Source organism: Pseudomonas fragi (assembly GCF_002269505.1).
Taxonomy (GTDB): Bacteria; Pseudomonadota; Gammaproteobacteria; order Pseudomonadales; family Pseudomonadaceae; genus Aquipseudomonas; species Aquipseudomonas fragi_D.
In genome coordinates this window covers 1-115,343 of the sequence record NZ_NQKQ01000014.1, presented here as the reverse complement: position 1 = coordinate 115,343, position 115,343 = coordinate 1, and the positions used below count along the sequence as shown (strand labels likewise).

93 protein-coding genes, 1 tRNA gene and 1 riboswitch (1 of these 95 running past the window's edge) are annotated in these 115,343 nt (G+C 58.8%); of the genes, 53 read left to right on the top strand and 41 right to left on the bottom strand.

What is annotated here, in order from left to right; translation table 11 throughout:
* Positions 1-346 carry the end of a FecR family protein gene (locus CJU81_RS14235; protein WP_095037164.1) on the top strand. 632 nt of this gene lie to the left of the window's left edge, so the window shows 346 of its 978 coding nt (coding positions 633-978); the start codon falls outside the window, past its left edge; its stop codon occupies positions 344-346.
* Positions 347-574: 228 nt separating this feature from the next.
* Positions 575-2,923 carry a TonB-dependent siderophore receptor gene (locus CJU81_RS14230; RefSeq protein ID WP_254924879.1) on the top strand — a complete coding sequence of 783 codons (2,349 nt, stop codon included), beginning with the start codon at positions 575-577 and terminating at the stop codon, positions 2,921-2,923.
* 125 nt (positions 2,924-3,048) lie between these two features.
* Here CJU81_RS14230 and CJU81_RS14225 read toward each other — a convergent pair whose 3' ends face one another.
* Positions 3,049-4,200 (bottom strand): MFS transporter, encoded by a 1,152-nt coding sequence (locus CJU81_RS14225; protein WP_095037162.1) that lies wholly within the window; start codon positions 4,198-4,200, stop codon positions 3,049-3,051.
* Between the two features lie 147 nt (positions 4,201-4,347).
* Here CJU81_RS14225 and CJU81_RS14220 point away from each other — a divergent pair, with 147 nt between their 5' ends.
* Entirely contained in the window at positions 4,348-4,770 is a 423-nt protein-coding gene (locus CJU81_RS14220; RefSeq protein ID WP_095037161.1) for a RidA family protein, read from the top strand.
* Between the two features lie 113 nt (positions 4,771-4,883).
* Here the strand turns inward: CJU81_RS14220 and uvrB are convergent, their stop codons facing one another.
* A complete protein-coding gene (gene uvrB / locus CJU81_RS14215) occupies positions 4,884-6,899 on the bottom strand; it encodes an excinuclease ABC subunit UvrB (protein WP_095037160.1) in 2,016 nt (671 codons plus the stop codon).
* 323 nt (positions 6,900-7,222) lie between these two features.
* Here uvrB and CJU81_RS14210 point away from each other — a divergent pair, with 323 nt between their 5' ends.
* From CJU81_RS14210 to CJU81_RS14170, 9 genes are all read left to right on the top strand, one after another.
* The gene (locus CJU81_RS14210) at positions 7,223-8,419 is read left to right on the top strand and encodes an amino acid aminotransferase (RefSeq protein ID WP_095037159.1); all 1,197 of its coding nucleotides are present in this window, start codon (positions 7,223-7,225) and stop codon (positions 8,417-8,419) included.
* Between the two features lie 65 nt (positions 8,420-8,484).
* A tRNA-Asn gene (locus CJU81_RS14205) sits at positions 8,485-8,560 on the top strand.
* A 239-nt stretch (positions 8,561-8,799) separates the two neighbouring features.
* Positions 8,800-9,567 (top strand): HpcH/HpaI aldolase family protein, encoded by a 768-nt coding sequence (locus tag CJU81_RS14200; protein WP_254924877.1) that lies wholly within the window; start codon positions 8,800-8,802, stop codon positions 9,565-9,567.
* Between the two features lie 17 nt (positions 9,568-9,584).
* The gene (locus CJU81_RS14195) at positions 9,585-11,669 is read left to right on the top strand and encodes a TonB-dependent receptor family protein (RefSeq protein ID WP_095037157.1); all 2,085 of its coding nucleotides are present in this window, start codon (positions 9,585-9,587) and stop codon (positions 11,667-11,669) included.
* 74 nt (positions 11,670-11,743) lie between these two features.
* Positions 11,744-12,943, top strand: a complete 1,200-nt coding sequence (locus tag CJU81_RS14190) for an ATP-grasp domain-containing protein (RefSeq protein WP_095037156.1) — start codon at positions 11,744-11,746, stop codon at positions 12,941-12,943.
* Entirely contained in the window at positions 12,940-14,718 is a 1,779-nt protein-coding gene (locus CJU81_RS14185; RefSeq protein WP_095037175.1) for an IucA/IucC family protein, read from the top strand. The genes CJU81_RS14190 and CJU81_RS14185 overlap by 4 nt, the downstream gene beginning before the upstream one ends.
* Positions 14,703-15,845 (top strand): MFS transporter, encoded by a 1,143-nt coding sequence (locus CJU81_RS14180; RefSeq protein WP_095037155.1) that lies wholly within the window; start codon positions 14,703-14,705, stop codon positions 15,843-15,845. Before CJU81_RS14185 ends, CJU81_RS14180 begins: the two co-directional genes overlap by 16 nt.
* Positions 15,842-17,602, top strand: a complete 1,761-nt coding sequence (locus CJU81_RS14175) for an IucA/IucC family protein (protein WP_095037154.1) — start codon at positions 15,842-15,844, stop codon at positions 17,600-17,602. The genes CJU81_RS14180 and CJU81_RS14175 overlap by 4 nt, the downstream gene beginning before the upstream one ends.
* A complete protein-coding gene (locus CJU81_RS14170; protein WP_176464848.1) occupies positions 17,599-18,783 on the top strand; it encodes a type III PLP-dependent enzyme in 1,185 nt (394 codons plus the stop codon). Before CJU81_RS14175 ends, CJU81_RS14170 begins: the two co-directional genes overlap by 4 nt.
* A 58-nt stretch (positions 18,784-18,841) precedes the next feature.
* On the opposite strand, the gene CJU81_RS14165 is transcribed toward CJU81_RS14170, so the two are convergent.
* The 3 genes from CJU81_RS14165 to aroE form a co-directional block, all read right to left on the bottom strand.
* A complete protein-coding gene (locus tag CJU81_RS14165) occupies positions 18,842-19,210 on the bottom strand; it encodes a DUF1640 domain-containing protein (RefSeq protein WP_095037152.1) in 369 nt (122 codons plus the stop codon).
* A gap of 183 nt (positions 19,211-19,393) precedes the next feature.
* Positions 19,394-20,836 (bottom strand): MFS transporter, encoded by a 1,443-nt coding sequence (locus CJU81_RS14160; protein ID WP_095037151.1) that lies wholly within the window; start codon positions 20,834-20,836, stop codon positions 19,394-19,396.
* Between the two features lie 60 nt (positions 20,837-20,896).
* Positions 20,897-21,712 (bottom strand): shikimate dehydrogenase, encoded by an 816-nt coding sequence (aroE, locus tag CJU81_RS14155; protein WP_095037150.1) that lies wholly within the window; start codon positions 21,710-21,712, stop codon positions 20,897-20,899.
* A 204-nt stretch (positions 21,713-21,916) separates the two neighbouring features.
* Between aroE and CJU81_RS14150 the strand changes: the two genes are divergently transcribed.
* Positions 21,917-22,606, top strand: a complete 690-nt coding sequence (locus tag CJU81_RS14150) for an HAD-IA family hydrolase (RefSeq protein ID WP_095037149.1) — start codon at positions 21,917-21,919, stop codon at positions 22,604-22,606.
* 28 nt (positions 22,607-22,634) lie between these two features.
* Here CJU81_RS14150 and CJU81_RS14145 read toward each other — a convergent pair whose 3' ends face one another.
* Positions 22,635-23,105, bottom strand: coding sequence for an FAD/FMN-containing dehydrogenase (locus CJU81_RS14145; protein WP_095037148.1), 471 nt, complete (start codon positions 23,103-23,105; stop codon positions 22,635-22,637).
* 151 nt (positions 23,106-23,256) lie between these two features.
* Between CJU81_RS14145 and yghX the strand changes: the two genes are divergently transcribed.
* Positions 23,257-24,141: a YghX family hydrolase gene (gene yghX / locus CJU81_RS14140; protein WP_095037147.1), complete on the top strand. Its 885-nt coding sequence runs from the start codon at positions 23,257-23,259 to the stop codon at positions 24,139-24,141.
* Between the two features lie 5 nt (positions 24,142-24,146).
* On the opposite strand, the gene CJU81_RS14135 is transcribed toward yghX, so the two are convergent.
* Both CJU81_RS14135 and CJU81_RS14130 read right to left on the bottom strand, forming a co-directional pair.
* A complete protein-coding gene (locus CJU81_RS14135) occupies positions 24,147-24,329 on the bottom strand; it encodes a DUF1289 domain-containing protein (protein WP_095037146.1) in 183 nt (60 codons plus the stop codon).
* A gap of 3 nt (positions 24,330-24,332) precedes the next feature.
* Entirely contained in the window at positions 24,333-24,692 is a 360-nt protein-coding gene (locus CJU81_RS14130) for a hypothetical protein (RefSeq protein ID WP_095037145.1), read from the bottom strand.
* 414 nt (positions 24,693-25,106) lie between these two features.
* Between CJU81_RS14130 and mqo the strand changes: the two genes are divergently transcribed.
* Positions 25,107-26,753, top strand: coding sequence for a malate dehydrogenase (quinone) (gene mqo / locus CJU81_RS14125; protein ID WP_095037144.1), 1,647 nt, complete (start codon positions 25,107-25,109; stop codon positions 26,751-26,753).
* Between the two features lie 80 nt (positions 26,754-26,833).
* Here the strand turns inward: mqo and CJU81_RS14120 are convergent, their stop codons facing one another.
* From CJU81_RS14120 to CJU81_RS14090, 7 genes are all read right to left on the bottom strand, one after another.
* On the bottom strand, positions 26,834-27,685 hold the full coding sequence (locus CJU81_RS14120) for a CAP domain-containing protein (RefSeq protein WP_095037143.1): 852 nt from the start codon (positions 27,683-27,685) through the stop codon (positions 26,834-26,836).
* A gap of 49 nt (positions 27,686-27,734) precedes the next feature.
* Positions 27,735-28,415, bottom strand: a complete 681-nt coding sequence (locus CJU81_RS14115; RefSeq protein ID WP_095037142.1) for a GNAT family N-acetyltransferase — start codon at positions 28,413-28,415, stop codon at positions 27,735-27,737.
* 106 nt (positions 28,416-28,521) lie between these two features.
* Complete coding sequence (locus CJU81_RS14110; protein WP_095037141.1) at positions 28,522-29,076, bottom strand: UPF0149 family protein; 555 nt, start codon at positions 29,074-29,076, stop codon at positions 28,522-28,524.
* Between the two features lie 33 nt (positions 29,077-29,109).
* Positions 29,110-29,454: a hypothetical protein gene (locus CJU81_RS14105; protein ID WP_095037140.1), complete on the bottom strand. Its 345-nt coding sequence runs from the start codon at positions 29,452-29,454 to the stop codon at positions 29,110-29,112.
* A gap of 126 nt (positions 29,455-29,580) precedes the next feature.
* On the bottom strand, positions 29,581-29,982 hold the full coding sequence (locus CJU81_RS14100; protein WP_095037139.1) for a hypothetical protein: 402 nt from the start codon (positions 29,980-29,982) through the stop codon (positions 29,581-29,583).
* Between the two features lie 25 nt (positions 29,983-30,007).
* The gene (locus CJU81_RS14095) at positions 30,008-30,463 is read right to left on the bottom strand and encodes a GNAT family N-acetyltransferase (protein ID WP_095037138.1); all 456 of its coding nucleotides are present in this window, start codon (positions 30,461-30,463) and stop codon (positions 30,008-30,010) included.
* Between the two features lie 15 nt (positions 30,464-30,478).
* Entirely contained in the window at positions 30,479-31,444 is a 966-nt protein-coding gene (locus CJU81_RS14090) for a threonine dehydratase (protein ID WP_095037137.1), read from the bottom strand.
* Positions 31,445-31,529: 85 nt separating this feature from the next.
* On the opposite strand from CJU81_RS14090, the gene CJU81_RS14085 reads away from it, so the two are divergent.
* From CJU81_RS14085 to CJU81_RS14065, 4 genes are all read left to right on the top strand, one after another.
* The gene (locus CJU81_RS14085; protein WP_095037136.1) at positions 31,530-32,903 is read left to right on the top strand and encodes an aminotransferase-like domain-containing protein; all 1,374 of its coding nucleotides are present in this window, start codon (positions 31,530-31,532) and stop codon (positions 32,901-32,903) included.
* A gap of 79 nt (positions 32,904-32,982) precedes the next feature.
* A complete protein-coding gene (locus CJU81_RS14080) occupies positions 32,983-33,207 on the top strand; it encodes a hypothetical protein (protein WP_095037135.1) in 225 nt (74 codons plus the stop codon).
* 262 nt (positions 33,208-33,469) lie between these two features.
* Complete coding sequence (locus CJU81_RS14070; RefSeq protein ID WP_176464847.1) at positions 33,470-34,483, top strand: GlxA family transcriptional regulator; 1,014 nt, start codon at positions 33,470-33,472, stop codon at positions 34,481-34,483.
* 81 nt (positions 34,484-34,564) lie between these two features.
* The gene (locus tag CJU81_RS14065) at positions 34,565-35,239 is read left to right on the top strand and encodes an MgtC/SapB family protein (protein ID WP_095037134.1); all 675 of its coding nucleotides are present in this window, start codon (positions 34,565-34,567) and stop codon (positions 35,237-35,239) included.
* A gap of 1 nt (position 35,240) precedes the next feature.
* Here the strand turns inward: CJU81_RS14065 and CJU81_RS14060 are convergent, their stop codons facing one another.
* From CJU81_RS14060 to CJU81_RS14050, 3 genes are all read right to left on the bottom strand, one after another.
* Positions 35,241-35,537 (bottom strand): addiction module antidote protein, encoded by a 297-nt coding sequence (locus CJU81_RS14060; protein WP_095037133.1) that lies wholly within the window; start codon positions 35,535-35,537, stop codon positions 35,241-35,243.
* Between the two features lies 1 nt (position 35,538).
* Positions 35,539-35,832, bottom strand: a complete 294-nt coding sequence (locus CJU81_RS14055) for a type II toxin-antitoxin system RelE/ParE family toxin (protein ID WP_095037132.1) — start codon at positions 35,830-35,832, stop codon at positions 35,539-35,541.
* Positions 35,833-36,008: 176 nt separating this feature from the next.
* The gene (locus CJU81_RS14050) at positions 36,009-37,217 is read right to left on the bottom strand and encodes an MFS transporter (protein WP_441007420.1); all 1,209 of its coding nucleotides are present in this window, start codon (positions 37,215-37,217) and stop codon (positions 36,009-36,011) included.
* A 140-nt stretch (positions 37,218-37,357) separates the two neighbouring features.
* Here CJU81_RS14050 and CJU81_RS14045 point away from each other — a divergent pair, with 140 nt between their 5' ends.
* Positions 37,358-37,807, top strand: a complete 450-nt coding sequence (locus CJU81_RS14045; RefSeq protein WP_095037130.1) for a winged helix-turn-helix transcriptional regulator — start codon at positions 37,358-37,360, stop codon at positions 37,805-37,807.
* Positions 37,808-37,834: 27 nt separating this feature from the next.
* On the opposite strand, the gene CJU81_RS14040 is transcribed toward CJU81_RS14045, so the two are convergent.
* Together CJU81_RS14040 and CJU81_RS14035 are read right to left on the bottom strand one after the other, a co-directional pair.
* The gene (locus tag CJU81_RS14040; protein ID WP_095037129.1) at positions 37,835-38,494 is read right to left on the bottom strand and encodes a CoA transferase subunit B; all 660 of its coding nucleotides are present in this window, start codon (positions 38,492-38,494) and stop codon (positions 37,835-37,837) included.
* A 42-nt stretch (positions 38,495-38,536) separates the two neighbouring features.
* Entirely contained in the window at positions 38,537-39,235 is a 699-nt protein-coding gene (locus CJU81_RS14035; protein ID WP_095037128.1) for a CoA transferase subunit A, read from the bottom strand.
* Between the two features lie 133 nt (positions 39,236-39,368).
* Here CJU81_RS14035 and CJU81_RS14030 point away from each other — a divergent pair, with 133 nt between their 5' ends.
* Positions 39,369-40,250 carry a LysR family transcriptional regulator gene (locus CJU81_RS14030; RefSeq protein ID WP_095037127.1) on the top strand — a complete coding sequence of 294 codons (882 nt, stop codon included), beginning with the start codon at positions 39,369-39,371 and terminating at the stop codon, positions 40,248-40,250.
* Positions 40,251-40,294: 44 nt separating this feature from the next.
* On the opposite strand, the gene CJU81_RS14025 is transcribed toward CJU81_RS14030, so the two are convergent.
* The 3 genes from CJU81_RS14025 to CJU81_RS14015 all read right to left on the bottom strand — a co-directional run bounded on the left by CJU81_RS14025 (position 40,295) and on the right by CJU81_RS14015 (position 44,678).
* A complete protein-coding gene (locus CJU81_RS14025; RefSeq protein ID WP_095037126.1) occupies positions 40,295-42,424 on the bottom strand; it encodes an oxidoreductase in 2,130 nt (709 codons plus the stop codon).
* A gap of 77 nt (positions 42,425-42,501) precedes the next feature.
* On the bottom strand, positions 42,502-43,329 hold the full coding sequence (locus CJU81_RS14020; RefSeq protein WP_095037125.1) for an alpha/beta fold hydrolase: 828 nt from the start codon (positions 43,327-43,329) through the stop codon (positions 42,502-42,504).
* A 17-nt stretch (positions 43,330-43,346) separates the two neighbouring features.
* On the bottom strand, positions 43,347-44,678 hold the full coding sequence (locus CJU81_RS14015) for a spinster family MFS transporter (RefSeq protein ID WP_095037124.1): 1,332 nt from the start codon (positions 44,676-44,678) through the stop codon (positions 43,347-43,349).
* A gap of 378 nt (positions 44,679-45,056) precedes the next feature.
* On the opposite strand from CJU81_RS14015, the gene CJU81_RS14010 reads away from it, so the two are divergent.
* From CJU81_RS14010 to CJU81_RS13940, 15 genes are all read left to right on the top strand, one after another.
* Positions 45,057-45,791 carry an SDR family NAD(P)-dependent oxidoreductase gene (locus CJU81_RS14010; RefSeq protein WP_095030068.1) on the top strand — a complete coding sequence of 245 codons (735 nt, stop codon included), beginning with the start codon at positions 45,057-45,059 and terminating at the stop codon, positions 45,789-45,791.
* A 30-nt stretch (positions 45,792-45,821) separates the two neighbouring features.
* Positions 45,822-46,595, top strand: coding sequence for an SDR family NAD(P)-dependent oxidoreductase (locus CJU81_RS14005; RefSeq protein WP_095000424.1), 774 nt, complete (start codon positions 45,822-45,824; stop codon positions 46,593-46,595).
* A 10-nt stretch (positions 46,596-46,605) separates the two neighbouring features.
* Positions 46,606-47,235, top strand: a complete 630-nt coding sequence (locus CJU81_RS14000; RefSeq protein WP_095030069.1) for a nuclear transport factor 2 family protein — start codon at positions 46,606-46,608, stop codon at positions 47,233-47,235.
* A 9-nt stretch (positions 47,236-47,244) separates the two neighbouring features.
* Complete coding sequence (locus tag CJU81_RS13995; protein ID WP_095037123.1) at positions 47,245-48,318, top strand: alkene reductase; 1,074 nt, start codon at positions 47,245-47,247, stop codon at positions 48,316-48,318.
* A complete protein-coding gene (locus CJU81_RS13990) occupies positions 48,315-50,177 on the top strand; it encodes a long-chain-acyl-CoA synthetase (RefSeq protein WP_095037122.1) in 1,863 nt (620 codons plus the stop codon). Before CJU81_RS13995 ends, CJU81_RS13990 begins: the two co-directional genes overlap by 4 nt.
* Positions 50,170-51,255 (top strand): MBL fold metallo-hydrolase, encoded by a 1,086-nt coding sequence (locus CJU81_RS13985; protein ID WP_095037121.1) that lies wholly within the window; start codon positions 50,170-50,172, stop codon positions 51,253-51,255. Before CJU81_RS13990 ends, CJU81_RS13985 begins: the two co-directional genes overlap by 8 nt.
* A gap of 64 nt (positions 51,256-51,319) precedes the next feature.
* Complete coding sequence (locus CJU81_RS13980; RefSeq protein ID WP_095037120.1) at positions 51,320-52,987, top strand: DUF1302 domain-containing protein; 1,668 nt, start codon at positions 51,320-51,322, stop codon at positions 52,985-52,987.
* Positions 52,988-53,122: 135 nt separating this feature from the next.
* Positions 53,123-54,334 (top strand): thiolase family protein, encoded by a 1,212-nt coding sequence (locus CJU81_RS13975; protein ID WP_095030074.1) that lies wholly within the window; start codon positions 53,123-53,125, stop codon positions 54,332-54,334.
* Positions 54,335-54,339: 5 nt separating this feature from the next.
* Positions 54,340-55,278: a bifunctional OB-fold nucleic acid binding domain-containing protein/MaoC family dehydratase gene (locus CJU81_RS13970; protein WP_095037119.1), complete on the top strand. Its 939-nt coding sequence runs from the start codon at positions 54,340-54,342 to the stop codon at positions 55,276-55,278.
* A 281-nt stretch (positions 55,279-55,559) separates the two neighbouring features.
* On the top strand, positions 55,560-56,453 hold the full coding sequence (locus tag CJU81_RS13965) for a VOC family protein (protein WP_095037118.1): 894 nt from the start codon (positions 55,560-55,562) through the stop codon (positions 56,451-56,453).
* Between the two features lie 10 nt (positions 56,454-56,463).
* A complete protein-coding gene (locus CJU81_RS13960; RefSeq protein ID WP_095037117.1) occupies positions 56,464-57,339 on the top strand; it encodes a CoA transferase subunit A in 876 nt (291 codons plus the stop codon).
* A gap of 11 nt (positions 57,340-57,350) precedes the next feature.
* Positions 57,351-58,148, top strand: a complete 798-nt coding sequence (locus tag CJU81_RS13955) for a CoA-transferase subunit beta (RefSeq protein ID WP_095037116.1) — start codon at positions 57,351-57,353, stop codon at positions 58,146-58,148.
* 15 nt (positions 58,149-58,163) lie between these two features.
* The gene (locus CJU81_RS13950; RefSeq protein WP_095037115.1) at positions 58,164-59,069 is read left to right on the top strand and encodes an enoyl-CoA hydratase; all 906 of its coding nucleotides are present in this window, start codon (positions 58,164-58,166) and stop codon (positions 59,067-59,069) included.
* On the top strand, positions 59,066-60,172 hold the full coding sequence (locus CJU81_RS13945) for an NAD(P)H-dependent flavin oxidoreductase (RefSeq protein WP_095037114.1): 1,107 nt from the start codon (positions 59,066-59,068) through the stop codon (positions 60,170-60,172). Before CJU81_RS13950 ends, CJU81_RS13945 begins: the two co-directional genes overlap by 4 nt.
* Positions 60,173-60,292: 120 nt before the next feature.
* Positions 60,293-63,253, top strand: a complete 2,961-nt coding sequence (locus CJU81_RS13940; RefSeq protein ID WP_095037113.1) for an RHS repeat-associated core domain-containing protein — start codon at positions 60,293-60,295, stop codon at positions 63,251-63,253.
* Positions 63,254-63,397: 144 nt separating this feature from the next.
* On the opposite strand, the gene CJU81_RS13935 is transcribed toward CJU81_RS13940, so the two are convergent.
* The 4 genes from CJU81_RS13935 to CJU81_RS13920 form a co-directional block, all read right to left on the bottom strand.
* Positions 63,398-64,120, bottom strand: a complete 723-nt coding sequence (locus tag CJU81_RS13935; RefSeq protein ID WP_095037112.1) for an SDR family oxidoreductase — start codon at positions 64,118-64,120, stop codon at positions 63,398-63,400.
* 23 nt (positions 64,121-64,143) lie between these two features.
* Positions 64,144-65,211 (bottom strand): phosphotransferase family protein, encoded by a 1,068-nt coding sequence (locus tag CJU81_RS13930; protein ID WP_095037111.1) that lies wholly within the window; start codon positions 65,209-65,211, stop codon positions 64,144-64,146.
* Positions 65,212-65,411: 200 nt separating this feature from the next.
* Positions 65,412-65,726 (bottom strand): SCP2 sterol-binding domain-containing protein, encoded by a 315-nt coding sequence (locus CJU81_RS13925; protein ID WP_095000408.1) that lies wholly within the window; start codon positions 65,724-65,726, stop codon positions 65,412-65,414.
* Positions 65,727-65,783: 57 nt separating this feature from the next.
* Positions 65,784-66,494, bottom strand: a complete 711-nt coding sequence (locus CJU81_RS13920; RefSeq protein ID WP_095037110.1) for a histidine phosphatase family protein — start codon at positions 66,492-66,494, stop codon at positions 65,784-65,786.
* Between the two features lie 207 nt (positions 66,495-66,701).
* Here CJU81_RS13920 and sohB point away from each other — a divergent pair, with 207 nt between their 5' ends.
* Together sohB and CJU81_RS13910 are read left to right on the top strand one after the other, a co-directional pair.
* Positions 66,702-67,721: a protease SohB gene (gene sohB, locus CJU81_RS13915; protein WP_095037109.1), complete on the top strand. Its 1,020-nt coding sequence runs from the start codon at positions 66,702-66,704 to the stop codon at positions 67,719-67,721.
* A gap of 186 nt (positions 67,722-67,907) precedes the next feature.
* Complete coding sequence (locus tag CJU81_RS13910; protein ID WP_095037108.1) at positions 67,908-73,004, top strand: NEL-type E3 ubiquitin ligase domain-containing protein; 5,097 nt, start codon at positions 67,908-67,910, stop codon at positions 73,002-73,004.
* Between the two features lie 53 nt (positions 73,005-73,057).
* Here CJU81_RS13910 and CJU81_RS13905 read toward each other — a convergent pair whose 3' ends face one another.
* The 3 genes from CJU81_RS13905 to CJU81_RS13895 all read right to left on the bottom strand — a co-directional run bounded on the left by CJU81_RS13905 (position 73,058) and on the right by CJU81_RS13895 (position 75,767).
* Positions 73,058-73,552, bottom strand: coding sequence for a DUF934 domain-containing protein (locus tag CJU81_RS13905; RefSeq protein WP_095000404.1), 495 nt, complete (start codon positions 73,550-73,552; stop codon positions 73,058-73,060).
* Positions 73,536-75,194 carry a nitrite/sulfite reductase gene (locus CJU81_RS13900; protein ID WP_095037107.1) on the bottom strand — a complete coding sequence of 553 codons (1,659 nt, stop codon included), beginning with the start codon at positions 75,192-75,194 and terminating at the stop codon, positions 73,536-73,538. Before CJU81_RS13900 ends, CJU81_RS13905 begins: the two co-directional genes overlap by 17 nt.
* Before the next feature lie 357 nt (positions 75,195-75,551).
* The gene (locus CJU81_RS13895; protein ID WP_095037106.1) at positions 75,552-75,767 is read right to left on the bottom strand and encodes a DUF2970 domain-containing protein; all 216 of its coding nucleotides are present in this window, start codon (positions 75,765-75,767) and stop codon (positions 75,552-75,554) included.
* A 153-nt stretch (positions 75,768-75,920) separates the two neighbouring features.
* Between CJU81_RS13895 and CJU81_RS13890 the strand changes: the two genes are divergently transcribed.
* Complete coding sequence (locus tag CJU81_RS13890; RefSeq protein ID WP_095037105.1) at positions 75,921-82,352, top strand: NEL-type E3 ubiquitin ligase domain-containing protein; 6,432 nt, start codon at positions 75,921-75,923, stop codon at positions 82,350-82,352.
* A gap of 114 nt (positions 82,353-82,466) precedes the next feature.
* On the opposite strand, the gene metH is transcribed toward CJU81_RS13890, so the two are convergent.
* Complete coding sequence (metH, locus tag CJU81_RS13885) at positions 82,467-86,177, bottom strand: methionine synthase (protein WP_095037104.1); 3,711 nt, start codon at positions 86,175-86,177, stop codon at positions 82,467-82,469.
* A gap of 154 nt (positions 86,178-86,331) precedes the next feature.
* Here metH and CJU81_RS13880 point away from each other — a divergent pair, with 154 nt between their 5' ends.
* Positions 86,332-88,629: a fatty acid cis/trans isomerase gene (locus CJU81_RS13880; protein WP_095037103.1), complete on the top strand. Its 2,298-nt coding sequence runs from the start codon at positions 86,332-86,334 to the stop codon at positions 88,627-88,629.
* A 112-nt stretch (positions 88,630-88,741) separates the two neighbouring features.
* A complete protein-coding gene (nfuA, locus tag CJU81_RS13875; RefSeq protein WP_016781101.1) occupies positions 88,742-89,326 on the top strand; it encodes a Fe-S biogenesis protein NfuA in 585 nt (194 codons plus the stop codon).
* A gap of 294 nt (positions 89,327-89,620) precedes the next feature.
* Here nfuA and cobM read toward each other — a convergent pair whose 3' ends face one another.
* From cobM to CJU81_RS13850, 5 genes are all read right to left on the bottom strand, one after another.
* Entirely contained in the window at positions 89,621-90,367 is a 747-nt protein-coding gene (gene cobM, locus CJU81_RS13870) for a precorrin-4 C(11)-methyltransferase (RefSeq protein WP_095037102.1), read from the bottom strand.
* A gap of 76 nt (positions 90,368-90,443) precedes the next feature.
* The gene (locus CJU81_RS13865; protein ID WP_095037101.1) at positions 90,444-90,857 is read right to left on the bottom strand and encodes a cobalamin biosynthesis protein; all 414 of its coding nucleotides are present in this window, start codon (positions 90,855-90,857) and stop codon (positions 90,444-90,446) included.
* Positions 90,854-91,555, bottom strand: coding sequence for a CbtA family protein (locus tag CJU81_RS13860; RefSeq protein ID WP_095037100.1), 702 nt, complete (start codon positions 91,553-91,555; stop codon positions 90,854-90,856). The genes CJU81_RS13865 and CJU81_RS13860 overlap by 4 nt, the downstream gene beginning before the upstream one ends.
* Positions 91,556-91,566: 11 nt before the next feature.
* Positions 91,567-91,755 carry a CbtB domain-containing protein gene (locus CJU81_RS13855; protein WP_095037099.1) on the bottom strand — a complete coding sequence of 63 codons (189 nt, stop codon included), beginning with the start codon at positions 91,753-91,755 and terminating at the stop codon, positions 91,567-91,569.
* A 96-nt stretch (positions 91,756-91,851) separates the two neighbouring features.
* Positions 91,852-92,062, bottom strand: a riboswitch (cobalamin riboswitch).
* A gap of 45 nt (positions 92,063-92,107) precedes the next feature.
* Positions 92,108-92,473 (bottom strand): response regulator, encoded by a 366-nt coding sequence (locus CJU81_RS13850; protein ID WP_095037098.1) that lies wholly within the window; start codon positions 92,471-92,473, stop codon positions 92,108-92,110.
* Between the two features lie 166 nt (positions 92,474-92,639).
* On the opposite strand from CJU81_RS13850, the gene CJU81_RS13845 reads away from it, so the two are divergent.
* The 5 genes from CJU81_RS13845 to CJU81_RS13825 all read left to right on the top strand — a co-directional run bounded on the left by CJU81_RS13845 (position 92,640) and on the right by CJU81_RS13825 (position 99,168).
* Entirely contained in the window at positions 92,640-96,116 is a 3,477-nt protein-coding gene (locus tag CJU81_RS13845; RefSeq protein ID WP_095037173.1) for a response regulator, read from the top strand.
* The gene (locus CJU81_RS13840) at positions 96,117-96,932 is read left to right on the top strand and encodes a CheR family methyltransferase (RefSeq protein ID WP_095037097.1); all 816 of its coding nucleotides are present in this window, start codon (positions 96,117-96,119) and stop codon (positions 96,930-96,932) included. It abuts the gene before it with no gap.
* Positions 96,933-96,949: 17 nt separating this feature from the next.
* Entirely contained in the window at positions 96,950-97,537 is a 588-nt protein-coding gene (locus CJU81_RS13835; protein WP_254924876.1) for a chemotaxis protein CheB, read from the top strand.
* The gene (locus tag CJU81_RS13830) at positions 97,528-98,724 is read left to right on the top strand and encodes a hybrid sensor histidine kinase/response regulator (RefSeq protein ID WP_095037096.1); all 1,197 of its coding nucleotides are present in this window, start codon (positions 97,528-97,530) and stop codon (positions 98,722-98,724) included. The genes CJU81_RS13835 and CJU81_RS13830 overlap by 10 nt, the downstream gene beginning before the upstream one ends.
* A gap of 66 nt (positions 98,725-98,790) precedes the next feature.
* Complete coding sequence (locus CJU81_RS13825; protein ID WP_095000393.1) at positions 98,791-99,168, top strand: response regulator; 378 nt, start codon at positions 98,791-98,793, stop codon at positions 99,166-99,168.
* Between the two features lie 111 nt (positions 99,169-99,279).
* Here the strand turns inward: CJU81_RS13825 and CJU81_RS13820 are convergent, their stop codons facing one another.
* Together CJU81_RS13820 and mrdA are read right to left on the bottom strand one after the other, a co-directional pair.
* Positions 99,280-100,335 carry a tetratricopeptide repeat protein gene (locus CJU81_RS13820; RefSeq protein ID WP_095037095.1) on the bottom strand — a complete coding sequence of 352 codons (1,056 nt, stop codon included), beginning with the start codon at positions 100,333-100,335 and terminating at the stop codon, positions 99,280-99,282.
* A gap of 107 nt (positions 100,336-100,442) precedes the next feature.
* Entirely contained in the window at positions 100,443-102,338 is a 1,896-nt protein-coding gene (gene mrdA / locus CJU81_RS13815) for a penicillin-binding protein 2 (RefSeq protein ID WP_095037094.1), read from the bottom strand.
* Positions 102,339-102,492: 154 nt separating this feature from the next.
* Here mrdA and CJU81_RS13810 point away from each other — a divergent pair, with 154 nt between their 5' ends.
* Together CJU81_RS13810 and CJU81_RS13805 are read left to right on the top strand one after the other, a co-directional pair.
* On the top strand, positions 102,493-103,449 hold the full coding sequence (locus CJU81_RS13810; RefSeq protein ID WP_095037093.1) for a 1-aminocyclopropane-1-carboxylate deaminase/D-cysteine desulfhydrase: 957 nt from the start codon (positions 102,493-102,495) through the stop codon (positions 103,447-103,449).
* Positions 103,450-103,547: 98 nt separating this feature from the next.
* The gene (locus tag CJU81_RS13805) at positions 103,548-104,174 is read left to right on the top strand and encodes a response regulator transcription factor (protein ID WP_176464846.1); all 627 of its coding nucleotides are present in this window, start codon (positions 103,548-103,550) and stop codon (positions 104,172-104,174) included.
* 52 nt (positions 104,175-104,226) lie between these two features.
* On the opposite strand, the gene CJU81_RS13800 is transcribed toward CJU81_RS13805, so the two are convergent.
* Positions 104,227-104,916, bottom strand: coding sequence for a response regulator transcription factor (locus CJU81_RS13800; RefSeq protein ID WP_095037091.1), 690 nt, complete (start codon positions 104,914-104,916; stop codon positions 104,227-104,229).
* A 542-nt stretch (positions 104,917-105,458) separates the two neighbouring features.
* Between CJU81_RS13800 and CJU81_RS13795 the strand changes: the two genes are divergently transcribed.
* From CJU81_RS13795 to CJU81_RS13775, 5 genes are all read left to right on the top strand, one after another.
* Positions 105,459-107,798: a type I secretion system permease/ATPase gene (locus CJU81_RS13795; protein ID WP_095037090.1), complete on the top strand. Its 2,340-nt coding sequence runs from the start codon at positions 105,459-105,461 to the stop codon at positions 107,796-107,798.
* A 38-nt stretch (positions 107,799-107,836) separates the two neighbouring features.
* Complete coding sequence (locus CJU81_RS13790) at positions 107,837-109,039, top strand: HlyD family type I secretion periplasmic adaptor subunit (RefSeq protein ID WP_369679446.1); 1,203 nt, start codon at positions 107,837-107,839, stop codon at positions 109,037-109,039.
* Positions 109,040-109,041: 2 nt separating this feature from the next.
* The gene (locus tag CJU81_RS13785) at positions 109,042-110,736 is read left to right on the top strand and encodes a TolC family protein (RefSeq protein WP_254924875.1); all 1,695 of its coding nucleotides are present in this window, start codon (positions 109,042-109,044) and stop codon (positions 110,734-110,736) included.
* Positions 110,737-110,925: 189 nt separating this feature from the next.
* Positions 110,926-111,291 carry a hypothetical protein gene (locus CJU81_RS13780; RefSeq protein ID WP_095037088.1) on the top strand — a complete coding sequence of 122 codons (366 nt, stop codon included), beginning with the start codon at positions 110,926-110,928 and terminating at the stop codon, positions 111,289-111,291.
* Complete coding sequence (locus tag CJU81_RS13775) at positions 111,288-112,016, top strand: response regulator (RefSeq protein ID WP_141232606.1); 729 nt, start codon at positions 111,288-111,290, stop codon at positions 112,014-112,016. The genes CJU81_RS13780 and CJU81_RS13775 overlap by 4 nt, the downstream gene beginning before the upstream one ends.
* 139 nt (positions 112,017-112,155) lie before the next feature.
* Here CJU81_RS13775 and CJU81_RS13770 read toward each other — a convergent pair whose 3' ends face one another.
* A complete protein-coding gene (locus CJU81_RS13770) occupies positions 112,156-113,088 on the bottom strand; it encodes an OmpA family protein (protein ID WP_095037171.1) in 933 nt (310 codons plus the stop codon).
* A gap of 95 nt (positions 113,089-113,183) precedes the next feature.
* Positions 113,184-115,343 (bottom strand): Ig-like domain-containing protein (locus CJU81_RS13765; RefSeq protein WP_254924874.1); only part of this gene is annotated, 2,160 nt, incomplete at its 5' end.

The window sequence follows — 115,343 nt, the reverse complement described above, 5'->3', positions numbered from 1 at the left end:
GGCCAACCCGGACGCCGTGGTCACCCTGACAGCCGGGTTGGGTACGATTGTTGATGAGCGTGGCCTGGTGGCTGCCGCGCAGCCGGTCAACACCCGTGCGTTGACGGCGTGGCGCAAGGGCCAGTTGGTATTCGAAGACGCCAGTCTTGAAGACGTGGCGGCACAAGTGTCGCGCTACCGTGACAAGCCGCCGTGGGTGAGTACGCCTGCGGTGGCCCGCTTGCGCCTGACCAGCGTGTTCAAAACCAATGACACCGATGCACTGCTCAAGGCACTGCCGCAGATCTTGCCGGTCGCAATCATGACGCGGGCTGACGGCAGCCAGGAAATCATCGCAAAAAAATAAAAGGCCCGTCGATTCAGGTTTTTTTCGAGTTCTTCGTCTTCTTGAACAACTGCAACTGGTTTGCATTAACAGTCGCACTCAAGTGCGATCCATAGGGCAAGACTCGACGTGAAAAACAACAATCCTCGTGGGCGACTTTGCTCGCTTGAAACACCTTTGAGCACTCCATCTTCTGTTGCCCGAGCGCGCTTGCTGCCACTTGCCCTGGCCCTGGCGGTCAGCGCGGCGATGCCTGCTGCGTTTGCTGCGCAATCCGCTTCGAGTGCGATCCATATCCAGGCCCAGCCCCTGGGTGCAGCCCTGAGTCAACTGGCGCAGCAGACTTCGCTGCAGGTGTTTTTCAGCCCGCAACTGGTGGCGGGCAAGCAGGCCCCGGCGGTCGATGGCAATCTGTCGCCTGAACAGGCGCTGGCCCGACTGCTGCAAGGCAGTGGCTTGAGCTACGAACTTGACGGTGATGCTGTAACCCTGCGCGCAGCGCCGACGGTCAGTGCCGCTGCGCCAGCGTCCGGGCCGCTGGAACTGGGCCCGGTGGATGTCAAGGTAGTCGGCAACTGGCTGAGCGATGCCAATGACGCGGTGGTGCAGAACCACCCGGGGGCACGCACGGTGGTGCGCCGCGAAGCGATGGTCGAGCAGGGCACGATGAACGTCAGTGATGCCCTCAAGCGTATCCCCGGTGTTCAGGTGCAGGAGTCCAACGGCACGGGCGGCAGTGATATCTCGCTGAACGTGGGGGTACGCGGTTTGACGTCGCGCCTGTCGCCGCGCTCCACCGTCCTGATTGACGGTATTCCGGCAGCGTTTGCACCCTACGGTCAGCCACAACTGTCGATGGCGCCGATTTCCTCGGGCAACCTGGACAGCATCGACGTGGTACGCGGCGCCGGTTCGGTGCGCTACGGGCCGCAAAACGTGGGCGGGGTAATCAACTTCGTGACCCGGGCCATTCCCGAAACCTTCCAGGGCGAAGTCGGCACAACCCTGGAAACCTCCGAACGCGGCGGCTGGAAGCATATTGAGTCGGCCTTTCTCGGCGGCACGGCGGACAACGGCATCGGTGCCGCACTGCTGTATTCCGGGGTCAAGGGTGAAGGCTATCGTGCGCGCAACAACGACAACGATATCGATGACGTGTTGCTCAAGACCCACTGGGCGCCCACTGACCAGGATGATTTTACTCTCAACTTTCACTACTACGATGCCACGGCAGACATGCCCGGCGGCCTGACCCAGAAGCAATTTGACGCTGACCCGTACCAGTCGCTGCGCGACTACGACAACTTCACCGGGCGGCGCAAGGATGTGTCCTTCAAGTACTTGCGCCAGATCGACGACCAGACCCAGTTTGAAGTCCTGACCTATTACACCGACAGCTTCCGTGGCAGCAACATTGCCGCGCGCAATCTGCAAACCCTGGCTGCGTATCCGCGCAGTTACCACACCTTCGGGATCGAGCCGCGGGTCTCCCATGTGTTCACCCTGGGGCCAGTGACGCAAGAAGTCGGCCTGGGCTATCGCTACCTCAAAGAGGCCATGCACGAAGAGGCCAGCCAGGTGTATCTGGTCAATAACGTGCCTGTGCCAGGCCCCGGGGCTGACGGCCATGTCTATCAAGACCGTACCGGCGGCACCGAGGCCAACTCGTTTTATATCGATGACAAGATCGATGTGGGGAACTGGACGGTCACTCCGGGCATCCGTTTTGAGCGAATCAGCACCCACTGGCACGACCGCCCGGTGTTGGGTAATAACGGCAAGCCGGTGCAGGAGAAAAACCGCAGCATCGACAGCAGCGAAGCACTGCCGGCCCTGAGCGTGATGTATCACCTGTCGGATGCCTGGAAGCTGTTTGCCAACTACGAAACCTCGTTCGGCAGCCTGCAGTACTTCCAGTTGGGCCAGGGTGGCGTAGGTGATGCCACGGCGGCGGGTTTGCGTCCTGAAAAGGCCAAGACATACGAGCTGGGCACGCGCTACGACAATGGCGTGTGGGGCGGTGAAGTGACGCTGTTCTACATCGACTTTGCCGACGAGTTGCAATACGTGAGCAACGACGTGGGCTGGACCAACCTGGGCGCGACCAAGCACCAGGGCATCGAGACCTCGGTTCACTACGACATGTCGGCACTGGACGCGCGCCTTGACGGCCTGTCGGTGAACGCGGGCTTTACTTACACCAAGGCGACCTCCGAGGGTGACATCCCGAACTTCAAAGGGCGTGATCTGCCGCTGTACTCGCGCCAGGTGGTCAACCTCGGTGCGCGTTACGTGGTCAACCGCTGGACCTACAACCTGGACATGTTTGCCCAGTCCCAGCAGCACGCGCCGGGCACTGGCGGGGTGTACATCACTGATCCGACCCCGGATGGCCAGTACGGCGATATTCCTGGATATGCGACCTGGAGCACGCGGGTTGGCTACGACTTCGGCCCGCAAGCGTCAAACCTGAAAGTGGGAGCGGGGATCAAGAACCTGTTCAATCAGGAGTACTACACTCGCTCCAGCGACAATAACGCGGGGATTTACCTGGGCGAGCCGCGTACGTTCTTTGTGCAGGCGAGTGTCGGGTTTTAAGCCAAAAGCGCCCTCACCCTAACCCTCTCCCGGAGGGAGAGGGGACTAAAAGCAGCAGCAAATTTGTGCAACACCTCAAATCGGCTCCCTCTCCCTCGGGAGAGGGCTGGGGTGAGGGGCGCGCTCTAAACCCGCAAAATCCGCCCGCTGATGGCCACGGCCAGGAGCATGGCGGTGATCAGCAAAAAGGCACTGCTCAGGCTGCTGGCATGGGCAATAAAGCCGATGGCCGCAGGCCCTGCCAGAATCCCGGCATAGCCCAGTGTGGTGATGGCTGGCACGGCAATGTGCTCCGGCATCACGGTCTGTTTGCCCACCGCGGTGTACAGCACGGGCACGATATTGGAGCAACCCACGCCCACCAGTGCATAGCCCAGCAGTGCCACTTCCCAGCTCGGTGCCAGGGTTGCCAGGGCCATGCCCGCGGCGGCAAACAACCCACCCAGGACAATCACCAGTCGCGCACCCAGACGCTTGACGATGGTGTCGCCCATCAGTCGCCCAGCGGTCATGGTCAAGGCAAACGCGGCATAACCCAGCCCGGCATAGGCGTCGTCGATACTTTTCTCACTGGTCAGGAAAACGGCGCTCCAGTCGAGCATCGCGCCTTCGGCCAGGAAGACGGTAAAGCACAACAAACCGATAAACAGCACCACGCCGTGGGGCACGGCAAACGCCGGGCCGCTGCTTTCACTGCCATAGGGCAGCAGATGGGGCGCGGCCTTGAGCAGGGCCGCGAGGATCAACACGATCACCACCACAATCGCCCACAGCGGCGACAGACCCAGCGCCAGCAGGGCGCTGACACCGGCCGCACCGGCTATTCCGCCGACACTGAACAGCCCGTGAAACCCCGACATCATATTGCGTCCACTGGCGCGCTCGACGATCACCGCTTGCAGGTTGACAGTTGAGTCCACGGCACCCAGGCCCGCGCCAAACAAAAACAGTGTGGCGATCAACAAGGGTATGGCACTGACCGTTGCCAGCAGTGGCAATGCCAGGCAGATCAGCAGCGTGCCGCCCACCAGCACCCGGCGGCAGCCATAACGGCTGGCGAGGATTCCGGCAATGGGCATCGCCAGGATCGAGCCCGCGCCCAGGCACAGCAACAACAGGCCCAAAGTGGCCTCGTCCAGTCCCGCCCGCGCTTTGGCGTAGGGCACCAGTGGCGCCCAGGCGGCGAGGCCAAAACCTGCGATGAAAAAGGCAATGCGGGTCGACATTTGTTCAAGACGCCCGGGCACGAGGGGCATTTGGGTGGTGATGGCAGTCATGGTCATCCTTGGAAAACGGGCTTTGGTGCGCTGCGGCGTAACATCCTTGCATATTTGCGGCATGAGTCGCGAGGGCGCTGGCGTACGGATTGGCGAGAGTGGTTGAATAGCGCGCTTGCTTATCCCGCTGCCACTGGAAGGTATTTTATGGACAAGAACTCTGACTCCGCAGTGCTGTTGCTCAACCCCGCAGGGCTGTATGACCCTGCGCCCAACGGTTACTCCCATGTTGCCCGTGTGGCAGCGAATGTGCGGCTGGTGTACACCGCCGGCCAGGGCGGCGAGAACGCCCACAGCGAGCTGTCCAGCGACTTTGCCGAGCAGGTCCGCCAGGCCTTTGCCAACCTGCAGATCGCCCTGGCAGCGGCGGATGCGCAGATCAAGGACGTGGCCAAGATCACGGTATTGATCGTTGATCACAACATGGAACGTCTGCAGATTCTGGGCGCTGAGGTAGCGCGGGTCTGGGGCGAGCTGCCGGCACCGGCCTGTACCTTGATCCCGGTGCCGCGCCTGGCGCTGGACGAGATGTTGTTTGAGGTCGAGGCAGTGGCGGCGGTAGCCGTCTGAGAGATTGACCTGTGGGAGCGGGCTTGCTAGCGATAGAAACGGCGCGGTTTACCTGATACACCGCATCGATCCAATCGCGAGCAAGCCCGCTCCCACAGGGACAATGTGGAGCGTTAAACCTGCAATAACCGCTCGCGCAGTTTGCCGATTTCGTCGCGCATTTGCGCCGCGGCCTCGAACTCGAGATCCCGGGCCAGGGCGTACATTTTTTCTTCCAGTTGACGAATGCGTTTGCTGATCTCGCTCGGCGAGCGCAGTTCGTTTTCGTACTTGGCGTTTTCTTCCGCAGCCTTGGCCATGCCTTTGCGCTTCTTGCTGCGCGAACCCGGCACCACCGCACCTTCCATGATGTCGGCAACGTCCTTGAACACGCCTTTGGGCGTGATGCCGTTGGCGAGGTTGAAGGCGATCTGTTTTTCGCGGCGGCGTTCGGTCTCGCCAATAGCGCGCTCCATCGAGCCGGTGATGCGGTCCGCATAGAGAATCGCCCGGCCATTGAGGTTACGTGCCGCCCGGCCAATGGTCTGGATCAACGAGCGCTCGGAGCGCAGGAAGCCCTCCTTGTCGGCGTCCAGAATTGCCACCAATGACACCTCGGGCATGTCCAGACCTTCACGCAGCAGGTTGATCCCCACCAGCACGTCAAAAACGCCCAGGCGCAGGTCACGGATGATTTCGACGCGCTCCACGGTGTCGATGTCCGAGTGCAGGTAGCGCACACGCACGCCGTGGTCGGCCAGGTAGTCGGTCAGGTCTTCGGACATGCGCTTGGTCAGGGTGGTGACCAGTACACGCTCTTCCAGCGCCACGCGCTTGGCAATTTCGGAGAGCAGGTCGTCGACCTGGGTGAGGGCCGGACGCACTTCGATCTGCGGGTCGACCAGACCGGTGGGGCGTACCACCTGCTCGACCACGCGGCCCGAGTGCTCGGCTTCGTAGTTTCCCGGGGTGGCGGAGACAAAAATCGTCTGCGGGCTGATGCGTTCCCATTCGTCAAAACGCATCGGCCGGTTGTCCAGGGCCGAAGGCAGGCGAAAACCATATTCCACCAGGGTCTCTTTGCGCGAGCGGTCGCCTTTGTACATCGCGCCGACCTGGGGCACGCTGACGTGCGACTCGTCGATCACCAGCAAGGCGTCGGCCGGCAGGTAATCGAACAGGGTCGGTGGCGGGGCACCGGACTCGCGGCCCGAGAGGTAGCGCGAGTAGTTTTCGATGCCGTTGCAGTAACCCAGCTCCATGATCATTTCCAGATCGAAACGGGTGCGTTGCTCCAGGCGCTGGGCTTCGACCAGCTTGTTATTGGCACGCAGGTACTCGAGACGCTCCTTGAGTTCCTCCTTGATGCCTTCGACGGCGTCCAGCAGGGTTTCGCGCGGCGTTACATAGTGGCTCTTGGGGTAGAAGGTAAAACGCGGCATCTTGCGGATGACTTCGCCGGTCAGCGGGTCAAAGGCACTGATGCTTTCGACTTCATCATCGAACAGCTCGATGCGTACCGCTTCCAGATCCGACTCGGCAGGGTAGATGTCGATCACGTCACCGCGCACGCGAAATGTCGAACGGGCGAAATCCATATCGTTGCGGGTGTATTGCAGGTCGGCCAGGCGGCGCAGCAACTCGCGCTGGTCGAGTTTGTCGCCGCGGTCGACGTGCAGCACCATCTTCAGATAGGTCTCGGGGCTGCCCAGACCATAAATGCATGACACCGTGGTGACGATAATCGCGTCCTTGCGCTCCAGCAGAGCCTTGGTCGCGGACAGGCGCATTTGCTCGATATGGTCGTTGATCGAGGCGTCTTTCTCGATAAAGGTGTCGGAGGAGGGCACGTAGGCTTCGGGCTGGTAGTAGTCGTAGTACGAAACGAAGTACTCCACCGCGTTATTCGGGAAGAACGACTTGAACTCGCCATACAACTGCGCTGCCAGGGTTTTGTTGGGCGCCAGCACCAGGGTAGGGCGGTTCACATGGGCGATCACGTTGGCGATGCTGAACGTTTTGCCCGAACCTGTTACCCCGAGCAGGGTCTGGTGCGACAGACCGGCTTCGATGCCTTCGATCATCTGGCGAATGGCTTCGGGTTGATCGCCTGCGGGCTTGAAGCGGGTAACAAGCTGAAAATCGGGCATGAAGGACCTCAGGGTTTGCTTCTATAAAAGCAATGGCCTTTATAAGTGCATGCGACTCTGGCCGCAGGAAAAAACAGGATACGGCTAAATATGGAGGTCGTGTCTGACTGTTTCAAGGCACAGCTCTGATACGGGCATATTGGTAAAGATTGCAATTAGACCAGTGGCCTGAAAATAAACTCAAATACTTGCCCAAAACCGGCAATAGCCTGTTGCCCGAATCCTGATCGGGCTTATACTTGCTCCCCGTTTGTGCACCGCTCTAGTGCAATCGGCTGGAGCGTTGTCACCCCCTCCATTCCCCATTCAGAGCCGCCGTAATAATGAGCCTGTTCTCCGCTGTCGAAATGGCACCACGCGATCCTATCCTGGGCCTCAACGAAGCATTTAACGCCGATACTCGTACCAGCAAAGTGAATCTGGGGGTCGGTGTTTACTGCAACGAAGAGGGACGAATCCCGCTCTTGCGTGCCGTTGTCGAAGCCGAAACGATTCGGGTTGCCCAACATGCGTCGCGCGGCTACTTGCCGATCGACGGTATTGCTGCCTACGACCAAGCTGTACAGAAGCTGCTGTTCGGTGCCGAGTCGACACTGCTGGCGGCTGGCCGGGTGATCACCACGCAAGCCGTTGGTGGCACGGGCGCGCTGAAAATCGGTGCTGACTTCCTCAAGCAGCTGCAGCCGGGTGCAGTGGTGGCCATCAGTGATCCAAGCTGGGAAAACCACCGCGCGCTGTTCGAAACCGCCGGTTTCCCGGTGCAGAACTACCGTTACTATGACGCTGCCAGCCATGACGTGAACCGTGCCGGCATGCTCGAAGACCTCAATGCCTTGCCAGCCGGCTCCATTGTTGTGCTGCACGCCTGCTGCCATAACCCGACCGGCGTTGACCTGACCCCGGCCGACTGGCTGAACGTGCTGGATGTGGTCAAGGCCAAGGGCCTGATCCCGTTCCTGGACATGGCCTACCAGGGCTTTGGCGACGGCATCGACGAAGACGCAGCAGCCGTGCGCCTGTTCGCCGAATCGGGTCTGAGCTTCTTCGTTTCCAGCTCGTTCTCCAAGTCGTTCTCGCTGTACGGCGAGCGTGTTGGCGCACTGTCGATCATCACCGAGTCCAAAGAAGAGAGCGCCCGCGTTCTGTCCCAGGTCAAGCGCGTGATCCGCACCAACTACTCCAACCCGCCGACCCATGGTGCAACCATTGCCGCTGCTGTGCTCAACAGCCCGGAGCTGCGTGCGATGTGGGAAGAAGAGCTGGCAGAAATGCGTCTGCGTATTCGTGGCATGCGTCTGCAGATGGTTGAGCTGCTGTCGAAAAAGGCCCCGGGCCATGATTTCAGCTTTGTTGCGCGTCAACGTGGCATGTTCTCGTACTCCGGCCTGACCGTTGAACAAGTGACGCGTCTGCGTACCGAATTCGGTATTTACGCCCTGGATACCGGCCGAATCTGCGTGGCTTCTTTGAATCAACGCAACATTGAAGCGGTAACCGATGCGATTGTTCAGGTCATCTGAATAATCCGCTGAGAAGTCAGCAAAAGTGTTGACTTCTCTTTTTATATCAGTAAGATAGGTGCCATTCCGCGATAGCTCAGTTGGTAGAGCAAATGACTGTTAATCATTGGGTCCCTGGTTCGAGTCCAGGTCGTGGAGCCAGATAGTAAAAAAGCCGCTAGCGATAGCGGCTTTTTTTTGCCTGAAATTTACCAATTCCCCCGTCGCACACCGCAAATTCCCCTCCAAATAATGGCTCTTGGCCATTTTCAAGTGAACTGAAACGTTTTTTTTACGAAGTTCGTCACGAATATCGCTGTTCGATAATAAAAATCATTTACTCATATCTGAGAATGATTATTATTGGCTTCAGTGCTTGCTCGCTCAAAGGACCTGTGTCAGTGATCAGAACTTCTCCGGTGTTTTCCCGGCTTCAAGGCGGGAAGAACGTTTACGGCATGCTCAACTCTCTCCCTTCACCCATGCTTTGCGAGATGCTCGCCTTTGCGGGCTACGACTTTGTAATCCTCGATCTGGAGCACTTGCTGCGCTCTGAAGAAGACCTTATGCATTGCATCCGCGCTTGTGAGGCAGCGGGTATTTCGCCCTGGCTACGCATGCCGCAAGTGGACGAAAAGCTGATCGGCAGGGCGCTCGATGCCGGCATTGAGGCCATTGTGCTGTCCCGTACCGAAAGTGCCGAGCAAGTCCGGTGCGCCATTGAGGCGGCTTTTTTCCCGCCCCTGGGCAAGCGCGGCATTACGGGCGGGCGTATCACCGGCTTCGGTCGCCTGTCCTTGCCCGACTATATCGAGCTGGCGAACCGCCAGACTCCCATCATTCCCATGATCGAAAGCCGCGCCGGAGTTGAAGCTCTGGGGGACATCCTGCAGTTGGCAGGGGTCGGCATGATCATGGAAGGCGCCCTCGACCTGGCCCTTGATCTCGGCCTGGGGCCGGATCCGCTCAATCCACTGGTCTGGCAAGCCCTGCAAGGCATGGCCGACGCCTGCCTTGGCGCCGGCGTGGCTTTTTGCGCCAACCCCCGCACCGCCGAACAGAACGCGCAATGGCGTTCCCGCGGCGTGCGCAGTTTTCTGGCCGGTGAAGACCGTGGCTTGCTGCATAACGCACTCAAAGCCCGCCTGCATTCTCTCCAACAGCAATAATGAGCCGACGTAGTCCAATGAAAACAAAATCTCTACACTTTTCACTGAGCCTCATAACACTGGGCATCTGCCACGCGGCCATGGCCGCGGATCAACCGGCGGGCAACAGCGTGGAGCTGGCGCCCATGACAATTCAGGGCGATGTCCTGGGAGCCGCCAGTGATCAGGAGGTACGCACCTATGCGGGCAGTCGCAGCGTAATCGATTCCAGTGACCTGAAAAAAGCCAGCACCCGCGGTCTGGACGATGCGCTGCAACGGGTTCCGGGCATCAAGATTTTTGACGAAACCGGTACCGGTGCGCTGCCTCAGATTTCGGTACGCGGGCTGTATGAAAGTCGCAGCGGCCGGATTCAGGCCTTGTCAGATGGCATTCCACTCGCGCTGGCGCCGTACGGCCAGACCGGTCTGTCGCTGTTTCCCATGACCATGGCCACGGTCGACCGGGTTGATATCGTGCGCGGGGGCGCAGCGGTGCAATACGGTCCGAACAACGTCGGCGGGGTGATCAACTTCATCAGCAAGCCGATCCCCCGCGAGTGGGAAACCACCCTGCAGGAGAAGACCACGTTCAATGCTGGCGGGCGCCAGTTGTGGGACACCTATCTGGGTACCGGCGGCTACCTGACCGATAACTTCGGCCTGCAACTGGATATCAATACCCTGAGCGGCGAATACGGCCGCGAGCACTCCGATACCGATGTGCAGAACTATCGCCTGCGCGGCCAGTGGAACATCGATGACGACCGTGATCTGAGCTTTGGCGTTCAGCATTACAAGGCCGACATGGACCTGGCCGGCGCGCTCAGCGTCAAGGACTACAAGGACGACCCGCGTCAGTCAACGCGCCCGCTGGACCGCTTCGAAGGTGACACCGACCGTGTGTGGGGCACTTACACCCAGCGCCTGGGTGCCATGGGGCCATTTGACTCGGTTGAGTTCAGCTGGACCAACTTTGCCCACAACAGCTACCGCAATTTCGTCGTCGGCTTGCCGTTCACCCCGGACGGCACGGCCGTGACCAAGCAGGACGGTCCGCGGGACTTCAAGGTCTGGGGCTCGGAGCCGCGCATCAGCGCCACCATCGATGGCGATACCGTCGGCCAGACCTGGTTGCTCGGCGCCCGCTATGTCAGCGAAGACATCAGCTACAAGGTCAACCGCCAAAGCCTCGCCACCGGCGTCACCTCGCCGTTCCGTGACTGGAAGTTCGATGACAGCGCCCGTGCGTTTTACATCAGCAACGCCATCAGCCTGCTCGATCATCGTCTGACTATCACCCCCGGTGCGCGCTATGAAAACGCGCACATGAACTACAGCGATGGCATCACCGGGTTCGAGCGCGAGAACAAGTCTGAAGAATGGCTGCCGGGCCTGACCGTGGGTTACCAGGCGAACGATGCCTGGTATGTCTACGCCAACGCGCAGAAGTCCCTGCGTCCGCCCCAGGTCACGCAGATCGTCAAGGAAGGCGCGGTCGGTGCCGAACTGGCATGGAACTACGAGACCGGCGTGCGTTACACCCCGTGGGACGGCATGCGGGTTGACTTCAACCTGTATCGCATCGATTTCGATGATCAGATCGTCTACAACGCCACCACTGACCGTTTCGACAACCTTGGCAGCACCCGTCACCAGGGTTTCGAGACCGATATTTTCTGGACCCCGCAGGCCATGCGTGATCTGGACCTGCATGCCGGTTATGCCTATCTGGATGCCAAGCAACGCAATGGCACCTACAAGGACAACGAAGTGCCGTACTCCTCGCGCAACCAGTTTATGGTGGATGCCCGTTACCGTTTTGCCGAGCACTGGACCTACAACCTCGACGGTCTGTACATCAGCAAGGCTTACACCGACGCTGCCAATACCCGCGAAGAAAACGCCTCGGCCAGCGTGGGCGAACTGCCTGCCTACTGGGTCTGGAATACGGCCATCGAGCGTGAATTCCCGCTGGCAGACAAGAGCGTCCTGACTGCCTCGGCAGGCATCAGCAACCTGTTCAACCGCGAATACTATTTCCGTGGTATCGACACCAGCCCTTGGGGTCGTCAACCCGCGCCAGAGCGTTCGCTCACCTTAGGCGTCAACTACCGCTTCTAACCGCGCACACGCGCTTTTGTAAATCAGTTGCCCGATCCAGCGGGACGGGCAACTGTTGCCCCCAGGAAACTGCCATGCAACGTCCATTTGTCATCCTTGCCCACGTCGCACACCCAGCCATTCTCGAGGGTTTTATGCCAGCCGCGCAGCAGCGCGGGCTGCCGATTGTGCTGATCACTGATCACGCACAGGAACACCGTCGCCTGCTTGCCGGTTCGTCGCTTTCGCCGGACCGGCTGCAGGTGATCGAGTGCGATGTCTTTAACCCGCTGGCGGTTATCGAAACGCTCAATGGCCAGGGTTTGCGCCCGCTTGCCGTGTTTTCCAACAGCGACCATCTGCAAACCGCGACAGCCGTGGTGGCCGAAGCGTTCGAGTGCCCCGGCAAAGACTGGCGGTTGTGCCATGCGGCCAAAAACAAGGCGGCCATGCGTGAGCGCATGCAGCGTCTGGGGTTGCCCGGGCCGTGGTTCCAGGTGCTCACATCACGTTGCGAGTTGCCTGACGATGCGCCATGGCCGGTGGTTGCCAAGCCCCGTGAAGGGGTGGCCAGCCTGGACGTGCGTTTGTGTCACAACGCCGCCGAACTGAGCGCTTATTGCGCACGGTTCTGGCAGCAGCAACCGGATCGTGCACTGCTGCTGGAGGCGTATCTGGAAGGGCCGCTGTTCACCCTCGAAACCCTCGGTGACGGTCGCAGCCTGCAAGCCATCGGCGGCTTTGACGTAAGCCTTTCTGCACCGCCTCATTTTGTCGAACTGGCTGCCCGCTGGAATGGCCCGCTCAGCAGCGCACAGCGGTCAGCTGCTCTGGCGCAAGTGGCGGCATTCGGGGTCAATTTTGGCGTTTGCCATAGTGAGTTCATTCTTACGGCCCAAGGCCCGGTGCTGGTGGAGATCAACTATCGCAGCATCGGCGACGGTCGCGAGTTTTTGCTCGAGCGGCTGCTGCCACAGGGCTGGTTTGACCGCATTGTTGCCCTGCATCTGGGCCATGGGCTGGTCGATGCTCAACCGGCTCAGGCCCAGGCGACCGTGCATTACCTCGTCGCTGACCGCTCGGGGCGGCTGGATCAGGCCAGTGCCAGCTTCAATGTCGAGTCCGAGGGTCACTGGTGTGATTACCGTGCACTGCAACATGCCGGTGACACCGTGACCATCAGCCATTCGAACAAGGACTACGTCGGTGTATTGCGTCTGATAGCCCCGGATGCCGTAAGCCTGGATGCGCAACTCAATTCGACCCTCAATGACCTGAAATGGGTGGTGGCATGAGCCTGTATCCAGACGCTGCCGATCAGGCGTACATGACCCGCCGCATCATCGATTGCTGCCTGCGTGAAGATATTCGCGGGCTGGTCAGTCAGGGCCGGATCGCTCAGCTGCCCGAGGCGCTGAGCCAGCACCTTGCGCACGAACCCGGTGGCCACTGGCTGCGGATTGCCCATTTGGGGGCTGACGAGTTGTGGCTGCCAGTGGTCAGGGCGTATCCGTTGCAGGAGTGGGTATGTACAGGCGATGCCTGGGTCGTGGTTGCGCCACACATGACCGGGGTCCAGCGTGGTTACCCGCTTTGGCTGGGCCACTTGAGCCAGGGGCTCGATGAAGAGAGCCTTGAACTGTTCGCCGCCTACGTGCAGGAGGCCGATTGCGCCACCACCCACCGCACCCTGTGCCAGCAAGCCTATCAACATCATGCCTCCGGGCTCGATGATGTAACTGCGCTCAAGGACTGGTCGCAACGGCTGCTGAAAATCGACCAGTTGGCAAGCTATCTGGACCACCCGTTTTACCCGACGGCACGGGCCAAAAGTGGTTTTGATGGCGAGGCACTTGCACGCTATGCGCCCGAGTTTGCGCCGCGCTTCGAGCTGAACTGGCTGGCGGTCCCGAAGCAGGCGCTGACCCTGACCAGCCCGCAGCCGCCGCATTGGCCGGGCTTCGAGGACGTCGGCCTGGCAGCGACCCTGCACCACAGTCATGCATTGATACCGGTTCACCCGCTGACCTGGAGCGAGCTGGAGCAGTTCGCCCTGCCTGAAGGTACGATGAAGGCACCGCTAACGGCCATGCTGGTCGAACCGACGCTGTCGGTGCGCACTGTGGTGTGCAGCGCTCAACCTCATTGGCACATCAAGTTGCCGTTGCTGGTAACCACCCTGGGTGCACGCAACCTGCGCCTGATCAAACCGAGCACTCTGTACGACGGTCACTGGTTTGAAACGACCTTGCTGGCATTGGCCGGGCGTGACCCGGCGCTGGCGTCGCGCTTTTTGCACGTTGATGAACAACACGGCGGCCATGCTGCGCAAAGCCGTCACCTGGCCTATATCGTGCGCCGCTATCCGGCGGGTCTGGAGAACGCCACGCTGGTGCCTGTAGCCGCACTGGCCAGCCCGCTTGCCGATGGCCACCTGTTCCTTGAACAACTGGTCGAGCGCTTTTATGCCGGCTCCTTGCAACACTGGCTCGACGATTATCTTGATCTGTTGCTGCAGGTTCATCTGCGGCTGTGGTTGCAGTACGGCATTGCGCTTGAGGCCAATCAGCAGAACGCCGTACTGATTTTCGAACCGGGTCAGCCAATGCGCCTGCTGATGAAGGACAACGACGCCGCGCGCCTGTGGCCGCAACGTTTCGCTGCAGCCTGCCCGGATCTCGCCGAGCTGCCGGCGGCCTTGCTGGATGAGCGTATCCGCGTTGACAGTAGCCAGCCCCTGGCCGAGATGTTCTGCACCATTACCTTGCAGCTCAATATCGTTGCCATTGTGCAGGCCATTGCGGCCGCAGGGCTTGCGACTCAAGCCAGCCTGTATGGCACGCTGCGTGAACGCTTGACTGGCTGTCTGCAGCAACTCGAAGTCGAAGGCATCAATTGTGACGACGCCCGCCGCTGGCTGCTCGACAGCCCAAGGCTGCCGGTCAAGTACCTGCTCAGCGCAGGCAGCCTGTTCAGCAAGGCCCACTCCGGGGCCAGTGACATCAACAAGTTCTATGGCTACAGCGCGGCGAACTTCCTGCTGGAGGAGGTGCCATGCAGCGCCGTTTGATCGCCAGCGTGCTGCTGGGGCATTACCTGTCGGCCTTTACGGCGCTGGGGATTCCCTTGTATTTGCCGCGCATCCTGGCCGATCTGGCGCCTGCCACACCGGGTTGGGCCATCGGCGTGCTGTTTGTCCTGCCGACCCTGTGCACCGCCCTGGCGGCACCCATCTGGGGCCGCTGGGCGGACCGCAACGGCTGTCGCCTGTCGTTGCTGCGTGCCCATGCCGGGTTGTTTGCAGGTTTTCTGCTGGCGGGCTTTAGCCTCAACCTGACCGTATTTGTCCTGGCGTTGATTATCCAGGGCACTTTTGGCGGAGCAATGGCAGCTTCCAACGCCTACCTGTCGACTCAGTTCAAGGGCGGGGATCTGTCCCGGGCCCTGAACTGGACGCAATATTCGGCACGCCTGGCAATGATCAGCGGCCCGATCCTGCTGGGGCTGCTGACCTCCCGGGGTCTGGGCATAAACCTTTACAGCTGGCTGGCGTGGTTGCCGCTGCTGGCTTTTGTACTGGTATTGCCACTGCCCAACGACAACCCCCGGCATGCCCTGGACAGCATGAAAACCGTAGCACCGACAGAGTTGCCGCCCGACATGGCGCGGTTGCTGGCGGTGCAGTTTTTGTTCAGCTTCGCCATGGTGGTCACCTTTCCCTACTTCATGCCTTACGGCGAACAACTGGGAATTGGCAACGACACCTTGATCGGCGTGCTCTACAGCCTGCCGCATGTGGTTTACCTGCTGGCCTTGCCCTGGGTCCACAAGCACCAGGGCAACCTGCTGTTACCGGGGCTGGCGCTACTGGCGCTCAGCAATGCGCTGCAATTCTGGAGCGTACACCCCGAGCCTTTATTCGTGCTGCGACTGCTCAGCGGGGCGGGCATGTTGCTCAGCTTTGTCGGGCTGCACCGTTGCCTGAGCCAGCGCAGCCGACAAGGCAGTGCAGGGCGCCTGTTCGGCTGGTTTGACGCCAGTGGCAAATGGGCCGGCACCGCTGCCGGAGGCACGGCCGCGGTGGTCAGCCAAATGTGCGGGATTGCTTCGCCCTTTCTTGTTGCGTGCCTTGCGGCTCTGGCAGCCATGGCGCTGGCGCGCCCTCTAATGATCACTTCCCGGGAGATTCCGGCATGATGTTCGCTCCAGATACACTGTCCCTCAATGACCATGCCCTCGATGGCGAAGCCCAGCGTCATGCCATCGAATGCCTGCTCAATTGCTATTTGCGTGAATACGCCTTGCCGCGTAATGAAGCCAACCTGAACTATCAGGCCCAGGATCTGCCGATGAGCCTGCGCCAGGCCAATGGCCGCTGCATTGGCATCCGTCTGCCCGGCGGCCGGTTGGTGGTGCGTATCGACAGTGCCAGCCTGCTGGGCCGTTGCCATTACATCGGCGCGCCTTATTTCAAGGGCAACCAGCAGAGCTGGCGACCGCTGGATGCCCAGGAGCTGGCCAGCCTGCTGTGTACCCCCCTGAGTGGTGCGCAGCGCGTCGGTGAGATGCTGCAACAGGTCGCCAACAGCCTGCAGATCACCCGAACCTTTCTGCGCCATTCGCGGCCGGCCAACCAGGCATCCGACAGTCTGCTGGCTTCAGAACAGCATCAGCTTTGGGGGCACGCCCTGCACCCTACGCCGAAAAGCCGTGAAGGTATCTCCCATCACGATTTGCTGGCCTGCTCGCCGGAAGTCGGCGCGACCTTTCAGTTGCACTGGTTCAAGATCGACCCGGCGCTGCTACGTCATCAGGGCGAGGACCCGCGCAGTACCCTGCAGCAACTGGCGGGGCGCGACGATGCCTATCCGTGCCACCCCTGGGAAGTCGGCCGCATACTGGCCGACCCTCTGGTGCAGCGCGCCCAGCAACAGGGCCTGATCGAATACCTCGGGCCTCTGGGCCAGGCCATGTTCCCGACCTCGTCGGTGCGCACGCTTTATCATCCGCAAATGGCCTACTTCATGAAGTTCTCCATGCATGTGCGGCTGACTAACTGCGTGCGCAAGAACGCCTGGTATGAGCTGGACAGTGCAGTGGCCCTGACCCGGCTGCTGGGGCCGGTGATGAGTGAACTGGCGATCCGCCAGCCGGACTTTGTGCTGATGCCCGAACCCAGTGCTACCAGCCTGGACCTCAGTGCTTTGGGAACCCTGGAAGAGGCTCGCGAAGTCACCGAATGCTTCGGTATCGTTTACCGGGAAAACCTGTCCATTGCCGATCGCGAGGCCTATCAGCCACAAGTGGCAATGGCGCTGTTTACCTGGGACTTGCAAGGTCGCAGTGTCTGCCGCCAGCAGCTGCGGCGTTATGCCGACAACAGCGGCCTGGGTATCGAGCAGGCCACACTCAACTGGCTGGATGCCTATGCCGCGAAAATGCTGGGTGGCGTGCTGTATTGCCTGTTCCGTCAGGGTGTGGCGCTGGAGCCGCATTTGCAGAACACGGTTATCGGTTTTACCCGGGACGGCTTGCCGAGCCGGGTGTGGATCCGCGATCTGGAGGGCACCAAGCTGGTACCTGAAATCTGGCCGGCAGAGCGCCTGAGTGCACTCGACGAGCGTACCCGCAGCTCGGTCTACTACAGCGCGCAAAAGGCCTGGCAGCGGGTGGGTTACTGCGCTCTGGTGAACAATCTGGGCGAGGCGATTTTCCATCTGTCCAACGGCAGCGAGGTGCTGGAACAGCAGTTGTGGGCGCGCATCGGCGATTTGCTGCACGCGCAGTCGGCTTGTCTGGGCCATCCGCAGCAACTGCGCGAGTTGTGCGCCGGTGCACCGTTGCCGAGCAAGGAAAACTTTATGACCCGCCTGATGATGCGGGCCGACCGGGAGGCCGGTTACACCCAGCTACCGAGCCCGTTGGCGATGATTGAAAAGAGCGAATGCGCATGACTCTTCCTGCAGCTGTTAATCGGTGTATCGAGCAACTCAAGGCTGAGCATCACGCGCCATTGTGTGCCTATGTTTATGACCTGCCGGCCCTCGAGCGGCATATAAAGGCGATGCGTGAAGTACTGCCTGAAAACTGCGAATTATTCTATGCCGCCAAAGCCAACCCGGAGGCGCGGGTGTTGAAAACCCTTGCTCCCTGGGTGGACGGTTTTGAAGCCGCCTCGGGTGGTGAGCTGACCTGGCTGCATGAGCAATGCCCCGACCAGCCACTGATCTTTGGCGGCCCTGGCAAGCTTGATCGTGAACTGGATATAGCCATGCAGTATTGCATCTCGGCGTTTCATGTCGAGAGTGTGACCGAGCTGCGCAGCCTGGCGCGCATCGCCCGTGAGCGCGGGGTGCGGGCACCGGTCATGCTGCGCCTGAACCTCAAGCTGGCAAGGGCGCCGCAGAGCAGGCTGGTGATGGGCGGTAAGCCCACACCGTTCGGCCTGGATGAGGAGGGGCTGGCCAGTGCGCTGAAAATAGTGCGCGAAGAGTCGTCGTTGGAACTCAAGGGGTTGCACTTTCATTTGCTGTCTCACCAGCTGGATGTCGATGCGCACCTTGAGTTGATTCGCAGCTACTTTCTGACTTTCCGCCAACTGTGTGCAGATCACAACCTGCAACTGCCAGTGCTGAATGTCGGTGGTGGCATGGGCATCCATTACCAGGATGTGACGCAGTCATTCGACTGGGCTCGGTTTTGCCGGGGGCTCAAGGAGTTGATCGACGAGTACGGTATGGGTGCAACCCGTATCCGTTTTGAAATCGGGCGTTTTATCAGCGCAGCCTGTGGTTATTACGTGATGCAGGTGCTGGATATCAAAAGCAGCCACGGTGAGTTTTTTGCCATCGGGCGTGGTGGCACCCATCACTTCCGCACGCCTGCAGCACAGGGTCATGATCATCCGTTCACGGTTGTGCGAGGTACAGAGCCTGCGCAGATCACCGGTCAGAGCGTCACCCTGGTAGGCCAGCTGTGTACGCCCAAGGATGTTCTTGCCAGGCAGCAACCTGTTGCGCAACTGGCGATCGGTGACCTCCTGGTGTTCACCCTGGCGGGCGCCTATGCGTGGAATATCTCGCATCAGAACTTCTTGATGCATGAACCGCCGCGGAAGGTTTTTATCGAGGGTTGATTGCACACAACTGGCAGCTCAATAGCTGCCAGTTACCGGAGGCAAGAGGGCTATTGACTTATAAAGACCCGGTCAGAAACTCATATCCCATTTTGATGGTTGGCACGCTGATACAAATAAAAAGGATGCCGAATTGCCATTTAACAATCTTGTTATGGGCTTCCAGCGTCGATATTGAAGTACGCAGGTCTGCACCTTGTTCCTTTATGGACGCTCGAAGCTCGGCACCTTGCTCCTTGATGAGAGCGCGCAGCTCTGCGCCCAGCTCTGAAATGGAGGTTTTGAGGTGTTTTTCTGTTTGTGCAAGATCAGATTTGGATGCGAGCTTTTCCACATCACACTCCCAGGCATCAACGACTGCCTTGGCTTTGTTTGAGGGCATGCTGATCGATGTCAGCGCGTCATACAGGGTGATCGACTGCTTCATTTCGCCTCCTGCGATTGGCAACTGCGCCAAGATCTCCACCTGATGGCAGAGACGGGTCCGAACCAAATACTCTGCTTAACCCACCAAACAATAAAGTCAGCCGTTTCTGGCAGTTATGTCATCCGTAAGCGACCCATAAAAAAACCGCTGGCAAGAGCGGCTTTTTTGCGGGTTGTTCGAGACTTATCCTGGCAGAGAAGGCGCGACAGGCTGCGGCGTCAGATTTTGCTCAATCTGAGCGTGCAGTATTTCCCAGGCATCACGCGGTTCGTCCAGGTCGCGGTTGAGGGTTTCCGGGGTTTTAAAGGTGGTGTACAGGGTGATCAACGTCAGGAGCGACAGGTAGCAGGCAATCGGCAGCCAGGCACCGATGCCTGCATTGGCATCGCCATCATGGCTGGCCACGACCAGGGCAATCAGGCCGGCACCAATCAGCGGAGCTATGCCGCCTGCAATCACCGCAGAAGCTTCACGGGCAATGGAAACGCCCATATAGCGGTGGCGCGAGCCGAACAGCTCCGGCATCAGCGCAGCCTGGGTGCCAAACATACCCCAGGTGCCGATGCCCAGGGCAATGGAGATGGCAATGATGCTCGCCACCACATTGCCCTGACTCAGTACCCACCACACCGGGAAGGCCAGTGCCAGTTGCAGCAGGGCAAAGGCCCGGTACACCACTACACGGCCAAAACGGTCGCTGAGTTTGCCGGCAATCGGCACAGTCAGTGCGCCCAGGCTGGCGGCGCAGATCAGTGTCAGTACACCCACCGGCCCTTGCAGGCCGACCACGCCGACGATGTAACTGACTGCCAGGGCCTGATAAATCGAAGAGCCGCCGTTTTCCCCAAGGCGCAGGCCGATGCCCAGCAGCAGGGTGGGTTTTGAGTGTTTCATCGCGCTTTTAAGCGGATTGTCGCACACGCGTTTGAGCGCCTTGAGGCGGATAAAGGTCGGCGACTCCTTGAGCGACAGACGCATGTACAGGCCCAGGGCGACGATCACCACGCTGCTGAAAAACGGTATGCGCCACAACCCGCTTTCGAGCACGTTGTCACTGCTGCTGATCACCATGAAATACACCAGCGCGGCCAGGATGGTACCCAGTTGAATGCCAAGGAACGGCAGGGCGGCATAAAAACCGCGTCGGCCCGCAGGCGCATACTCGGTCATCATCACTGCCGCGCCGGCCTGCTCGGCACCTGCACCAAGGCCCTGCAGCAAGCGCAGCACCACCAGCAGCACCGGGGCCAGGTAGCCGACTTGATTAAATGTGGGCAAGGCGCCGATCAGGGTGCTGGAAATACCCATCAGCAACACCGTGGAAGTGAGCACGAACTTGCGCCCCACGCGGTCGCCGATCATGCCGAACAGCACACCGCCCAATGGCCGTATCGCAAAACCCAGGAAATAGGTGCCAAAACTGGCAATCAGGCTCATGGTGCGGGTTTGTTCAGGAAAGAACAGCGGCCCGAAAATCAGCGCTGCTGCCAGGGTATAGAGGGCAAAGTCGTAGTACTCCAGCGCGCTGCCAAGGGAGCAGGCCCAGGCTGCGCGGTGCAGGTCTTTTTTGTGTTCCGGGCTTTCGGGGACCAAATCAATGTCAGATGTAGAGTGATCGTGAGTCATGTTGGTACCTTCTGGTAGGTGCCTTTACGGCATCTTGTTATCGATAGGCAGCAGGATTTCTTACAATTTCAACCTCTGGATTTCGTCGAGCATGGCCTGCTCCATGATGTCGATGGGTGCCTCCATGCCGGTGTACAACTCGATTTGCCGGCAGGCCTGCTGCACCAGCATGCGAGTGCCGGGCACAGTACGGCAGCCCAATGCCGCGGCTTGCAGCAGCAGGGCGGTGTGAACGGGCATAAAGGCCACGTCCATGACGATCAGATGGCTGGCAAGCAACCCGTCCAGCGGGTTGCTGTCGGGCTGCTTGAAGCCCACGCTGGTGGCATTGATCACGATATCGAAATCCTGCGCGGCAAAGGCCTCGATACTGCCGCCCCAGTGCGCACCCAGGTCTGCGCTCAGGGCCTTGCCCCGTTCGCTGCTGCGGTTGAACACCGTGACCCGGGCTGCTGCTTGCAGGCAGCCAAAGACCACGGCCCGCGCTGCGCCACCGGCGCCGATCACGGCAACACGCTGGTGAGTGAGCTCGCAGACTTCTTGCAGGGCGCGCACTGCACCCAGGTAGTCGGTGTTGTAACCGGTGAGTACGCCGTCGATGTTATTGATGGTATTGACCGCGCCAATCACCAGCGCGGATTCATCGATCGCGTCCAGATGCTCCATCACCACGGTTTTGTAGGGCATGGATACGTTCATGCCGCGCACACCCAGTGCGCGGATGGCTGCAACGCCAGCCACCGGATCTTCAATGCCAAAGCAGACAAAGGTGTAGTCCAGACCCAGGGCCGCATAGGCCGCATTGTGGATTTTCGCAGAGAGGGAAAAGGGCGAGCCCATGATCGAACCGCACAGGGTTGGCAGGGACTGGGGCATGCGTGCCTCCTTGTATTGGATTTATGAGTGGGGCAATAAGCCCACTTTCAACCCCTCCTGCGCCGTGTGCCAATCGTATATGGTGATGTTGTGATCACGGATGTTGATCACCATTTGGGCCCGGGCGATTGACGATGTGTGCAGCCCATTAAACCTCTCCCGGTGTTATGGTGCTGAATCCTTCCTGCCAACGGATTTGTTGTGATGACTACACCGCGTGCTGCTGTCGGCCCTATCCAGGCCGTGATTTTCGATATGGACGGTTTGCTGCTGGATACAGAGGGTATCTACACCGAAGTGACACAGATCATCGCCGAACGCTACGGTCGCACTTATGACTGGAGTATCAAGCAGCACATCATCGGCCGCGGCGCCCTGGACCTGGCCGAATTTCTGGTCAATGCGCTGGAGTTGCCGATTACCGCGCAGGAATTTCTGGTTATCCGCGAGCCGCTACTAAAAGAACGCTTCCCCAAGGCCGCGGGTATGCCGGGTGCCGAGGCGCTGGTGCGGCATTTGAAGGCGCACAATATCCCGATAGCCGTGGGCACCAGTTCATCGCAGCATTCCTTTGCCGACAAAACCACCTTGCATGGTGAGTGGTTTGATCTGTTTGACACCATCGTCACTGCTGACGACCCTGAAGTCGGCGCCGCCAAGCCTGCGCCGGATATCTTCCTGACGGCGGCGCGGCGCCTGGGTGTTGCGCCCGGGCACTGCCTGGTATTCGAAGATTCGCCCTTCGGCGTGACGGCTGCCAAAGCGGCCAACATGACTGCCATTGCCGTACCTGATGAAGCCATGGCCGACAGCAAATACCACCACGCCGACCAGATTATCCGCCAGCTGGCTGACTTTGATCTGGCGGCTTATGGCTTGCCGCCGATGCGCTAAGGGCTAGCCAAATCCCTGTTACCCCGGATCATTGCACCGGCAGTTTTTCCAGCGCTTCACGCAATGGGTCAGCGCTGGCAAACTCTTGCTGCGACACCAGTTTGCCGTTGTCCAGTTGCAGCCACAGTACCTTGTCTTCGGCGCCAGGGTACTGGGCGGCCACTGCGCCGTCGCGGTCGAGGACAACCCGGTAGCTGTAGTCACGCATGGCCGGGATGGCAATGAACTTGCCAATCAGCGAAGGCATGCGCTGCACGTCGGCGAGGAACACCACATTGCGCGCTTCCAGGTAGCCTTTGGCCTGGTTTTCCAGCGCAGCCTTGACCAGCTTGGAACCGTCCATATTGCGCGCTACCAGCAGCACCCGGGTTTTTTCGTTCAGGGTGTAGGGTTGGTCGTGCTGGTCGTTCAGGGTCCAGGGTGTCAGGCGTTCGCCAATATTCGCGGCCTGGGCCAGCATGGAACACGCGCTCAACAGCAGCACAAGTGCAATTCTCACCGTTTGATACCCCTTCAGTTAACTAGGTCTGGCCTGACAGGTTGCAGGCATGGCCTGCATGGTATCCCACAGCGCCAGGTAAAAGTTCTGAGACGCATTTAGCTACAAATTGCTCTATGGTTAAGTGCAACCCGCCCAAGGAAATGCACAGATGACGCGTCTTACCGCGAAAGACTTTGCCCCCGAATTGCTTGAGCTTTATGACTATTACGCTCATGGTCAGATCAACCGTCGCGAATTCCTTGATCGTGCCGCGCTGCTCACTGTGGGCGGCACCGCGCTTTCGCTGCTGACGGCGCTCTGCCCCAACTACGCGCTGGCCGAACAAGTGTCTTTTACTGACCCGGCGATCGTTGCCGAGTATGTGATGTATCCCTCGCCCAACGGCAATGGCCAGGTGCGTGGTTATCTGGTGCGGCCGGCCAAGGCTGAGGGCAAGTTGCCGGCAGTCGTGGTGGTGCATGAAAATCGCGGGCTCAATCCGTATATCGAAGATGTCGCCCGGCGTCTGGCCAAGGCCGGATTTATCGCCCTGGCTCCCGATGGCTTGACATCGGTGGGCGGCTATCCCGGCAATGACGAGCAGGGCCTGGCGCTGCAACAAAAAGTCGACCCGACCAAGCTGATGAATGACTTTTTTGCCGCGGTGGAGTGGTTGATGCACCACGATGCAAGCACCGGCAAAGTGGGCATTACCGGGTTCTGCTATGGCGGCGGGGTGGCCAATGCGGCGGCAGTGGCCTACCCGGAGTTGGGGGCTGCAGTGTCGTTTTACGGGCGTCAGCCCGGCGCCGATGAGGTCAGCCGTATCCAGGCACCGTTGATGTTGCACTACGCGGGGCTGGATACACGGATCAATGAGGGCTGGCCAGCTTTTGAACAGGCCTTGAAGGCCAACGGCAAAGTCTATGAAGCGCATGTTTACCCGGGGGTAAACCACGGTTTTCATAACGACTCGACGCCACGCTACGATGAAGCCGCGGCGACGCTGGCCTGGGACAGAACCCTGGCCTGGTTTGGCAAGTACCTGACGTAACCGGCTCAGCTGTTCTTTTTACGCAAGCTTTTGAGCCGGGTGCTGGCGCGCTGCACGGCGGCCATTTTTTCAGGTCGCTTCATGCCTCGCCACTTGCGGATGTCTTCCTTGGTGCGCCCGCAACTTACGCACAAGTCGCCGCTGAGCTGGCAAACCGCAATGCACGGGTTTTCAATGTCTTTTGCCACGGCTCAGTTCTTCTGGGCCAGACGTTTTGGCCAGTTGCCACCACAGCTGCGCTGGCACTCTTCTTGTGAATCGAAAAACACATGGGCCGAGCCGTTACGCACCTTTACGCCGGCATCCGTCAGTGCATGGGCCGTCAGTTCTCCCATATAGCGCGCCTCGCCATCGGCAAGGGCGAAGTCTTTGCTGGCTTGCGTATCGAATACCCAAATTACCTTCAGGCTGGCCGGGAAGGCCTCGTAGTCGACCACATGAGTCAGCCAGACAAACCCCGGGATCTGTGATTTGGCGGTTTCACAGGCCTCGGTCAGGGAGGTGATCAGGCGACGTTCGATCTGTGCCTGGGTGCGCTTGCTTAAAGACATGGGTGAATCCTGTTGATAGGCGGGGCAAAAGCGCGATTATACCTGAGCGCGAAGCTTGGATACTGATGCTTCGCCCAAAGTGCCACCTGAGGTAGAATGTCGCGGTAAGTCGGCTGGCCGCCCTGGAGCGTCATGTCCACGCAGGTTCCCCGGAAGGAACCGCGAGCAGGCCGGACATCAAGGGAGTCGCATTCGCTGTAGCAAAAAATGTTACCCAAGTAGCTGAAACCAAAATCAACAAAAGATCAGCGCCCAAGGTACATAGAGTGAGGTCTGTAACGTGCACAGGCCTTATATATCTGCCCGTTGTGGAGTTGAGGGATGGCTCGATCGCAGGCCACAGGCTTGTGGTGGGTCGAGATACTTCATGTTCTGCATGACGGGTAGATGGCGTTTTATCTTAGGTACTACAACATGTTTAAAAAAGTAAACAAGGGGCTACTGGGCCTGGCGTTGACCATGGGGATTACCTCCGTGCACGCGGCAGAACCTAAACACGTGGATGTACTGCTGATCGGCGGCGGCATCATGAGCGCTACTCTGGGTGTCTGGCTCAATGAGCTGGAACCGGGCATGTCCATGGAGATGATCGAACGTCTTGACGGCGTTGCCCTGGAAAGCTCCAACGGCTGGAACAACGCGGGTACGGGCCACTCGGCCCTGGCCGAATTGAACTACACGCCAGAAGACAAGAACGGCAACGTTGAAATCCCGAAGGCCATTGAAATCAATGAAGCCTTCCAGGTATCGCGCCAGTTCTGGTCGTGGCAAGTCAAGAACGGCGTGCTGAAAGATCCGCGTTCGTTTATCAACTCCACGCCGCACATGAGCTTTGTGTGGGGCGATGACAACATCAAGTTCCTGAAAAAGCGCTACGAAGCCTTGCAAGCCAGCCCTCTGTTCGCGGGCATGCAGTACTCCGAAGACCCGGTGCAGATCAAGAAGTGGGTTCCGTTGATGATGGAAGGGCGTGATCCCAACCAGAAAGTCGCGGCTACCTGGTCTCCGATCGGCACTGACGTGAACTTCGGCGAAATTACGCGCCAGTTCGCGGCTTACCTGCAAACCAAGCCTAACTTCTCGCTGAAACTGTCGAGCGAAGTTGAAGACATCAAGCGCAATGAAGATGGTTCGTGGCGCGTGGTGTACAAAAACCTGAAAGATGGCACTAAAACCGAAACTGACGCCAAGTTCGTCTTTATCGGCGCTGGCGGCGGTGCCCTGCACCTGTTGCAGAAGTCCGGCATTCCTGAAGCCAAGGAATACGCAGGCTTCCCGGTGGGCGGCTCCTTCCTGGTTACCGAAAACCCTACCGTTGCCGAGCAGCATCTGGCCAAGGCCTACGGCAAGGCTTCGGTTGGCGCGCCACCGATGTCGGTTCCGCACCTGGACACCCGCGTGCTGGATGGCAAGCGCGTGATTTTGTTTGGCCCGTTTGCGACTTTCTCGACCAAGTTCCTGAAAGAAGGTTCGTACTTCGACCTGCTGACCAGCACCACGACCCACAACATCTGGCCAATGACCAAAGTCGGCATCGAACAGTACCCACTGGTTGAGTACCTGGCCGGCCAGTTGATGCTGTCGGACGAAGACCGCTTCAATGCTCTGAAAGAGTACTTCCCGAACGCCAAGTCTGAAGACTGGCGCCTGTGGCAGGCCGGTCAGCGTGTGCAGATCATCAAGCGTGACGAAGAGAAGGGCGGCGTGCTGAAACTCGGTACCGAGATTGTCAGCGCCAAAGATGGCAGCATCGCCGGTCTGTTGGGCGCATCCCCGGGTGCCTCCACTGCTGCACCGATCATGCTGACCGTGCTCGAAACCGTGTTCAAGGACAAGGTTGCGACACCAGAATGGCAAGCCAAGCTGCACCAGATCGTGCCGAGTTATGGCACCAAGCTGAACGGCGATCCTGATCGCGTTGCTCAAGAGTGGGCCTACACGGCTGAAGTCCTGAAACTGACTCCACCACCGGCAATCCCGGCGGCGACTCACACTGCACCACCTGCTGAAGCGCCGGCCAAGCCTGCGCCAAGCAATCCAGCGGCTGATATGGCCCTGTAAAAAAACGGCCCCGCCCGACGCTGTTCGGGTGGGGCCGCTTTATCTCGCGTGACTGCCTCGCTTAACCTCCCCGCACTACCTCACTGCGTTCCGAACAGGGCCGTCCAGTAAATTCCAGCATCACTTTTCGGGTCCGTTGCGTAGGCAGCGCCCAGTTCGCGAAACTCGGGGTTCATCACATTGGCGCAATGGCCAGGGCTGGCCAGCCAGCCGTCGACGAGCTTGCGCGTGGTGTCCTGCCCGGCGGCGATGTTTTCACCGATCTGCTGTGCGATATAGCCCGCCAGTTCTGCACGATCCCCGGGCGTACTGCCATCGCGGCCCTTGTGATCAAAATAGTTGTTATTGGCCATATCCCGCGAGTGGTTCTGGGCAGCGCTGGCCAGGGTAGTGTTCCAGGTCAGTGGTGCAGCAGGGGCGAAGGCCTGGGTGCCGCATTGACGGGGCTGGGTGCGGGCGCTGTTGAGCAGCTCAAGGACCTTCTGGCCTTCGGCCTGCCAATCGCCCAGACGTGCCGCCAGCAGCGGGCGGGCCAGCACAATACGCCATTCGCGCTGGTCATGGCTGACACCGATATCGACAAATTGCGGGTCCAGCACGACACGGCAGAAGCTCTCTTGCACGGCCTTCATGGCGGCCTGGGCATCGCGGGGACCGTTCAGGTTGATGGCCTGCACGTTGACCATCGGATAGGCCGCCCGGCCCAGCGCCTCCTGTAAATCTCCGAAGCTGCTGGCAGGCAGCACCAGCCGGGTGTCGGCCGACAGCGGCGGCAACTCTTGCGATGGCTGCCCTGCGCACAGTTGAATCTGGCTGCGGTAGGTATTGATCGAGTCGATCAGTTGCGATTCTTCGCTGGCCACGGCGCCAACGCTGAACGCCAGGCCCAGGGTCAAGGCGCCGAGACGGTTCAGGGTGAAGTGAGCACGCATACGGGTTCCCTCTAAACGGAGTGCGCCCATGATGCGTTATTTCGCCCGGTTAGTCTTTTACCTGTGCCACGAAGGCATTTGCCCTGGCGGTCAGCTGATCGATCTGGCGATCACGTTTCTTCTCGGCGTCGAGCATGGCCTTTTTGCCGTTGCGTTGCAGCAGGTAGGTATGGATCTGGCGCACTTCGGTGGACTGGTAGATCGCTGCAACATCGAGTACCGCCATCAGGCCGTCGCTGCTGTGCTCGCAGGTGTTCATCAGCACTTGCGGGCCGCGCGTGCCGATGACATTCAGGCCCATCGCGGCAAATGCCGGGGCTTTGCTCACGCTGCAGGTCAGTTCGGTATGGGGGTAGCGGCGCACGATGGCCTCGACCATTGCCCGGGTCACGTCCAGGTGCCGGTGGCTGGCCAACTCGGCCATGTAGGCAATGCCGCAGGCCTGCGGATCATCCTTGACGGGCAAGTACAGGGCGAAACCGGTCACTTTTTGCGGGTCCTGGGCATCAGTCGCGACAATCAACTCAACGGCAATGCCTTTGGATCCATCGAGTGCCTGCAGGTACAAGTGCACTTCAAAGCCGATGGCGTATTGATAGATGCTGTACAGCAGATTGCTCGGGGCGATTTCCATCGCACTGATATCACTCAGGTGATCGACCACGAGTTGCAGGATCTGACTGTTGATCGGCTCGCTGACCGGGGTGTCGAAATGGGTGAGGGTGGTCATGTGGCTTAATCTCTGTAGTCGCTGCCGAGGAACGAAGGCTGCGAGTTTTTGATCTTTAAAAGCTCGCAGCCTTCGTTCCTCGGCAGCGACTACAAGGGTTGGCAGGTCAGCGCTGGCTCAACCAGAAGTCATGCAGCGCGCGGGCGGCCGGGGTAATGGCGGCGACGCTCTGCTGATGGGCGGCTACGTCGAGGTCTTCGGGCAGTTCAAAGTTGTCCAGCTCGGCGCAGTCGGCAATGGCTTGCAGCAAGCGGGCTTGCGGCGCCGGTAGTGCTGGCCAGTTACTGATGGCCACCGCGCGGGTGTAACCGAAACACCATTCTTCAGCCAGGGTTACGTCCTGGCCCAGATGTTCGGTCTGCTCGAAACGCGGAGTAAATGCGCTGCTGTCCTCAGCCAGTTGCCGGGCCAGGGTATTGATATGGCGCACACTCAGTTCGATGAACTGTTTGGCTTCTTCAGGGCTTTCCCAGGCCGGGTTTTGACCGCCCCAGATTGCCGGGAACCAGTCGGCTATATCCACTTGCGTCGGGCTGGAAACCAGAGCAGTGAAATATCCGTCGAGCTCCGAAGGGTTAAGTACGGAGTGATCGTCGCCGTATTTGAGCAGCGTGTTCTCGATCACTTCAAAGTCGCTGGCATTCAGTGGTTGCGATTGCATGTTCGGCTCCTTGGGTGGGGCGGCAGTGCGTAGTCAGTCGACCGAAACGATAGAATCGAGCTCAAAGTATTTAAAGCCAGCCTTGGCCAGGGCTTTTTTCGCCTCTTGCTCGGCGTTGAATCGGCTCAAATCCTTGGAGTCGTGGACAAACAGGCTTTCATCGCCGTCAAACACCTTGGTCACCCGCATGGTGACGCGCAGGATCGGGCCGCTGCGCTTTTTCGGCACAGGTGAAGGGGCTTTGGCAGGTGCCGCAGCTTTTTTCGGGACCGGGATGGTTTTGGCAGGGGCGGGTTCAACTTCAGGTTGAACCGGGGCAGCAGGCAGATCAAGGCCGAGCGCTCTGCGCATGTCGTCCTCGGTGAATCCGGCACTCATTGGTATGACTCTGTTAATTTAAAAGACGCGCTTATAGGGCAGCTATTCGGGTTATGGCAAGCGAATTTGTTCATATACCGCTAATTATGACCTTTTCAGGGGGTAAAGCCCTTGTTTGGAGCCGATTCAAGGGTCGCGAAACAAGCCGTGACCATCCAGCAGTTTCCAGGCTATTTCAGGACGTTTCTCCAATGCCCGGCGGATGGCGGCCGGAATTGCCTGCCGGGTTTTTCGGCACAGCCCCGGCTGCTCGGCAAGGTGGATGGCAATGCCGCGCATGGTACGCACTTCGGTGACGCCGGGGTCGATCAGTACCTGGATACCCAATTGCTCGCGCATTCGTCGGCGCATATGTTCCAGATCATCGAAGCTCTGGATATTCTCCAGCCGCTCCAGCAGTACTTTTTCAGCCTGGCGGGTGAGGTTGAAGATGCGCAGGTCCGATGCAGGCGCCGCCAGCAGTTGTTCCCGCTCGCAGATGCAGGCGCCGGGTGGGCAGGGTGAGCGCAGCGTCACGGAAGGCGTCATGGCCTCAGCATATCTGTCCCGGGATTTAGTCGTCCAGACGCAGGGCCATGATCACAGTGCGCTCGGCCCCGTGGAACTCGTCGCGAACTTTCGCATAGCCCAGTTGCGCGTAGAAGGATTCAGCGGTCAGCGAGGCGGGTACCCGCAGTTCTTCAACCTGCGCAACAATGGCCGCTTCTTTGAGGCGCGCCATCAATTGCTGGCCTATGCCTCGGCCCTGATGCTGCGGGCTGACGAAAACACTGCGCACCACCGTCTGATCCAGGCTGGCAGTACCCACCACATGTTGTTCGTGTACGGCCACATACATCTGTCGCTGCTGCATCAGCTTCAGAATCGCCGCCGGGCTGAAGTTCAGTTCGATCCGGGCGATCACCTCGGGGGCATAGTCCCGGGCATTGGACTGGCGCAAGGCGGCGATCACCACCTTGCTGATGGCCTGGGCATCGCCCGGTGTAGCGCGGCGAATCAGGTACTGCATACACACTCCTTTATGTTATGCGTCAGCGCTGTTGGCCAGAATGGTGGCATACAGCAGGCGGTCAATGTTGGCGCCGCTCAGGATCACTGCAACCCGGCGACCTTTCTGCCTTGAGCGCTCGCTGATCAGGCCGGCCAGCGCGGCGGCTCCTGCGCCTTCAGCGGTGTTATGGGTGGTTTCATGGTAGACCCGAATCGCATGGGCGATCTGTTGGTCGGACACCCGAATCACCCGCGCCGCGCCGTTGGCAATAATTTCCAGCGCCTCGGGCAGCGGTTGGCGACAAGCCAGCCCGTCAGCAAACGTGTGGGCAGAATCGGTGCAGACCACACGGCCCTGCTCGACACTTTGCGCATAGGCATCGGCATGCGCGGACACGACACCGACAATCTCGGTGTTCAGACCCAGCAAGTCGCGGGCCTGGATCAGCCCGCAAATGCCCGAGCCCATGCCGATGGGTACATACACGGTGTCCAGTTCTTCAACTGCTTCAAGCAACTCCAGCGCATAAGTGGCCACGCCGCGAATCAGGTCGGGATGGAAGGCGGGGACCAGGTGCAATTTATAAGTGTGCGCAAGCACCGCCGCATGGGTGCGGGCCTCGTCAAAATCCTTGCCGCATTCAATCACGGTAGCGCCGAGGGCTCGCATGGCGGCATTCTTTTCCACCGAGTTGCCTTGTGGCACCACGATACGGATTGGAAGACCTACGCTGCGCGCTGCCAGTGCCAGGCTCTGTCCGTGATTGCCACGTGTGGCTGTGACCAGGCCTTTGGTGCCCGGTTCGCGGGCCAGCAAACCCTGCACATACAACAGGCCGCCGCGCACTTTGAAGGCACCGGTGGGGGTGTGGTTTTCATGCTTGACCCATACCGTGCAACCCATGCGTTCGGTCAGCACAGGCCAGGCCAGTTGAGGTGTGGGCGCCAGGGTCTGGTGCACGGTATGGGCTGCAAGGCGAAGGGCATTCAAATCAAACATGGCACACCGTCATCGAGGGATTTGACTCGATTCTAGACACGACGCATTGTATGGGCCGACCCTTATATTGCATGGCCAACAATAAATGTGGATGCCAACCCTCAATGACACAGACCAGCCGCGCTATCTTGCGCTGGTCGATGCAATCACCCGGGCCATCGCCTGCGGCGAACTGCAACCCGGTGCACGTTTGCCACCACAGCGGCGTCTGGCCTGGGCGCTGGGCTGGAACCCCAGTACCACGATGCAGGCTTATCGCGAGGCGGCCAGGCGGCATCTGGTTTCGGGTGAGGTAGGGCGTGGCACCTATGTACTGGCCAGCAGCCAGGAGGCGACGCTGTTCAGGCTGCAACACGCCGATGAGCAGACCCCCCGTATCGACCTGCGAACCAATGTGCCGGCCATCGACCATCTTGGCGAAGCCGATGGGTTGGCCTTGTCCTGGTTGCTCGACAGTCGCCAGGCGATCCGCTTGCAGGGTTATTTGAGTGCTGCGGATCTGCTGCAGGCACGGGCACAGGGTGCGGCCTGGCTCAAGGGCCGCGCGCTGGACTTGAGTGTGGACAACATCATGCTCTGCACCGGCGCCCAGCAAGGGCTGTTTACGGTGCTTCTGTCGTTATGCCAGGCTGGCGATGCGGTACTGGTTGAAGCCTTTACCGCGCCGGGTATCAAGGCAGCCTGCGCACAGTTGCGCTTGCCCATGCATGGCGTCGCGATGGATAGGGAAGGGATCCTGGCGCAGGACTTCGACCGGATGATCCGCGCCACGGGCGCACGGGTTGCCATACTGACCCCGACCCTGCAAAACCCGACCTCGGCGGTGATGAGCGTTGAGCGCAGGCTGGCGATTGCCGATATCGCCCGGCGCCATGGTGTGCAGGTGATTGAAGACGATGTCTATGGTGCGCTGACCGACAGCCCGCCGTTGTATCGCTTTATGCCCGAGCTCGCCGTGCTGGTCACCAGTTTGTCCAAAACCGTAGCAGCGGGAGTGCGCCTGGGCTGGATTGTTGCGAACCCACAGCTGCTGGCACGTATTGATCCCTATGCGCAGTCGGCGCACTGGGGCGTATCACCGCTGTGCCAGGCCATCGCCTGCCACTGGATCAGTGACGGCACTGCACAAGCGCGGGTGGAGTGGCAAACCCTGGAAGTGAGCCGGCGCTGGCGCCTGGCAAAGAAGTTTTTGGGGGCTGCGATGTATCAGACAGACACGCCATCACCGCATATCTGGGTGACAGTGCAAGACGGCGCCGAGGCGTGTCGCGCCGTTGGCGTTGAGGTGGTGCCGGCGGATGTATTTGCGGTGAAGTCCACTACTGGCCAAGAGGTGCGCATCAGCCTGACGGCGGCTGCCAGTGTCCAGGCGCTGAAAGTGGCGCTGGAGAGGATTGCGGGTTTGCAGCCCTCTCCAGGAGGGAGAGGGAACAGGCCGCAACCCGCAAACAAACGTTAGCGTCCCCCATTCAAGTCCCTCACCCTGGCGCAGAGCGTCAGGGTGAGGGGCTTTTCATCTGGCTAACCAAGGAACCCCTATGCGCAGAGAAATCGGCTACTGGCACCGCGAAGGTCGCGAGTTGTTCTACTACCTGGAATTCAAACCTGAAACCGCCGAGTTCTACCTGACCTGCGAACACACGCCCGCCGAAGGCGAGGGCAGTGTGCGCTCGGTATTGCTCAGTGAGGCTCGCGGCGAGCGCTACTACGAAGATGCGCTGTTGATCATCAAAGAGGAACTGTTCAAGCAATACACTTTCTGAGAAGGTGCGATCAATCTCAGCGAAATCCCTGGCCTGATACGAGCGTATCAAAGCCAGCGTAGAGAAAAAACGCGCTGAATGCTGGCCGGTCTGGCAGGAAAAAAGCGTCGCCGCGCATGCGTGGCCGTTCAGGCGCACATTGCAGTGCCGCAGGCGCCAGGTGCTTTCCTCAGGTAAAGGCACAGGCCATACCAGCTAAAGCTTTTTGGCTAGCCGGCGGTTAGCATTGCGCCAAATAAATACACAAGAAACGGATCCAGCCTTGATCGAGCGACGTCAGTTCAGCAGCGGCATGCAGGGTAAAAACCTTCGCTACCTCAAAGACAGTGCCACGCAGCCAGGTCCAATGGTGCGCACTGGTTTTGTGCTGCTGGAGCATTTTTCGCTACCTGCCTTCACCCAGGCGCTGGACACCATCATTACTGCCAACCTGCTGCGTGCCGGTTTGTTTTCTTCGCGCACCTATGGCTTGAGCGGCGGTGAGGTGGTCAGCGATCTGGGCCTGGTGATCCGCCCCGATGCCTGTATTGATCCGGCGATGATCCATGAACTGGATCTGCTGGTGATCTGCGGGGGTTACCGGACCGAGCTGAAGCTCAACGATGAGTTGATCAGCCTGCTCAGGGCTGCTGCGCGTGCGGGTATCACGCTGGGCGGGCTATGGAATGGCGCCTGGTTTCTCGCCAGTGCCGGGGTGCTGGACGGTTATCGTTGCGCGATCCACCCCGAGCATCGCCCGGCACTGACCGAAGTGGCCAAGGCGGCGCAGGTCACCAGTGAGCCCTATGTCATCGACCGTGACCGGATGACCGCCTCCAGCCCCGCAGGGGCCTTCCAGATGGCTCTGGGCTGGATCAAGGGCCTGCATGACAAGGCGTTGGTGGAGGGCATCGAGGATATTCTGGCGTTTGAAGAGTCACGCTACCGACGGATCAAACCGGCGGAAAATATCTGCGTCAGTGCGCCCTTGCGCGAAGTGGTCAAGCTGATGGACGCCAACCTCGAGGATCCCCTGGAGCTTGAGCAACTTGCAGTGTATGCCGGCCGTTCCCGACGTCAGCTTGAGCGCCTGTTCAAGGAGCAACTGGGCACTACACCGCAACGTTACTACCTGGAATTGCGCATTACCGAAGCGCGCCGGTTGCTGCAGCACACCGAGCTGTCTCAAGTCGATGTACTGGTGGCCTGCGGGTTTGTCTCGCCCAGTCATTTCAGCAAGTGCTACAGCGCCTATTTCGGCTATCGGCCGTCCAAGGAAGTGCGCCTGGTGAAATAACGCGGCCCGGCACACTGCCGATCTTTGACTATGCTGTGGGCACTTACTGCGCAGGCAGATGCTCTGGTTAGAGGGGTTGGCATGATTTCAGAATGGGAAATGATTGGCCGTTTGCTGCTGGCAGCGATACTTGGCAGCTTGATTGGTTTGCAGCGTGAGCATCAATTCTGGACCGCAGGTTTGCGTACGCACATGTTGGTGGCGACCGGGGCATGTTTGTTTATGACCGTGTCGGCCTTTGGCTTTCAGCAAGCGTTGACCCAGCCGGGTACGCAACTGGACCCTTCGCGGATTGCTGCGCAGATTGTCACCGGCATCGGTTTTCTCGGGGCCGGGTCGATCATGATGCGCGGTGAAGTGATCAAGGGGTTGAACACGGCGGCGAGCCTGTGGGCGGTGGCGGCCATCGGCATGTCGATTGGCGGTGGCATGTATGTGCTGGGTGTGGCTGCAACCCTTTTGATTCTGGCCATCTTGATTGCCATCGGGCCGATCGAGCACCGTTATCGCGATTATATAAAGGTGCATGTGATCAAGCTGGTAGCGCCGACTGGCGTGCTCAGTCGTAAGAGTCTTGAGGCGTTTTTGGGCGCGGATGCGGTGCGGCTCAAGCAGGTGCTGGTCGAGCAGGGGCCGGAGGTGGGCACTGAGAGCATCACGATCGAGTTCAAGAAAACCAGCCGGGTTGAGACCGCCGAGTTGCTGAAGCGGATACTGACGATTCCGGATGTAAGGGAGGAGCCGGCGCCGCATTAACTCAATGCCTGTTGCTTTGAGTAGTAGCCTGCAAATCAATACCCAGGGAGTGCATCACTTTGATCACGGTTTCAAAGCGGGGCTTGGCACCTGCAGCGAAAGCCTTGTACAAACTGGCACGGCCAAGCCCGGTGGCATTGGCTATCTGCCCCATGCCGCGGGCTTTTGCAACGTAGCCAACGGCACGGATAAGTTCGTCAGTGTCACCGTCGGCAAGCACCTGAGTCAGGTATTCACTGATGGCTTCATCGCTATTGAGCAGTTGTGCCATGTCGAAGGGCAACAGCGTGGTGGTCATGCTAAATCTCCTTTGCCAATTTGTGCGCCTGGCGGATATCGCCAGGCTGTGTGGACTTGTCACCCCCGGCCAGCAAAATCACGATCGAGACTTCGCGCAGGGTGAAATACACCCGATAGCCGGCGCCGATATCAATGCGCAGCTCAGATACGCCATTGCCCACGGATTTGAAGTCACCAAAGTTGCCGGTTGATACCCGGTCAATTCTTCGGGCGATGGCGATCCGTGCACGCATGTCTCTTAAATTCAGCAGCCAATCAGCAAAAATTATTGTTTGCCGTATCTCGTGGTTCATAAACGATTGTCTCCATTTGGAGACGTTCTGCAAGCTTTGTTATATACCTTCATGTTTTGTTCCGATGAGTGGTTGCGGCTTGGGTGGTGGTCTCGAAAAAGACTAGCCACCGGCCTTCATCGCAGCAGCTCAAATAGGTGTGCGGCCATGACAAATCATGCCCTTGTTGCAGGCGACTACGCTGGCAGGGCCATGGCTGGTGTATGACGCAATGTCACAGCCCAGAACCCAAGGGCGACGACGCTGACGCCAGCGCCGAGTACGCATACGCCGGTCCAGCCGTATGCGGCATGCACGGCCGTGGATGCCAGTGCTCCCAGCCCGCTGCCAATGGCATAAAAGAGCATGTAGCAGCCTACAGCCCGGCTGTGCGAGTCGGATCGGGCGCTGAAAATCATGCTCTGGTTGGTGACATGCACGGCCTGTGCGCCAAGGTCCAGGATGACAATGCCGAGCACCAGCCACAGCAATGACCAAGGCGTCAGCCACAGGGCAACCCAGGCCACTATCAGTAACCCCAGTGCCAGACCGGTAGTGAGCTGCCCCAACCCCTTATCTGCCTGGATGCCTGCACGTGAAGCTGCCAGCGCACCCGCGACACCGACCAGGCCAAAAAAGCCGATTGTTGTGTGTGAGAACTCATGGGGCGTCTGACTCAGAAGAAATACCAATGCGCTCCAGAAAATACCCAGTACGGCAAACACAAACAGGGCGAGCATGCCGCGGATTTGCAGCACAGGATCCTCCTTGAGCAGTCTGAACATGGACCAGACCAATTGCGGGTAGGCCATGGGCGCTGTTGAAGGGCGCTGTGCCGGCAAGACTTTGCACAGGATCAGGGCGAGCAGCGCCATCACCAGCGCCGAGCCCAGATACACCCAACGCCACCCGGCCAGGTCGCAAATCACCCCGGCTGCCAGCCGTGACAGCAGCAGGCCAATCACAACCCCGCCCTGCACCGTACCGACCACACGGCCACGCTCTCGCGGGCGGGCCGCTGCGGCGGCGAAGGCGATCAAGCCCTGGGTCATGGCCGTGCCCAGCAGTCCGACTGCCAGCATGGCCAGCAGCATAATCGCCGCAGAGTGAGTCATGCCGAGGCAAAACAGCGCTGCAATCAATGCGCCTATCTGCACCAGCATCAAGTGTCGGCGGTTGAGCTGATCACCCAAAGGCACGATCAGCAGCAATGCCAGCACGCTGCCGACCTGGGTAGCGGTGATGACCCCGCCGACCGCAGCCGTGCTGATAGCAAAGTCGCCCGCCATCTGGTCCAGCAGGGGTTGGGCGTAGTAAACATTCGCCACACTCAAGCCGCTGGCGCAGGCAAGCAGCCCGACCAGGCCTTGAGGTGTACGCGTTGGGGGCGCCGCAGGGGCTGTCAAAGGAAGGTCATTGGGCACGGGCAAACCTCTCGGTAATCTAGTCTCAAATTAAGACTGGTTTCATTCTAAGGTAACGAGTCTTAAAATGAAACTTGTTGCATGAGCTGGCCCTGACTTGCAGGGCAAACGGAGGAGTCTGAATGCAAAAGCAGCCTGTTGATCCTGCACCGACTTGCCCGGTGGCGCGGTCTGTGGATTTGATTGGCGATCGTTGGTCATTGCTGATCGTGCGCGATGCCTTTGATGGCGTGCGGCGTTTCGGCGACTTCCAGAGTGGCCTGGGTGTAGCGCGCAGTGTGCTGACCAACCGCCTGAAGCATCTGGTCGAGGCGGGAATTTTTGAAGTGCGGCCCGCGTCAGACGGAACCGCGTATCAGGAGTACGTGCTGACGGCGAAGGGGGAGAGCTTGTTCCCGGTGGTTGTGGCGTTTCGCCAATGGGCCGAGCAGCACCTGTTTGCGCCGCACGAGGTGCATTCACAGTTAGTGGACATCGACACGCAAAAGCCGCTGGCTGTCATGCAGCCTGTTGCTGCGGACGGCAGGGTGGTTGGCCCCGGGCAAACCCGGGTGAATAAACACCCGGTGTGAGCAAACCTGTTAACTGCGCAGGGTTGATCAGGCAAATTGCATCTCGGGCACATGCTCGGGGACGATCAGTTTGCCGGCAGTTTTGCTGACGATTTCTTCAACACTGACACCCGGGGCACGTTCCTTGAGGATGAAGGCGCCGTTGTCGATTTCCAGATAGGCCAGGTCGGTCAGTACGCGCTTGATGCATCCGGCGCCGGTCAGCGGCAGGCTGCAGCGCGACAGCAGTTTGGACTCGCCGTCCTTGGAGGCGTGAGTCATGGTGACGATGATGTTCTCGGCACCGGCCACCAGATCCATCGCGCCGCCCATGCCCTTGACCAGTTTGCCGGGGATCATCCAGGAGGCGATATTGCCCTGGACGTCGACTTCAAATGCGCCGAGTACGGTCAGGTCAATATGGCCGCCGCGAATCATTGCGAAGGATTCGGCCGAGGAAAAAATCGACGCTCCGATGCGCGCCGTAACGGTTTGCTTGCCGGCGTTGATCATGTCTGCATCGGCTTCACCGACGCGGGGGAAGGCGCCCATGCCGAGCAGGCCGTTTTCCGATTGCAGCATGACTTCCATGCCTTCGGGGATGTAGTTGGCAACCAGGGTCGGGATGCCGATGCCCAGGTTTACGTAGAAGCCGTCCTGCATTTCGCGGGCGACGCGCTGTGCCATTTGTTCGCGGGTAAGAGCCATTGTGGTTCTCCGTGCTCGGGTTCGGGAGCTGGGGGTTGGGGATCAGTTACGTTCGGTAAGTTGTTCGATACGTTTTTCGAACGTGCCGCAAATGATCCGGTCGACGTAGATGCCCGGGGTGTGGATCTGCGTCGGGTCCAGCTCGCCGGGTTCGACGATTTCTTCGACTTCAACCACGGTAATCCTGCCCGCCGTAGCGGCCAGCGGGTTGAAATTCTGCGCGGTGTGACGGTAGATCACGTTGCCGAAGTGATCGGCTTTCCAGCCTTTGACAATGGCAAAATCGCCGGTGATGGACTCTTCCATCAGGTAGGTACGGCCCTTGAATTCACGGGTTTCCTTGCCGTCAGCCACGGGCGTACCGACACCGGTTGCGGTGAAAAATGCCGGGATACCGGCGCCGCCGGCGCGCATTTTTTCCGCGAGAGTGCCCTGGGGGGTCAGTTCCACTTCAATCTCGCCGCTGAGCAACTGTTTTTCGAACAGGGCGTTTTCACCGACATACGAGGCGATGACCTTGCTGATCTGGCGGTCTTGCAACAGTACGCCAAGGCCGAAACCGTCGACCCCGCAGTTATTGGACACTACGGTCAGGTCACGGATGCCCTGGCGCTTGATCTCGTTGATCAGGTTCTCCGGGATGCCGCACAGGCCAAAGCCGCCAGAGATCACGGTCATGCCGTCCTTGAGCCCGGCCAGGGCTTCTTCATAGGACGCCACACGTTTATCGAAACCTGCCATATGTACCTCTTTTATTATTCGCCGGCTGTGCTCAGCCATTGGTCATGAGTGTTACCGCGCAACATTGATTTGATAAGTTGATTTTTAAGGACGATTAATAGATAAAACAAATCAATAAGCATGAGGCCGAGCCATGACCGTAAAACAGATCCGTGCCTTTCTTGCCGTGGCCCAGAGCCTGAGTTTTGCTGTGGCCTGCGAGCGCCTGCATCTGTCGCAGTCGGCCTTGAGCCTGACCATCAAGGCGCTGGAGCAGGGCCTGGGCGGGCGATTGTTCAGTCGCACCACGCGCAATGTGGCCCTGACTCCGGAGGGCGAATCGCTGTTGCCGCTGGCCCGGCGTTTGATTGCTGACTGGGACAATGTCGAAGACCAAATGCGCCAGCGCTTCACCCTGCAGCGCGGGCGTGTGACCCTGGCCGCCATCCCGTCGTTTTCGGGCAACGTGCTGCCGGCCATTGTAAAAAGCTTTCGCGTGCGTCATCCCAAGGTCAACGTTACGGTCAACGATGTGATCAACGAACAGGTGCTGGAGATGGTGCGTGACCGGGAGGTGGAGTTGGGTGTGGCTTTCGAGCCGGCGGGCGCTTCGTCGCTGACGTTCACCCCGCTGTATCTGGACCGTTTTGTCGCCGTTGTGCCCCGTGACTCGGCACTGGCCGGGCACCAGTTGATTGACTGGCACACCCTGCTGGAACAGCCCTTTATCACCTTGCAGCGGCCTTCCGCGGTACGGGTAATGCTTGAAGAACACTTGCAGGCACGGCAGATGAAGTTGCCGGTGGAATTTGAAAGTCACCAGTTGGCCACAGTGGGGCGCATGGTCGCCAGCGGGTTGGGTGTGAGCGTGGTGCCAGCCCTGTGTGCCGAACAGATGCGTGAGTTGGGGGCCTGTTGCATCACCTTGCATGAGCCCGTGGTAGAGCGGGCGATAGGGGTACTCACCAAACCGGGGCATGAACTGTCAGCAGCGGCCCAGGCGATGTTTGACAGCTTGTTGGAAAGAACCTGGTAATCGCGGTTGTGGGAGCGGGCAAGCCCGCTCCCACAGGTGTATCGCTAGGCTTCACGTCCAGCTTTGTGCCCGGCACTGATGGCGCCTTCGATATAGCCGATACTGTGGCAGTCGCCAATGCTGCTGGCGCTCAACCCCGCTCGGGTCAGTTCGTCGAGCAGTCCGGTATCGGGCTGGGCGCCGATGGCCAGTACCACGGAGTCGGCGTCACTCTGTGCAGAAGTACCATCAGCCAGTTGATAGCGTACGCTGTGACCGTCGATGGCGGTAACGCTTGCCCCGGTGATCAACTCGCCGCCATGCACGCGAATTTCATGCAGTACCCGCCAGCGCCGCACAATGGCCAGTTCCCGGCCCAGGTGCGTGCCGCTTTCCAGTACGGTGACCTGGCGCCCGCGGGCGATGAGGAATTCCGCCAGTTCCAGGCCCACTAGTCCGCCACCGATAATGGTGACGCGCTTGCCCAGTGGCATCCATACCCGCGACAGTTTTTCCATGGCTTCACGGCTGTCGGTAACCCCAGTCAGGCTGCCGGCCTTCATCAGCGCACGCTGGGTAAAGGACAGTTTGCGTTTGGCTATTTCCTCGGCACGGTCACCCGTCATCAAACGGCGCAATTCGTCGCCGCTCCAGACATGGTCCTGATCGGCGCCGGGGATCGCGGGCGCCGCGCGCTCGGCGCCAACGGCCACCAGCACCTGGTCGGCGCCCAAATCACGGAGCAGGGCGGGGCTGGCCTCGGTGTTCAGGCGGATATCGATGGATGACTGCTGCACCTGAACCTTGAGGTTCTCCAGCAGGCGGGCGTTTTCGGCGTAGGCCAGGCCTGCAAAAAACAGCGTGCCGCCCAGACGGTCGCTGCGTTCGAGCAGGGTCACGCGATGGCCGCGCAAGGCTGCGATACGTGCAGCTTCCATCCCGGCAGGCCCGGCACCCACTATCACCAGATGCTTGGGCGTAGCGGTAGGGCCGATGACGTATTCGAACTCATGGCCGGTCATGGGGTTGACCGCGCATTTGACCCGCTCGTTGATAAAAATCTGGCTCACACACACGTAGCAGTAAATGCACGGGCGGATGCTCGCTTCCTGATCATTGAGCAACTTGTTGGGCAAGTCCGGGTCGGCGAGGAACTTGCGGGCCATGGCAATGAAGTCGCAGTCACCGCGCTTGAGGGCCGCTTCACCGACATCAGGCTCGATCCGGCCCACGGCAATCACCGGGACTTGCACGTTACGCTTGAGCGCTGCGGTCCATTCCAGATAACCGCCGGGCTTGTGCACCAGTGGCGCCTCGGTAAACACCACGCCGCTGGTGATACGCGCAGTGGCCGATACGCTGACGGCATCAACACCCGCAGTCTCGGCCATACGTGCCACGGCGATGGCGTCTTGAAGATTGATGCCGCCGGGGGTGTGCAGTTCTTCAGCGTCCAGGCGCAGCCACACGGCAAACTCATGGCCAACCTTGGCCCGTATGGCCGCGATGATTTGCAGCAACAGCCGGGCGCGGTTTTCCAGCGAGCCGCCGTATTCGTCTTCACGCTGGTTGTAATAGCCGGACAAAAAGCCCGCGATGATGTAGCCATGGGCCGCGTGGATTTCCACACCGTCGAAACCAGCGCGTCTGGCGCGATCGGCGGCACAGGCAAACCAGTCAATCATCTGCGCAATATCGTCGCTGTCCATCACCCGGATCGGCGAGCCTTCGGCGCGACGCCTCATGGAGCTGACAAAGTTGGCCAGTTCTTCGGGCGTCAACGCGGCCATCATGTCGCTTTGGAGCACCGGCGGCACTGAAGGCACCCACAGTTGCCGACCTTCGGCCATGTCGCGCACTGCAGTCTTGCCCGCGTGCTGCAACTGCATGGCAATTTTTGCGCCGTGCTGGTGGACGCGTTCGGCGAGGCGGCTTAGCCCGGGGATAAAGTCATCGCTGGAAACGCCGACCTGGAATGGCTCGGCGGTCCCGGCCGGAAACGCCACCGAGCACACACCCATGATCAGCAGCCCGGCGCCGCCACGGGCACGGGCTTCGTAATAGGCCTGGATACGCTCGCCACACTGACCATCGGCCTCGGCGAAGTTGGAGCCCATGGGCGCCATGATGATGCGGTTGCGCAGTTCAAGGGAACCAATGCGACCGGGTGCCAGTAACTGAGGATATTTTGTCATTGTTATTTCAGCCCGAGCGGGTGTCTGGAAGGGGATACGGCCGCCCGTAGGCAGCCGCAGGTCATGCCGTTGCAAGGTCAGCCGCGCAGGAACTCCAGGCACGCCTTGTTGAACAGGTCACGGTATTCGACCTGCACCCAGTGCCCGCACTGATTAAGCATGATAAAGCGCGCATTGGGCGCGTGGTTAAGCACTTTCAGCGCGCCGGTGGCGGGGTTGAAGTTGTCGTTGGTGCCCCAGAAACCGAGGATCGGTGCCTGCAGTTCTTCGAGGCGCTCGGTCATGTTGGGCACCATCATGGTGCTGAACAGATTGCGCGGCTGATGCACGGCCACGGCCACGCGCTCGGCCAGCAGGTTGTCGTCCAGTTGCGAGGTGTCGAACAGTTGCAGGCTCATGATCCGGCGCATCTCTTCGATGCCCAGCGGGCCGGCGTTGTACAGCTCGACCATGCGCTGGATGCCGATCATCTTGAAGTAGGTTTCGCGCTCTTCAACACCGCCTGGTGCCATGAGAATCAGTTTTTCCACGCGTTCCGGCTCAGCCAGCGCCAGGCCCAGGGCAATCGCCCCGCCCAGGGAATTGCCGAGCAAGGTGGCACGCTTGACCCCCACTGCCTTGAGAAAGCCCGACATGGCGTTGACGAAGAACGCCAGGTCATAGTTCACATCTTCCGGCTTGTCGGAGCGGCCGAAGCCCGGCAAATCCACCACCAGGTTACGAAACCCGGCAGCCACAAACTGCGGGTAGTTGCCTTTGAAATTACTGTAGCCACTGGCGCCCGGGCCGCTGCCGTGCAGCCACAATACGACCGGGCCGCTGCCCTCGTCGAGAAAGTGCAGGCGCAGGCCGCTTTCCAGTGTCACAAAGTGGCCGATGGGCAGGGGAAGGTCTTGTTCAGTCATCACTCAATCTCCAGTTGTCAGGCAGTGGCCGCGTCAGCCAGCGATGCTGGGGTCGGGGTCTTGTTCATCAGGTGGTTGCGATAGCGCGGCAAGGCCATGGCCAGAAACACCGAGGCCAGAACCAGCAGCGAGATACAGGAAGCCAGGGCGTAGCGCAGGCCTTCGTTACCCAGGGTATGGGCGAAGCCGTCACTGAGCATGCCGATCAGCAGCGGGCCGACGCCGACCCCGAGCAGGGTCATGGCCATCACAAAAATTGCAGTGGCCTGGGCCAGGCGGGTGGCCGGAAACAGATGGGAGATGGCGCCCAGGCAGGGCGTTGCCCACCAGGTCCCAAAAAAGCTGAATACGCAATAAAACAAAAACGCGGTCGGCATGGGTGTGCTGCCCACATAAAATGCAGTGCCCACCGGCCAGAGGAAATACGCCAGGCCGAACGGGATGCTGATCAGCGTGCCCAGCAGCGGCACCCCGATTTGCCAGCCCTTGTCGCGACGGGCCAGGCGGTCACACAAAATGCCGCAGGTCAGGGTGCCGATGGTTGCCCCGGCACCGCCTGCGACCCCGGCCAGCAGGCCCGCGTCCTGCAGGCTCAGGCCGTGGGAGCGGATCAGGAAACTCGGGCTCCAGGTGCCGATGGCATAACCGGCAATGGCCGCCGAGCCGCCGGTGCATACCAGCCAGAGAAAGGACGGTGTCTGGAACAACTCGCGAACAGTGATCAGCCAGTGATCTTGCGCGACCAGATTGGGGCTGACCAGCATCGCCGGCTTGGGTGCCCGCACGGTAAACAGCAGGATCAGCCCGAGCAAAATCCCCGGTGCGCCAATCACCACAAAAGCGAAACGCCAGCCGTAATGCTGGGCAATCCAGCCGCCCAGGCCGAGGCCGAAAATCGCCCCCAGGCTTGAGCCCAGCATCAACACCGACAGGGCGGTCGAGCGGCGTTCGGGCGGGTACAGGTCCGAGACCATGGCCATTGACGGCGCAGTGCCCCCGGCTTCGCCGATAGCGACCCCGATACGGGCAATCACCAGCATGGTAAAGCTGGCGGCAAAGCCGCAGAAAATGGTCATGACGCTCCAGGCAATACAGCTGAAGGCGATGACTTTTTTGCGCCCGATCCGATCGGAAAGGCGCCCCAGTGGAAAGCCGAAAAGGGTGTAGAACACGGCAAAAGTCACACCTGAAAGCAGGCCGATACCGGTGTCGGAAATGCCGAACTCGGCCTTCACCGGCTCGATCAGGATGGCCATCAGCAGCCGGTCTATGTAGTTGAAGATATAAATGGCTGCCAAAACGCCCAATGCGTAATGGGTTCGCCAGGTGGGGCGCAAGGGTATGGACACGACGGGTCTCCCGGTTTTTGTTCTAGTGAATGAGTTATTCCACGAACCGGATGGGGGAACATCGTCCATTTAGACCAGCCGGTCATGCACAGGATCTCTTTGGGATGAAAGCTGTAGATACTCTGCTGCAGGTCAAGCCCTGTTGTGGGAGAGAGCCTGCTCGTGAACGACCTTCGCGAGCAGGCTCGCTCCCACAGTTGCAGTGTTTTTGCAGCAGCCGCAGGAACGAGGCTGCTCGTCAGCAGCGACGGTCGTCATCCTCTCCGGAGCTGCTTAGTCCCATCGGACGATGTTCAGCTTTTAGCCGCAGTCAATCATTGCTCCCATACACCGTCCGGGCTTACCGGCGGGCCGACTTCGGGCAAGTGGGAGAACAGGATGAAATTGCTGAACAAAGTGGCGTTTGTAACCGGTGCTGGCCAGGGCATGGGACGGGCAATTGTTCGTCACTTTGCCGAGCAGGGGGCCAGGGTTGTTGCCGCCGATATCAACCTCGATGCCGCGCGCCAAAGCATTGAAGGGCTGGGCGAAAAGGCCCTGGCAGTGTCCTGCAATGTCGCCGACAGCGACTCGGTCGCCACCGCGATGGCCGCCGTGCATGCACATTTCGGCAGCCTCGATGTGCTGGTCAACAACGCCGGCATCGGCTCCATCGACGCCTTTGCACAAACCCCCGACGAGCACTGGCAACGCGTGATCGGGGTCAACCTCACCGGGCCGTTTTTCTGTAGTCGTGAAGCGGTGAAGCTGATGCTTGCCGCTGCCACCCCCGGGGTCATTATCAATATCTCCAGCACCGCGGCACTGACCGGCGAAGGCCCGAGCCATTACTGCGCGGCCAAGGCCGGGGTGATGGGCCTGACCCGCAGCATGGCGCGCGAACTTGCAGGCAACGGCATACGCGTCAACACCATCGTTCCCGGCCCGACCAACACGCCGATGATGGCTGACATCCCGGACGATTGGATGCAAAGCATGCTCAAGGCCATCCCCCTGGGCCGCATGGGTGAAACCGATGAAATCGCTCGCGTCGCGGCCTTTCTGGCCAGCGATGACGCAGCGTTCATCACCGGCCAGAACCTAGCGGTCAACGGCGGCATGGCGTTTATCTGAGTGCCGCGCACAGCAATGGGAGAGCAGATCATGGGGACTCGTTTACAAGACAAAATTGCCTTTATCAGCGGTGCCGGTTCAGGCATCGGCGCGGCCACAGCGTTGCGCTTTGCCGAAGAAGGCGCGCTGGTGGTGTTGTGCGGGCGACGCATCGAGCCGCTGCAAGCCGTCGCGGCACAGATCCGTGACAGCGGCGGCCGTGCCGAATGCGCGGTGGCCGATGTCAGCAATGAAGCCGCCTATGTCGGCGCCATCAGCGAGACGGCACAGCGCCACGGCCGCCTGGACATTCTGGTCAACAACGCCATGGCCTACAGCTGGGGCGCGATTGACAGCACCTCGACCGCTGACTGGCATTCCAACTTTGCCACCACCGTGGACGGCACCTTTTGGGGCACGCGCACAGCCATGGGCCTGATGCGCGCCCAGGGCAGCGGCTCGATCATCAACCTGGCGTCGATCTGCGGGCAGTTCGGTACGCCGTGGATGGCCGGTTACTCGGCCGCCAAAGCGGCGGTGATCAACTTCAGCCGTGCTGCGGCCAGTGAAGGTGCCAGCCACAACATCCGTTGCAACGTGGTCAGCCCGGGTGTGGTCGAGACCCCGGCCACGGCGGGCATGCTCACCGATGACAAGACTCGCACCAATACCGAAAAACTGATCCCGCTCAAACGCGTCGGCCAGCCGGTGGAAGTGGCCAACGCCATTCTGTTCCTGGCCAGCGATGAAGCTTCATACATCACCGGTGCTTGCCTGCCGGTCGATGGCGGGCGCAGCAGCGAGCTGTATACGGTACTGGAATAAGGACCCTTTTATGGAACAGAACGCCTTGCTAGCCCGTCTCGATCGACTGGAGTCGATTGAAGAGATCCGCCAGTTGGCTGGTAAATATTCGTTGTCGCTGGACATGCGTGACCTCGATGCCCACGTCAATCTGTTTGCCGAAGACATTCGCGTAGGCCGCGAAAAAACCGGGCGAGCGCACCTCAAGGCCTGGGTCGACGACACGTTGCGCGACCAGTTTCACGGCACCTCCCATCACCTGGGCCAGCACCTGATCGAGTTCACCGACCCGGACCATGCCGTGGGCGTGGTGTATTCCAAGAACGAGCACGAGACCGGCCCCGAGTGGGTGACCATGCAAATGCTCTATTGGGATGACTACGAGCGCATGCAGGGGCGCTGGTATTTCCGCCGTCGCCTGCCGTGCTACTGGTACGCCAGTGACCTCAACAAACCGCCGATCGGCACGCAAAAAATGCGCTGGCCGGGGCGCGAACCCTACGCCGGTACGTTCCACGATCTGTTCCCGTCGTGGACCGAGTTCTGGGCCAGCCGCCCGGACAAGGAGCAACTGCCGCAAGTGGCGACAGCGGCACCGCTCGAGCACTTTCTTGCCACCCTGCGCCGTGGGGCTGGCGCACCGAAAATCCGCGTGCGCTGAGGAAATACTATGAGCATTCTGTTTGAACCCGTGCGCCTGGGTGAGCTTGAACTGGCCAACCGTATCGTCATGGCACCCATGACCCGCAGCCGCGCTGATCAGCACGGGGTGCCGACGGCCGAGATGGTCGAGTATTACCGTCAGCGCGCTTCGGCCGGACTGATTGTCGCCGAAGGCACGGCGCCCTCGGCCAGTGGCCTGGGCTACTGCCGTACCCCGGCGATTTACAGCGCTGAGCAAATTACCGCCTGGAAAGCCGTGACCGATGCAGTACATGCCGAGGGCGGCCTGATTGTGCTGCAACTGATGCATGTGGGCCGTGCAGCCAGTGCTCACAACAAACCGGCAGGCGCCGCCACGGTAGCACCGTCGGCCTTGCGTGCGCGCACCCAACTGTTTACCGACACTGCCGGGATGGTTGACACCGACGAGCCACAGGCCTTGTCGCAGCGCGATATCGAACAGGTCATCGAAGATTACCGCCAGGCCGCACTGAATGCCCGCGAGGCCGGTTTTGACGGGGTAGAACTGCACTGCACCAGCGGTTATCTGCCGATGCAATTTATGGCATCGGGCAGCAACCGGCGTGAAGACCAGTACGGTGGCAGCGTCGAAAACCGCGTGCGTTTCCCGCAGCAGGTGCTGGCGGCGATGGCTTCGGCCATTGGTGCCGGGCGCGTCGCCTTGCGCCTGTGCCCGGGCAACCCGTTCAACGATATCGATGACGAAGACCCGCTGGCCACTGCAGTTGCCTTGTGCAAGGCCGCCGAGCCGATGGGCCTGGCTTACGTTCACATCATGCGTTCGCCCCTGGCTGAGCTGGATGCCTTTGCCCTGGCCCAGCGCCATTGCAGCAACGGCCTGATCCTCAATGACGGTTTTGACGGTGAAACGGCACAAGCGGCGCTGCAGGCAGGACAGGGCGATGCGGTGTCGTTTGCCCGGCACTTCATAGCCAACCCGGATCTGGTCGAGCGCTTGCGCAAGGGTTTGCCGCTGGCCCGCTTCGATCGCAAGACCCTGTACTCCCCCGGCCCCGAAGGCTACAGCGATTACCCGTTGGCCGAGGCGGTGGCGCAATGAACGACATGTCCCGCATCAGCCCCCTGACGGCGGCCAAACAACAGCCCGTGCCCCGTGAACAGACTCAGGCGCTGCTGGACTTGCGCTCGGCGGCCAGTGGTCAGATCAAACCTGCGGACCTCTATACCTTGGCTGACCGCCTTGAAGCGCAGGCCCGGACATTCCCGGATCGGCCTTTTCTGATCGACGGCGAGGAGCATTTCACCTACGCCGCCGTGGAGGCTCAAGCCAATCGCATGGCCCATGTGTTTTACGCCAAGGGGCTGCGCCCCGGTGATGTGTGCGCGATTGCCATGGAGAACCGTCCGCAGTTTTTCTACAGCTGGTTCGGGCTGGTCAAACTCGGGGTGGTGGTAGCGTTTATCAACACCCAGGTCAGTGGCAAGCCACTGGTGCATGCCTTGCAGTCCACGGCGGCCAAGGCGGTGGTGGTGGGCGAAGAATGCCTGGCCAATCTGCTGGGCACGGCAGGTTTGCCGGATGTGCCGCTGTGGCTGGTCCAGGATGCGCTGAACCCTTTTGACGGTGAGCTGCCGGCCTTTGTCGATATCGACTTTGACCAGCAGGTTGCTGCTGCCCCGGCCACAGTTTTCGCCCGTGACGTGCGGGCGGCGATTACGGCCGAAACCACCACGCTGCTGATATTCACTTCGGGCACCACCGGCCTGCCAAAAGCAGCACGCTATAGCCATATGCGCTGGCTGTCCTCGGGTGACGTGATGGAAGTCACCTTGGGGGCCACCTGTGAAGACGTATTTTACTGCTGCCTGCCGCTGTACCACGGCGCGGCGGCCACTTCGGTGACGTCCACGGCCCTGCGTGCAGGTGCGAGCATTGTGCTGCGGCGCAAGTTCAGCGTGCGCGAGTTCTGGCCGGATGTGCGCCGCAACCGCATTACTGTGTTCCAGTACATCGGCGAGATCTGCCGCTACCTGCTCAACCAGCCGGTGGTCGCGGGTGAACGCCAGCACAGCCTGCGCCATATGCTCGGCGCCGGGCTCACGCCCGAGTCGTGGCAGCGCTGGCTGGAACGTTTTGGCCCGATCCAGGTGTTCGAGGGCTGGGGCGCCACCGAGGCCAACGCCAATCTGATCAATGTCGACAACTATGTGGGCTCCTGTGGCCGCGTACCGGACTGGAGCCGCACCAATCTGCGCCTGGTGCGTTATGACGTCGAGAGCGACAGCCATCCACGGGACGAAAACGGTTTTTACCAGCTCTGCCTGCCGGGGGAAATCGGTGAGGCAATGGGCTTTATCGTGGATCACCCGCAGATCGGCGGTGGGCGTTTCGAGGGGTACACCAGCGCTGCGGCCAGCGAGAGCAAGATCCGCCGCAACGTGTTTCAGAGTGGCGATGCCTACTGGAGTTCGGGCGATCTGCTGCGTTACGACGACGACGGCTATTTCTATTTTGTCGACCGTATCGGCGACACCTTCCGCTGGAAAAGCGAGAACGTCTCGACCCTGGAAGTAGCCGATACCCTGAGTGATATGCCAGGGCTTGAGTTGATCAATGTGTACGGCGTGCAGGTACCCGAACACGAAGGGCGTGCCGGTATGGCGGCGATTTTGATGCAGCCCGGGCATATCTTCGAGCCGCAGGCCTTTTATGAACTGACCCATGCGCGTTTGCCACGATATGCCGCGCCGATGTTTGTGCGGGTAACAGAGGCGGCAGACCTGACCAGCACCTTCAAGCTGCGCAAGGTCGACCTGCAGCGCCAGGGCTACGCGCCACAGTTTTTCAGCGACCCGTTGTTCGTGCGCGATGAAAGTACCCGCACCTACCAGCCTTATTCGCTGCAAGTGCTGGCCCGCGCCGGCCTGTTGCCTTTTGCAGGCCAGCACCATGACTGAACTCGACGCGCAAGGTCATCAATGGCGTGACGGTCTGCGCTATCCCTGGCCACAGGCCCCGGCCAGCGGCCAGGTGCAGGAAGTCGCCGAGGGCGTGTTATGGCTGCGCATGCCGCTGCCGTTCGGCCTCGATCACATCAACCTGTATCTGCTGCGTCACGGTGACGGCTGGGTGGCGGTGGACACCGGGCTGAACAGCGAGCAATGCCGCGCCGTGTGGGAGCAAGTGTTTGTCGATGCCATGGCAGGCTTGCCACTCAAGGCGATCATTTGCACTCATTTTCATAGCGACCACACCGGTGTGGTGGGCTGGCTGGCCGAGCGCTTTCGCTGCCCGGTGCTGATGACCCATGGCGAGTTTGAAGCGTTGCACCATGGCCCGCCACGGGCGGCGGAGCCGGACTGGGCATTCCTGGATTTTTATCAAAAGGCCGGTTTCAGTGCCGAGCGCGCGACGTCGCTGCTGCCGTTGATCCAGGGCGAACACTTTCGCCCGCAGTTGGTGGCGGGGTTTATCCGCCTTGAGCACGGCAGCCAGTTGACCATCGGTGCACGCCGCTGGCAGGTGGTCACGGGCAACGGTCATTCGCCGGAACACGCGTGCCTGTTTGCGCCGGACGATGGCTTGCTGATTTCCGGTGATCAGGTGTTGCCACGTATCACCTCGACGATTGCCGTGTATGTCAGCGAACCCCAGGCCAACCCGTTGCGCGACTGGCTCGACTCGATTGAACGGTTGCGCACGATCCCCGACGACGTACTGGTGCTGCCGGCCCATGAGCGGCCGTTTTTCAATTTGCATCTGCGCCTTGATCAACTGCGTGACCACCATCGCAATCACTTGCAGCAGTTGCTCGCGGCTTGCGAACAACCACGCACCGGGCTGGAGATGATGGCGGTGCTGTTTAAAAAGCTGTCAGGCCGTTTCGACGAGCTGATGGCGCTTGGGGAGACATTGGCGCACGCCAACTACCTCATGGCCGAGGGGGCGCTCGTTCGTGAGGAGCAAGGAGGGCTACATCGTTATCGACTGGCCCCGACAGGAGTCGTGAAGTTCGACCCGCTTGAGTTGTTTTGAGCACAACGCAATGACGCTTGAACCCATCGAAGCGGCCACCGAGTCGCTAACCAGGAGAGGCAGAGTGATCAATAAAAATAACAATAAATGTTCAGGGCAGCGCCCGCACAACTTCCAGGCCAGTGGCCTGGCCGTTGCCGTGGCGCTGGTCTGCAGCCCGCTGTGGGCAGGGGACACCATCGAGTTCGATGACGGCACCACGATTGACTGGTCGGTCACCACCAGCTACGGCATTGGCACGCGCCTGGGCAAACCCAGCGACCGGTTGATGGGGATCAACGCCGATGACCCGAACCGCAACTTTGATCAGCACAGCCTCACCACCAACCGGGTGGGTGCGCTGGGCGAGATGATCCTGCGCAAGGACAACTACGGCGCAGTGGTGCGTGCCAGTACCTTTTACGACGACGTGTACCACCGTAAAAACGACAACGACTCCCCGGCCACCGTCAACAAGTACGGTGACAACGACGAGTTCACCAGTGACACCCGCTACTACAGCGGTGGCCGCACGCGCCTGCTCGACGCTTATGTGTTCGGCGGCTGGCGCTTTGAAAACGACACCATGCTCGACGTAAAAGCGGGCCGGCATATCGAGTCATGGGGCGAGAGCCTTTACTACCCTGGCGTCAACGGCGTGCAGAACCCGTCCGATGCGGTCAAGGCGGCGCAGCCGGGGGTTGAAGTCAAAGAAGTGTTGTTGCCAGTGGGGCAGTTCTCGGCGTCTTACCGCATCAACCCGCAATTCACCCTGGGCGGTTATGTCCAGTACGAGTGGAAGGGCACTGAATTGCCGCCGGTGGGCAGCTTCCTGTCGACTTCCGACGTGATTGGCCCGGGCCGCGAGTTTTTGTACATGGGCGCCAACAAGGTGCCTTACCTGGGTACCGATGAGCCGCGCGACAGCGGTCAGTGGGGCGCGCAGGTGCGCTACCGGCCGATCACCGACCTTGAACTGTCGCTGTTCCATGTGGTGTACCACGACAAAAACCCGGCCACTGCACTGGTCGGCTGGGACCCGATACCGGCAGGCCCCGGTGGCCTGGCTTACAAGGCCAACGGCTACCGGGTCAAATATTTTGAAGACATCAAGCTGACGGGTATCAGTGCCACCACCAAGATTGGTGAGTACCAGCTCGGGGCGGAATGGTCGTACCGCGACGGAGCTCCGGTGATGGTCAACACCGGTCTTGGCCCGGTGCCAGCCAAGGGTAAGGGCCAGCAGTTCCAGTTGTCGGCCATGCGCATCCTGGGGGACCGCCCGTGGGCCAGCCAGACCACCCTGACCGGTGAATTTGTCACCGTGCGTGCCGATCACGCCGACGAAACCTCGGCCGCGCCAAACCTTGAAGGCGTGGGCCTGTTGCCGTCGCTGGTGCCGTCCGTGCAACCGTCGGATCAATACACCTACAAGACCGCCACCGCCTGGCGCACCCGCTCGGCAAGCGCGTACACCGTGGGTGCCTCGTTCAGTTACCCGGGCGTGTTCCAGGGCTGGGACCTGGAAGTGCCGTTCACCTTTTCCAACGTGTTCAGCGGTGCGGCGCCGATGTCAGGAACCATTGCCGGTGTGGCAGGGGACCGCCGCCTGAGCGCGGGTACCACCTTCAAATACCTGAGCAACCTGGAAGTGTCGCTCAAGTACATCGGCTACCTCGGCTCGCCGGACCCGATCTACCGCCCGCTGGCAGACCGTGATTACGCCACGTTCTCGATGAAATACACCTTCTAAAAAACGCCCCTGTAGTCGCTGCCGCAGGCTGCGAAGGGTTGCGTAGCAACCCGTTTCCTTGAAGGCCCTCAGGTCCTCATCGCAGCCTTGGGCAGCGACTACAAAGCTGGATGAACTGACTAAAGAGAGAAAACCATGGGTCTTAAAGGTCATGCCGCCATTGTTGGCAGCGCTCAGTACAAACCGGAGAAATACGCCACGGCCCCGCGCATGTTCCACCTGGAGCAAGTGGCTGACCTGGCGGCCCGGGCTTTACAGGATGCCGGCTTGCAGGCATCGGATCTCGACGGGCTGGTGATCAACGGCCCGCATTTTCATGAAGCCTCAGTGTTCGTCCCGGCGATGGCCGCCGAGTACCTGGGCTTGCGCCTGAATTTTGCCGAAGTAGTCGACCTTGGTGGCTGCACCTCGGTAGGTATGGTCTGGCGCGCGGCTGCCGCCATCGAACTGGGTTTATGCCAGGCGGTGTTGTGTGTGCTGCCTGCGCGCATGGCGCCCATGGGCCCGGATGAAGACGCCAGCTGGATGGCCCGCGCCATGCGCTTTGGCGGCCATAGCACGGCATTCGGTGCACCCGAAGCCGAGTTCGACTTGCCGTACGGGCATATGGGCCAGAACACCGGCTACGCGATGATCGCCCAGCGCTATGCCGCGCAATATGGTTATGACCCGCGGGCACTGGCAAAAATCGCGGTCGATCAGCGCACCAATGCGCAGTACAACCCCGAAGCGATGTTTTACGGTCAGCCGCTGACCATCGAGCAAGTGCTGGCCAGTAAAAAAGTCGCTGACCCGCTGCATGTGCTGGAAATCGTCATGCCGGTAGCCGGCGGCGCCGCGATGATTATTGCCTCCAAAGAGGTGGCAGCACGGGCGCGCAAGCGGCCGTCGTGGATCACCGGTTTCGGCGAGCATCTGGCGTTCAAGTCTCCGTCCTATGCCCAGGACATGCTGCACACGCCTATCGGGCCTGCCTCGCAACGAGCATTCGCAATGGCCGGGCTCAAGCCTGCCGATGTCGACGCGGCACAGATTTACGACTGCTACACCATCACCGCCTTGCTGACCCTGGAAGACGCCGGGTTTTGCGCCAAGGGCGAAGGCATGAGTTTTGTGCGTGAACACGACCTGACCTGGCGCGGCGATTTCCCGATGAACACCCACGGCGGCCAGCTCAGCTTTGGCCAGGCCGGTGCGGCGGGGGGCATGAGCCAGGTGATCGAGGCGGTGACGCAAATTGCCGGCGAAGCGGGCGAGCGTCAGCTCAAGCGCTGCGACACGGTGTATGTCTCAGGCACCGGTGGGGTGATGAGTGAGCAGGGCGCATTGATACTTCAGGGAGCTTAAATCCAATGTCGAACAACAAACCAATGCCGGTTCCGACCGAGATTTCTGCACCGTTCTGGGAAGGCTTGAAGGCCGAGCGCCTGCTGATTCAGCAATGTGAACGGTGCAGCCACTGGGTGTTTTACCCGCGCCGGCACTGCCCGGCGTGTTTTACCCATGCACTGACCTGGCGTGAAGTCAGCGGCGGGGCGACGCTGTACAGCTTCACCGTGACGCGCATCCCGACCCTGCCGGATTTTGCCGATGAAATGCCACAAATACTGGCAGTGGTGGAGCTGGATCAGGGAGTGCGCATCAACACCAACCTGGTGGGCCTGGACGAGTCTGAAGTGAAAGTTGGCATGCGCCTGCAACCGGTGTTTGCCGAGGTTGATGCCAAGGGCAACCGGCTGCTGCGCTTTACCGGGCTGGACAAGAATGCCGACCGTCTTAAAGTGCTGCATACGGTTGAGCAACCGGCTGGCGACATTGTTGCGCCCGTGCGCCAGATTGCCCTGGATGATGACGCGGCATTGCAGGCGCTGGTCAGCGACGAGTTCAGCCCGTGGAGCAACCAGGTGGTGGTCGATCAGGGCCTGATTGACAGCTTTGCCCAGTTGTCCGGGGATGATTACTGGATCCACACCGACCCGGAGCGTGCGCGCAAACAAAGCCCGTTTGGCGGCACCATCGCTCACGGTGCGCTGGTGCAGATCCTGCAATCGCGGATGAAGCTCAATCTGGGTTACGAGATCACCGGGTTCACCAATATGGTCAACTATGGCTCGGATCGCCTGCGCTTTCCGGCACCGGTGCCGGCGGGCTCGACCATTCATGCCCGGGCGCGGGTCAAGCGGGTAGAGCGGGTCAAGAGCGGTACTCAACTGACCCTTGAACTCAACACCCATGTCGTGGGCAGCGAGCGGCCGTCGGTGATCAATGAGCTGGTGATTCTCTACATGTAACGGTTCACGGCTCTGTAGTCGCTGAGGAGCGAAGCGAGGCTGCGATCGAGCGCGTAGCGATCGCAAGCCCGGGGGTTGCGATGTACCTGAACGACCGGATTGAATGGGTTTACGGCCGCTGCGCTGCCGATCGCAGCCTCGCTTCGCTCCTCAGTGACTACAGGTATCCCGGCGTCTGCAAAAGCACGGGGCCGCTTTAGTCTCAACGGACGATGAGCTGCGCCCCCTTCCTTCCCATACTGCCCCAAGCCAATAAATACAAGGCATTGAGGAGCAGGCACATGATCGACATTCGTGGTTTGAGCTACTTCGTTGCAGAGTCTGCAGATCCCGTTCAATGGCAGCGTTACGCCGAAGACGTGCTCGGGATGATGGTCAGCGAAGCACCCGCCGGCGGCTTGTATGTGAAGATGGACGAGCGTCCATATCGCATGCTTGTCGTGCCGGGCGGTGAGTCGCGGTATCTGGCTTCCGGTTGGGAGCTGGCCGGCGAAAAGGCTTTCAACGCCGCCATCGAAGTGCTGGACCAGGCCGACGTCAACTGGCGCCTGGGCACCGCCGAACAGTGCGATCAGCGTGGTGTGCAAGCACTGCTGCACGTCACCGACCCTTCGGGCAATCGCCACGAGTTGAGCTGGGGCCATCGCTCCGATTGCCAGCCGTTTGTCTCACCGCAAGGGGTGCCGGGGTTTGTTACCGGCGATATGGGCCTGGGCCACACCGTGCTGCCTGCGCCGAACTTTGATGCCACCCTGGCGTTTGCCAAGGAAGTGCTCGGCTTCGAGCTGTCGGATATTTTCAACTTCCGCCCCGACCCTTCGGCACCACCGATCCGCATCCACTTTCTGCATTGCAAAAACAGCCGTCACCACAGCCTGGCCCTAGCCGAGTACCCGGTGCCGTCCGGCTGCGTGCATGTGATGGTCGAAGTCGAGTCGATGACCGAAGTGGGCCGCGCCCACGACCGCCGCATCGCCCACGATGTGCCGTTGTCGGCCACCCTCGGCCAGCATCTGAACGATCACATGACCTCGTTTTATATGAAAACCCCTTCAGGTTTCGACCTGGAGTACGGCTATGGCGGCCTGCTGGTGGATTGGCAGGACCACAGCGCTTTTGAATTCACCCGGGTAAGCCTGTGGGGCCACGATTTTTCCGTCGGCCAGCAGCAGTAAGGAGCAACACATGAACAAGCAAATGACAGCGGCCGATGTGGTCGGCCAGTTGCGCGACGGCATGACCATCGGTTTCGGCGGCTGGGGCCCGCGGCGCAAGCCGATGGCGATCGTGCGCGAGATCCTGCGCTCGGACGTCAAGGACCTGACCGTGGTCGCCTACGGCGGCCCCGAGGTCGGCATGCTTTGCGCTGCCGGCAAGGTGAAAAAGCTGATTTTCGGCTTCGCCACCCTCGATGCCATCCCATTGGAAGCCTACTTTCGCAAGGCTCGCGAAGCCGGTGAGCTGGAACTGATGGAACTGGACGAAGGCATGCTGCAATGGGGCCTGCGGGCCGCCGGCATGCGCCTGCCGTTCTTGCCGACGCGTTGTGGTCTGGCCACCGATGTCAGCCGCCTGAACCCCGAAATCAAGCAGGTGCAGTCACCCTATGCCGATGGCGAGGTGTTGCTGGCCATGCCGGCGCTGAATCTGGACATTGCCTTCTTGCATGTCAACGTTGCCGACCGTCTGGGCAATACCCTGGTTACCGGGCCTGATCCGTATTTCGATCATTTGTATGCCCGTGCCGCGAAACAGTGCTTTGTGTCGTGTGAGCGCATTGAGGAGCGCTTGAACCTGGATGCCGCCCAGGCCCGTTTCAACACCTTTGAGCGTTATCTGGTCAGCGGCGTGGTGCATGCACCGTTTGGCGCGCACCCGACTTCGTGCCCGTCCGACTACGGCTGGGACCTGAGCCATTTGAAACGCTACAGCGCCAGCGCTGCCGAAGAAGGCGGCTGGGACAGTTATGTGGCCGAGTTTGTGACCCCGGGCGAAAGCGCCTACCAGGCCAGCAATGGCGGTGCCGATCGACTCAGCGCTTTGCCGCTGCCCGTGTTTTAAGGAGTGTGGACATGACTGCTACTAGCGAATTTACCCTGGCTGAATTATTGATCGTCGCCGCCTGTGAAGCCTGGCGCGGCAACGGCGAAGTGATTGCTTCGGGCCTGGGCGTGATCCCGCGTCTGGGCGCGAGTCTGGCCAAGCTGACCCATAGCCCGGAACTGCTGATGACCGACAGCGAAGCGTTTCTGGTGGAAGAACCGGTGCCGCTGGGGCCGCGCGGCGACTATGTGCCGCGTTATTCAGGCTACCTGTCGTTCGAGCGGGTGTTCGAGTGCGTGTGGGGCGGGCGTCGCCACGCGATGATCGGCCCGACCCAGATCGATCGCTGGGGCCAGACCAACCTGTCGTGCATCGGCGACTATCAAAAGCCGAAAGTGGCGATGCTCGGGGTGCGCGGCTTGCCGGGCAACAGCATCAACCATATCAACTCGTTTTTCGTGCCGTCGCATAACACCCGGGCGTTTGTCGCGGGGGAAGTGGACATGGTTTCGGGTGTCGGCTTCAAACCCGAGCGCTGGGAAGAAGGCATGCGCCGCGACCTGATGGACATCCGCCTGATCGTCACCGACCTGTGTGTGATGGACTTCGGCGGGCCGGACCGGGCCGTGCAGGTGCGTTCCCTGCACCCTGGCGTGAGCTTTGAAGAGGTGCAGGAAAAAACCGGCTTCCCGCTGCTCAAGGCCGCCGACCTCAAGCAGACCGTAGCGCCGACGCCGGAGCAACTGGCGCTGATCCGTCGCCTCGATCCCCATGACTATCGCGCCTCTGCGCTCAAGGGCAACCCGCCCGGCATTCGTCAGGCCTGAAGGCCAGGAGTTCACATGAGCAGCGACAGCGAATTTGTGCAGCGGGCTGATACCGCTGTGTATGAGACCGAGGAGCCGGTGCTCTACGGGGTGGCGGACGGGATTGCCACGCTGACGATGAACCGGCCGACCGTCAATAACGCGCAGAACTCGCAGATGACCTACGCCCTGGACGATGCCTTTCGCCGTGCCGTCAATGACGACGCAGTGAAGGTCATTGTGCTGCGCGGCAATGGCAAGCATTTTTCGGCGGGGCACGATATCGGCACGCCGGGGCGTGATATCAACAAGCAGTTCGATCGTGCCAGCCTGTGGTGGGATCACACCAACAAGCCGGGCGGCGAGTACCTCTATGCCCGCGAGCAGGAGGTGTACCTGGGCATGTGCCGGCGCTGGCGCGAACTGCCCAAGCCGACCATTGCCATGGTGCAGGGCGCGTGCATTGCCGGCGGGTTGATGCTGGCCTGGGTGTGTGACTTGATCGTGGCCAGTGACGATGCGTTTTTTCAGGATCCGGTGGTGCGCATGGGCATTCCGGGGGTGGAGTATTTTGCCCATCCCTATGAATTGAACCCGCGCATTGCCAAGGAATTTCTGTTTACCGGCGATCGCATGAGCGCCGAGCGCGCCTACCAGATGGGTATGGTCAATCGGCTGTTTGCCCGCGACGCACTGGAGGCTGGCACCTATGCGCTGGCGGCGGCCATCGCCAAACAGCCGCGCATGGGCCTGGCCCTGACCAAGCAGGCGATCAATCACGTCGAGGACTTGCAGGGCAAGCGCACGGCGATGGACGCGGTGTTTGCCTGGCATCACTTCGCCCATAGCCATAACGAATTGCTCTCCGGCGACAAGCTGGGCGGCTATGACGCCAAGGCCATGATTGAAGCCAACAAGACGGCTGCGGGAGAGCGTCGATGAGTGACTATCTGCAAACGGCGTTGACCGATGCCCTGGGCTGTCGCTACCCCATTGTGCAAACCGCGATGGGCTGGGTGGCGGATGCCAATCTGGTGATCGCCAGCACCCGCGCCGGGGCTTTCGGATTTCTGGCCGGGGCGACCATTGCGGCGGATCAGCTGGAGGCACAAATCCAGCGGGTGATCGAGGCCACGGGTGGCAGCAATTTCGGCCTCAATTTTCACATGTTCCAGGAAAACGCTGCGCAGTGCGTGGACCTGGCCATCAAGTACCGCCTGCGAGCCGTCAGTTATGGTCGCGGCCCGGACCGTCAGACCATTGAGCGTTTCAAGCAAGCCGGGGTGTTGTGCATTCCCACCGTGGGCGCGCTTAAACACGCGCTCAAGGCCGTGGAACTGGGCGCCGACATGATTACCGTGCAGGGCGGCGAGGGCGGCGGACACACCGGTGGCGTGCCGAGCACCATTTTGCTCCCGCAGGTGCTGGAGGCAGTGCGGGTGCCGGTGATTGCTGCCGGGGGTTACTCCACCGGGCGCGGGCTGGCCGGGGCGCTGGCCACCGGGGCGGCCGGGGTTGCCATGGGCACGCGGTTTTTGATGACCCAGGAATCACCGACCCCACTGGCGACCCTGGAACGTTATGTGAAAGTCACCGACCCGCAGCAGATTCGCGTGACCACCGCAGTGGATGGCATGCGCCACCGCATGATCGAAAACGCTTTTATCAATCGCCTGGAAAAAGCCGGCGCCTTTGGCCGCCTGCGCATTGCCCTGGGCAGCGCCTGGCACTGGAAGCAACAGACCGGCATGAGCCTTGGGCATATGCTCGGTGTATTTGCCAAGTCGGTGAAAGAAGACCCGGGTGCGCTTTCGCAGACGGTGATGGCGGCGAATCAGCCGGTGCTGTTGCAGCGCTCGATGGTGGATGGCGTGCCGGATGAGGGGATTTTGTCGAGCGGGCAGGTGGCCGCCGCGATAGGTGAACTGAAAAGCTGCCAGAGTCTGATCGACGAGATGGTGCAGGAGGCCGAGCGCTGCCTGATAGCGGTGAATGCACGTCATCAGGCCGCGCGCTGTAAGGAGGAGGAACCGGCAGGCATCTGAAACGGCTGGTTATGTTGTAACTGAACTTATCCAGATACAAAACGTGTCCGGTCTGGTCAGTGAAGCGAGGGACCTGATCACTACACTTTTTAATCATTGTGCAGTTCAGGAAGCCGATTTATGTCCCAAGCCTTGCATCGCCATACCCCCTCGCTAACCGCTTATGACCCACGCGGGCTTGCCATCTGTGCGGTGGCCTATCATCGGCGCACTGCGGCGCAGGAACCTGAAGCGCGAATCAGCCGCCAGGTGTTTGGCCCCAGCGGGTTTTTGACCGAGCAGTGGGACCCGCGCCTGGCGGCACTACGTCCACAAGCCGAGCCCGTTGTGCCCAACCAACGCAATCGTCACTCATTGTCAGGACGCTTGTTGCATAGCGACAACGTCGACCGTGGTGTGCGAATAAGCCTGTGCGGGGCCGCGGCACAACTGCGCTTTTGCTGGGATGCCCGCGGCACCCGGCACACCTGTGACTACGACCGCCACGGGCGCCTGAGTGCCGTACACGAGCACAGTGCCGATGCACAGCGAGCCCGTTGCGTTGAGCGCCTGACTTATGCCGACAACAGCCCGCAGCACGCACGGCACAACCGCTGCGGCTGCCTGATCCGCCATGACGACCCGGCAGGGACGCTGTGGTTCGAGGGCTATGATCTGCTGGGGCAGGTGACGAACCAGTCCCGACGCTTCGTGCAGGACGCCGCCCACTCCCCTGACTGGCCCGCGCAGCCTGAACAGCGTGAGCCGCACCTTGAGGCCGAAAACTGGCGCACGCAATGGCGCCATGATGCTACGGGGCAGTTGATTGAGCTGTTTGATGCCCGGGGCAATCAACAGCGCATGCGCCATGACGTGGATGGCTTGTTGGCCTCGGTGCAGGTAAAGCTTGGCAGCGGTCGTGAGTACAGTGTGGTGCAGCAAAGATCCTACAGCGCAAGTGGCCAGCTGCAAGTCGAGCGTGCGGGCAACGGAGTGGTGAGTGTTCTGACCTACAGCCCGCTGGATGATCGTCTGTTGCAACGAACGACCTGGCGCAGCGGCAAACCGGAGCAGCCCCTGCAGGACCAGACTTATGCCTACGACCGGGTCGGCAATGTGCTGAGTTTGCGCGATACCGCACAGCCGGTGCAGTGGTCCGACAACGCCCGGCTCGAAGCGATAAGCATCTATGCCTACGACTCGCTCTACCAGTTGATCGAAGCCAGCGGGCGGGAAAACTCTGGCAATGGTCGCGGGCCGCAATTGCCCGCTGCTGCCGGGTTTGCCAGTGCCAGTGCACAGCGCTTGAGAAATTACCGTCAGACCTTTACCTACGATGCAGGCGGTAACCTTGTTCGCCTGCAACACCTGCCCAGTCACGGTTCGGGGTATACCCGGCAGATCAGTGTGTCGAATCGCAGCAATCACGTGCTAGACGCAAACACCGGGCAGGGCAGCGGCTTCGATGCCAATGGCAACCAGAAGATGCTCGAGCCCGGGCAAGTGCTGAGCTGGACTCTGCGCAATCAATTGCAGCGGGTGACGCAGGTCACGCGTGCAGAGGGTGTCAACGATGATGAAGTCTATGCCTACGATGCCGGTGGGGGCCGGGCGCTTAAAGTCAAACAAGCGAGCGGGCATCGCCTGACCCGGCTAGAGGAGGTGTATTACTTGCCCGGACTCGAAATCCGTCGCAACAGTGCCACGGGCGAGAGGCTGAATGTGCTGACGGTGACCGGGGGGCTCAGCAGTGCGCGCATCATGCAGTGGGAGCAGGGCCGCCCTGACAGCATCGACAATGAACAGCTGCGCTTGAGCCTGTGCGATGCTTTGGGCAGTAGTACCCTGGAGCTGGATGGCGCTGCGCGGCTGCTCAGCCAGGAAAGCTATTACCCCTATGGCGCCACGGCCTGGTGGGCGGCCAAAAATGCCATTGAGGGCAGTTACAAGTTTGTTCGCTACTCGGGCAAGGAGCGTGATGCCAGCGGTCTCTACTACTACGGCTACCGTTATTACGCACCTTGGCTTGCCCGCTGGATCAGCGCCGATCCGGGGGATGATATCGACGGTCTGAACCTGTACGCCATGGCGCGCGGCAACCCCGTCAGCCGGGTTGACGGGCAGGGTTTGCAGAGTACCGAGCTGGTTGCGGACACTGGCATGTTCACCGTGTTCAAAACGGTCGCCACAGGGGTGTCGAGGCTGGTTCGATCGCGTTTGCAGGCCTCCAGTGCTGCGGCAATTCGTGATGGCCTGGCTACCTGGATCAGCAATGCCATCGGGGTTGGGGTCGATCTTGCCCTGTTTGAAGGTCGCCAGCCTGCTCGCGGGCTTAACCATGCCCTTAGAGGGATGGTGGCGTTCCTTGATGCCTTGACCGTGATGCATATGAGCAGCGGACTGTTCGCCCATGTCAGCCGCTGGAGCCCTTTTATCGGCTTTTTTGCCGCAAACGTTGCACACCGGGGATTTGAAATGCGAGGTGTCAGCGAGGGGGGCGGTTCGGATGAAGTTTGGGACCCGGTGGCCCGCATGCGGCTGGCAGGGCATGTACGCGCCTTCAGCCGTGAAATCCTGCAGCAGGCCATGAGCGGTTTTGGCGACAGTGTGTCCTGGGGCCAGACACCGGTGATGTCCAGAGTCCCGCGCACATTGATGGCAGCAGGTGCCTATGGCCTGGCTACGGTACCTGCTGCGGTTTATGGCCAGTTTGTTCCGGGCCTGCTGGCGCCAAATCTGGCGCCCGCCATCGAGGCTTACGATGCCGCTGCCGGAACGTGGATTCGTTCGGGCCATCAAACTGCGCAGTTCGATCGTCACGTTGGTACGCTGCAGATACCGCAAGTTAAAAACACGCTTCATGGAGGGCTGAGCAGGATGTTCAATCAGACGTGGGCTTACTGGGCTGGCGTCGGGATTGAGGCAATTGCCGCGTTTGCTACGGGGTCGTCCATTGAGCTGCAAAGTGCTCGCGCCAGGGCTTGGGTGGGGGCTGCCAAAGGCGTGGTGTCGGCTCTCACGGAGGTGCGCGGGCTGTTGCTGCAAACAGCCAGGAGTGGTTACAGCAGCCTGTTTTCACGCTGGAGAACGACTAAGACTTGATGGGGTAACGTGTTGCGAATGTCACAAATCCCCTGTGGGAGCGAGCAAGCTCGCTCCCACAGAAATGGGTGTTGTTTCAAATTTTGCAGGATGCCCGGCTCAGGACAAAAAGCCACCATCCACATTCAGCGAAACGCCGGTGGTCTAGCTGGACGCATCACTGGCAAGGTACAGCACGGCCCCGGCCATTTCGGCGGGGGCCGCTACGCGCTTGAGTGGGATCTGTTGCAAGGCAGTTTTCAGAATGGCGTCGTTGCTGACCAGCGCCGAGGCAAATTTGGTGTCGGTCAGGCCCGGCAGCAGGGCATTGCAGCGGATGCCAAAGCCTGCGCATTCCTTGGCAAACACTTTGGTCATGTTGATCACTGCGGCCTTGGTTATGGAGTACACGCCCTGGAACACGCCGGGCGAGACACCATTGATCGAGGCTACGTTAATGATGCTGCCGCCGCCGTGTTCGCGCATCAGCTTGCCGGCCTCTACAGACATAAAAAAGTAACCGCGAATGTTCACGTCCACGGTTTTCTGAAAGGCACTGAGGTCGGTGTCCAGCACGTTGCAGAACTGCGGGTTGGTCGCCGCGTTGTTGACCAGAATGTCGAGGCGGCCAAAGTCGGTGCGGATGCGTGCAAAGGTCTGGATGATCTGCTCCATTTCGCCGATATGGCAGGCGATCGCCGTGGCCTTGCCACCCTCGGCGATGATCGCATCGGCCACTGGCTGGCAGCCTTCGAGCTTGCGGCTCGAAACAATCACGTGGGCCCCTTGCTGGGCCAGCAATTTGGCGATGGCTTCACCGATGCCGCGGCTGGCACCGGACACAAAGGCAATTTTGCCATCAAGGTCGAACAGTTGGGTCCTGGACATGCTGATTCCTTGTGATCTCGGGCTTAGAGGCAGGAGCGGCGAATGATGTTGAGGCTCATCTGCTCAAGCAGGGCGTTCATCTGCACAAACTGCGCAAAGCGTTTGTCCGCGGTCTGGCCGTGGTAGTAGCGGTAGTAGATCTGTTGAACGATACCCGCCAGACGAAACAGACCATAGGTGTAGTAGAAGTCGTAGTTGTCTATCTGGATCCCGGAACGTTCGGCGTAGTAATCGACGAATTCGCGGCGGGTCAACATGCCTGGGGCGTTGCTCGGCTGGCGCCGCATCAACTGTACAGGTGCCGGGTCATCGGCTTCGATCCAGTAGGCGAGGGTGTTGCCCAGATCCATCAGCGGATCACCCAGGGTGGTCAGTTCCCAGTCCAGTACACCGATAATCTGCATCGGGTCGCCAGGGTCAAGTATCACGTTATCAAAGCGGTAGTCGTTGTGAACGATGGCCGGGGTCGGGTGGTCGGCCGGCATCTTGGCCTGCAGCCAGTCTTTTACGGCTTGCCAGCGGGGTGCATCCGGGGTCAGGGCCTTTTCATAGCGCTCGCTCCAGCCACTGATCTGGCGCTGCACATAGCCTTGTGGTTTACCCAGGTCACCCAGGCCGCAGGCGTTGTAATCAACGCGATGCAACTCCACCAGTTTGTCGATAAAGCTTTTGCACAAGCTTCGGGTGGCGTCGGGGCCCAATGCCAGTTCTTGCGGCAGATCCGAGCGCAGGATGATGCCCTTGACCCGTTCCATGACATAGAACCCGGAGCCGATCAGGCTTTCGTCGGTGCAGTGGGCATAGGCCTCGGGGCAGTAGGGGAAGACGTGCTTGAGCTGATTGAGGATGCGAAATTCGCGACCCATGTCGTGGGCTGATCTGGCTTTGTGACCAAAGGGCGGCCGACGCAGCACCAACTCTTTGCCCGGGTATTCAATCAGGTAGGTCAGGTTCGAGGCGCCGCCGGGGAACTGGCTGATCGCAGGTGCGCCCACAAGGCCGGGGATATGTGCCTTGAGGTAGGAGTCAATGCGGCTGGCGTCGAGTTCTTCGCCAGGGCGGATGCGGGTGGATGAGTCGGTAAGCGCCATGTTTATCTCTTCTGCTTATATTTGTGGCCTGACAACATTCGCTAATCTAATGGGCAACCCGGGGTGCGACAAGGCAGGCACGGCCTAAATAGGCAGGGGTGTTAATGGGGAATCAGCCTCCTTGATAAGACTGTTTGAGTGAAGCACAGAGCAAAAAAAACCGAAGCGTCGTGGGCTTCGGTTTTTTTGTTGCCTGTGGCTTAAGCCGGGAACAGTTCGCTCAGCTTCATGGCCAGCATCATGTCGCCTTCAGCGCGCAACTTGCCGCCCATAAATGCCTGCATGCCGTCGGTCTCGCCGCTGACGATGCCTTCCAGGGTTTCGCCGTCCATCACCAGAGTCACCTGGGCGTCCGGGTTTTCGCCTTCCTTGAGTTCACAGGTGCTGTCTTTGACGATCAGCGAGAAGTGCTTGTCTTCATCAATGCGGAAACCAAATACCAGGTCCAGGCCTGCAGCAGCGGCTGGGTTGAATTTGGCTTTCATTGCTTGAACGGCATCAGCTACAGAAGTCATGGTTCGATCCTTATATAGGGTGGAGTACGGCGGCCCGAAGGCCGCGGTTGCCGACGCTCAACGATAGGTGATGAGTGACGGCGTCTTCAACAGTTGCAAATGCACATGACTGTTGAAGGAAGCCAGGGTGACCTCGCGGCCATAGAATTTGAGCTGGCTGAGCGAGGTATTGACGATTTGCCAGCCGAGCTTGAAGGCATCGGTGGCCGGAATTTGGGTCAGTATGTGGATCAGCGCCGTAATGGTGCCGGCAGAGGTGAACACGGCAATGTTCTGCTGGCCTTTGGCAAGGTCAAGAAGACGATTGAGTCCGGCCTGGACCCGTTCGACAAAGCCCAGCCAGGTTTCCAGGCCGGGGGTGTCCCAGGTGCCGCTGAGCCAGCGGTCGATGATCAGCTCAAAGATGCGCTGGAACTCGGCCGGATTGTGGGCGGCATTGTTCATCGCCTGCAGTGCTTCGGGCTCGTCCGGGAGCAGGCCGGGAAGCAGGGCCTCAAGCACGGCGAACGCATCGAATTCGTTGAATGAAGCGTCTGTTTCTATGGTTGGAGCAGGCAGGCCGGCGGCACGCAGTTGTGCAAGGGCATGGTGCGCGGTGTCTTGCTGGCGCGAAAGGTCACCGGACAGGCAGCGGTCAAGGCGCAGGCCAAGGTCGGCCAGATGCTGACCGGCAATTTGCGCCTGGTGCACGCCCAGTGGCGACAACTTGTCGTAGTTGTCTGCACCGAAGGAGGCCTGGCCATGTCTGATCAAATAGATGCTGCCCACGTGCGCGTCATTCCTGAGCACTGAAAGTCAGGCGAGGTTAGGAGGATGGCAAGTGGCTGTCAATGAAAAAACATACGCTTGTTTGAATTGCTGCCAATGCCCCTGATCAAGGTGTTTCACGGCTGGCAGGCCCCGGTTGGCGCCGGTATGCTGGTTGTCATTGCGCAGCCCTGACCCGAGGGCTGCAGACGTTTTCAAGGAGAGGCTGTGGAATTTCTTGCCGAGTACGCCAGTTTTCTGGCTAAAACCGTGACCCTGGTGGTTGCCATTGTGGTGGTGCTGGTGACCCTTGCAGCACTGCGTGGCAAGGGCCGTCGCGCTACCGGGCAGTTGCAGGTGGTCAAACTGAATGATTTCTACAAGGGGCTGCGTGAGCGTCTGGAGCAATCGTTGCTGTCCAAGAGCCAGCTTAAGGCACTGCACAAACAGACCGGCAAAGCGGACAAAAAACAGAAAAAACAGCCTGATGACAAACCTCGGGTCTTTGTTTTGGACTTTATCGGTGACATCAAAGCTTCTGCCACTGAAAGCCTGCGTCACGAAATCACTGCGTTGCTGACCCTGGCAAAGCCGACTGATGAAGTGGTCGTGCGCCTGGAAAGCGGTGGCGGCATGGTGCACAGCTATGGCCTGGCGTCGTCGCAATTGGCGCGTATCCGTCAGGCGGGCATCCCGTTGACCATCTGCATCGATAAAGTTGCGGCCAGCGGCGGCTACATGATGGCCTGCATCGGCCAGAAGATCATCAGCGCTCCTTTCGCGATCCTGGGCTCCATCGGTGTGGTGGCGCAGTTGCCCAACGTCAATCGCCTGCTCAAGAAGCACGATATTGACTACGAAGTGCTGACGGCGGGTGAATACAAGCGCACCCTCACCGTATTTGGCGAAAATACCGAAAAAGGTCGTGAGAAGTTTCAACAAGACCTGGATATCACCCACCAGTTGTTCAAGAACTTTGTATCCAAGTACCGCCCGCAACTGGCGATAGATGAAGTGGCTACTGGCGAAGTGTGGTTGGGTGTTGCCGCCGTTGAGAAGCTGCTGGTCGACGAATTGAAAACCAGCGATGAGTATTTGTCCGAACGGGCAGCGAATGCCCAGCTGTATCACTTGCACTATGCCCAGCGCAAAAGTCTGCAGGAGCGCGTGGGCCTGGCGGCCAGCAGTTCGGCCGAGCATGTGGTTGATTCGTTATGGAACCGTTTGACACAATCACGCTTCTGGTAAGTTGACGGGCACGGCGGGTACTTGAAAGTAGCCACTGTGCCCAAGTCTGTTTTTAGTGCGGTAATTAATTATTGTTTAATGCGTATTATTAAATAAAGTAACCCGGTTTATTATCAAGTAATCAACCGACTAACGTTTAGCATCATCTATAAGCTGAAGGCTCGAATTGTCGATCGAGCCCATGCCATGCCAGACGTTATTGAACATCCCTTGTCAGATCCTGAGCGCATCGTTGTTGAACATGCGCGTCGACTGGCAAACATGCCGGTTGAAAACCAGCACCAATCCTATATCCCGCAATTGCTTGCCCCCTGGTTTACCAATGCATCGCCGATGTTGCGTGAAGCCCTCTCCGCCAGTTTCAAACTGGGTCAGGAGGCTCAGCGAGAAGTCTCGAGGGTACTGGAGCGGATACAACCCATTGAGTTGTTCGCCGAGCCGTTGCTCAAGCAAGCTCTGGCAGCCCGTGGCTGGGTAGATGTCGACACCAGGCAGTTCGGTATCAAGCAGGTGCGGCTTTTGAGCAACATGGTGATTTTTGTTGCCCGCCAGCACCTCAGGCTGGTTGATTCGCTGATCCAGTTGGCCTTGCCCGACGTTCTTACTCCTGAATCGCTGGAACTGAACCTGGTATCCAGCATCAGCCATCACAGCCTGTTGCAGGCGGCCTTGCAAAACTATGAAGCTTTCGAGACCGCCGAGGGAGGCTTTGACCAGGGCTCGCTCATCTATGCCGTCAGCGGTACGCAGCAGATCGAGCAGGCGGCACTCAAGCCCGAAGACTTTGCGCGGATCTGTCGTGACTTGAATCTGGGCATGCAGTATCAATGGCATTTGACACGTATTTTTCATCCGGCGGATGACAACTTACAAGCCGATGATGCCAATTCCAAGGCTTACAAGTTGCACTTTTATTTTGCTCAGAACATACGCCAGGAATTTGCCTGTGCCTTGCATATGGCGTATATGAAAGAAGACATAACTGCGCAAACCTATAACTTTGCATCGGGTTTTTTAAGTCCGCCGCAGGCAGAGTCATCTTATGTGCATGCAGGGCATGGCACGTTGCAAATCATGGGTTTTGAAATTCCCGGAATTATTGTTTTATGGCCACATTACCTGTTTCCGGACCAGCCCCAGCCTTGTGTGTTGTATCTGCCGAACAGTCCGAACGGCACATTTCACCAATTTGAATCATTCGACTTGTTAAAAGCCACGCTGCGAGAGTGGTTAAAAAACAGTGAGTTTGCCAACTTTTTCTTTAAATTGGTTCCCCTTCGTTATCGTGCCGAGTTCATGCGCCGCACGGATGTAAAAAACATGACCTGGGATTCGCTGTTGCTGCGTCGTCCGCCGATCATCAATGAACCGGCACTGATGAGCGAGACACTCCACTTGCCCAAGACTGAAGATCCATTTGTGCTGGCCTGGAGCCTGCAACTGGCGCAGATAAAAGATGATGCCCGGTTACTGATCGTTCCCACTGAAGATGAAGACTCAAAAAGCCGCTTGGCGCGCCAGGTATCCTTTCTGAATATCGGGTCCAGTTTGTTGATGGTTGCCTTGGGATTTGTACCTGTATTGGGCGAGATTTTGCTGGCGAGCAGTGTCGTCCAGCTTGGGCTAGAGGTGTATGACGGCATCCAGGCCTGGCAACGGGGAGACCGGGCAGCCGCGTTGGAGCATTTGTTTGATATCGCCCAGAACATCGCCCTGGCTGCCGGCAGTAGTGGCGTCGCCAGGGCCGTGCGGCCTTCGCCGGTCGTGGATGGATTGGTCGCAGTCAAATCAGTCAAAGGCCAAAAACGTCTGTGGCGGCCTGACCTCAGGCTCTACGAAAACCCGACTGTGTCCCTTGACGGCCTTGAGCCCGATGGGCAAGGGCTCTACAGCATAAGCGACAAGCAATTTATCAAGCTGCAAGACAAGGTGTTTCAGGTACGGATTGAAAGTGGGTCGCAGAGGGGGCATATCCAGCACCCCGTTGAATCGCAGGCCTATACCCCGCAAGTCAGGCACAACGGGAGCGGTGGCTGGAGGCTTGAAATCGAGGACCCCCGGCGCATGTCGCCCATGCAGTTGTTCCGTCGTCTGGGGCCTGCGGCCGAGCGTATCTCGCAAACAGCGGCCGAGCATATTCTGGCGGCATCCCATACCGGTGAGGAAGTACTGCGCAGGCTGCACATGGACAATCTGCCACCATCGCCCGCGCTGGCCGACAGCATGCGACGTGTGCAGTTGAGTGAAAGCATCGAGCACTTCATCGGGCAAATGCAGCAAGGCGTGAATGTGTCTTCGGAAAATGCCCGGCTGCAACTGGATTTGTTGACCCGTCTCGATGGCTGGCCGGCGGACCGGGTGTTGCGAATAGTGGACATGCACGGTGCGACGGTGTCGGAGTACGGGCCATCACTGGAGGCTGTGCATCCGCGCCTGCAAATTGTCGAAGCCCAGATCAAGAATGGCGATTTGCTTAAAACTACGCTTGAGTGTTTGTCAGCCGAACAAATCGAGGGGTTGTTGGGGCAGCCGGTCGATGGCCTTGAGCAGCAGGTACAGGTTCTGTCCCGCAAGCTGGGTAGTTTTGCCAGGGACACGAGATCACAATTGTTTTCGCGCCTCTACCAGCAAGGTGAAGTGCTCACGGTACAGATGAGCTACTTGCAAAAACAGTTCCCGAGTTTGCCGGCAGGGGTAATGGCCGAGTTGCTGGAGCATTTGACTCCGGTCGAGGAGGCGACGCTGGACAGCACGGGACGCCTGCCGCTGCATATCCTGGAAGAGGCGCGCAGCTATGCGCAGGTGTTGCGCTTGAACCGGGCGCTTGAAGGGCTTTACTTCGAGACCTTGAGCAATGCTGATAGCAATACGCTTGCATGGCATGCGCTGGTCTTGCTACCAGACTGGCCGGCAAATCAGCGTCTGGTGCTGCGCGACAGAACCACAGGTCAAGTGCTGAGCACTGTCGGTAACCCTAACGCGAGGTACAGTCAGGAGTTTTTTAAAACTGCTGGCGAGTACCAGTTTTATAGCGCCACGGCCGAGAACCTTTACAGCAGCCCTGACCTTATCAAGTGCGTGGCCAACGCGCTGTCGCCATCTGCGCGCATGTCACTGGGGCTGCCCGTTACCGATCCGGCCGTGGTTTTAAGCCAAAAGGTTGCAGATTTTGCGGCAAACAACAGAGCGCAAGGCGCCAGTGCGCTGGGCATGCACCGAATCAAACCCTGGTTCAGGTCACCCATGCGTCTGGCTGCTGGCCGGGTGGGTTATACGCTGAGCGGCCGTGCAGTCCTTGCCGGCAATGAGGCGCGGCCAACGGTGCACAGGGACCTGGTCGCGCAGATTTATCCATTGATGAGCGATGAGCAGGCCAACCAGTTCCTCTACCGTCTGGACCTCTCGCCAGCGATGACAACCCGGGCTCTGGTCAAACTCAAAGCCGATCTTTCTGCTTTGCGCAATGACCTCGACCAGTGGGTAGAGTCGCCGATCTGGAGCCAGCCACGCAATGGCCCACGGGTGCAGGTTTCGCTGCGGGACAAGCGCGCCATCAGTCAGGCCTTGCTCCATGCATGGCGCCGACAGACAGATACGGTACATTTCGCCGAGCACAGCGGTTATGTGCTTGATCTCAAAAGTTGGCCGGTGGATTGCCTGCCGCAGTTATCGACCGATTTTCCACATGTCAGTGCATTGCGCTTAAGCAATTCTCCCAACGGAAAATTTCCCGGCACGTTTCTGGAAAAGTTTTCCAACTTGCGCGCCTTGTCCCTGACAAACAATCAACTGAGCGAGTTACCTGCCGAGATTGCCAGCATGCATGAACTGCTGGACCTGAACCTGCAGGGCAATCAAATTGTGTTGAATGGTCGGACTGCTTCGGTGCTGTCGGCTTTGACCAGGCTCAAGTCCCTGAATCTGACCGGCAATACCCTGGGACGCCGTATCTCGGTGCGTCGCATGGCGGACCTTGAACACCTGAGTTTGCGCTACACCGGTCTGTTGACATGGCCTGAGGGGGTGGAGGCACTTAGCCATTTACAGACCCTTGATCTGCGTAACAACGCGATCAGCCGTATCCCTGTGGAAGTCTTTGCCCCCGACAGAACAGCGATCAACCGCGTTACCCATTTGCATGACAACCCCTTGAGTGCCGACTCTTTGCGCCGCCTGGGCAACTACCGGCGTGAGCACGGTATCAATTTCGGCATTGAGCCAAGACGTCAGCATGTTGTGCAGGCACGCGGGCTTTTTAATTGGGCGCCCCGGCCAACCTTTGAAGAGACCAGCTTGTGGAGCGATCTGCGCGGCAGTCTGCGGTCTGATGATTTCTTTCGCGTGCTGGAAGACCTCGGCGCTTCCGCCCAGTTCTTGCACGGGCGTGAGAGCTTAAGGCAGCGTGTCTGGCAGGTACTCAATGCCATGCATGACTACAGGGAGTTGCGCGAGCAGTTGTTTGAGGTGTCGGCGAATCCGAATACTTGCGCCGATGGCATTCCGATGATTTTTGCGGATCTGGAACTGCGCCACCGGATTTTTATTGCCAAGAGTTCGGCTCATCCTGAAGTGGAGTTGCTTCGCCTGGGTCATGGTCTGTTTCGCATTGAGTTGCTGGACAAACATGTGCAGGGAATTATTGATGCACGAATTGCTGCGGTGCATGCCGAGCAGTCAGGTTTCGTGCAGCAATTGCAGGCTCTGATAGATGATGTGCGCCCGGACTTTGCACCCGAACCCCTGGTGAACATGGCACCTGAGCAGCAGCAGGGTGTGGCGTATCGTTTGGGCACACCGCAAGCGTTACGGCTGGCACAGAGGCTCAGCCCTGCTGATTTGCAGGCACGTATTGACCGGGTCGAGCCTCTGGAAGTGCAGATGTTTTACCAGGTCCGGCTGGCTGATGAGCTTGGTTTGCCGGCGAGGCCCAAGAGCATGATTTTCGAACGAATGGCCAATGTCACTTCCGAGCAACTTGAGACCGCCAAACAGCATGTCATGAGCTGGGATACGCAGGCGGCAAGGACTGCCTATATTGAGCAGCAGGGGTTCTGGGAGGGGTTTCTGGAGAAGAAATACCCGGAGCATTTCAAGGCGGTGGATTCACCGTTGCATGAGCGCATGCAGGTGCTGTATCTGGCGCGGGAGAAACTATCGAGCCAGGATTATGTATCGAAAACACGGGAAGTGGGAGAAAGTCGCCTTCAGGCCAGGCAAGATCTGATCAGCCAGCTGACCAAAGAAGAAATAGAAAAACATCCATTCCAGCAAGCACAACCTTGAGCCTGGGTGGAACGAGACGGTTGGCCCCGGCAGAACCGGGGCCAACCCCCTTGTCAGCGACGTCGGAACAGCGGCATCGGCTCATCGGTTGAAGACTGGTAGGTCACCGAGAAGTCCTTGAGACCTTCCAGCGCTTCATACGGGTCTTTGTCGGCACGGATGGCAAATGCGTCAAAGCCGCAGCGGTGCAGATAGAACAACTGATCGCGCAGCACATCGCCAATGGCGCGCAGTTCGCCTTTGTAACCGTAGCGGTCACGCAGCAAGCGGGCATTGGAGTAGCTGCGACCGTCGGTGAAGGCGGGGAAGTTCAGGGCAATGACCTGAAAATTAGCCACGTCCTCGCCCAGCTCTTCAGCTTCTTCGTCGCTGTCCAGCCACACGCCCAGACCGCCATCGCGGGCCTTGAGTGCGTGACCGTGCTCGCGCCACATTACCAACGGTACGATCAAGTCGTCACAGTTGGAGATTTCGTCAAAGCTGGTTTCCTTGGGCAGCAAGTGCCAGGTTTCATCAATGACCTGGTTGTTCTTAATTATTCGCTGCATAGACGCGCTCCTTGAAAGGGTCGATGCCGATACGCTGGTAGGTATCGATGAAACGCTCGTCTTCAGTACGTTTTTCAACATACACGTCGATCAGTTTTTCAATCACATCCGGCATGGCGTCCTGGGCGAACGAAGGGCCGAGAATTTTGCCCAGGCTGGCGTCACGGCTGGCACTGCCACCCAACGAAACCTGATAGAACTCGGCGCCTTTTTTATCTACACCCAGAATACCGATATGCCCGACGTGGTGGTGACCACAGGCATTCATGCAACCGGAAATGTTCAGGTCCAGTTCGCCAATGTCGAACAGGTAGTCCAGGTTTTCAAAGCGGCGCTGGATCGATTCGGCAATCGGGATCGACTTGGCGTTGGCCAGCGAGCAGAAATCACCGCCAGGGCAGCAGATCATGTCGGTCAGCAAGCCAATGTTCGGCGTGGCAAAACCGTTTTCGCGCAACTCGCCCCACATGGTGAACAGCTGGCTCTCTTCAACATCGGCCAGAATGATGTTCTGTTCATGGGAAGTGCGCAGTTGGCCAAAGCTGTAGCGGTCGGCCATGTCAGCAATGGCGTCCCACTGCTTGTCGGTCACATCGCCCGGCGCTACACCCGTAGGTTTAAGCGACAGGGTAACGGCGACATAGCCCGGCTTTTTGTGGGCCAGGGTGTTACGCACACGCCAGCGGGCGAAGCCCGGGTGCTGCTTGTCGAGTTCGGCCAGTTCGGCGCCGAAGTCGGGCAGGGCTTTGTAGTCCGGGTCGACGAAATGCTTGGCGATACGCTGCACTTCGGATTCGGTCAGGGTGTTCGAACCGCCGCGCAGGTGAACCATTTCGGCTTCGACACGCTCGGCAAACACTTCAGGCGTCAGCGCCTTGACCAGAATCTTGATCCGCGCCTTGTACTTGTTGTCACGACGGCCATAGCGGTTGTAAACCCGCAGGATGGCTTCGAGGTAGCTCAACAGGTCTTGCCACGGCAGGAACTCGTTGATGAAGGCTCCGATTACCGGGGTACGGCCCAGGCCGCCACCCACCAGTACACGGAAGCCCACTTCGCCTGCTTCGTTGAGCACCGGCTCCAGGCCAATGTCATGCACTTCGATGGCAGCACGGTCGGACGTCGAGCCGTTGATCGCGATCTTGAATTTGCGCGGCAGGTAGGCGAATTCCGGGTGGAAAGTCGTCCACTGACGCACGATTTCGCACCAAGGGCGCGAATCGATCAGTTCATCGGCAGCAACACCGGCGAACTGGTCGGTGGTGACGTTGCGCAGGCAGTTACCGCTGGTCTGAATGGCGTGCATCTGCACGGTGGCCAGTTCTTCCAGGATGTCCGGGATGTCTTCCAGCGCAGGCCAGTTGAATTGCACGTTCTGGCGGGTACTGATGTGGGCATAGCCCTTGTCATAGTCGCGAGCGATTTTGGCCATCATTCGCGCCTGACGTGAGGTCAGTTGGCCATAAGGCACGGCGACCCGCAGCATTGGGGCAAAGCGTTGAACATAAAGGCCATTTTGCAGGCGCAGGGGGCGGAACTCTTCTTCGCTCAGCTCACCTGCCAGATAGCGTCGGGTCTGATCCCGGAACTGCTTGACGCGGTCCTCGATGATCTGCTGATCGTACTCGTCATATACGTACATATAGGTCCTGTTCTCAGGCTGCTAACAGCTTATCTGCGCGCACGGCCGCGCACTCCCCAAGGAGCGGGGCACGATACCAGTTTGTAGTTATGCGCAAAAGTGATGTTTAAGCATATGCAAAGAACCAAAACGACTATAAGCGTTTGATTCTCAATCCCTTACTTGTGAGAAGGGCATAGCTGGACTTAACTGGATTAAGGACTTCAAGCAATCACCCATAAAACCGAAAAAAGGCGATGCGATGAGTACTCCAGTAAAAGTGCGTAAAAGCGACAGCAAGGTCGATGCATGGGCCATTTTCTTTCTGATCATTCTGGTGGTTGCAACTGCCGTGTTCTGGGTCAGCCACCAGTAACCCTAAACCCCGGCCAGATACACCACCAGTTTGACGATTGCGAACAGGGTCAGGGCGAAACCCACTGTAAACAGCAAGCCAACCAGCAAGAATTGGCCAGGCTTGCCGTGGGTAAAATCCCTGGCGCGGTTTTTTGCGCTTTGTACCCCGAAAGCAGCGGCCATCACGCTGTGCAGCACTTGCCAGAAAGTCGGTGGCTTGTTATTCGGATCGTCCATGATGCTCTCCAGTGCCGGTAGGCGGGATTGCTCAAGTCAAAGGATAGCCAACACGGGGCTTTTTTGAACTCCGTGCGGCATATATATACCGCCATAGGCACCGAGCCTTTCGTTGTACTGCAGCTTCCAAAGGGAGCTATCAGGAGAGGCTCAATGAGCACATGGCGCGTATCGGCAGGCCTTGGGCCGCATGCAGCATTTATCAAGGCAAAACTGCCCACCTGGATCAGACACAGTCTCACCACTGATGTCTTGCGCCTCAAGCAGGGGTTATTGGGGCGCCCTGATGCAGAGCAAGACAGGGTTGCACCCTGGTTGCGCGAGGCACTGGCTGCCAGCCAGATGCGCAGTCGTCGTGCCAACCTGACACTGGCCCGAACCCTCAAGCATTTACAAGGCATCACGCAATTTGCCGAGCCCAGGCTCAAGGATGCCTTGCGCAGCCACAGTGCGGCAGGCGTTGATATCGACGTTGATAAAAATCGCCTGTTTTACCTGCGTCGCGACCAGCCCGTGCAGCATCAAAGTCTTCTGCAAGCGGCGTTGCTCAACTTTGAAGGCAATGAAGCGTTTTCACTGCTGGTCAATGGCCAGGTCAGCGCCCTGGCGCCCGAAGGGGCGCTGGCAGTCGATAAATGGGTCCGCAGCGGCTCATCGGATAACTACTCGGATATCGCCGAAGCCCTGGTGCATGGCTCGGGCGAAGGCGTCAAGGAAATTGATCAAGGTCTGGAGAACCTGAAGCCTGTACCAGGTTTCGCCTATCGGGAAAAGCTCGACATGACCCCCGAGGTTTTTTCCCGCATCAGCCGTGCCCTGGATCTGGGGCAGCAATACCAGGACCACCTGTACGCCGTGTTCGAGGCGCCCGAAAGGGCACCCGTGGTGCGCGACCAGATGATCCGGGCGCAACAGGAACTGCTGGGCGTTCATCTGCACAGCGCTCTGATGCAAAAGGACATATCCCTGCAGGCCTACGCAATGATGCGGGCCGTGCTGGAACGTGCACCGGTGCCCTCAATGGCTGGCAAACCGGTGGTGTTCAGTCAGTTGCAGCTGTATGGCTTTACCTTGGGCGAGGTGTTGCTGATCGGGCCGTATCGCTCAACGCTGCCGGTAACCGAGTGGGCGAAAACAGGGCTGGGTTTCGATCTGCCGGTAATGCACAAGCCGGATATGGAACCTCTGCTGGTTTACATTCCAGGGGCGCCACAGGCGGTGCTCAAGGAGTACCAGTCACTCGAGGCTTTCCAGTATGAGCTTGGGCTGAATTTGCGTACCGGGCAATATCAGCAACTGTTCGCCAGCCTGGTGCCACAGGGGGATGCACCCACCTTTTTGGCACACCTGAACGACCAGCTTTATACAACCCGCCCCGATTCCACCACGGGTCAAATGCCGGTATTTGTCGATGAAGTGGACTTGAGGCTGGCTCAGCGTTATCTCGAAATCAGGCCTGCTGACCTGTTTGGTGAATTGTACCGACTGCATCTGGAACGGCTCAAAGCCAATGCCCGTTTACTCGCGGTGCCAACCGCCGATGCCGACCGCAAGTTGTTGCAGCAGCGTCTGGATTACTACTTGGGGCTGGGCATGGACGTCGTGAACATTGCCGCGTTTTTTATCCCCGGTCTGGGGGAGGTGATGATGGCGGTCATGGCTTTACAGATCGGCATGGAGGTCTATCACGGCATTGAATCCTGGGGCGTTGGCGACCTTGAAGGGGCCTGGGCGCATTGTGAGAGTGTGGCGATAAACCTGGCCGTGGCGGGTGTAATGGCGGGCGCCGGTCACAGGATCAGTAGAATCAGCGCAGACAGACTGCCCCGTTGGGCTGACCAACTGATTCCGATTACATTGCGCAATGGCCAGACCCGGCTCTGGAAACCGGACATGACGCCTTATCAATGCGACCGCGCCCTGATCGCTCCGCTTGCCCCCAATGCCCTGGGGCAATACGAAGTACAGGGCCGCCTCTATATACAAGTGGATCAGCAGGTTTACGAGCAGGCACTTGGTACGGGGCAGAGCACATGGACGGTCAAGCACCCCACGGACAACGCGGCTTATCAACCCGAACTCAAGCACAATCATGCCGGTGCCTGGCGCCTGAGCCATGAGCAACCATTGCAATGGACTCGCCCGAGCTTGCTGCGGCGGCTGGGCCATGTGACTGAAGGCTTTGATGACGCCACCCTTGGGCGGATCTGTGATATCAGCGGGGTAACCGACGATGCACTGCGCAAAACGCATATGGATGGCTGGCCACCGCCAGCGTTGTTACTCGATACCCTTGAGCTGTATTGGGTCGAGCGCAAACGGATCGACCTCAAGCCGTCGCGCAACCGTCACGCTGAGGACCTGGTGCGTATTGAATTGCAGGCCCGGTTCAGACGGTTGACTGAGTTTGGCCAACGGGCTGATCCCCATGTTGAACAGTTACAGCGCAGGTTTCCCGGGCTGTCCGTACGCATGGGTCGGGAGGTGCTAGCCCGGGCCGGTAAAAGCGATCTGGCCAAACTGCGTACTACAGGGTGGATATCGGCCGCCCTTGATAATCTGGCCCGGGTTGCTGCGCAGCAAAGCCGGTTAAATCTGGCGCTTGCGGGGCTGGACTTGCCAGGGCTGGCGTCGGCCGACAGTGAGCGTCTGGCAGAGCATTGCCTGCACTTGCCCGATGTCAGCCAAAGCCATGATCGGCGCAGAGCTGTGGGCCGCTATGCAAGATCCCATCGCAACGAAATGATTCGCGCCCTGAAAATGCGTACACCGCGCTCCAGGCCTTATCTGCAGTTACTCAATGGCCATATCGGCTATGGACTTTCGGGGCGCAGTACTGCGTCAGATGTGGACCCGTTACTGCTTGGCAGAATGCGTGATATCTACCCGAACATGAGTGATGAGGCGGCCAGCCGCTATCTGCTTGAGCGTCGCAGTGGCGGGGAGACAGCCCAGCATCTGTTCCACTTTCTGGCCAACCAGCAACGTGAACTGGAAGGCTTGCGGACCACGCTGGAAGTCTGGATGCGTGCGGGCAACGACTGGGAACGCCAACCAGTGGCTGACAGGGTAATTGCCTGCTGGCGTGCAGGTTTACAGCGTACTTCGCAGACACCAGTGTTGCTTGATTTCGGATCTGTCAGTGATTTCCCTGCACTGGACGCCGACTTCTCCCATGTTGGAGCATTAAAACTCGATGCAGATCTAATGATGAGTGAGCCTGGCGGCGGGTTTGTGAAGCGTTTCCCAAGAGTGCAACGTCTAGAGGTGAGTGATATCAGCCAGGAAAATATGGCGCTGGCCGATGCCCTGGATCAACTTGCGGGCATCACTCAGCTGTCACTTGAAGCCGAGTATCCGGGGTTCACACCGGCCTTCATAAATAGGCTCAATGGCCTGACGCAAATTGAACATCTGAGCCTGTCGGGGACTGTCCAGGCGCTGGACGTCAGTGCATGGCCCCGCCTGCGGGTGTTGCGCGTGAGCGGCAACCTGCAGCAATGGCCGCGTGGAGTGTTTGTACTTGAGCATCTGCAAACCCTCGACCTTTTTGCGACCGCGATCAAGACTCTGCCTGATGAGTTGTTTAACCAGCACCGACAGTTATGGAGAGGGTTGCGTCTTGACTGGTCAAACATGGACCCGCCGCTGGTGATCAGGGCTTTTGAGTATCTGCGTGATGAACCGGCTCACCTCAAGGATCTGCAACAGTGGTCACTGCAGTACTGCCGGGGCTGCCTGAGGCGGTTCACCCTGCAGGATGTACAGGTTGTCGAGCGGGTACTTGAACAGGCCAGGCTCAGGGAGCAGGACTTCACCGGCTTGTTCAGGCAAATCAATGCGCTGCATGAAGAATATCGGGCGCTGATGCAGGCGCTGGATACATGGACTGAGCAGACGCCATTGACCACTGAAATGTTCTTTCGCAGGCATACGGCTGACAAGATACAGCTCAGCTGGCGACTGGGTGTTGCTGCTCGACTGGGGGCAGAAGGTCCCGCCACGGGGCCGTTATGGCGTGATGCTAGCGCCGTGGTGCTGGACCTGTCGGGCGGCCTGGTGAGTGATTTGCCGCTATTGCCCGCGAGGGCGCTGGCGCATGTTGAGCATCTGAACCTGAGTAATTTAACCGTGCCCCTGGACGAGCTTGGCAGGTTTCTGGGTTCGTTTACCCATGTCCAGTCCCTGAATCTGCGACGCAACGGCCTGACATCGTTGCCCGGCGAGCTGGCAAACTTCAAGGGGCTCAAGGTGCTCGACCTGGGCTCCAACGAGTTGAGTGTCACCCCTTCAATACAGGGCTGCCTGAATCAGTTGCAGGGGCTCAGGGAACTGAATCTTGAGCGCAACCGTGTCACGTCTCTGGATGTGCGCTCCCTGTCCGGACTTGAGGTGCTGGTCCTCAAGAATACGGCCATCAGGGAGTGGCCCGACGGCGTGCTGGAGCTGAGGTTACTGCATGAACTGGACCTGAGCCGCAGTGCGGTTACCTCCGTGCCGCAGGCGGCATTGTACGGTCATGATCAGTTGATGCAGGGTACCCGCCTGGGCGGCTGTCGGCTAACCCGTGCCAGTTGCGCAGACTTGCTTGCCTATGCGTCAAGGCTGGGGCGTGACAGTGTCGGGGATATCAGCGTGCAGTTGCTGGAGGCGGGCAAAACCGGTGGCACCCCCGAGTACTACCCCCAGTCGGTAGCCGATTCGCCCGAGCTCCTTTTGCCGCGCCTGCCAGAAATTGTGCCGGGTGCAATGCAGATGACTGCGGCAGCATTTGTGCAGAGGCTCAATCCGGATTTGATGCTCAGTGAAGCAATCGCCTGTATTGATGGCTTGCAGTCCCGCGGCATGGGCGCAATCGAGGTTCAGGCCCGACTTGTCGAGTGGGCGCGAGAGCATGACGACCTGACTATTAGTCTCAATCGCTGGATTGACATACCAGGCTACAGAGAGAATGGCCGTTGGGTCAGTGCAGTCGATCGCAGGCGGGCGGCTGAGCGGATCATGCAGTGCTGGCGTCAAACGCTCAGCCCTGCGCGGGAACGGGGCGGTAATACCCTGGACTTTTCGGATCTGTGCCTGGGGGACATGCCGGCCTTGCCAGTCCAGATGGCCCATGTAACAGCGTTGAGCCTCAATGGTGTGAGGCTTACAGCTGAGGGCGCGGATGTTTTTATCGCTGATTTTCCGGCATTGAATACCTTGCGACTCAATAACAATGCACTGACAACACTGCCCGGGGCAGTCGGTTCATTAGAACGCCTGACCCGGCTTGAGGCTCGCTTCAACAGCTTCGACGACAGCGATCGTCTGCATCAACAGTTGCAGCCACTGGCGCGCCTGGAGTGGCTGGATCTGAGCCATAACCGTCTCGAGAGTTTTGACTTGAGCGGCCTGTCCCGCCTGCAAGCCCTCGATCTGAGAGGCAATCACCTGGCCCGCTGGCCCGCGCAGGTCCTCAATACGCCCACGCTCAGAACCCTGAACTTGAGCGGCAACCAGATTGAGGATATCCCCTCGCAACTGTTCACAGGGGACAACGATGTCTTGATGGCTGGAACCGATTTGACCGACAACCTGCTGACGTCTTCGGGCTATCGATCGTTACGGGATTATCTGGAGTTTTCGGGCAACGGCCTTGGTTATAGCCGTGAGGATATTGATCTTGCGTTGCAGGACAGCAATGGCTCGGACAGCACCTTTGGCGGGGAAGATGAGGACCTGGGCCAGGTATTCGGCGAGCCTGCGACGCAGCAAAAGGCCCGATGGTTCGAGGGGGTTGCGCCGGACTCGCCCAAGCATGGGGTATGGGCTGGCCTGCAGGCCCGGGAAGGCAGCGAAAGCCTGTTTTATTTGTTGAGTGAGCTGAAACACACGCGCGACTTCAGGGAAGACAGGGCCGATCTGACCAATCGGGTGTGGGAGGTTCTGCTGGCGGCAGAGTCGGATGGGCAATTGTGCAGCGATATTTTTGCCAGCGCGCGTTCGCAGTTTACCTGTGGTGATGGCAGGATTTTGCTGTTCAGCAATATCGAGGTGAAAGTGTACGAGTTCAATGTGCTCAAGTCAGCGGTGGCGGGCGAGGAGGGGCCCGCTCTGGTCAGATTGTCCAGAGGATTGTTCCGTCTGGGGCAAGTAGAAGAAATCGCCCAGGCAGCCATCAACCGGCGGCCGGAACTGGACCCGGCTGAAATTCGCATGGCTTATCGCGTCGATCTGGCAGGACGGCTGGAACTGCCCCGCCAGCCCAGGGACATGCTGTACAGAAGCGAGGCCAAAGTCACGGCGCAGGAGCTTGATGACGCCTATGACGCGGTATTGGCGGCTGAACGGACCCCCGCCTTTATGGGGCAACTGTTGATGCAGGATTATTGGCTCAGCTACTTGCGACGCCAGTATTCAGAGGATTTCCAGGTGCTTGAGCAGCGTTTTGAAGACGAACACAGAGCGCTGGAGGACCGGCACACTGATATGGGCAACGGCTATCTGCAAGAGCTTGAGGCGTTGGATGAGCGTAATCGCAATGAAGCGCGTCAGTTGCGTGAGCGGCTGACGACTGAAGAGCTTGCGGGGGTGGCTAGCCTTTAAAGAGTACGAGTGCTGCACTCAGCGGCTGCAAAAAAGAAATGTAGCAGCACCGCTCATCAGCGAATACAGATTTGCGGCCAGCAAAGGCCCGCCTTGCGGCGGGCTTCATAGCTGTCAGTTGTCATACCCAAGGTTGGGTGCCAGCCAGCGCTCGGTCACGCTCAGGTCTTGACCCTTGCGCGCCGTGTAGCTCTCTATCTGGTCCTTGTCGACTTTACCCACTGCAAAGTACTGCGCTTGCGGATGGGCGAAGTACCAACCGCTGACCGCTGCCGCCGGGAACATGGCGTAGTGCTCGGTAAGGAACACACCGCTTTTGCCCGCGCGCATTTCTTCGGCTTCTGGGTCGAGCAGTTGGAACAAGGTGCCTTTTTCGGTGTGATCCGGGCACGCCGGGTAGCCCGGAGCAGGGCGGATACCGCTGTATTGCTCCTTGATCAGCTCTTCATTGCCCAACTGTTCATCCTTGGCGTAGCCCCAGTAGTGGGTCCGCACCTGCTGGTGCAGCCACTCGGCGCAAGCCTCGGCCAAGCGGTCAGCCAGGGCCTTGACCATGATCGAGTTGTAGTCGTCGCCTGCGTCCTGATACGCCTTGGCCACTTCTTCGGCACCGATGCCGGCGGTGGTGATAAAGCCACCCACGTAGTCGGTCACGCCGCTGTCTTTCGGCGCGACAAAGTCGGCCAGGGAGAAGTTTGGCTTGCCGTCGGTCTTGATGATCTGCTGGCGCAAGTGATGCAGTTTGGCCAATGGCTGGCCATCATCACCATAGAGTTCCAGATCATCATCATTGACCTGGTTGGCTGGCCAGAAGCCAAACACCGCACGGGCGCTGATCAATTTCTCGTCGATCAGTTTTTTCAGCATTTCCTGGGCATCAGCGTACAGCGCCGTGGCTGCTTCACCGACCACTTCGTCGGTAAGGATGCGTGGGAACTTGCCTGCCAGGTCCCAGGAAATAAAGAACGGTGTCCAGTCGATGTATTCGGCCAGTACCTTGAGGTCGATATTGTCCAGCACCTTGGCGCCGGTAAAGGTCGGTTTCACCGGCTGGTAGCTGGCCCAGTCGAACTGCGGCTTTTTGGCGATCGATGCCGGGTAGCTCAGGCGTTCGGTGCGGGCACTGCGGTTGGCGGTGCGCTCACGGACTTCAACGTACTCTTCGCGGGTTTTCTGAACAAAGGCCGGTTTCAGTTCCTTGGACAGCAACTGTGTGGCCACGCCCACGGCGCGGGAGGCGTCGGTGACGTAGATCACGGCATCGTTCTGGTACTTGGGTTCGATCTTGACCGCAGTGTGCGCCTTGGACGTAGTCGCACCGCCGATCATCAGTGGCAGATGGAAGTTCTGACGCTGCATCTCGCGGGCAACATGGACCATTTCATCCAGCGACGGCGTGATCAGTCCGGAAAGACCGATGATGTCGCACTTCTGCTCCTTGGCCACCTGGAGGATTTTCTCCGCGGGCACCATCACGCCAAGGTCGACAATGTCGTAGCCGTTACAGCCCAGCACCACGCCAACGATGTTCTTGCCGATATCGTGCACGTCGCCCTTGACCGTGGCCATCAGGATCTTGCCCTTGGCTTCTGGCTTGTCGCCTTTTTCCAGTTCGATAAACGGGATCAGGTGAGCAACTGCCTGTTTCATCACGCGGGCAGATTTGACCACCTGCGGCAGGAACATTTTACCTGCGCCAAACAGGTCGCCGACGATGTTCATGCCCGACATCAGCGGGCCTTCGATCACTTCGATCGGGCGCTTGAAGGACTGGCGCGACTCTTCGGTGTCTTCAACGATATGGGTGGTGATGCCCTTGACCAGCGCATGCTCCAGACGCTTGTTGACGTCCCAGCTGCGCCACTCTTCGGTTTCGGCTTCCTTGACGCTGCCATCACCCTTGTACTTGTCGGCAATGGCCAGCAGGTTGTCGGTGGCGTCCGGGGTGCGGTTAAGCACCACGTCTTCCACGGCATCGCGCAGCTCGGCGGGAATCTGGTCGTAGATCTCCAGTTGGCCGGCGTTGACGATGCCCATGGTCAGGCCATTGCGGATCGCGTAGAGCAGAAACACCGAGTGGATGGCTTCACGCACCGGGTTGTTGCCACGGAACGAGAACGACACGTTGGATACGCCCCCGGACGTCAGGGCATAGGGCAGTTCGTCGCGGATATAGGCACAGGCGTTGATAAAGTCCACAGCGTAGTTGTTGTGTTCTTCAATGCCGGTAGCTACGGCGAAGATGTTCGGGTCGAAGATGATGTCTTCTGGCGGGAAGCCCACATCGTTGACCAGAATGTCGTAGGAGCGTTTGCAGATTTCCTTTTTACGCGCTTCGGTATCGGCCTGGCCGGCTTCGTCGAAGGCCATCACCACCACCGCGGCGCCATAGCGCTTGCACAGTTTTGCGTGATGAATGAACTGCTCGACGCCTTCTTTCATGCTGATCGAGTTGACGATGCCCTTGCCCTGGATGCACTTGAGGCCCGCTTCGATCACTTCCCACTTGGAGGAGTCGATCATGATGGGTACACGGGAGATATCAGGCTCGCCGGCGATCAGGTTGAGGAAGGTGACCATCGCCTTCTTCGAATCCAGCATGCCCTCGTCCATGTTGATGTCGATGATCTGCGCACCGGCTTCAACCTGTTGCAAGGCCACTTCCAGGGCTTCGGTGTAGTTGTCTTCGCGGATCAGGCGGGCAAAGCGGGCAGAGCCGGTGATGTTGGTGCGTTCACCGACGTTGACGAACAGCGAACTGCGGTCGATGGTGAATGGTTCCAGCCCGGAAAGACGGCAGGCCTTTGGAATGTCCGGGATCTGGCGTGGCGCATAACCGGCCACGGCGTTGGCGATGGCCTGGATATGCCCCGGCGTGGTGCCGCAGCAGCCACCGACGATGTTGAGGAAGCCGCTTTGGGCGAATTCTTCAATGACCTTGGCGGTTTCGGACGGCAGTTCGTCGTACTCGCCGAATTCGTTGGGCAGACCCGCGTTCGGGTGAGCCGAGACGTAGGTGCCGGCCTTGTTCGACAGTTCTTCGAGGTACGGGCGCAGCTCGCTGGCGCCCAGGGCGCAGTTCAGGCCCACGGAAATCGGTTTGGCGTGCGCTACGGAGTTCCAGAACGCTTCGGTGGTCTGGCCCGACAGGGTGCGGCCGGAGGCGTCGGTGATGGTGCCGGAAATCATGATCGGCAACTCGACACCCAACTCTTCGAATACGCCCTGTACGGCGAAGATCGCAGCCTTGGCGTTGAGGGTGTCGAAAATGGTTTCGATCAGGATCAGATCGGCGCCGCCTTCGATCAGGCCTTTAGTGGCCTCGGTGTAGTTTTCCACCAGTTCATCGAAGGTCACGTTGCGGTAGCCGGGGTTGTTAACGTCTGGCGACAGCGAGCAGGTACGGCTGGTAGGGCCGAGCACCCCCGCGACGAAACGCGGTTTGTCCGGGGTTTCCAGTGTCTTGGCATCGGCCACCTTGCGCGCAAGGCGAGCGCCTTCTACGTTTAGCTCGTAAGCCAGTGCCTGCATGCCGTAGTCGGCTTGCGATACCTGAGTCGCGTTGAAGGTGTTGGTTTCGAGAATATCGGCGCCGGCATCCAGATAGGCCTTTTCAATCGAGCCGATCACGTCGGGGCGGGTGAGCACCAGAAGGTCGTTGTTACCCTTGACGTCGCTCGGCCAGTCGGCGAAGCGTGTGCCACGATAGTCGTGTTCCTCTAGACGGTAGCTTTGGATCATAGTGCCCATGCCGCCATCGAGAATCAGAATGCGCTCTTTGAGGGCTTGCTGAAGTGCTTGGAGACGAGCGCTGCGGTCAGACATAGGACTACCTGTTAGAGCCATGCAAAAGATGCGAAATCATAACAAACCTGCGTGGGATTTGAGCGTCTGCTGATTTACATGAATTTGATTCATGTTGCGGCCTTTGTTCGACGGGTAGAATCGCGACATATTTTTGATATCAGGACAATGGCACATGTTTTTTCGCCTACTCACCAGCGCCGTGACGCTGGTGGTGTGCAGTACAGCGTTGGCACAGACCCCGTTGGTCAGCCCGGCTATTTCCTACACCAGGGACATCCAGCCGATCCTCACCGAAAAATGCGTTGCCTGCCACGCCTGCAATGATGCGGCCTGCCAGCTCAACCTGGGGAGCGCGGAGGGCGCTACCCGTGGTGCCAGTAAAGTCCCGGTATATAAAGGGGACCGTGTAGATGCCGTCGCCCCGACGCGGATTTTCTACGATGCCAGCGGCCCCAATGAATGGCGCAACAAGGGTTTTTACTCGGTTCTCGACGCTCAAGGCGCGCAAGCAGCCCTGATGGCGCGCATGCTGGAACTTGGGCACAGCACGCCGCTGACTCCCAACGCCAAGTTGCCCGAAGAAATCGTCCTGGGCCTGAACCGCGAAAACGTCTGCCCGGCGCCCGGCGAGTTCAATGCCTATGCCCAGAGCCATCCCAAAGAGGGTATGCCGCTGGCCGTCACCGGGCTGACCGACCAGCAATACAGCACCGTGCAGACCTGGCTGGCCCAGGGGGCAAAAGTTGATCAGAACGCGATCAAGCCCACAGCGGTCGAGGCGGCGCAGATTGCCGAGTGGGAAGAGCTGTTCAACCGTCCGGGTTCCACCGAAGCGCTGGTGGCGCGCTGGTTGTACGAGCACCTGTTCCTGGCCCATACCTATTTTGACAATGGTGTGCCGGGGCATTACTTCCAGTGGGTGCGCTCGCGCACGCCCAGCGGGCAACCTGTGGACCTGATCGCCACACGCCGCCCCAACGATGACCCGGGCACGGCGTTTTACTATCGTTTGCAGCCGGTGCAGGGCGTGATTGTGCATAAAACCCACATCACCTACCCAATGGGTGCGCACAAACTGGCGCGGGTCAAACAGCTGTTCTACAGCGGCGACTGGCATGCCACCAGACTGCCTGGCTACGGGCCACGCGGGCGTGCCAACCCATTTGAGACCTTTGAAGCCATTCCTGCAGTGGCGCGCTATCAGTTTATGCTCGATAACGCTGAATACTTCGTGCGCACCTTTATCCGTGGCCCGGTTTGCCGCGGTCAAATTGCCACTGATGTAATTCGTGATAACTTCTGGACCGTGTTCCAGGAACCGGCCCGTGACCGTTATGTCACCGATGCGGTTTATCGCGGTGTAGCAACCCCATTGCTGGCGATGCCCGGCCAGATCGACGACGTTGGCAGCGTTATTTCGCTGTGGCACAACTACCGTGACAAGCGCAACGACTATGAAAAACTGCGGCAAAAGGCTTATGCCGAGATGCCGCCGCCGAGCTGGTCGACCCTGTGGGCGGGCAACGACAACGCCTTGCTCACGGTCTTCCGTCACTTTGACAGCGCCAGTGTGAGCAAGGGCCTGATCGGTGATATCCCGCAAACCCTGTGGCTGTTCGACTACCCGTTGCTGGAGCGCACCTACTACCAGTTGGCAGTCAACTTCGACGTATTCGGCAATGTCTCGCACCAGGCTCAGACGCGTCTGTACTTTGACTTGATCCGCAATGGTGCTGAAGTCAACTTCCTGCGCCTGATGCCCGCCGATTCCAGGGCGTCGATCCTCAGCGACTGGTATCAGAACAGCGGCAAGCTGAAGATGTGGATGGACTACCAGAAAATCGACACAGACACCCCGACCGGCATGAAGCTCGACCCGGCCGATCCCAAACGTGACTTCGCCCTCAAGCTGATTGAGCGCACCGGCACCCTGAATGCGCGCCCCGACCCTATCAACCGCTGCTCGGGTGCCTACTGCTCACGGCCCGATATTGCGCAGGAATTCAGATACGCCGAGCAAGCGCTCAGCCGTTTGACCTCGCGGCCTGCTGCCGGGCTGGATGTGATCAATCAATTGCCTGAAGCCACCATGCTGCGTATCGAAGGTGCAGACGGCAAGCGCGAGATGTACAGCATGTTGCGCAACCGTGCGCACACCAACGTGGCCTTTATGCTGGGCGAGGAATACCGCCTGGAGCCGGGGCTGGACACCTTGACCATCTACCCGGGAGTGCTGAGCAGCTACCCCAACTTCATGTTCAATATCCCTGCAGGCCAGGTCGAAACCTTTGTCGAGGCCATGGAGCAATGCAAGGATCAGGCAACATTTGACCGCATCGTCGAGCGGTGGGGGATCCGCCGCAGTCACCCGCAGTTTTGGCAGTACTTCCATGATATAGGCCAGTACATCCATGAAACCGACCCGGTTGAAGCGGGCGTACTGGACATGAACCGCTACGAAAACCTGTAAAGGGGCGGTTGAAATTGAACGAATGGGACGCAGCTTTCCTGACAAAAACACTAGGACTTTGTCAGGCGCGCCGATTGGCGTAAACTGCGTCACATGTCTGCGAGGAGATTCCATGAGCGCCATAACGATTACCGACGCTGCCCACGATTACCTGGCTGATCTGCTGTCCAAGCAGAACACCCCGGGTATCGGTATCCGCGTTTTTATCACCCAACCCGGTACTCAGTACGCTGAAACCTGCATTGCTTATTGCAAGCCGGCTGAAGTCAAACCTGAAGACACCGCCATTGGCCTGAAAAGCTTCACGGCCTGGATCGATTCGTTCAGCGAACCGTTCCTGGACGATGCCGTGGTGGACTACGCCACCGATCGCATGGGTGGTCAGCTGACCATCAAGGCGCCAAACGCCAAAGTGCCGATGGTCAACGCCGACAGCCCGATCAACGAGCGCATCAACTACTACCTGCAAACCGAGATCAACCCCGGTTTGGCCAGCCACGGTGGTCAGGTCAGCCTGATTGAAGTGGTTGAAGACGGTATCGCGGTGCTCAAGTTCGGTGGCGGTTGCCAGGGCTGTGGCCAGGCAGACGTGACCTTGCGCGAAGGTATCGAGCGCACTCTGCTTGAGCGTGTGCCGGAGCTTAAAGGCGTACGTGACGTGACAGACCACTCGCAGAAAGAAAACGCCTACTACTGATTAATCAGTAACAGGGTGTTCGCTGCGAAGCTGAAGAAAAAACGGTGCCCCGTGAGCACCGTTTTTTTATGCCTGTCGATTATGGCGCGAGGTTTGTAGTCGCTGCCGAAGGCTGCGAAGGGTTGCGGAGCATGCCGTATTCTGGAATTACCCAAGTCCGCTTCGCAGCCTTCGGCAGCGACTACAGTTTTGTAATCCCGCAGGCGCTGCGGTCTGTCAGGTAAGCCACAGCGAATCCATCGCGAGCAAGCCCGCTTCCACAAACAAGCGTTCTCCCGCAAGGAAAGGTGGCGTTCAAGGCCGATACAAATGCGCATGCCCGGCACGGTACAGCGACGAATCGGCAAAACTGTCACTGGCCAGCACCCGGCCCACCAGAATCAGCGCGGTACGCCTGAAGCCCTTGGCCTGGACCTTGACAGCGATGTCCGCCAGGGTCCCTTGCACCCAGTCCTGATCCGGCCAGCTTGCGCGATGAATCACCGCAATCGGGCAGTCGCTGCCGTAATGCGGGGTCAGTTCGGCCACGATACTCTCGAGGTTCTTCACCCCCAGGTGAATGGCCATGGTCGCCTTGTGTTGCGCCAGGCTGGCCAGCTCTTCACCGGCAGGCATCACGGTTTTTTCCGCGTAACGTGTCAGAATTACCGTCTGCGAGATGTCCGGCAAGGTCAATTCAGCCCCCAGAATCGCCGCGCAGGCGGCAGTGGCCGTCACTCCGGGGATAATTTCAAAGGCAATCCCCAGCTCGCGCAAACAGCGGATCTGCTCGCCAATCGCGCCGTACAGGCTCGGGTCGCCGGAATGCACGCGCGCCACGTCCTGGCCCTTGGCATCAGCGGCCCTGATCAGGTTGATGATCTGCTCCAGATGCAGCTCGGCGCTATTAATGACCTGCTCGGCCCGGTGGCCATCCAGCACCGCTTGCGGCACCAGTGAGCCGGCGTAAATGATCACCGGGCAACTGCGAATCAGGCGCTGGCCCTTGACGGTAATCAGCTCTGGATCGCCGGGCCCGGCGCCGATGAAATAAACGGTCATGGCAGTCTCTTGAAAAGGTCGAGATAGAGCTGTTCGTGAACAACGCTCATAGTGAGGCAGGGGATTATCGCGGGTTTTACCCGGCACAGGCCAACGCAAAGGTCGCCACGGACGATTTTTTACGCGTGATCAACAGCTTGGCCGGTGCCCCGGACAAGTGCGCGGCCAGGGCCAGGGCAGCGCTTTCGGCAATGCCGGAACAGCCGGTTTGGGTCAGCGCGATAGCCGAGCGATGGCTGAGTAGTGGCGCAAATTCGGCCATTTGTGCCGCGCTGAACACTTCAAGTTCGAGGTTTAGCCGGGTGGCAAGTTGCAGCAGTCCGGGTTCGTGGCGTTTCAGGTCAATGCTGGCCAGGCCGCGGATTGCACTCAGTGCGATGCCGGCCTGGCTCAGGGAGTCTTCGATCAATGCCAGCAGTTCCTGCGCGCTACAACCCCGGCGACAGCCCAGGCCAATCACCAGGCTTGGCGCTGTGCCGGTTGTCGTCATGCCGAGTACTGGCCATCAGCCTTGCGGCGGAACAGCCAGGCGCTGATCACGCCCAGTGCCAGCCAGAAAGCCAGGTTGGTCAGTTGCGCGGCAATTTTGAACTGCGACTCCAGCGCTTCGGGTGCCAGGCTGGAGTGCACCAGTGGCTGCGGCGCACCGAAAATATGCGGCACTATCAGAATCGCTACACCCAGCACCTTGAGCGCCCAATGCTTGCCAAACACCAGCAAGGCAATGCCCACGGCCGTAGAGGCCGCAGTGCTGACCCACCAGAGCTGACGTTGCAGCAAATCTGCTGCAGCCGTGCCCGGCAGTTCGGGCGGCAAACCCATCGTCGGTGCCAGGCAGAACACGGCATAGCCAGCCAGGCCCCAGAGCAGACCCTGGGAGGTCCGCGCCGGTGCGCGCAGGGTGTACAGGCCCGCCAGCATCAGGGCAAAACCGACCGCGACCACCAGATTGCCACCAGTGGTGGACAGCACGCGCTGCCAGCCATCTTCCGGCTCCCAGGCCTCGGCGTCGTGCTCATGCGCAGGCATGGCCATGTCGGCATGTTCGTGCACTTGGGTAGCGGCAGGTTTTTCGTAGGTTTCGGCCTGAAGAATCAACGGCGCAACCCAAAAGCTTTGCAGCAGGGTCAGCAGCAGGGCGGCCAGCAGGCCGGTAAAGCCAGCCGTTTGAGCGATACGCTTAATCATGGCAGGCAATCTCAATGGCACGGAAAGGCGGAGCTGTGACGGGTGTCATGCGCTGCGTTGTGAACAGCGTCAATATGCGAAAAACCGGCGAAATAGACGAGCAAAGCGCCCAGTACGGCAGCGCCGACAGCGGCCACGATACGTTGGCTTTGGGTGGTGGTACTCGCGGCGGATTGGGTACGGCTGGTGCTGATGGACATGGCGCTTGCCTCGGGTCGGACGACGGGCAGCAAAGCGCAAGAAAACCCCGCGAACGAAGCTCGCAGGGTTTAACAGCGCCCGCCCACCGCGGGTTTGTTATTCGAAATAACCAGGCCGGTCTCCGGGCTTGCGAGGGGCTCATGGGCTGAGCCTGCAAACATCTCCTTCCCATGCCAGTGGCACAGTGGACGTGATGTTTCTCTCGCTTACCGTTGCGGGGGCAGCGCCGGACTTGTCAGGGCGAAAGCCTGACGCACCGGTTTCCCGTTTCACCCTGTGAAGGGCACCTGATACAAGATGTGTAGGAAACCACAGCCCGCGAGAAGCGTCAATTCAGGGAACAGTTACAGATCATGCATTGATCAGCATGCTTTTGACTTTGGCACGCAACTGGTCAATGGAGAAGGGCTTGCCGATCACCTCCATGCCTTGTGCAACCTCAAGGGTTTCGGCGTAGCCGCTGGCAAACAGCACAGGCAATGTCTGGCGCAGTTCCCGGGCCCTGGTTGCCAGGGTGCGACCGTCCATGCCCGGCAGGCCAACGTCGGTCATCAGCAGGTCAATGTTGCGGGCTGTGTCCTCAAGCAGTTCCAGGGCGCGCTCGCTGCCATCGGCTTCAAGCACGCTGAACTCCAGTTCTTGCAAGACGTCAACGATCAGCATACGAACAATGGCGTCGTCTTCGACCACAAGGATGGTGGAGGGTGTTGCGGACATAATCATGATCTCGATAAAAATTTATGCGCGGTTCTCACAGACAACAAGGATAGCCTTCACCTGCATCTGTATGTGTTTAAAAGCGTACAAAAAGGTAAGAAAATAGAACTATTGCTCGATAATACGGCAAACTCCAATTTTTTTTATGACTTTCACGGGCCTGAAAATGAACTCACCTGCATCAATCGACGAGCGAAGCTTTCGCAAGCTCCTGAGTCGCAACGTCGGTTTGCCGCTGGCCGTCGGTGCGCTCAGTGCTGCCCTGTTTGTGGTTATGGTCAGCTATTTGCTGTCGGTAATCCGCTGGGTTGAGCACAGTGACCGGGTCATCAGCAATGCTAACGAAGCGGTGCGGTTGACGGTCGACCTGGAAACCGGCATGCGCGGTTTCCTGATCACTGGTGATGAGCATTTCCTCGACCCTTATGCGGTCGCCAAGCCGCAAATCAATGTGCAATTGAAAGGTTTGCAGGAGCTGGTCAGCGATAACCCGCAGCAGATTGACCGCCTCAAACGTCTTGAGGCACTGCAGGATGAGTGGAACACCTACGCACAATCGATGGTCGAGCTGCGCCGTCAGGACGGCGACTACCGCTCAGCGGTGCAAGCTGGCCGGGGCAAGCGCCTGAGTGATGAGATACGCAAGGAATATGACGACTTCATTCAAATGGAGCAGCAACTGCGGGTGGCGCGCAGCGAAGATGTCAGCCGTACCACGGTTATCAGTATTGCCTTGTACCTGTGTTTTGTACTGGGGCTGGGCGGTTTCTTGGCGTATATCGGTCGCCGCGATTTGCTTGAACTTTCAAAGAGTTACAACAATGCTTTCGAGTCGCAGATCAAGACTGCGCAGCGCCTTGAGCAGCAGGCCTGGTTGCGCAACGGCCAGACTGAGCTGGCCGAACAGGTGTTGGGCCGACTGACCCTGAACATGCTGGGGCGCAATATCCTGCAGTTCTGCGCCCAGTATCTGGGGTCGGTGGTGGCGGCAGTTTATGTGCGTGAAGACCACGGTGGCCTCAAGCGCGTCGCCAGCTACGGTTTCTCCTGTGAGCAAGAAGCGCAAGATCAACTGATCCACAACGACGAAGGCATCGTGGGGCAAGCCGCACAGCAAGACCAACTGATTCGTCTCGATAACGTGCCAGCCGACTACAGCCTCAAGGTAACCTCCGGGCTGGGTCAGGGCAGCCCGCACAGTGTGCTGGTGATCCCCACCAGTGATGATGATCGGGTAAACGGTGTGATCGAACTGGGCTTTCTGCGCCCGTTGAACGAGCGTGATATCGAGTTGTTTGAACTGATTTCTGACAATATCGGCACCTCGATCGAAGCGGCCCGTTATCGTCAGCGCCTGCAAGAGGTGCTGGCCGAAACCCAGCAGCTCAATGAGGAGCTGCAAGTCCAGCAGGAAGAACTGAAAACCGCCAACGAAGAGCTCGAAGAGCAGTCGCGCATTCTCAAAGAGTCGCAGACCAGCCTCGAAACCCAGCAGGCCGAGCTTGAGCAGACCAACGAAGAGCTGGCAGGCCAGCGCGACGCCATGGACCGTAAAAACACCGAGCTGAATCGGGTGCAGATCCAGCTCGAAGACCGTGCCGATGAGCTGCAGCGCTCCAGCAAGTACAAGTCGGAGTTCCTCGCCAACATGTCCCACGAGCTGCGCACCCCGCTGAACAGTTCGCTGATCCTGGCCAAGCTGTTGTCCGAGAACCCGCAGCAGAACCTCAGCGCGGAACAGGTCAAGTTTGCCGAGTCGATTTACTCAGCGGGCAATGACTTGCTCAATCTGATCAACGACATTCTGGATATCTCCAAGGTCGAAGCCGGCAAGCTTGAAGTACGCCCCGAGAACACCAGCGTCGGACGCGTGGTTGAAGGGTTGCGCGGGATGTTTCAGCCACTGGCGGGGGAAAAATCCCTGGGCTTTGACGTGCAGTTGCAGCCTGGCACCCCGTCGATGATCTACACCGACAGCCAGCGCCTGGAGCAGATTCTCAAAAACCTGCTGTCGAATGCGGTCAAATTCACGGAGAAAGGCCAGGTCAGCCTTGTGGTGTCCCGTCAGCCGGGCGAAGGCATTGCCTTTACCGTGAGCGACTCCGGAATCGGCATTGCCCCGGATCAACAGGACAGCATTTTCGAAGCCTTCCGCCAGGCCGATGGCACCACCAATCGGCGTTACGGCGGCACCGGCCTGGGCCTGTCGATCTCCCGCGATCTGGCCACCTTGCTGGGCGGGACGATCAATGTCAGCAGTGAACCGGGGCAGGGCAGCATCTTTACGCTGGTGTTGCCGGAGCACTATGTCGAGTCCGTCGAAGAGCTCGCCCAGATGCCTGCCAGCCCCGCGCCGCGAGTGGCGCAAGTGCCTTCACGGGTGGTAGCGGTGCCTGCTGTTGTGCCGACTGAGCCAATCGCACGCTTTATGGATGACCGTGAACAGGCACCGTTCACCACGCGCTGCATCCTGGTAATTGAAGATGAGCCTAACTTTGCGCACATCCTCTTCGATCTGGCGCATGAGCTGGGTTATCGCTGCCTGGTGGCCCACGGTGCCGACGAAGGCTTCGGCCTCGCGGCGCAGTTTATTCCCGACGCCATCCTGCTCGACATGCGCCTGCCCGATCACTCGGGGTTAACTGTGCTGCAGCGCCTCAAGGCGCTGGCGCCGACCCGGCATATCCCGGTTCACGTAATTTCTGTGGAGGACCGTGTCGAGGCCGCAATGCATATGGGCGCGGTGGGCTATGCGGTCAAGCCGACCACCCGTGAAGAGCTGAAAAACGTCTTCGCCCGCCTTGAAGCCAAGCTGACCCAGAAGGTCAAGCGTGTGCTGCTGGTGGAGGACGACGACCTGCAGCGCGACAGCATTGCCCGCCTGATCGGCGACGATGACATCGAAATCACCGCTGTGGGTTTCGCCCAGGAAGCGCTGGACCTGCTGCGCAGCAATATTTACGACTGCATGATTATCGACCTCAAGCTGCCGGACATGCTCGGCAACGATTTGCTCAAGCGCATGTCCACCGAGGATATCTGCTCGTTCCCGCCGGTGATCGTTTACACCGGGCGCAACCTGACCCGTGATGAAGAGGCCGAACTGCGCAAGTATTCGCGCTCGATCATCATCAAAGGCGCCCGCTCGCCGGAACGTTTGCTCGATGAAGTGACATTATTTCTGCACAAAGTTGAATCTCAGTTGTCCCATGAGCGGCAAACGATGCTCAAGACCGCCCGCAGCCGCGACAAGGTCTTTGAGGGGCGCAAGATTCTGCTGGTGGATGACGATGTACGTAACATCTTTGCCCTGACCAGCGCGCTGGAACAAAAGGGTGCCATCGTGGTGATCGGCCGTAATGGCCGTGAAGCCATCGAGCGCCTCGATGAAGTTGAAGACATCGACCTGGTGTTGATGGACGTGATGATGCCGGAGATGGATGGCTACGAGGCTACCGTCGAAATTCGCAAGAATCCGCGCTGGCGCAAGCTGCCGATTATTGCGGTCACGGCCAAGGCAATGAAGGACGATCAGGAGCGTTGCCTGCAGGCAGGCTCCAATGATTACCTGGCCAAACCTATCGATCTGGACCGACTGTTTTCGTTGATCCGGGTCTGGCTACCGAAAATGGAACGACTCTAAGTGCAACGAAACACCGATATCGAGTTACGTTTGCTGATTGAAGCGATCTATCTCAAATACAGTTATGACTTTCGCGATTATTCCGGGGCTTCGATCAAGCGCCGGGTCAATCATGCGCTGCGTCAGTTCGACTGCAATACCATCTCGGCCCTGCAGGAGCGCATCCTGCATGACCCGTCGGCTTTCATGCAGTTGTTGCAGTTCCTGACCATTCCGGTGAGCGAGATGTTTCGCGACCCGGAGCACTTCCTGGCCATTCGCCAGGAGGTGGTGCCGATCCTCAAGACTTACCCGTCGCTGAAGATCTGGATTGCGGGCTGCAGTACCGGCGAGGAGGTCTACTCCATGGCCATCCTGTTGCGCGAGGAAGGCCTGCTCGATCGCACCATCATCTACGCCACCGATATCAATCCGCGCTCTCTGGAAAAAGCCAAACAGGGGATTTTTTCCCTGGAGAACATCCGCGCCTATACCCATAACTACCAGAAGGCCGGTGGTCAGCGCTCGTTTGCCGATTACTACACCGCCGCCTACGACTACGCGATTTTTGACAAGAGCCTGCGTGAGAACGTGACCTTTGCCGATCACAGCCTGGCGACCGATAGCGTGTTCTCAGAAACGAATTTAATTTCGTGTCGTAATGTACTGATTTACTTCAATAAAGATTTGCAAAACAGAGCCTTTGGCCTGTTTCACGAGTCGCTGTGCCACCGTGGTTTTCTGATGCTGGGCAGCAAGGAAACCCTGGATTTTTCTGATTACAGCAAACAGTTCACCCCGGTGCTCAAGCAAGAACGGATTTACCGCAAGTTATGACCGACAGGGACAGTCAAATGGCCGGCCTGCGCCCCGTGAAGGCCGTAGTAATCGGTGCCTCGGCGGGCGGAGTCGAGGCCTTGCTGACCATCTTTGCCGGCCTCAAGCCTGGTTACCGCTTGCCGATTATCGTGGTGCTGCATTTGCCGGATGAACGCCGCAGCCAGTTGGCGGAAGTCTTCGCCCGGCGCGTGGCATTGCCGGTCAGGGAAGCTCAGGACAAACAGCCGATCGTGCCGGGCACCCTGTACTTCGCGGCCCCCGGCTATCACGTGTCGGTCGAGCATGATCTGAGTTTGTCCTTGAGCCAGGAGGAGCCGGTGCATTATTCGCGACCTGCCATTGATTACCTTTTTGAATCTGCGGCTGACGTGTATCAACAGCGTTTGGCCGCGATTTTACTGACGGGCGCCAATCAGGATGGTGCGCGAGGGCTCAGTCAGGTCAAGCAGTCGGGTGGCCTGACCATTATTCAGGACCCTGACGAGGCCCAGGTTGCGACCATGCCGCGTGCGGCACTGGAACTTTTTCAACCGGACTGCATCCTTCCCTTGAGCGGCATTGGCCGTCTGCTAGTCGAGCTGGAACATATCGAATGCTACTAAATGATATTCAAGCCAAGCTGCTGATCGTCGATGATCTGCCGGAAAACCTGCTGGCCCTTGAAGCGCTGATCAAGCGTGAAGACCGTATCGTCTACAAGGCTCTGTCTGCTGACGAAGCGCTGTCGCTGCTGTTGCAGCACGAGTTCGCGATGGCCATTCTGGACGTGCAAATGCCCGGCATGAATGGTTTCGAGCTGGCCGAGCTGATGCGTGGCACGGCCAAGACCAAGAACATCCCGATCGTGTTCGTCAGCGCCGCCGGGCGCGAGATGAACTATGCCTTCAAGGGCTATGAAAGCGGCGCGGTGGACTTTTTGCACAAGCCGCTGGATATCCACGCGGTCAAGAGCAAGGTCAACGTGTTCGTTGAGCTGTATCGCCAGAGCAAGGCCATGAAGCAGCAGGTTGAAGCGCTGGAGCAGAGCCGGCGCGAGCAGGAAACCCTGCTGGCGCAGTTGCAACTGACGCAGGTCGAGCTTGAGCATGCGGTGCGTATGCGCGACGATTTTATGTCGATCGTCTCCCATGAGGTTCGAACGCCGCTCAACGGGCTTATTCTGGAAACCCAGCTGCGCAAGATGCACCTGGCCCGCGACAACGCTGCGGCATTCACCATGGACAAGATGCAGGCCATGGTCGAGCGTGACGAGCGCCAGATCCAGAGCCTGATCCGCCTGATCGAAGACATGCTTGACGTGTCGCGCATCCGCACCGGCAAACTGTCCATCCGCCCGGGCCGATTTGACCTGGCCCACACCGTGGCCAAGTTGCTGGAGAGCTTTGCCGCGCAGATCAGTGCTGCGCAATCGAGTGTCAACTTTACGGCCGGGCAGCCGGTGGTGGGGCTGTGGGATGAGTTCCGCATCGAGCAGGTGATCAGCAACCTGCTGACCAATGCTCTGCGTTATGGGGCGAAAAAGCCCATTGATGTCGCGGTTTATATCGAAGGCGATCAGGCAGTTGTTGACGTGCGTGATCAGGGCATTGGCATCAGCGAGGAAAACCAGCAGCGGGTTTTCCAGCAATTCGAGCGGGTTTCAGCCAGCCATGTGACTGCAGGTCTTGGCCTGGGGTTGTTTATCTCGGAGCAGATAGTGGCTGCGCACAGCGGTACCATCAGCGTGCAGAGTACGCTGGGTGAGGGTGCCTTGTTCAGGGTTTGCCTACCGTTGGTACAAAAGACATAAACTGGGCGCAACCTATGACCGCGCCCGGGGTCATATTGGCAGCGATTGCATGAATTAAGGTTTCCCATGAGTGAAGATGCGCAAGATGTTGTTTTGATTGTCGAAGACGATCCTTCGATCCTGATGGTGCTTAGCGCCTATTTGTCAGGTGAGGGCTACAGGGTGTTGCAGGCCGAAAACGGCGAGCAGGCGTTCGAGATCCTGGCGAGCAAGCCGCATCTGGACCTCATGGTCACCGACTTCCGTTTGCCCGGCGGCATTTCGGGGGTTCAGATTGCCGAGCCTGCGCTCAAGCTGCGCCCGGACTTGAAAGTCATCTTTATCAGCGGTTACCCGGCCGAAATCCGCGATACGGGCAGCCCTATTACCCTGACGGCGCCGATCCTGGCCAAGCCGTTTGACCTCGACACCTTGCAGGCGCAGATCCAGAAGCTGCTGGCTTGACGCCCGATACCCTTGTGGGAGCGGGCTTGCTCGCGATGCAGGCAACTCGGTCTGTCTGAAGCATTCGGGTGATGCTTTCGCGAGCAAGCCCGCTCCCACAGGTTCGGTGGGTCACAACCCCTGCTGCAATGCCGGGTCATCCGGGTTTTGCTGCTCCAGTTGCGCGAGCAGCACCTGTACATTCTGCAACTGCCCGGCCTCCTTCCAGTAACGAATCAACAACACTCGCGCCTTGCGATTGGCCGGCTGGCGTTGCAGCAGCTCTTCGAGCTGACGTTGCGCGGCTTCCAGCTGGTCGAGGTCGTGCAGGGCTGTGGCCAGTTTGTAACGGTAGTCACTGTTGTCGGGCTCCAGCTCAACGGCTCTGGCCAGGCCCAGCAGGGCGTATTCGGTCTGGCCATGATTGAGCAGCCAGATGCCCAAGGCATGTTGCAGATACGCTGAGTCAGGATGAGCTTCAAGCTGCCTGGCCAGCAATTGCCGGGCCTGGTCGGCCTTGCCGCGTTTGTCCAGCAACTCGATCTGCGCGACGACGGCCTTGAGGTTGTCCGGGTCCAGGAGGGTGACTTGCTCCAGTGCAGCCTGGGCGTCATCGAGCTGGCCTTCGTGCAGGTACAGGCGGGCGAGCTGGCCCTGAGCCTGGGGGTCTTGAGGTCGGGTCTTGAGATCGCGCTCGTACTCGTCGATCACTTGCTGCAAAGGGCCAAAGTACAGCCCCTGTTCATCCGGAGACAGACCGAGCAGGGCGTTGGCCGCGGCAAACCGTACACTTTGTTCGCTGTCATCGAGCAATGGCCCCAGCAACAGCGTGCGCTGGGCGCTGGGGACCAGGCCCACAATGCTCTGAATCGCGGCAATACGTACCAGCGGCGACGGGTTGAGCAGGTCGGCGTCGGCCAGCTTGAGTGCTTGCGGGCTCGGATAATTGGGCAATTCGCCATGCAGGCTGGCGCGGCGGGTATCGCTCAGATCGGTGCGGGCCAGTTGCTGGTAAAGCACGCGGGCGGCACCGGGTTTGCCGTTATGGGCCATATCCAGTGCGATGGAATAGCGCTGGTTTACGGAAGGTGTGGGGGCGACAGGAGCAGGGCGCATCGAATACCAGAGGCCGCCGGCAACAAGTGCTGATACAAGGCTGATTACGAGGTAGCGGCGGGGCTGGGTCATCCAATATCCAGAAACAGGCATGCGTATGGGATGTAAGAGTGGGTGAGTCGACGGCTTGAGTCAAATCGCCATGCCTGCCCCCTCATTATTGCGAGAGGGCTCGGCTTTTAAACATGCGGCGCGGTATGCCCCTTGACCTGCGGGCTGGCGTACTGCGGCTTGAGCAGGCCATGGTTGTCCAGCAGCCAGGCATCCATCACCTTGCGTACCACCGGGCCGGCGACCCGGCCACCGGCTTCGCCGTTTTCGATCATCACCGAAATCACGATTTGCGGATCTTCCGCCGGGGCAAAGCCCACAAACAGGGCGTTGTCGCGGTTGCGCTCGGCGGTTTTGAGGCGGTTATAACGCTCGCCCTGCTTGATCGCCACCACTTGCGCCGTACCGCTCTTGCCGGCGATCCGGTATTGCACGCCCTGGGCCGCTGCGCGGGCGATCCCGCGCGGGTCGTGCATGACCAGTTGCATGGCGTGGTTGACCTGTTCCCAGTCGCGCGGGTCACGCAGTACCAGATTCGGTATCGGGTGTTCATCCACCGGCGGTGTGCCGTCAACAGTCCTGGCCAGGTGCGGGCGGTTCCACACGCCCTTGTTGGCGATCAGTGCCGTGGCCTGGGCCAGTTGCAGCGGGGTGACCTGCATGTAGCCCTGGCCGATGCCCAGAATCACGGTTTCACCGGGGAACCAGGCCTGGCGGCGGGTGCTGCGCTTCCACTCGCGGGACGGCATCAGCCCTGAAGACTCTTCAAACATGTCCAGCGAGACCTTTTGCCCAAGGCCGAACTCGGCCATGTAGTCGTGCATGCGGTCAATGCCCAGTTTGGACGCCAGGTCATAAAAGTAGGTGTCGTTGGAACGCATGATGGCGGCGTTTAAGTCTACCCAGCCGTCGCCGCTGTGGTTCCAGTTACGGTACTTGTGGTCGACATTGGGCAACTGGAAATAGCCGGGGTCAAACACCCGGGTCGATGCCGAAATCACGCCGCTGTCCAGGCCGGCAATCGCCACCTCGGGCTTGATGGTCGAACCCGGCGCGTAAAGCCCGCGTAAGGCGCGGTTGAACAGTGGTTTGTCGATAGAATCGCGCAGCCCCGAGTAGTCCTTGGAGCTAATGCCGGTCACGAACAGGTTGGGGTCAAAGCTGGGCTTGCTGACCATCGCCAGCACTTCGCCGGTCTTCGGGTCCAGGGCGATGATCGAGCCACGGCGGTCGCCCAATGCATCCTCGGCGGCTTCCTGCAACTTGATATCCAGGCTCAGGACGATGTTCTTGCCTGCCACCGCATCGGTGTGACGCAGCACGCGCATGACCCGGCCCTGGGCGTTGGTCTCGACTTCTTCAAAACCGACCTTGCCGTGCAGTTCGTTTTCATAGAAACGCTCGATGCCGGTCTTGCCGATCGACTGGGTGCCACGGTATTGGGTGGCATCCAGTTGCTTGGCTTCTTTCTCGTTGATCCGCCCGACATAGCCAACGGAATGGGCAAAGTGATCGCCCTGCGGATAGTGGCGTACAAACTGCGCCTCGACATCAATACCTGGCAGGCGGAACTGGTTGACGGCCAGCAGGGCAATCTGATCTTCAGTCAGCTCGTACAGCAGGGTCGAAGGATCAAATGGATGGCGGGCCTGTTTCATCGCCTTGGCAAACACGGCCCGGTCTTCTTCGGGCAAGTGCAGGATGCTGAACACTGAATCCAGCACTTTGGCGGTGTCGCCAGCGCGTTCGCGGGTGATGGTCATATTGAAACTGGGCTGGTTATCGGCCAGCAGTACGCCGTTGCGATCGTAGATAAAGCCGCGTTCAGGAGGGATGGGCAGCACATGTACCCGGTTGTTTTCGGATACCGTCGAGTTGTAGTCGAACTCAGTGACTTGCAAAAAGTACATACGGCCGATCAGGGCGCAGCTGATAGCCATAACCAGCGCCGCACAGGCGATCAGTCTTTTATTGACCAGCCGTTTTTCGGATTCGTGATCTTTAAGAGGGATCGGCTCAGGCATTAAGGGGGCTCGCGTGAAAAAAACAGATAGCAGCACTACAAAATTCGGCGCACACCTTAACAAGAAGCCGCATCCGGAGTCAGTTTATTGGGCGTTCTGAACATGAAAATCGACAGGCTGCTGTAAACTCGTTCTTTTCAATTGAGCCCCTGCCATGCTGCCCTTGATCGACTGGCACCCCCATGCGCCGTTGCAACGCCTGCACCTGGACTGGTTGCAACAGGCCGGTGTGCAAGTGGCGGTATTGCGCCTGGACCTGATTGACCCGCTGATCAGCGGCAACAAGTGGTTCAAGCTCACTGAGCATTTGCACGCGGCGCGGGCAGCCGGGGCAGACGGGCTGATCAGCCTGGGCGGTGCCCACTCCAATCACCTGCATGCCCTGGCGGCGGCCGGCAAGCGCTTTGGCTTTGCCACCGTCGGGCTGTTACGCGGCCATCCCCAGCAAACGCCCACCACGATGGACCTTGAACGCTTTGGCATGCAGCTGCACTGGCTGGGCTTTGCTGGCTACCGGGCGCGCCATGAACCGGGGTTCTGGCAGCCGTGGCAGGCCCTGTACCCGAACCTGCATCAGGTTCCCGAGGGCGGCGGCGGGCTGGCGGGCGCCCTGGGTTGCACACCGTTGGTAAGCATGGTGCGCGAGCAACTGGCGACTGTGGGCTGGGACGATTACGACGGCTGGTGGCTGGCTGCGGGTACCGGCACCACCCTGGCCGGACTGGTGCTGGGCGAGGAGGGTAGGCGGCGGGTGTATGGCGCGCTGGCGGTGCCCGAAGATCACGGTGTAGTCCCGCAAGTTGAGGCCATTTTGCAGGCTGGAGGACTGCGGGAACGTAATTTTGAAGTGATCGATGCCAGTCGCGGCGGTTTTGCCAGGGTGGATGACGCCTTACTGGAGTTTATACAGGACAGCGAGGCGACCAGTGATGTGACGCTGGAGCCGCTGTACACCGGCAAGGCATTGATGGCACTCAGGCACGCAGCAGGATCAGGGCGTATTGTCACTGGTAAGCGCCTGGTATTCGTGCATACAGGCGGATTGCAGGGCCGTCGGGGTTTTGAGCTGACCTCCAGGCAGGTGTCCAATGTTGCAGGCATAAACGTCTGATCAGCTAAGAATTGACTCAAAATTCTGGTCAGTTCATGATTTTCTTGTGGGTACAGCCATATATTATTGCTTCACGTGACTGCTTGTTGAGGTGTGCTGTGAATGATCAAGTGATGATTGTCGATGATCATCCTGTCATGCGAATGGCGGTGTGGCTGTTGCTGAGAAATACCGGTTTTGATGTGGTCGCTCAGACGGGAAGTGGTGCAGATGCACTCACTATTCTGGAAACTGTGCACCCCGACATTGCCATTATTGATCTGGGTATTCCTGGCGTCGATGGCTTGACGCTGATAGAACAAATCGTTGCCAAGAAATGGCCAGTAAAATCTATTATATTGACCTGTGAGTCTGCGGAGCATTTGGCTAAGCACTGCAGGCATATTGGGGCCTACGGGTTTGTTAACAAACAGCATGATCTGGGCGATCTGTTAAGTGCGCTCAGGGCGGTTCAGGGCGGCGGGATGTACTTTCCTTCTGAAACCTCCGCCTTGGGTGAAACCTCTCGTAAAGAGATTGAATATCAGCGGATTGAAAGCCTGTCTGTTCGTGAGCTAAGAGTTTTACAGCTTTTGGTACAAGGCATGACCAATAAGGAAATTGCAGCCTGTATGCTGCTGAGCAATCGTGTTGTTTCTATATGCAAAAAAAGTTTGATTCATAAGCTTGAGGTTGATAATTTACTTGCTCTTGTGGATCTTGCGTGGCGTAACAAATTGATATGATTTTTATTGGGGGGTTACCGCTGTAATCTGTGTCGCGATGAGACTCTATCTCTCATGATTTTTTGAGTTGAACTTGTAGCTTGAATAACTCTGTATCGGTCTTTATTCCCAACTTTCGGAATGCTGCCTGCTTTTGCCCGCTGATGGTTTTACGGCTGCGTGTAAATTTACTGGCAATTTGAGAGACGGACATCCCCTCCAGGCAGCACCGCAATACTTCAGACTCCTTGGGTGAAAGATTCGGTTGATTGCTTAAAGTGAACGCATGATCTGGATTATCCCCTTCGGGTAGCATTTGCGCTGCAGGAATTTTTTCCAATTCAGCTGCCATTGCCGGTGCCAGGTAAATGCGGTCCAAAGCCACCATTCTGATAGCCCGTAACAGCTCATCCGTTGGCTGGGACTTTCCGACAAATCCGTTGGCTCCAGCACGAATGCTCATGTTCACGGTTGCAGGCTTCTCGGAGGATGAATAAATCACGATTCTTATGCTCGGGTGGTGTCTACGCACTGACTGGATCAAGCGCAAGCCATCAATGTCGGCATCGGCAAGTTGATAATCAAGGACCACAAGGTCTGCTTCAGCTCTGTTAAGGCTCTCCAACAGCTCCCGGCTTGTTGAGCATACCCCTTGTACTTTGAAATCTGCTTCCAGCGAGAACCGGACTTCCAGAGCCTCTCTGATTAGCGCGTGATCATCCAGCAAAATGATTCGTAACGGTGATGCTACAGACCATCTCATTTGCGTAAATCTCTATGTGGAATAGGCCTGTAGGAATATTCTTTCTTGTTTGCATGAAGCGCCCTTCAATAAGACTCATTGCTCTAAAGTAAGTGTAGATGGTTTGTCTTGACGTGCTATGGATTTTTGCTGGGTCATGTTGCTGTATTTTTTTGTATTGTAGGAGTTGTTTTTATTTCGTTATTGTCAAATTAATCTTTGGCGAACAGAGGGTGGGTCAAGTTAAGGGGTCAAGGCTGGTCTCTTCAACTTTCAGGTGTTGGAGAGTTGGCCGTTCGGTCATGATTGTTCGAGCAATCTGCGGTGCAAGGATTATAGCTGATCTTTTGAAAAAATCTAACATGATAGGTGTTGCAGATGCTTTCGTGTTTACACGTTTATAGTTTGAGACAAGTCTTGTTTTTTTATTGCGTGCTGATTGTAAGAATCTTCCTAAGGGCTTTAGAACGGTCCCAGGAACGACGGCACTGGCGATATACGAACTCCTTTGCAAGTCACCTTCTATATCACGTGCCGAAGATGGCTGGTGCAAGGATCAATTGATGGCTATTGAAAGCTCACCCCAAGGCCCCGAGATGGATCCTCAGGGCATACCCGCTTCCCAAACGGACATCCAGGACACATTATTACAAAGCGTTTCATGGCTTTGTGATCACTATGGTTTAGGGCGTTCCCCCCAGGCATTAACAGCCGGCCTTCCCAAGTCCGGGATACTGTCTCCTTCGCTGGCGCTTGCTACTTTGTCCAATGCCGGTTTGTCAGCCGGGTTGGTACAGCGCAGGGCTTTGGCATTGCCCGGGCAACTGGTACCGATCATCCTGTTGTTCAAGGCACAGGGCGGCTGCATTTTTCTTGGCAAACGCCCGGACCCTGAAGACGAAAACAAACGCAACTGGCTGTACCAGGTGATATTGCCGGAAGTCAGTAATGAGCCAGTAGAGGTCACGCAGTCCTTTATTGATGAGTCATATTCCGGCTTTGCCATTTTTGCCAAACGCAAAGCCAAGGTAGACATGCGTGCAGGCGCCGAAGTGGCGAAACCCGCCGGACACTGGCTATTCAGCACCCTTTGGCGCTATCGCCGTTATTACCGCAGCGCAGCCATCGGTGCGGTATTGATCAATGTGCTGGGGCTGGCCAGCATCTTCTTCACCATGAACGTCTATGACCGTGTTGTGCCTAACCAGGCCTTTGTCACCCTTTGGTCACTGGCCATTGGCGTGGTGATCGCAATGGTCTTCGAGGCCGTGGCCCGTTATATCCGGGCGCATTTGCTGGATAGGGCGGGAAAGAAGGCCGACCTGGTATTGGGAACACTTCTGTTTCGTCAGGCTCTGTCGATTCAGATGGAGCACAAGCCTGCGTCTTCGGGATCATTTGCCAACCAGTTACGAGAGTTTGAATCAGTAAGAGACTTTGTCTCTTCGGCAACCTTGGCAACCATCTCCGATTTGCCTTTTGTACTGATGTTTGTTGGCGTCATCTTCATGGTCTCCGGTCCTTTAGGCTGGGTTCCGCTTTTGCTGATTCCGCTGATTCTCCTGGTCAGCATAGTGATTCAGTGGCCTCTGGCTCGAACCATGAAAGAGAACCTGCGTGAGTCCTCTCTCAAGCAAGGTGTACTGATCGAATCCATAGAAGGCCTTGAAACGCTCAAAGCTGTCTGTGGAGAGGCCTATATGCAACGTCGCTGGGAGAATTTCAGCGCCCTGGCTGCAGCCACTTCAATGAAGTCGCGCGGGTTATCGAGTCTGGTTACAGGAGTTGTAACCTTTTTTCAGCAAGTTCAGACGGTCGTACTGATCGTGATAGGGGTGTACCTGATTGATGCTGGCGATCTGACCATGGGTTCATTGATTGCCACTGTGATGCTGGCTAGTCGCGCAACCGCCCCCTTGAGTCAGGTGGTGGGTCTGGCAGTGCGTTTCCAGCAGGCGAAGGCGGCACTCAATTCGCTGAATGCGTTGATGGCAATGCCTGTGGATCATGACTCCAGCCGTGATTATCTGGCAAAACCGACAATCAGCGGCCAGATCGTTCTCAAAGGCATTGAGTTCTCGTACCCGGCACCGCCAATGCAACCCAACCCCGCGGTGTTACAAGGCATCAATCTGACGATCAAACCGGGCGAACGCGTTGCAATTCTCGGGCGAATTGGCAGTGGGAAATCGACCCTTCTGCGAGTCATGGCACGCCTCTACTCACCTGTAGGCGGGCAAATGTTTACCGATGGACTGGATGTCAACCAGATTGATCCGGCCGACTGGCGCAAAGCCGTCGGGTATGTCGGTCAGGATGCTCGCCTTTTCTACGGCTCATTGCGTGAAAACGTGATGATCGGGCGCCCCGAGGCAACGGTCGATGAATTTTTAAGGGTATTGCAGCTTACCGGCCTGGACCAGGTGGCTGCCCGGCATCCCTCGGGTATCAACCTGCCTATCGGTGAAATGGGCGAAGGGTTGTCCGGCGGGCAGCGCCAGTTGGTCTCCCTGGCGCGCAGTTTGTTGGCCAGGCCCACTCTGCTCCTGCTCGATGAGCCGACCAGCGCCATGGACACCCAGACCGAAGCGATATTTCTCCAGCACCTGCAACGTGCAACGGAAGGGCAAACACTTGTGGTTGTGACTCATCGCCCTTCAGTGCTGGGGCTGGTTGAACGCATTGTGGTGGTGGACGAGGGCAAGGTAGTCGCAGATGGTCCCAAGGACGTGATTCTTGCGGCAATGAGCGGTAATTCCGCGGAAAAGCCCAAACCTGTCTCCACCCCCGCGTCATTACAACCCAAACCTGCGGCAATGAGCATCAGCAAGTTGGCGAAGACTGCACCAGGTAAAGGTACTCAGCCACCTGAAGCGTCATCACTCCCCGGGGAGGAAATCTGATGTTCCGCAAATTGTTTAAACGCACAGACACTGCAGTATTGCAGGCCGGTGACGCGGCTTTTATGAACGATGTTCAGGAGTCACTGCTCACTCAAACCACGCAGGGTTCAAAACTGGTGCTGTACCTGATTGCAGCTGTGTTGCTGGCTGGCTTGGGGTGGGCATATTTGGCCCGCGTCGAAGAAATAACCCAGGGCGAAGCCAAGATTATTTCCAAGAGCCGAGAGCAGGTTATCCAGAGTCTGGAGGGCGGAATTCTTGCCCAAATGGACGTGCAAGAAGGCGATGTGGTGGAAAAAGGCCAAGTGCTGCTCAAGATTGATCCGACCCGGGCTGAAGCCAGTTACCGAGAAGGGTTGAGCAAAGTCATTGGCCTCAAGGCCAGGATTACCCGTTTACGCGCCGAAGCCTATCAATTGCCGCTGGAGTTTGATGAGACGGTAAAAACCGACCAAGAAGTCGTACTGCAAGAGACTCGTGCCTATAACGCTCGTTTTAAGGCCTTGAACGAAAGCGTCGCGGCTCTTGAGCAAACCTACTCATTGTCCATGCGTGAAATCGCGCTCGCCGAACCTTTGGCAGCCAAGGGGTTGATCTCCGAGGTGGAAATCTTGCGGATGCGGCGTCAGGCCAACGAAATAAAGTCGCAGATAGTTGAGCGCAAAAACCGCTATCAGGCCGAGGCGACTACCGAATTGGCGAGGTTTTTGATGGAGTTGTCCCAGGCCATGGAGAATCTGGTGGGGCGCGCGGACGTCGTAGGTAGAACCACTATCACTGCGCCGGTACGCGGGACGGTCAAACATATCCAGTTCAACACTCGCGGTGGTGTCATCCAGCCCGGTGAGCAGATCCTGGAGATCATTCCGCTGGAAGAGCAATTATTGGTGGAAGGAAAAATTCGTCCTGCCGATGTGGCGTTTCTGCGCCCCGGGCTACCTGCCACAGTGAAAATCACCGCATACGACTACAGCATTTATGGAGGGCTCAAAGGGGTGGTCGAGTACATCAGCCCCGATACCCTCAAAGACGATCAGAAGGCCGCAGCAGGTAAGCCTGATGAAACCTTTTACCGTGTACTGATTTTGACGGATAGCAGCTATCTGACGGCAGGCAAAAAGTCATTACCCATCATCCCCGGAATGATTGCCACCGTTGAAATCCGTACAGGCGAAAAGACCATCCTTGATTACCTGCTTAAACCTGTTCTTAAGGCTCGCGAAGCTTTTCGGGAGCGATAGAAATGAACCTCTTATATGTGGGTAACCAGCACGTTCGGGTAATCCAGACTGTCTCGGCTTGTGTGGTTCTAGGGCTGTGTATCTGGCCTGTAAGAGCAGCCGAGCCCATCACTCCATTTCATGATGTGCGGGCTGGGGAAGCAAAACTGGAGCTGACTGAAACCCTCGTCCCCGGGAAAGACAATGACCTGTTGTCCTTCACACCGTTGAATGCCAATACTGCCAAAAGTGCCAAGCCAACAGCAAAAAACCGTGACACTGCAGTGAAGGCTTCGCGCAGTGGAGCCAGGCTCCTGCCACCCGTCATCTCCAACGCTGAATTGAGCCTGCCCAAAGACAATGTCAATACAACGGCGCTACTCCCATCCAGCCCCGAGCGACCTGCTGACGTAGCCGCGGCCAATGGTGTTTCCGAGTTGGAGTACATGGGGCTGCCAGCACGCATGGCAGCACGTAAAGGTTCTTCTCACACGATTTACGGGCCGTCGGAAAGTGAGCTCAGGGGCATATTTCTCAGCGCCGTGGAGGCGGCAATTGACCGCAGCCCTGAGATTTCCCGCTCCAAGGCAGAACAGCAGGCTGCGTTGTCAGATATTGACGAAGCAAAAGGGGCGCGCTGGCCACAGGTCAATGTTGGTACTCAGAGCCAAGGCCTGAAGTTTGGTAAGGGCTCCAACATCAAGGGGCCCAGTGGAGGCGTCAATCTCACGGTCAATACCATGCTGTACGACTGGGGGCGCATTAAAAAAACCATCGGCAGTCGTGAAAAGCTCAGCCTTGCGGCAGATCAAAGCCTCGCGGCGCAAATGGAGGACACCAGTTTTAAAGTTGTTTCGACACTGATTGAGTTGGGCAAACAGCGCATCATCAGCGATCGTAGCAAACAGTTTTCCAGCCGCATGCAAGAACTGGTCAATATGCTCGCAGGTATTGTTGCTGTGGATCCGGGTCGAGGCAGCGAGCTGACCCAAGCCAAGGCTCGCCTGTTGCAAGCGCAAGCGTTGAACGAGGCAGCAGAGGCCAAAGCGCGTGATGCTGAAATTACCTTGAGCAAACTGGTGGGCGAGCGTCCGGTTCCCATTCCGCATACTGCAGAATGGAATATCGGTCTGGCCCAGATGGAGCTGTTGTTGGCTGCGGCGCAAAACCATCCGACCATTCGTCAAAGTATTGCACAGGCCGAAGCTGCCGAGCTCCAGGCTGATGCTATTCATGCCGCAGGGTTGCCACAGTTGAATTGGGGGGTCACTAAAACGACCGGTACGGATGCCTTGGGTAATGAATCCCCCTGGCAGACCAACTTGAATATAACCTGGAGTGCGTTCAGTGGCGGCTCCAACCGTGCTTCCGAGAATGCTGCCAGGCAACGGGCGGATGCCAGCCACTTCGAGACATCGCAGCAGCGTCGTGATCTGGAATTTGAAATACGTACCGCTGACAACGACGCCCGAACCCTGCTTGAGCGTGCTGAGCTATACCGTGACTTGTCGGTTGAGTCGAATCGTATCCGGGAAGCGTTTTTTCTGCAGTGGCATCATCTGGGCAAGCGCACTTTGCTTGATGTCCTGACAGCAGAAAACGACCATTACGGCAACCAGGTCAATGAGATCAACAATCGATTTGACGGCTACCTGAGCATTGTGAGCGAGTACGCAAGTGCTGGCACCCTCGCCAAATGGCTTCAGGGCACCCCGTGACAGGACGCCGGAGACTGCAATCAAAGTGCGGCTGCATCGCAAGCGATACAGATGCAGATGCACTTTGATTAGTATTGTCTATCGAGCCTTGAACCTTGGCTTGGCACTTTGTTGATTATTTTGGTCACTTTTTTGATACTTCCCCATGACGATGCCAAACTGTATCTATACAGGTTGCAGGCATGCGCCATGAACCAGCAAACGCGTTCCATTTATCTTGCCGAGTTGGTGCTGTATGCATATGGGCTGCTTTTACCCTTTGCACAGGGAAAGAGTCTAAAATTTCAAATGCTTACAAATTTTCATCATCAAGGTGTCGCGGTTGATGCCGTAATGTTGAAACTGATGATGTCGATTTTGTTGCGCAGGTACATCCAGGATGCCGGTCGGGGCAATGTTCGCTTGTTGCTGCTTCAACAGTCAGATGGCCAACAAGCAGGTTATGGAATTTTTGCCATTGCGCTCGATGAAGTTGGAACTGAGTTGTGTAAAAACAATCAAAGGCAAGTCTGCGGACTTCATCAGAGCCCCGGTTGCCATCGGAACAGAAATTGAAAATACATATTGTTGAAGGTAATGCCGCTTGCCGGCTATTCATAGGCCATAAACTGGCGCTTCTGGGGCATGAAGTCGTGTCCTGTGACGACGGTAAAACTGCGCTGGCCATCAGGGAAGACACTGTGCCTGTGTTCGACCTGACAATAACTGACTGTAATATGCTCCCCATCAATGGTTGTGAAATGACTCTAGCGGTATGTGACCGCGAGAAAGAGAGGGGGCAGGGTGACCATCCAATTTTTGGTCTGGCGGGAAACACCCGCTCAGGCATCATTGAGCATTGTCTCAATGCAAGGATGAACCAGTGCTTGCTCAAGCCCGTGAGCATGAAAACCCTGATACCACAGGTCACCGATGTTGCCTGTCAAATCGAGGGCCGTACCTCAGCCGCGGAGGCAGTTTCAGGCGGAGAATTGCAAAAAATCAAGTTGCTCAAGCCCCAGGCTTATCGGCCTTTGGTGGATCAAATTATCAAGAGTCACAGGCAAGAAGCCCTCAGACTGGCGCAAATGGTTCAGGACGGCAACTTCCCGGGGCTGGCAAGACTGGCGCACAAGCTGCTTGGCGGTGCACGCTTGGCGGACGCCCCTGTGTTGATTGAAGCCTGTAAAACTCTGGAAGAGCTAGCCTCGCAAGAGTCACTGCAAGAATGCCAGGCGCAAGCTGGCCTGGTGCTGAAAAGCCTGCGGGCCCTTGAGGTCCGGTTGTTACAGGACCGCTAAGGTTTCCAGTGTCATCATCGACCGAGGCTTGACCTGATCAGCTCTACCCACAATCTACAGCAGATGTCCTGTAGTGAAACCACAGATAAAAAAAACCGGGGCAGCTGACTGCCCCGGTTTTTTTATTGACGCATTTAAATCAGTTTCGAATGTCGACACGCACCACTACACGGCGATCCGGGGCATAGCAGGCGATCAGTTCGGCACGACTGCCCTTGCACTGCTGTGTGACTGGGTCATTGGCGCCCGCGCTGTTTGCGCGAATGGCGGATGCTGGCAGACCTGCATCAATCAACAAGCGGCGCACGGTTTGAGCGCGTTTGAGGCCAAGCGCCTGGTTAGAGGAGGGCGAACCAATAGCGTCGGTATGACCAATTACGTCTATCTGCTTGAGCGAGACGTTTTCGTTTTGCAACTGGGTGACCAGCGCATTAATGGCTTTGTTCCCCGTAGACGAAATATCGCCATAACCGGACTTGCCGAACCTGAACAGCACGTCACCTGGCAGGACATAGTCCTTGTATGGCTTGGCTGCCGGGGCAGCCTCCGGCATGGGCAGGTAGTTACAGGCTTGTACGGTCGAGGCACGGGAGACGGCTTGAACCTGTTGACGGATAACCGCCAGGTCGCGTTCGGCGTTAGCACGGGTAACCGATAACGGTTTGCCTGTTGTGTCTTCTGTTGCCCTCAGGAAATAAGTGTTGCCACCCGTCAGTGTCGCCGTATAGGCATCGCTGTTCTTACCGCTGTAACCGGGTGCGTCCTTCAGATAGGCACCCAGGCTATGTACGCCGGGTGCCACACAGAATGCTGTAAAGCCACCGGGCAGCAAGGCTGCATGAAATTCGCGGTCAACATACACATGGGCTGCACCGGGCAGGGCGCTGCTGTTTTGCGATCGGTAATACACTACCTGGGCCTGGCTGTTGGATACAGGGGGCACCTGGCTGTAGAGGTTGCCAAACGCCTTGATGGCAGTGGTCTGCATCGCTGTATCGGCCAGGGCAGTTGGAATGTTGCACAGCGCTATACTGAGCAGGGCTGCTTTTAGAACTTGATGACGGTTAAACATATCAATGACTCCACTTTCAGCACCCAGCAGTGTGGGGGCTTTGTGAGAAAAAAAGGAGGCGACGTCACGCACAGGGCGTCGCCTCCTGCACAGGCTTACACCAGAGTGGTAGTCACGCCTTGTTGAACCAGCAATTCGGCATCCAGCGTGTCGTGGCGGTAAACTTCATACACCACCCCACTCACGCTGACCTGCCCGGAGTTGGCCCAGTTGCCCGGATCAGTCCCGTTGGCCAACAGATCATCGAGAATGACGGCATCGCCAGCATTACCCTTGACCATCATTTGTATATGACCGTCATTGGTAAATAACGAGGTTCCCCCCTGCTCGAGTACGTCAGTCAACGACAGCTTCAAGGTATTGTTGCCAGTACCCGTCAGGTCTATTACCTCTATGCTCTCCACTTTCTGGCCCAGGTTGGTCAAATCAAGTACCTGGTTTTGACCAGTCAGTTTAAGGGTGTCTATCCCGCCGCCGCCGTGAATGCCGCTGCCTGCAGGGTCAAGCAATGCAACCGAGTCGATGAAGAAGGTGTTGTCGGTTTCAGCGCCGTAGTATTCACCGGACTGGGTGATGGTCTGGTCGGTCAGCGGGTCATGCGGTGCGCCCTGAGTGTAGTTAGTCGTGCCCAGTTGTATGTCATCAATCCAGAAGGCGTTTACAGCTGAGCCGCCTGAAATCAGGGATACACTCGAAAACACCAGGCCCAGAGGCAGCTCTTGAGTAACGACAAAACTAAGGTTTGATTGTCCCGGGGTGGTTGTCGTGTATACCAGATTGCCACCCGCATCGTAAAAATTGGCCACAAGGCTGTCCCCGTAGTTGAAGTCGCCCACTCGGAAGGAAATGGCATCGAAGGTTTGGTTTGGGTCCATAGTCAGCTTGATATTCGAGCCGCCCGTCATGATCAGAGCCATGGTCGTTGGCGGTTCTGCCCATACCCCAAGGGTCGTACCAAACCCGGTACTGCCAGAGGTCCCCGAAGTGGTCGCCACTGCAGTCAGTTCGAAACCATTCATCGAGTACATTTGACCGGTTGTAAGCGGGCTTTGGGACTGGCTGTTGAATGTCTCTGCGGTGACGGTAGTCGTGATTTTTGTATACGGCAGGTAACTGGATATGTTGCCTGTGCTATCGACTATGGCGGCATCAATGCTGTTGCTGTTTCCATGGACTGTGGACTCCCACAGTAATTCAACCTTGCCAGCGGCAATGTCGCTCGCAGTCAAAGTATGTTCGACCGCGTTTCCATCGATGATCAGATGTACTTTATCTCCAACCGCTACGCTCGCCGGGTTGAAGTTGACGGCTATGTTAAAGCCATCCCAACTGACCGATGTCGGAGATTGCACCGTTGTATCCAGGATAACGGATTGCGAAGAGACATTGGTATTGCCAGCAAGGTCTATCACACGAGTCTGGATTTCCCAGTTTGCGTTATGGCTGCTCAGATCCAGAGCGCTCCACTTAGTGCCAGTTACTGTAGCGTCGAGCCAGGTTACCCCTCCGTCGCTAGATACCTGAACCTTTTCACCAACTGCCAGGGCACTCGTCAATGACCCCTCAATCACGCGCCCGGCTGAACCATCGTTGGTTATAAAGTTGTTGTGGTTGGTGCCACTGTCTTTCGACATGCCGTCAACAATGGCGCTGGCCAAAGGTGGCGTAGTGTCCACGATGATGGTGTACGGATCGGATGGCAAGCTGGCATTGCCGGCCGGATCGGTGACGATCAGGGTGAACGGGTGTGCGCCCTCATTGAGCGGTGGCGGGGTATAGCTCCATGTGCCATCGGGACCGACAATGGCTGTGCCCAGAGGTTGGCCGTTGTCGATGATGGTGACGGTTGCACCGGGTTCCTGTCCGCCGCCGCTGAGGGTCGGGGTGGTGTCGTCGGTGGTGCCACCATTGGCGATCGGGCCGGTCACCAGACCCACGTCATCGGTAATCAGATCAATGCCGCCATTGCCGCCTGCACCTGGCTGGCCGGGTGCAGTGGTGTCAATGGTCAGGTTGAAAGCCGCGGTAGGCGCGCTGCCCCCGGTCGCGGTGGTCGCCGTGGCCGTGAAGCTGTGGCTGCCTTCGCCAAGATCCGGAGTGGTGTAGCTCCAGTTACCGAGTCCGTCGGCCGTTGTCGTGCCGAGTGGCGTGGTGCCGTCATAGACCGTGACCGTCGCGCCAGGGGTGGCTTGGCCGTGCAGGGTCGGGGTGGTGTCGTTGGAGACGCCGCCATCGCTGAGGTTACCGGTAATCGG

Coding starts and splice junctions, on each gene's coding strand:
- CJU81_RS14080 (WP_095037135.1), top strand. CDS start 32,983: ATGCGCAGAGAAATCGGCTACTGGCACCGCGAAGGTCGCGAGTTGTTC.
- CJU81_RS13935 (WP_095037112.1), bottom strand. CDS start 64,120: ATGTCCAGGACCCAACTGTTCGACCTTGATGGCAAAATTGCCTTTGTG.
- CJU81_RS14060 (WP_095037133.1), bottom strand. CDS start 35,537: ATGACCACCACGCTGTTGCCCTTCGACATGGCACAACTGCTCAATAGC.
- CJU81_RS13925 (WP_095000408.1), bottom strand. CDS start 65,726: ATGACTTCTGTAGCTGATGCCGTTCAAGCAATGAAAGCCAAATTCAAC.
- CJU81_RS13960 (WP_095037117.1), top strand. CDS start 56,464: ATGAACAAGCAAATGACAGCGGCCGATGTGGTCGGCCAGTTGCGCGAC.
- CJU81_RS14105 (WP_095037140.1), bottom strand. CDS start 29,454: ATGAGTGCCGGATTCACCGAGGACGACATGCGCAGAGCGCTCGGCCTT.
- CJU81_RS14055 (WP_095037132.1), bottom strand. CDS start 35,832: ATGAACCACGAGATACGGCAAACAATAATTTTTGCTGATTGGCTGCTG.
- CJU81_RS14150 (WP_095037149.1), top strand. CDS start 21,917: ATGACTACACCGCGTGCTGCTGTCGGCCCTATCCAGGCCGTGATTTTC.
- CJU81_RS14100 (WP_095037139.1), bottom strand. CDS start 29,982: ATGACGCCTTCCGTGACGCTGCGCTCACCCTGCCCACCCGGCGCCTGC.
- CJU81_RS13800 (WP_095037091.1), bottom strand. CDS start 104,916: ATGAGATGGTCTGTAGCATCACCGTTACGAATCATTTTGCTGGATGAT.
- CJU81_RS13930 (WP_095037111.1), bottom strand. CDS start 65,211: ATGGCGCTTACCGACTCATCCACCCGCATCCGCCCTGGCGAAGAACTC.
- cobM (WP_095037102.1), bottom strand. CDS start 90,367: ATGACCGTTTATTTCATCGGCGCCGGGCCCGGCGATCCAGAGCTGATT.
- CJU81_RS13835 (WP_254924876.1), top strand. CDS start 96,950: ATGGCCGGCCTGCGCCCCGTGAAGGCCGTAGTAATCGGTGCCTCGGCG.
- CJU81_RS14225 (WP_095037162.1), bottom strand. CDS start 4,200: ATGACTGCCATCACCACCCAAATGCCCCTCGTGCCCGGGCGTCTTGAA.
- yghX (WP_095037147.1), top strand. CDS start 23,257: ATGACGCGTCTTACCGCGAAAGACTTTGCCCCCGAATTGCTTGAGCTT.
- CJU81_RS13810 (WP_095037093.1), top strand. CDS start 102,493: ATGCTGCCCTTGATCGACTGGCACCCCCATGCGCCGTTGCAACGCCTG.
- aroE (WP_095037150.1), bottom strand. CDS start 21,712: ATGCCCCAGTCCCTGCCAACCCTGTGCGGTTCGATCATGGGCTCGCCC.
- CJU81_RS14195 (WP_095037157.1), top strand. CDS start 9,585: ATGAAAACAAAATCTCTACACTTTTCACTGAGCCTCATAACACTGGGC.
- CJU81_RS13780 (WP_095037088.1), top strand. CDS start 110,926: ATGAACCAGCAAACGCGTTCCATTTATCTTGCCGAGTTGGTGCTGTAT.
- CJU81_RS13970 (WP_095037119.1), top strand. CDS start 54,340: ATGTCGAACAACAAACCAATGCCGGTTCCGACCGAGATTTCTGCACCG.
- CJU81_RS14035 (WP_095037128.1), bottom strand. CDS start 39,235: ATGGCAGGTTTCGATAAACGTGTGGCGTCCTATGAAGAAGCCCTGGCC.
- CJU81_RS13795 (WP_095037090.1), top strand. CDS start 105,459: ATGGCTATTGAAAGCTCACCCCAAGGCCCCGAGATGGATCCTCAGGGC.
- CJU81_RS13945 (WP_095037114.1), top strand. CDS start 59,066: ATGAGTGACTATCTGCAAACGGCGTTGACCGATGCCCTGGGCTGTCGC.
- CJU81_RS14005 (WP_095000424.1), top strand. CDS start 45,822: ATGGGGACTCGTTTACAAGACAAAATTGCCTTTATCAGCGGTGCCGGT.
- CJU81_RS14170 (WP_176464848.1), top strand. CDS start 17,599: ATGACTCTTCCTGCAGCTGTTAATCGGTGTATCGAGCAACTCAAGGCT.
- mqo (WP_095037144.1), top strand. CDS start 25,107: ATGTTTAAAAAAGTAAACAAGGGGCTACTGGGCCTGGCGTTGACCATG.
- CJU81_RS14085 (WP_095037136.1), top strand. CDS start 31,530: ATGTGGATGCCAACCCTCAATGACACAGACCAGCCGCGCTATCTTGCG.
- CJU81_RS13895 (WP_095037106.1), bottom strand. CDS start 75,767: ATGGACGATCCGAATAACAAGCCACCGACTTTCTGGCAAGTGCTGCAC.
- CJU81_RS13955 (WP_095037116.1), top strand. CDS start 57,351: ATGACTGCTACTAGCGAATTTACCCTGGCTGAATTATTGATCGTCGCC.
- CJU81_RS13880 (WP_095037103.1), top strand. CDS start 86,332: ATGTTTTTTCGCCTACTCACCAGCGCCGTGACGCTGGTGGTGTGCAGT.
- uvrB (WP_095037160.1), bottom strand. CDS start 6,899: ATGCCCGATTTTCAGCTTGTTACCCGCTTCAAGCCCGCAGGCGATCAA.
- CJU81_RS13965 (WP_095037118.1), top strand. CDS start 55,560: ATGATCGACATTCGTGGTTTGAGCTACTTCGTTGCAGAGTCTGCAGAT.
- CJU81_RS13940 (WP_095037113.1), top strand. CDS start 60,293: ATGTCCCAAGCCTTGCATCGCCATACCCCCTCGCTAACCGCTTATGAC.
- CJU81_RS13995 (WP_095037123.1), top strand. CDS start 47,245: ATGAGCATTCTGTTTGAACCCGTGCGCCTGGGTGAGCTTGAACTGGCC.
- CJU81_RS13985 (WP_095037121.1), top strand. CDS start 50,170: ATGACTGAACTCGACGCGCAAGGTCATCAATGGCGTGACGGTCTGCGC.
- CJU81_RS14160 (WP_095037151.1), bottom strand. CDS start 20,836: ATGACTCACGATCACTCTACATCTGACATTGATTTGGTCCCCGAAAGC.
- CJU81_RS14220 (WP_095037161.1), top strand. CDS start 4,348: ATGGACAAGAACTCTGACTCCGCAGTGCTGTTGCTCAACCCCGCAGGG.
- CJU81_RS13900 (WP_095037107.1), bottom strand. CDS start 75,194: ATGTACGTATATGACGAGTACGATCAGCAGATCATCGAGGACCGCGTC.
- CJU81_RS14175 (WP_095037154.1), top strand. CDS start 15,842: ATGATGTTCGCTCCAGATACACTGTCCCTCAATGACCATGCCCTCGAT.
- CJU81_RS14010 (WP_095030068.1), top strand. CDS start 45,057: ATGAAATTGCTGAACAAAGTGGCGTTTGTAACCGGTGCTGGCCAGGGC.
- CJU81_RS14030 (WP_095037127.1), top strand. CDS start 39,369: ATGACCGTAAAACAGATCCGTGCCTTTCTTGCCGTGGCCCAGAGCCTG.
- CJU81_RS13910 (WP_095037108.1), top strand. CDS start 67,908: ATGCCAGACGTTATTGAACATCCCTTGTCAGATCCTGAGCGCATCGTT.
- CJU81_RS13905 (WP_095000404.1), bottom strand. CDS start 73,552: ATGCAGCGAATAATTAAGAACAACCAGGTCATTGATGAAACCTGGCAC.
- CJU81_RS14115 (WP_095037142.1), bottom strand. CDS start 28,415: ATGACCACCCTCACCCATTTCGACACCCCGGTCAGCGAGCCGATCAAC.
- CJU81_RS13865 (WP_095037101.1), bottom strand. CDS start 90,857: ATGACGACAACCGGCACAGCGCCAAGCCTGGTGATTGGCCTGGGCTGT.
- CJU81_RS14095 (WP_095037138.1), bottom strand. CDS start 30,463: ATGCAGTACCTGATTCGCCGCGCTACACCGGGCGATGCCCAGGCCATC.
- CJU81_RS13950 (WP_095037115.1), top strand. CDS start 58,164: ATGAGCAGCGACAGCGAATTTGTGCAGCGGGCTGATACCGCTGTGTAT.
- CJU81_RS13975 (WP_095030074.1), top strand. CDS start 53,123: ATGGGTCTTAAAGGTCATGCCGCCATTGTTGGCAGCGCTCAGTACAAA.
- CJU81_RS14180 (WP_095037155.1), top strand. CDS start 14,703: ATGCAGCGCCGTTTGATCGCCAGCGTGCTGCTGGGGCATTACCTGTCG.
- CJU81_RS14120 (WP_095037143.1), bottom strand. CDS start 27,685: ATGCGTGCTCACTTCACCCTGAACCGTCTCGGCGCCTTGACCCTGGGC.
- CJU81_RS14045 (WP_095037130.1), top strand. CDS start 37,358: ATGCAAAAGCAGCCTGTTGATCCTGCACCGACTTGCCCGGTGGCGCGG.
- mrdA (WP_095037094.1), bottom strand. CDS start 102,338: ATGCCTGAGCCGATCCCTCTTAAAGATCACGAATCCGAAAAACGGCTG.
- CJU81_RS13770 (WP_095037171.1), bottom strand. CDS start 113,088: ATGTTTAACCGTCATCAAGTTCTAAAAGCAGCCCTGCTCAGTATAGCG.
- CJU81_RS14210 (WP_095037159.1), top strand. CDS start 7,223: ATGAGCCTGTTCTCCGCTGTCGAAATGGCACCACGCGATCCTATCCTG.
- CJU81_RS13845 (WP_095037173.1), top strand. CDS start 92,640: ATGAACTCACCTGCATCAATCGACGAGCGAAGCTTTCGCAAGCTCCTG.
- CJU81_RS14185 (WP_095037175.1), top strand. CDS start 12,940: ATGAGCCTGTATCCAGACGCTGCCGATCAGGCGTACATGACCCGCCGC.
- CJU81_RS14000 (WP_095030069.1), top strand. CDS start 46,606: ATGGAACAGAACGCCTTGCTAGCCCGTCTCGATCGACTGGAGTCGATT.
- CJU81_RS14230 (WP_254924879.1), top strand. CDS start 575: ATGCCTGCTGCGTTTGCTGCGCAATCCGCTTCGAGTGCGATCCATATC.
- CJU81_RS14025 (WP_095037126.1), bottom strand. CDS start 42,424: ATGACAAAATATCCTCAGTTACTGGCACCCGGTCGCATTGGTTCCCTT.
- CJU81_RS13785 (WP_254924875.1), top strand. CDS start 109,042: ATGAACCTCTTATATGTGGGTAACCAGCACGTTCGGGTAATCCAGACT.
- CJU81_RS14065 (WP_095037134.1), top strand. CDS start 34,565: ATGATTTCAGAATGGGAAATGATTGGCCGTTTGCTGCTGGCAGCGATA.
- CJU81_RS13825 (WP_095000393.1), top strand. CDS start 98,791: ATGAGTGAAGATGCGCAAGATGTTGTTTTGATTGTCGAAGACGATCCT.
- CJU81_RS14090 (WP_095037137.1), bottom strand. CDS start 31,444: ATGTTTGATTTGAATGCCCTTCGCCTTGCAGCCCATACCGTGCACCAG.
- CJU81_RS14040 (WP_095037129.1), bottom strand. CDS start 38,494: ATGGCTCTTACCCGCGAACAAATGGCACAGCGCGTCGCCCGCGAAATG.
- nfuA (WP_016781101.1), top strand. CDS start 88,742: ATGAGCGCCATAACGATTACCGACGCTGCCCACGATTACCTGGCTGAT.
- CJU81_RS13820 (WP_095037095.1), bottom strand. CDS start 100,335: ATGACCCAGCCCCGCCGCTACCTCGTAATCAGCCTTGTATCAGCACTT.
- CJU81_RS13990 (WP_095037122.1), top strand. CDS start 48,315: ATGAACGACATGTCCCGCATCAGCCCCCTGACGGCGGCCAAACAACAG.
- CJU81_RS13855 (WP_095037099.1), bottom strand. CDS start 91,755: ATGTCCATCAGCACCAGCCGTACCCAATCCGCCGCGAGTACCACCACC.
- CJU81_RS14110 (WP_095037141.1), bottom strand. CDS start 29,076: ATGCAATCGCAACCACTGAATGCCAGCGACTTTGAAGTGATCGAGAAC.
- CJU81_RS13860 (WP_095037100.1), bottom strand. CDS start 91,555: ATGATTAAGCGTATCGCTCAAACGGCTGGCTTTACCGGCCTGCTGGCC.
- CJU81_RS13830 (WP_095037096.1), top strand. CDS start 97,528: ATGCTACTAAATGATATTCAAGCCAAGCTGCTGATCGTCGATGATCTG.
- CJU81_RS14130 (WP_095037145.1), bottom strand. CDS start 24,692: ATGTCTTTAAGCAAGCGCACCCAGGCACAGATCGAACGTCGCCTGATC.
- metH (WP_095037104.1), bottom strand. CDS start 86,177: ATGTCTGACCGCAGCGCTCGTCTCCAAGCACTTCAGCAAGCCCTCAAA.
- CJU81_RS14020 (WP_095037125.1), bottom strand. CDS start 43,329: ATGACTGAACAAGACCTTCCCCTGCCCATCGGCCACTTTGTGACACTG.
- CJU81_RS13850 (WP_095037098.1), bottom strand. CDS start 92,473: ATGTCCGCAACACCCTCCACCATCCTTGTGGTCGAAGACGACGCCATT.
- CJU81_RS14165 (WP_095037152.1), bottom strand. CDS start 19,210: ATGAAGCAGTCGATCACCCTGTATGACGCGCTGACATCGATCAGCATG.
- CJU81_RS14190 (WP_095037156.1), top strand. CDS start 11,744: ATGCAACGTCCATTTGTCATCCTTGCCCACGTCGCACACCCAGCCATT.
- CJU81_RS13890 (WP_095037105.1), top strand. CDS start 75,921: ATGAGCACATGGCGCGTATCGGCAGGCCTTGGGCCGCATGCAGCATTT.